Genomic DNA, 115,343 nt, shown 5'->3' with positions numbered 1-115,343 from the left:
GCAGAGCCTGCTGATTTTCCCCGAAGGCACGCGCACGGGTTGGGACGGGCAGGTCAAAATGCACCGTGGCGCGGTATCCATCGGCTTGCGCAGTGCCAAAGTGATTACGCCCGTGGTCATCAAAATGAACCCGCCCAACTTCAAAAAAGGGCAGCCGTGGTACAAAATTCCGCCGCGCAAAATCCATTACGAAATCACGGTGGAGGACGACATCCGCCCCGAAGACTGGCTCGCCGAAAAACCGCTGCCCATCGCCGCGCGGCGGCTCAACGAATACCTGCAAGACTATTTCACAAGGAAAACCACATGAACGACTTAGAACACCAAATCAAACAACTCATCATCGACAGCCTTGCGCTGGAAGACATCACCCCCGCCGACATCGGCAGCGAAGAGCCGCTGTTCGGCGACGAAGGCTTGGGGCTGGATTCGGTTGACGCGCTGGAACTGGGTTTGGCGGTACAAAAAACCTTCGGCTTCCAGCTCGACGGCGAAAACGACAACCTGCGCGACAACTTTGCCAACGTCAAAACGCTGTCCGAATTTGTCAGAAGCCGTCAGGCACAGGGATAAGGAGCGGCGATGAGCGAACACAAAATCCTGAGCGAAGCCGAAATCCGCGCCCTGCTCGCCGACACGCTGGAAAACCTGTTTGAAATCGAACCCGAACGCATCAAACCCGACACCAACCTCTACGAAGACTTGGAAATCGACAGCATCGACGCGATTGATTTGATTGACCGCATCAAACGCGAAACAGGCCGCAAACTCAAGGCCGAAGATTTCCGCAACGTGCGCACGGTGGACGATGTGGTGCAGGCGGTGTTGAAAGTTCAGGCTGCCGACAGCGGCGCACAGGCGCAGTAAGCATTTCAGCCGGTATTTTCCCGTTTGGGGAAGGTCGTTTGAAAACCGCAAAACGTTGCCAACCAATACAAAGGCAGCCTGAAAACATGAAAAACCGTTTTCAGGCTGCCGAACCTTTCAATTTCCACCCTTCCCGCACAGGCGGAAATCTTGGCTGGATTTTCATCATCTTTACTGATGCCGAAGCACAAATCCCATCAAACAGGATTTCCGTACACACGGAAATAACCTACCCGCGCAAACCATCATGCCCCTTGCCAAAATCCTGCTCACCCTCGCCAGCCTCGCCTATCCGCTTTTGTGGTATTACGGGCGCGGAAACGGCGCGTTTTTCTGGCTCGCCGCGCTGATGTGCGCCCTGTGGCTGATACGCGCCGCCATGCCGCAAACGGCAGCGCAACGCGCAGTGGCCTTGCTGTTATCCGCCTTTTTCGCCGCCGTTTTGGTTTTCAGGCTGCCCGATTCCATGTATTGGTATCCCGTGGCGGTAAACCTGCTGATGCTTGCCGTGTTCGGCGGCAGCCTGTTTGCCAGACAAACCGTTATCGAACGCCTCGCCCGCCTGCAACACCCCGACCTGCCGCCCGAAGGCGTGCGCCACACACGGCGGGTAACGCAGATTTGGTGCGGTTTTTTTGTGTTCAACGGCGCAACCGCCGCCGCGTTGGCATGGCTGCAACGGTATGACTGGTGGGCGGTTTACACGGGCATTGTGTCGTATATTCTGATAGGCGTGCTGTTTGCGGGCGAGTGGGTTTACCGCAAACTGGTGTTGAAGGTTTGAGGCAGCCTGAAAACCGCTGCACAAAAGAACTGCGGTTTAGATAGAGGCGTTACCGACAAACGGGTTGCGCGGGAACATAAATTCGCCATGCGTTCCGCATTTTGCTGAAACCGCCAATCGTAAGGCAGCCTGAAAACGGGAAAACGCTGTTTTCAGGCTGCCTTATCATCGTTCAAATAAGCCAAAATTTCCTCATAAAACGCCGACTGCGGATGAAGCCCCGCCATACGTTGCCGCAGCAGCCGGTTGATTTTACCGCACCGCCAATTCTGCTCCGCTATGGCAAACAACGCCCACGATGCCGTCGTGTTATCCGCGCTTGCCAAGCGGCCAGCAAAAACCGTTGAACCACGCTGTTCAGCGGAATATAGGCGGCGGCAAACGCCAGCGCGTTGGCAATCGTTGGGTGCGGCGAGTGTCAAAGCGGACGCAGGGCTTGCGCGAATCCGCAGCGAGCAAACTCCGTCCGCGCAAACGTGCCGCGCCGAAACAAATGCCCCACCGACGCCACGCAATCGGCGCGCACGCTGGCGCGGGCATCATGCCGCAACAGCGCAATCAGCGTGGCGGCGATTTCATCCCGCTCGTTTGCATTCAGCGCGGTTTGCATTTGCCCCAACGCAGCGGCAGCGGCGGCGCGATGGCTGGCGCGCGGGCTTGCCAGCAAATCGGCGACAACGGGTCGGATGGCGGCGTAGTCAAACTGCTGCAAAGCGCGCACGGCGGCAAGGCGCGTGGCTTTGTTCGCATCGGGCGCACGGATAAGGTCGGCTAACTGCGCGGCGGTTTGGTTGCGGCAGAGTTGGTAAGCGGCGAAATCTTGGGCGGCGGAAGATGGCATTTTTTGCTTTCTTGGAGGGCAGCCTGAAAGCGGGAAACAATGATTTCAGGCTGCTTTGTGTGGGGTTGGCAACCCAACCTGCGCCTGCTTATGCCGTATTCAGACGGCTTGGGTTTTCATTTTCAGGCTGCCTTTGAAGTTCTGAATCCGTATGCATTGCGGGGGCAGCACGCCCTACGCCATGCGGGTTTACGCTGGCTTTTACTGATAATTTAGATAGTCTTTAATGAACGTTTCAAAACTTTCCCACTGTTTCGCGTAATGCTTGCCATCTTTAATAAATTTTTCAATTTCAGGCGATTCAATAAAAAAGACCTCATCCGTATCTTTATTATATAAAAGATAATCATCCAATTCGTTGTTTAATAACGAGATAAAGTTATTTGGTAATTGCAGGCATTTTCTTAAAATTGCGGTTTGACTGCTGTCAAAATATTCTAAATCCATCGCCAAATCAATTAAATATCCTATTTTCCCATAAATTTCATCGCTATAAGTTACCCAAAAATCAATGAAATATTGATTTCTATCATCAAATCCAAATTCCTTAAATAATTTTCTATATTTGGCTTGCTGTTCCGGCATAATCCGCCCAAGCTCATCATCTAAAAATTCTGTAAAGTTCTCATCAATCATGATTATTCTCCAAGTTATGAATGAACGTATGAATGAACGCTTGCCCAAATTTTTCCTGCGTCGCCGTTCGGTTTTAGCTCTTATCTTTCATTGCCTTCTGTCTCGGCTAAATGCCTTCCGATTAACAGTACGCTGGGGATAGATGGTTTTCAGGCTGCCTCATAACCATTCGGCAGCCTGAAAACCCATCCCTCCGCTATTTATCGTGCTTTGCCCGGCGTTCCGCCCATTCCAACGCCATCAGCCCCAGCAACACCGCCGCACGGTGTTTCCATTTGGCGGGCAGCATCGCCAGCTTCAAGCCATCCGCATGCCGCACCGCTTCGCCCGCCGCATCCGCCAGCTGCCAAACCACGCCCGATTTGGCTTGCGCCGCCTGCTTGCGCTGCGCCGCCTGCTGTTGCGTGCAGCGCAGTTTCACCCGCGCCAAATCGCATTGCAGCAGCAGCAATTCCCGTTGTTCTTGTTTACTCAGCATCGCGCGCTTCTCCTGTTTGCGGTTTTTGACGGAAGCCGGCGGTTTTCAGGCTGCCTGAAAACGCCGCCAAATCTTGTTGCAACGCGGCAAGCGTTTGCTGCACCTGCGCCGTGTCGCGCTGCCAAATGCGCGGAATGCGCCGCAGCAACAGCCACATCGCCGGCACGCCCGCCGCCGCCACGCTAAAAAACAGCCAAATCTTCGCCTGCGCCGTGAGCACCACATTCAGCCCCAGCAGCAACGCCACCAGCATCACCACCAGCACCACCACCGCCAGCACAATCAGCGTGGCAATCACCAACACGCCGCGCAGTTGCTCGTTGGCATCCATTTGCAGCACGCGCAGCCGCAGCAACAGCAATTCGCCGCCCTGCGAAGCCAAGGTTTTCAACGTTGCCAAATCTTGTCTGATACCCATTTTCAGGCTGCCTTTAATGTTGTTTTACTTAATGTTGTTTCACCATAGTGGATGAACTAAAACGATTGCCGCGCCGCTTGTCTTGCCCGTTTTAGTTTATCCACCATAAATTCAGGCTGCCTTATCGCAGCAAGGCAGCCTGAAAACACATCGCTTATTTGCGGTTGAGCAGCACGCCCACCACCAAACCCGCCAACGCGGCAAAGCCCATGGCGTAATACGGTTTTTCGTTGATGTATTCATCCGCGCGTTGCGCTTGGTGTTTCACTTGCTCCACTGCGCGGGTTTCCAATTTTTGCAATTTGCTTTGCGCCACGCCCAAGTGCGCCTGCAAACGGTTTTTCAACTCCTGCGTTTCTTCCGCGCTGCGCTCTGCGCCCGCTTGATACAAGTTTTCCACCTCGTCCAACACGGTGCGGATTTCGCCCAACAAGGCTTGTTTTTGTGCTTCAAAATCGGATTTCATCGTATGACTCCTTATGTTTACACGATGCCAACGCGGCAACGCTGCCGCGCATATTGCAGGCAATCGCCCCAATCCGCAAGCAACTTTACACTACACGGTTTCAGGCTGCCTGAATCTCGCCGCCGCCCTTCTGCGCCTTAAATTTCCCCTTCATCACCGCCAGCACTTCCTTATCGCAAAACCACACATTATCAGGCTCGGGCAGCCACACCGCGCCGCTGTCGCACAGCCACGCCGCCTCCCGCCCCGAAAGCTCGTCCCGCTCCGCCACCTTCACGCGCGGCGTGCGCCCCCAATCCGTCAGCGGCAAGAACGGCAACGCCGCCGCCACCGCCCGATTATGCGCGTTCAAATCGCCCGTTTCGCACGCCGCCGAACACTTGCCCAGCAGCGAAACGGGACACGGCGCGCCCTTGGGCAACTCGTCGGGCAAAATGCCCAACAGAGCGGGGCACAGCCCGAACTTCTTCGCCCATGCCGCCAGCGCGCGTTTCGCCGCTTTGGGGTTGGCAAACAAACCATGCGGCGGCTCGGTCAAAAAGCCCGCTTTCAACGGGCGCACCCGCGTTTTCAGGCAGCCTGAAACCTGCTCCGCCTTAATCGTGTGGCGCACAATCCCATCCGTTGACGCAAGCTGGTTGCGATAAAACACGCTACCTTTTACCGCCGCGCTGTGCAACGCGCCCAGCGTGGGCACAAATTCCAAGCGCGCCGCCTGCGCCACCGCGCCCCCGCCGCGCCGCAGCATCGCCGCCACTTCCCGATACGCCTGAACGTGCGTGTGCACCGCCACCACATCATCCGCCGCATTGCGCCAAACCGACACGCCATGCTCATCGGGCAACGCAGAGGCAGCCTGAAAAACGCCCGCAGGCAGGTTGGCGGGCAACATCGGCGGGTTCGCCAACTGCCGCATCAGCTGCCCCAGCAGCGGCGCGCCCTTCTCGCGCAACGCCAGTTGCAAATATTCCGCCACCGCCAACACATCGCTCATTGCCCGATGGCGGCTCGCCACCGCCAAACCATGCCGCTCAATTATGCTGTCCAAATTATGCTTAAAAAATTCGGGATACAGCTTGCGCGACAACTGCACGCTGCACAGCCCCGCCGTGGCAAAGGCAAACCCGTTGCGGCGGCATTCGTGGCGCAAAAAGGTGTAGTCAAAGCGGCTGTTGTGCGCGATGAGCAAACTGCCGCGCAGCAGCGGCAACACCTGCGGCGCAAATTGGGCAAAGGTGGGCTGCCCTTGCAACATCTCATCCGAAATGCCGGTTAAATCGCGCACAAAACCGCTAATCGGCATATTGGGCTGAACCAACTGCTGCACCGCCGTGATTTTGCCCTGCCAAAAATGCAAAAACGCCAGCTCGGTGATGCGGTCGGCATAAAAATGCCCGCCCGTGGTTTCTAAATCCAGAATCACAACGGGAATAGGCAGCGTGCGGAAAAATTCCGCCAAAGGGGACAAAGCGGCGTAAGGCATGGGGGTGCTCATAATACAAAAGAGCCGCGATTATACGGTTTTTGCAAAAAAAACGGGCGAAGCAGCTTGACGAAGCCACCCGAACTGCCTACAATCCGCGTTTTTGCTGCACCCGTAGCTCAGTTGGATAGAGTATCTGGCTACGAACCAGAGGGTCGGGCGTTCGAATCGCTCCGGGTGCGCCAAAAATGCTATCCGCGCCCATCGTCTAGCGGTTAGGACATCGCCCTTTCACGGCGGTAACGGGGGTTCGATTCCCCCTGGGCGTGCTAAGATTCAACCCCTTGCTTGATGGAGCAAGGGGTTTAATGCTTTCAGGCTGCCTGAAACCCTATTTAGCGAATAGAGTAGGGCAGTTTTGCGCCATCAAGGCAGCCTGAAACGCCGTAACCAAACGAATGAGCACAATGATGAAGAAACCCACCATCGCCATCCTAACAGGCGCAGGCATCAGCGCAGAAAGCGGGCTTGCCACCTTCCGCGACAGCAACGGCTTATGGGCAAACCACCGCATTGAAGACGTATGCACGCTCGAAGCGTGGGAGCGCAATCCGCAGCTGGTGCTGGATTTTTATAACCAACGCCGCGCCCAAGCCGCCGCCGCGCAGCCCAACGCCGCCCACATTGCCCTTGCCCAGTTGCAACAGCATTTCCCCGTTCACATCATCACACAAAACGTGGACGACCTGCACGAACGCGCAGGCAGCCACAACGTGCTGCATCTGCACGGGCAGCTCAACCAAGCCCGCAGCAGCGCCGACCCCGATTACATCGTCCCCTGCACCCAAGACCAAACGCTGCAAGATAAAGACCCGCACGGCAACCCCATGCGCCCGCATATCGTGTGGTTCGGCGAAAGCGTGCCGCTGCTGGACGAAGCCGCCGCCATCGTGCGCCAAGCCGACGTGTTCCTGATTATCGGCACCTCGCTGCAAGTCTATCCCGCCAACACCCTTGCCTACTACGCCCGCCCCGATGCCCGCATCATCGTGCTAGACCCGCACCCGCAAAATACCCAATCGGCGCAGGTGGAAATCATCCGCCAAACCGCCGCCGCAGGCGTGCCCGTGTTATGCCAGCATTTGATTGAATGCTATACAAAATAACCATTTTCAGGCTGCCTTAGAACCTGTATTCACTCTTTGCATAGGCAGATTTGATGACATAAAAGCGCGGATACAAGGCAAAAAGCGCAGCAAGGTTGGACACCTTGCGAGCATTTTTAACGCGGTAGCCGCGTTTTTAGGACATAAAAGATGCCTATGCAAAGAGTGAATACAGGTTCTTATTTCACAGGCAGCCTGAAAACCATTAAAATCCCCTCTCCCATCCACTCAACCACGAAAGCATCCCATGATTGCCAAACAACTTTTTGAAGAAGCCGCCAGCAAAATCAGCGAAACCCTTGCCAACAGCCCCGCCAAAGATTTTGAAAAAAACGCCAAAGCCATGCTCGGCAGCGCGTTCAACAAAATGGATTTGGTAACGCGCGAAGAATACGACATCCAACAACAAATCCTCATCAAAACCCGCGTGAAGCTCACCGAGCTGGAAGCCCGTTTAGCGCAACTGGAAGCGCAACTTGCGCCCCAAGTTAGCCCAGCTGAAACCAGCGAAGCCCAAGCTGCCGAACCCAATCCCGAAAAAACCACACCCAAACGCAAAACAAAATAACCACAATACACACATCAAGGCAGCCTGAAACCCGCTTTTCAGGCTGCCTCAATCTTTGCCCATCCGCCTATTGAGGCAGCCTGAAAACCCATCGCTTCACTTTACACAAACAACCCCACATTTTCCCTTGCCCCCCGCGCCCCACTCCACTACAATCGCGCGTTTTTTCAAAAAATCCCTCCCCGTATTTAAAGTCTTCTGCTGCCCGAACGCCGCTAAACAGCCCCAAAGCCTGTCCAAAGCAATCAAACAGCCTGTTTCTCTTATCAAACGGAGTATTGCTCATGACCAGCACCCAACCCTATCTACAAATCAAAGGCTTGGTAAAAAAATTTGGCGACAACATCGCTGTAAATTATCTGAATCTTGACATCAACAAACACGAAATTTTCGCCCTGCTTGGCAGCTCAGGCAGCGGCAAATCCACCCTGTTGCGCATGCTCGCCGGCATGGAAACCCCGTCCGAAGGGCAAATTATTCTAGACGGGCAAGACATCACCAAACTCGCCCCCTACGACCGCCCCATCAACATGATGTTCCAAAGCTACGCCCTGTTCCCCCACATGACCGTAGAGCAAAACATCGCCTTCGGCTTAAAACAAGACAAACTGCCCAAAGAAGAAGTGCAGGCGCGCGTGGACGAAATGCTGCGCCTGGTGCAAATGCCGCAATACGCCAAGCGCAAGCCGCATCAACTGTCAGGCGGGCAGCAGCAGCGCGTTGCCCTTGCCCGCAGCCTCGCCAAACGCCCCAAACTCCTGCTGCTGGACGAACCCTTGGGCGCGCTGGACAAAAAACTGCGCCAGCAAACCCAGTTTGAGCTGGTGAATACGCTGGAAAAAGTGGGCGTAACCTGCATCATGGTAACGCACGACCAAGAAGAAGCCATGACCATGGCAAGCCGCGTGGCCATTATGTCGCACGGCGAGTTGCAACAAGTGGGCACGCCCGCCGACGTGTACGACTACCCCAACAGCCGCTTCACCGCCGAATTCATCGGCGAAACCAACATCTTTGAAGGCAAGCTGGTGCATAAAGACGAAGCCCACGCGCTCATCGACTGCCCCGAATTGCCCGCCAAAGTGTATACCGACCAAAAATTTGAAGCCGAAAACGGGCAAACCATCTGGATTTCCATCCGCCCCGAAGACATTGACCTGCACAAAGAAAAACCCGCCCACCGCGACACGCACAACTGGGCGCGCGGCAAGGTAAAAGAAATCGCCTATTTGGGCAGCTTCGCCATTTACCATGTGCAAATGGAAAACGGCCGCATCATCAAAAGCCAAGTGCCCGCGCCGTATTGGTATGTGCGCGGCATTGAACCGCCCACATGGGGCGACGAAGTGTATCTGGATTGGCCCGAAAACCAGCCCACCCCATTAACCCGTTAAAAAGGCAGCCTGAAAATGTCTTCCGTAAACATCAAACGGCGTATGCGCCCGGGGGCGCGCTTTGTCATCGGCGTACCGTTCACCTGGCTGTTTATCTTGGTTTTGCTCACCTTTGCCATCGTGTTCAAAATCAGCTTCGCCGACCAAACCTACACCATCCCCCCGTTCACGCCCTTATTTGACGAAAAAGGCGCGCTGCAAGTTTTCACCAAAAACTACCAAGAAATTTTCGTGGATTTTTGGCCCTCCTTGCTGGACATCATCAACCCCCTCTCCGGCGATTCCGGCGGCAACATTTATGTGCTGACTTATTGGCTGTCGATTAAAACCGCGCTTTTAACCACGCTGATTTGCCTGCTGATTGGCTATCCGATGGCGTATGCCATTTCGCGCGCCAATCCATCCATTCGCAATACCTTGCTGCTGCTGATTATGCTGCCCTTTTGGACATCGTTCCTGCTGCGCGTGTACGCATGGATGGGGCTGCTCAGCACCAACGGCATCATCAACACCTATCTGCTCAAATGGGGCATCATCAGCGAGCCATTGGAATTGTTTTACAACAGCTTCTCGCTGATTTTGGTGATGGTTTACGCCTATTTGCCGTTTATGATTCTGCCGCTTTACACCCAGCTGGTAAAACTGGATAACCGCTTGCTGGAAGCCGCCGCCGATTTGGGCGCGCATCCTGTCAAAGCCTTTTTCACGGTAACGCTGCCGCTGTCCAAATCGGGCATCATCGCAGGTTCCATGCTGGTCTTCATCCCGTCTATGGGCGAATATGTGATTCCCGAACTGGTGGGCGGCCCTGACAACCTGATGATTGGTAAAGTGTTGTGGCAGGCGTTCTCCGACCAAGCCAACTGGCCGCTTGCCGCTGCGATTGCGGTGGTGATGGTGTTGGTGTTGGTGGTGCCGATTGCGCTGGAACAATATTTCACCAACCGTGAAAACGCAAAAGGAAGCAAATGATGAATAACAAAATTTCTCCTTTTTTGAAGCTGGCGCTGGTTGCGGGCTTGCTGTTTTTGTATATTCCCTTGTTTATCTTGGTGATTTATTCGTTTAACGATTCCAAACTGGTAACCGTGTGGGGCGGCTTCTCCACCAAATGGTATGGCCGCCTGCTGCAAGACCAGCAAATTTTGAGCGCGGCTTGGCTGTCGTTGAAAATCGCCGTTTGCGCTTCGTTTGCGGCGGTAACGCTCGGCACGATGGCGGGCTACGCGATGGCGCGGATTAAACGCTTTCGCGGCAGCACTTTGTTTGCCGGCTTGATTTCTGCGCCGATGGTGATGCCCGATGTGATTACGGGCTTATCCATGCTGCTGCTGATTATCCAAGTGCAAACCATGCTGCAAGGCTGGCTGCACAGCGATGTAACGTGGCTGGACCGCGGCTTTTTCACCATTTTCTTGGGGCACACCACGCTGTGCATGGCGTATATTACCGTGGTCATCCGCTCGCGCTTGGCGGAGCTGGACCAATCGCTAGAAGAAGCGGCGATGGATTTGGGCGCGCGCCCGATGAAAATCTTTTTTGTGATTACCTTGCCGCTGATTGCGCCTGCCATTGCGTCGGGCTTCTTGCTGGGCATTACGCTGTCGCTGGATGACGTGGTGATTACCTCGTTCTTGTCGGGGCCGGGTTCGTCCACGCTGCCGCAGGTGATTTTCTCCAAAATCCGCTTGGGGCTGGACCCGAAAATGAACGTGTTGGCCACCATCTTTATCGCGGTGGTGGGCACGCTGGTGATTGTGGTGAATTATTTTATGCTGCGCCAAGCCACCAAGCGCGAGCGTGAAATGCAAGCGGCGTATAAGGCGGAGCAAAAGGCGTTGGAAAGCGCGTAGGGGTTTGGGAACGATATAAAGGCAGCCTGAAAACGGGGGAATACGTTTTCAGGCTGCCTTTTATATGCAAATGGGTGGCGATTATTTTTTGCCGTTGCTGCTGTCGCCCTTGCCATCCGCATTCAGCGCAGGCAGGGCGTTCCATTCTTTGGCTAGGCTTGGAAAGGCTTGCTCAAAATCCACCGTGTTGGCATCGTTGGCTTGCAGGGTAAATTGGGGCGTGCGGGTGTAGTGGTTATAGGCTTCCATTTTGATGCGCAAGCCGTGTCCCATCAAGCCGCCGAGGTTTTCCATTTGCATGGTGGCGAAATATGCCAACAGCCTGCCTTTGCCGTCGTAGTAAAACTCGTATTCAACGGGTGGCTGTTTATCCGCGATGGCGGTAGTCATGCCTTGTACCACGCTGCTGATGGCATCTAGGCTGGCGATAAATTTGTCGTAATCGGCTTGGCTGATGTTGGCGTTGCTGGGCTTGCCTTGCTCGCGTAGTTGCTGTTGCAGGCTTTGGAATAACACTTTGGTGCTTTCCACGCTTTGCTTGCTGTTGGAATGCAACGCGATGCGATGGCGCGCGCCAATTTTGCGGGCGGTGTCGTTTAGGGGCAGGGTGGTAAAGGCATCATCGCCCAATGTTTTGGTGCTTTCGTCCACGGCTTTGGGCAGCGCGTGCCACACGTCGGCAAAGGGGATTTTGTTTTGCCATTGCTTAGGCAGCCTGAAACGCACAATCGGCTTGTCGGCAGACAACGCCGAATCGGCGAGCGGCAGGCTGGGCTCAAATGCGCCCAAGTCCGCATACGCCGCCTGCGCTTTGATGTCTAGTTGCATCGGTATTTTCAGGCTGCCTAATGCGTTACGCGTTTCGTAGTGCAACTCGGGCACAAATTCTATTTTGCCGCGTGGCAAATCCACCGCGCCTGTGTAGTGAACCGAGACGGCGTTAAACAGCGTGTAAGCTATTTTGTCGATTCTTGCTCGCTCTTTTTGCGATTTTTGGCGAATTTCGTTTTGTTCTGCCGCGCTTAATGGTTTTTTATCGTGCGTTGCTGCCCAGTCCGCGCTCCATTTCACGTCGCTCTCAATGCGTTCATGGCGCATCTGGCGCGATTGCTCGGTTTCATAAAGTGCAAACGTGGCTTTGCCCGATAGGTTGTATTGTGTGTCTTGCTTAAACTGCCGCTGCATGCCGTGGCGATACAAATCGGCAGGCTTTTGCGGCGCAGTTTGCAAGTTGCCACACGCGCTTAACGCCAGCGCAACCGTGCCTGCCAAGGTGGTTTTCAAAATAGTTTTCATGGTGTTAAACCTTTTTTAACATAGGAAACGCATATCTTAACGGTTTTCAGGCTGCCTGAAAACGCCCGTTCTCATTCCCGATAATTTCACTCAACAATGCTAAAATACCGCCCCATCACACCACACTCAAAAGGAACACATCATGGCACTTTTGCAAATCGCCGAACCCAACCAATCCGCCGCGCCGCACCAGCATCGCCTTGCTGTTGGCATAGACCTCGGCACAACCAACAGCCTCGTCGCCACCGTGCGCAGCGGTTCAGCCGAATGCCTGCCCGATGAAACAGGCGCGGTGTCGCTGCCATCGGTGGTGCGCTATTTGGACAACGGCAGCAAAGCCATCGGCAAAGCCGCGTTAGACGCACAAAAGATTGACCCGCACAACACCATCTCGTCCGCCAAACGCCTCATCGGGCGCAAGCTGTCCGAAATCGACGCGGCACACATGCCCTATCGTTTCGCCGACAACGACAAAATTATCGAATTGCAAACCAAACACGGCAAAAAAACGCCGATAGACATCTCCGCCGACATCTTAGGCAGCCTAAAAACCCGCGCCGAAGCCAGCCTAGGCGGCGAACTGGTGGGCGCGGTGATTACCGTGCCCGCCTATTTTGACGACGCGCAACGCCAAGCCACCAAAGACGCGGCGCGGCTGGCGGGGCTGAACGTGCTGCGCCTGCTCAACGAACCCACCGCCGCCGCCATTGCCTACGGCTTGGACAACGGCGCGGAAGGCACGTTTGTGGTGTATGACTTGGGCGGCGGCACGTTTGACGTATCCGTGTTGCAGTTGAGCCGTGGCTTGTTTGAAGTGAAAGCCACGGGCGGCAATTCCGCGCTGGGCGGCGACGATTTTGACCACCACCTGTTTTGCCATATTGTTGAAAACAATCAGCTTTCCATTACCGACGAACGCGACGCGCAACTGCTGCTCGGCTTGGTGCGCGCCGCCAAAGAAACATTAAGCAGGCAGCCTGAAACCCGCATTCAGGCTGCCTTGGCCAACGGCAAAACGCTCAACATCACTGTCAGCCGCAGCGAATTCCACGCGCTCACGCAGCATCTGGTCGCCCAAACCATCGCCCCCGTGAAGCAAGCGCTGAAAGACGCGGGCATCGGCAAAAACGACATAAAAGGCGTGATTATGGTGGGCGGCGCCACGCGGATGCTGCATGTGCAGCAAGCCGTTGCCAACTTTTTCGGGCAAACCCCGCTCAACAATCTGAACCCCGACCAAGTGGTCGCGCTGGGCGCGGCGATGCAGGCAAACGTGCTGGCGGGCAACAAAACTGACAGCGAATGGCTGCTGCTGGACGTAACCCCGCTGTCGCTGGGCTTGGAAACCTACGGCGGCTTGGCGGAAAAAATCATCCCGCGCAACAGCACGCTGCCCACCGCCCGCGCCCAAGAGTTCACCACCTTTAAAGACGGGCAAACCGCCATGACCATTCATGTGGTGCAAGGCGAGCGCGAAATGGTCGCCGATTGCCGCAGCTTGGCGAAATTCACCCTGCGCGGCATACCGCCGATGGCCGCGGGCGCGGCGCGGATTCGCGTTACCTTTCAAGTGGATGCCGACGGCTTGCTGTCCGTGTCCGCCCGCGAGCAAACCACCGGCGTGCAGGCGCAAATTGAAGTGAAACCGTCTTACGGCTTGGACGACGCCACCATCACGCAAATGCTGCGCGAGGGCATGGCGCACGCCGGCGCCGATGCCGCCGAACGCGCCCGCGCCGAAGCCCGCGTAGAAGCGCAAAGCCTGATTGACGCGGTGGAAGCCGCGCTGGAACTGGACGGCGACTTGCTCACCGCCGAGCAAACCGCGCAAATCCGCGCCCAAATGGACGCGCTCGCCGCGCTGATGCCCAATGCCGAAGCCGCCGACATCCGCGCCGCCGTGCAAACCCTGTCGCAAGGCACCGACGATTTCGCCGCGCGGCGCATGAACCGCAATATCCAGCGCGCGCTGCAAGGCGTGAGCGTGGAGCAGTTGTAGAACAGATAGGCAGCCTGAAACCTTTGCCAAACCTGCAACCGATGACGCGGCGGCTCGCCGACATTTCCCCAACCGGTAAAACCCGATTGAACGCACCATCCAGCGGCGAGCCGTCGCCGCTCCATATTCAGATTTCAGGCTGCCTCAGCGCTGTTGCCAAGGCAGCCTGAAAACAGGATTAAAGCCGTTTTCCCATTTTTGATTCTCCATTTCCGCTTATGCTGCTCCGCCGTCTTTACACCCTCTTTACCGCCCTGCTCTGCCTGTTTCTCATCCATACCGTTACCACCAAACCCTGGCTGCAAACCGACCTCGCCGCGCTGCTACCCGCCGAGCAGCAGCCCGACGCGCTGCTGGTTGCCGCCGACAAAGCGGGCGAGGCGCAGCTGAACGGGCAAATCGTCATGCTCACAGGCAGCGCAAATGCGGAAACGGCTTTTCAGGCTGCCGCCGAAATCGCCAGCAAATGGCGGGAAAGCGGCGTGTTTGCCGAGGTAGACAGCAGCGTGATGCCCGATTTGGACAGCGTGCGCGCCGATATGCAGCGTTTGGCGCAGGCAACGCTGCCGCAGGAGCAGGCGCGGCTGCTGTTTCAAGAACCGAAACGGTATTTCCAAACCCGCGCCGAAGATGCGGCGAACCCGTTTGCCGCCGTTTCGCCGCTGTCGCTGGAACAAGACTGGCTGGGCTTCGGGCGGTTTGTGGCGGCGAAAGCCAATCCGCAAAGCCGTTTGCAGTGGAATATGGACAACGGCATGTTGTTCACGGAGGCGGACGGCAAAACATGGGTATGGCTGCGCGGCAAACTGGCGGCAGACACGCGTTTTGCCGGCAACGGCACGCTGCTGCCGCTCATCCGCGACAGCCGCGCCATCGCGCAAAAACACGGTGCCGAAACGCTCTCAGCGGGCGGCGCGCTGTTTGCCGCCGCATCCAAAACCGCCGCCGAAGCGGAAAGCAAAGCCATGAGCATCGCCGGCACGCTGGCCACGTTTGCGCTGCTGCTGTGGGTGTTCCGCAGCGCGCGCGTGTTCTGGCTGGCGTTGCCGCTGGCGGCGGGCATGCTCACGGGGCTGGCGGCGGCGTTGGCGGTGTTCGGCGAAGTGCATATTCTGACGATTGTGATTGGCACGAGTTTGGTCGGCATGCTGGTGGATTTTCCGCTGCACTGGCTTGCGCCGTCGGTTTTCAGGCAGCCTGAAAACGAAAAATGGTCGTCTGAGAGCGCGATGAAACACGTTTTGCCCAGCTTTGCCGTGAGCCTGCTGATTACCGTGTTGGGCTACGCGCTGCTGTGGTTCACGCCGCTGACCGTGCTGCGCCAAACCGCCGTGTTTTCGGGCTTCGCGCTGCTGGGCGCGTTCGGCGCAACCGTGCTGTGGCTGCCGCCGCTGTTTCGCCGTTATCAGGCAAAAGCCGTGCCGTTTGCGAAATTGACGGAAAGATTACTCCGCCTGAAAGGTCGTCTGAACAAGCGTCTGCACAAACGCGGCTGGCTTGCGCTCGGCGGCATTTTCTTGGCGGTAGGGCTGTGGCGCAGCGACTGGCACGACGACATCCGCCAATGGGTCAATATGCCCTCTGAAATGCTGGCGCAAGTGCAGCGCATCGGCGAATTGAGCGGCACCGATTTCGGCGGACGCTACATCGTTGCCGAAGCCGCCAGCGAAGACGCGCTGCTCGCCAAAAACGCCGAACTCGCCCAAGCCCTGCAACCGCTCGTTGCCCAAGGCAAACTCGGCGGCTTCCAATCGCTAGACCAATTTATCGCCCCCGTTGCCGCGCAGCAGCAAGTGCAACACCACCTGCGCGAACTCGCAGGGCAGCCTGAAAACTGGCAGCCGCTCGCCGACATCGGTATCCCAAGCGAAACCATACGCCAAGCCCTGATTCAGGCAGCCGACACGCCGCCGCTCACGCTTTCAGGCAGCCTGAAAACCGCGCTCGCCCAAGCATGGCAGCCGCTGTATCTGGGCGAAGTAGAACGCGGTCGCTACGCCGCCGTCGTGCGCTTGAACGGTTTGACAGACGAAGCCGCCGTCCGCACCGCCGCACTGGGCCTTGCAGGCACACACTGGGCAGACAAACGCGCCCACCTCAACGCCCTCTTCCACCACACGCGCAACCAAGCCGCATGGCTGAAACTCGCCTCCTACGCGCTGGCGTGGCTGCTGCTGTGGCGGATGTTCGGCGCAAAACGCGGCAGCAAAATCCTTGCCGTGCCGCTTGCCGCCGCCGTCTGCACCGTTGCCGCGCTCGGCTGGCTGGGCATTCCCGTGAGCCTGTTTGCCATGTTCGGGCTGCTGCTCGTTTCCGCCATCGGCGTGGATTACGCCGTTTATGCCGTAACCGCCAAACACACCGCCGCCGCACGCTTGGGCGGCATGCTGCTCGCCGCCGCCACCACCGCCCTTTCCTTCGCCCTGCTCGCATTCAGCAGCACGCCCGCCGTTGCCGCATTCGGGCTGACGGTAACGATAGGCGTGGGGTTTAATCTCTGGCTGGCGGGGGCGTTGTTGGCAGATTGAAACCTTTGCAAAACCTTATTGGCAGCCTGAAAAAATAAAAAATGCCGTCATCCCCGCGTAGGCGGGAATCTTGCTTGATAACAAGAAATTTTTGAAAAAACAAACTATTGCCTAAATCTTACTAAGATTCCCGCCTACGCAGGAATGACAGTAGCCGGGAAATTTAGGCGTTTTGCAAAGGTTTCAGATTGAAGCATACAGAAAGCCAAGCAGGTCGGGCATTGTGATGCCCGACGTTTTTATTTACGGCGGATAAAACCAAGATGCCCGACCTACACGAAAGGCCGTCTGAAAACCATCATTCCGTTTTCAGACGGCCTGACACGTTCACATTTTCCGACACAGCCCCGCTACGCTTTTTGCTATAATCGTCCCGATTTCCATTTTTCTGTCTGTTTTCAAAATGTTCAAACGCCTTCCCCTGTTTTTCCTCTGTGCCGTGCTGTTTTCGGGCTGCGCCACTCATCCCAAGCACACCCCCGCCACGGTTGAAACCGCCGCCACCCTCGGCCTGCCCGCCCATCCGCAGCCGCCGATTTTCCCGCAATGGTGGCGGGCACTCAACGACGCCAAGCTCGATGGCCTGATTGACACCGCCCTTGCCCGCTCGCCCGATTTGGCAGCGGCGCAGGCGCGGTTGCGGCAGGCGCAGGCGGGGGCGGATTTGGCGGATGCGCAGCGCGGCGTGAAAATCGGTCTGGGCGTGAGTGGTGCATTGCTGCATCGCGACGGCGTGGACGAGCGCGAGAAGCCCGAACTCATCAGCGATTTGGAAAAGCGGCTGTTGGGCGACCACGGCACCAATATCACTTATGAATCGCTGCAACTGCAAGGGCAGTGGTCGCCCGATGTGTTCGGCAAATACAAACACCAGTTGGAAGCCGCGCTGGGGCAACAGCGGGCGGTGGAATACGAAATCGCGCAGACGCGGCTGTTGCTGGGCGACGTATTACCGCCAATGGCAGTTGTTGCTGGAAACGCGGCAGCGGGTGGCGCAGCGGGCGCAGTTGAACCGCGAACGCGAGCAGGTGGTGCGCGAACTCATCCGCGCCGGGCAGGTCGCGCCGAGCAGGCTCTATGCGGTGCAGCAGGGCAACAGCCGTTTTCAGGCTGCCTTGTCGGATTTGGACGGCAACATCGCGCAAATCCGCCACGCACTCGCCGCCTTGACGGGGCAACCGGCGCAGGCGTTGGACAACTTCGCGCCCAATCCCGCCGCCGCCGTGCCGCCCGCACCCGTGTCGCAGCTCACCGCCGACTTGCTCGGCAAACGCCCCGATTTGGCGGCGCAGCGCGAGGCACTGACCGCCCGCCACCATCTGGTTGCCAGCGCGAAAACCGAGTTTTATCCGAACATTACGATTAAAGCGTTGGCAGGATTGTCCAATGTGGAAATCGGCAACCTGCCGCATTCGTCGTCGTTTCTCGCCGGACTGCTGCCGAGCGTGAGCCTGCCGATTTTTACTTCCGGCGCGTTACGGGCGAACCTGTCGCGCAAGGAAGCCGAGTTTGACGAGCAGGCTGCGCGTTACAACAAAAACGTTTACACCGCCCTGCGCGAGGCGGCCGACGCGCTGACGCAATACGAAACCGCTGCCGCAGCCGTGCGCGACCAAACCGAGATGACCGCGCTGGCCCGCAAAAACGCCGCCGCCGCGCAAAGCCGCTACCGTGCGGGGCTGGACAACAAGCTGGACTGGCTCGCCGCAGCGGACGAAACCCTGCAAAACGAAGCGCAACTGGCACAGGCGCAGGCGAAGCTGTTTACCGCGTGGCTGGCGTTAAATACCGCCTTTGGCGGAGGTTTTGCGGCGGACAAATAAGGCAGCCTGAAAACGAGCAACGCGAGTTTCTGCGAAGCTAAAATCCTAAATGTCTTCTGAAACAAAATTTTGCCGTCATTCCCGCGCAGGCGGGAATCTTGGTTGAGCCGCAGCAAAAGGCAGCAAAAACCACCGCCGCCGAAACCCGAACAAGATTCCCGCCTGCGCGGGAATGACGAAAGTTCGAGGCAGCCTGAAACGCAAAGGCTACCTGAAAACCAGCAAGCTAGTCGGGCATCCCTACCCGACCTACCCATAAGGACTCCCCATGCCCCTGCAATCCGGCGGCTACACCTTCAAGCCGCATGAAATGCCCTTTATGCCGGGTTCGCCCGCCTCGCCCGAGCATCCGAAAAAGCGGCGGCTCGCGTATCTTGCCATCGGTTTATTACTCGCGCTGTCGTCGGGCTTCCAAAACGGGCTGCTCACCGCCTCGCTGCCGCAGCTGCGCGGCGATTTGTCGCTCGATTTGCAGCAGGGCGGCTGGATTCAGGCGGCGTATTTCATGGCTTACGCCTGCATGAGCGTCCTCTTTTTCAAAGTCCGCAAGGCGTATGGCCTGCAACGCTTCGTCCGCATCACCCTGTTCGCCCAGCTTGCCGCCAGCCTGCTGCAACTGGTTTATCACCATTACGAAGTGGAACTCATCGCGCGTGTTGCCGCCGCAATCGCCGCCAGCGGCCTGCTGGTGCTGTCGATTTACTACATGATGCAGGGCTTTACTGGCACGAAAAAGCTGGTCGGGCTGGTGTTCGGGCTGGGTCTGATGCAGGTCGGCACGCCGCTGGCGCAGAGCCTCGTGCCGCTGCTGTATGGCGACGGCGACCTCAACGGCGTGTTCGCCTTTCAGGCTACCCTCGCGCTCGCCTGCACCGCCTGCCTGTTCGCCCTGCCGCTGCCGCCCGGCATCACCGTGCGCAAATCGTTCACGCTGACCGACGCGCTCAGCTTTACCCTGTTCGCCTCCGGCATCGCGCTGTTGTGCGCCTTTCTCGTGCAGGGGCGCACGGTGTGGTGGACGACGCAGTGGCTCGGCTGGCTGCTCGCGGGCGGAGTGGGGCTGACGGGGCTGGCGTTGTACATCGAATCGACGCGGCACAAGCCGATGCTGGACTGGCACTGGATGACCGTGCCGCAAATCCTCATCTTCGCCGTGATGGGCGCGATGGCGCGGCTCTTGACCTCGGAGCAGACCGTCGGCGCGGCGGGGCTGATGGGCGCGGTGGGCGTGGGCAGCGCGCAGATGAGCACGTTTTACCTGATTGTTGCGGGCGGAATGCTGGCGGGTGTGGTCGGCAGCCTGATTTTGCTGGATATCAACGACATCCGCCGCCCCGTGATGGTTGCGCTCGCCTGTTTCGCCCTCGGTGCGTGGCTGGAAATCGGTGTGGGCATGCAGACCCGCCCCGCGCAACTTTATTTCAGCCAGTTTATCGTTGCCTTTGCCTCGCTGCTGTTTATGGGGCCGATGATGCTTGAAGGCGCACTGCGCGCGCTGGCGAAAAGCCCCGACCACATGATGAGCTTCTCCGCCGTGTTCGGCCTGTCGCAAACCCTCGGCGGGCTGGCGGGTGCGGCGGCATTCAGCGCGTTTTTAACTTACCGCACCCGCGACCACCTCGCCGCCATCGCGCAAAACCTGACCCTCTCCAACCCCGCGCTCGCCGCCGACATCCAGCGCAACGCCGCCGCCCTCTCCGCCACCCTCTCTGACCCGGTGCTGCTGCAAGGCCGCGCCGTCTCGCAAATCACCGCGCAGGCGGGCAAAGAAGCGTCGGTGGCGGCATACAGCGACCTGTTCGCGCTGCTGGCGGCGATGGCGGCGGTATCGACCCTCGTCGCCGTCGCCCTGTGGCTGTACCGCCGTTATTACAAGATTGATATTCTGGCGGCGGAGAAGGCGAAAGTGTTTGCGGTGTTGGGGAAATAGTGTTTCAGACGGCATTAAAGGCAGCCTGAAAACCACCGCACCAACCCATTAACCGAATCAACCCCCAAATCAACGGAAAGCAAAAAATGTCCCAACCCAACACCCCCGAACACCCCGACACCGAATCCCAAAAAACCGCCGTGCCGCAGCCCGAAACGCCAGAACCCGCCCAATGGCAGCCTGAAAAACACCGTTTCGGCAGCATCGGCATACTCGCCGCCAGCGCAATCGGCGTGGTGCTTGCCCTGTATGCCTTCCGCCTGCCGCCCTTCGGCATGGGCGAGGTCTATACCAACAACGCCTATGTGCGCGGCAGCGTAACCACCGTCAGCCCGCGCGTGGGCGGTTATGTGCAGAAAGTGCTGGTGCGCGATTTTGACAACGTAAAAGCAGGGCAGCCGCTGGTGGAAATCGACCCCGCGCCCTACCGCGCCAAAGTCGCCCAAGCCGAAGCTGGGCTGGCGGGGCAGCAGGCGGCGTTGAACAAAACCGCGCAGGACAAAGCCTCCGCGCTGGCCGTCTCCAAAGCCAACCAAGCCGCGATTGACAACGCCCGCGCCCAGCTTGACCGCGCCCGCCGCGAATGGCAGCGCATACAGGCGGTGAGCACCGATGCCGTGTCGCAAAGCAGCCGCGATGCCGCGCAAACCGCCGTCAAACAGGCCGAAGCGGGCTTGAAACAGGCGCAGGAGCAATACGCCGTGGCGCAGCAAAACATCATCAACACCGGCGTAGGGCGCGAGGGCGCACAGGCGGGCATCGCCAACGCCCAAGCCCTGCTGGACTTGGCAAAACAGGATTTGGGGCACACCACCATCTACGCGCCCGCCAGCGGCAAACTCGGCGAAGTCAGCGTAAAACAAGGGCAGCTTGTGAGCGCGGGCACGCAGCTGATGTCCGTCGTGCCGCCCGAACGCTGGGTCATCGCCAACATCAAAGAAACCGATATGGCCAACGTGAAAATCGGGCAGAGTGCCAGCGTGAGTATCGACGCACTCGGCGGCAAGGCGTTCAGCGGCAAAGTCGCCGAAATCTCGCCCGCCACCGCCTCCGAATTCAGCCTGATTAAAGCCGACAGCGGCACGGGCAACTTCGTCAAAATCGCCCAACGCATCGCCGTGAAAATCGTATTTGACGCAGGGCAGCAGGATTTGGAACGCCTCGCGCCGGGGATGTCGGCGGAAGTGAACATTGCTACGAAGTAAGCCGAACATTAAGCCGTTCAATTTAACAACATCTGCTCGGCGCAGGGACTTGCCCGCCATTGACAGGCGTTCCGCTTAATACAGCCATAAAGGCCGTCTGAAAACCGAAAAATATGTTTTCAGACGGCCTTATCTTTGCACGCCACCCAATGCAGCCTGAAACCTTTGCAAAACCTCAAAACCCACCCAACTACTGTCATTCCCGCGCAGGCGGGAATTTTGTTGGAATTCAAGAATGCTTGAATAAACAAGCTATTGCTTGGCTTCAAACAAGATTTCCCGCCTGCGCGGGAATGACGGCGATTTAACTATTTCTTGTTTACTTCGAGGTTCGCCAAGGTTGCAGCCCAAACACCCGCAACACGCTTTCAGACGGCATCAATCACAGGTAAAATCACACCGTTTCACATTTAACGTTTTTTACAACACGGGCAGCCCAAGCGTGCCGCCCATTCCCACTTCATATTTAAAGGATAAAAAATGTCTGCTCAATTTGATGTTGCCGTTATCGGCGCAGGCCCGTCAGGCTCGGTTGCTTCCTCGCTGCTTAACAAACAGGGCTTTAAAGTATGCGTGCTGGAAAAACAGCATTTCCCGCGCTTTGTTATTGGCGAGAGCCTGCTGCCGCACTGCATGGAAATGCTGGAAGAAGCAGGCTTTGCCGATGCCGTGCGCGCCGAAAAAGGCTTTCAGTTTAAAAACGGCGCGGCGTTCGCATGGGGCAGCCGCCGCACCGCGTTTGACTTCACCGAAAAATTTTCAGACGGCCCGGGCACGGTGTTCCAAGTGCGCCGCGAAGTGTTTGACAAAATCCTGATTGACGAAGCCGCCAAACAAGGCGTGGAAGTGCGCTTCGGGCACGGCGTAACCGCGTTTGACAACAGCGGCGACGCGGCGCGGTTGAGCGTGGAAGCCGACACGGGCGAAAAATACGAACTCACCGCCCGCTTCGTCTTGGACGCAAGCGGCTACGGGCGCGTGCTGCCGCGCCTGCTGGATTTGGAAACGCCCTCGCACCTGCCGCCGCGCATGGCGCATTTCACCCGCATCACCGACAACATCGCCGCCGATGCCGATTTTGACCGCAACAAAATCCTGATTACCACCCATCCGCAGCACCGCGACGTATGGTTTTGGACAATCCCTTTCGGCGACAACACCTGCTCGCTGGGCGTGGTCGGCACGCCCGACAAACTGGCAGGCGAACCCGAAGCCGTGTTGAAAAAAATGGTGGCAGAATGCCCCAATCTGGTTGAATTGTTTCAACATTCCGAATGGGAAAACGGCTTCCCCTACCGCAGCATCCAAGGCTATTCCGCCAACGTCAAAGCGCTCTACGGCAAACATTTCGCCCTGCTGGGCAACGCGGCGGAATTTCTTGACCCTGTGTTTTCGTCGGGCGTAACCATCGCGCTGCATTCCGCCAAACTGGCCGCCGACCTGCTCGCCCGCCAGCTCAAAGGCGGCGCGGCAGACTGGCAAAGCGAGTTTGCCGACCCGCTGATGGTGGGCGTGAACGCCTTCCGCACCTATGTTGACGGCTGGTACGACAACCGTTTCCAAAACGTGATTTACGCGCCCAACCGCAGCCCCGAAATCAGCCGCATGATTTCGTCCATTCTCGCGGGCTATGCGTGGGATACCGCAAACCCGTTTGTGGCGAAATCGGAACAACGCTTGAATACGCTGGCGGAGCTGGTGGGCGATTTGGCGTTTGAATAGGCGTTGATGCCGTCTGAAAGCGTTTCAGGCTGCCTTTTCGCGATTGGAAAGGCAGCCTGAAAAATGCCGTACCGCCGTTTCAAACACACCGAAAGGCAGCCTGAAAGAGCAAAACGCTTTTTCAGGCTGCCTTTTGCCGCTTGGCGAAGGTTTGAACGCGGGCGGGATGGCAGCGTAACGGCAAAAGCTCCCCGCGCGGGTACGCCGCGATGCGCGGCGTGATAGGGCAAAAGATTGGGCTGAGGCAGCCTGAAAATGAGTTTGCGCTGTTCTGCGTGGCGGATATTTGGGTTTGGGCAGCCTGAAACTGCGTTCATCAACCGGCAACCACCATAATCCGCTGCTCTTCGTGCCAATAGCCGTCGGGGCGGGGGGCTACTTGGGCGTACAGCGCGGCGGGGGTGATTTGGCTGCGGCTGATGGTTTCGGGCTGCGTGATGCGGGCGGGGGCGAGGTATTCGGTGCGGGGGAGGCGGTAGTAGCGGGCGTGTTCGGGCAGGGCTTGGGGGGTGGTTGTCCAGATACCGCTCCATGCTTGGGGCGGGAAGGCAGGCGGGAGCGTGCCTGCGGCGGTGAAGCCGATGCCGCGCACAATGCTGGCGCTGCGGATGTTGTCGGGGGCGATGCCGTGTTGGCGCAGGGCGGCTTGGGCTTCGGGCGTGGCGAGCAGGGCGAGCTGGCGTTGCAGTTTGCGTTGTTTGCGCGCGAGGGTGTCGCGCGGGTTCAGCCCTGCCATGTTCTCGCCTGTTGCGCTGCCGTGGTATTTGCAGGCGAGTTCGATGTGGTAGAGCGTGCCGTTGAGCTCGGCGATGTAGTCCATTTCGCCCAATGTGCTGTTGCCGCCCGCCTCATTGCCGTAAACGGGCAGATTGGCGGCGAGCAGCTTGGCATGGGGGGCGTGGGTAAACCAGTAGGCAAGCAGGTCTTCGGCGTATTTGCCGAGCGCATAGCGGTTGCGGGTTAGGTTTTCAGGCTGCCTTTGCGGGTCGCTTTGCCATTGCTCATCCCATGCCAGCAGCAGCCTGAAACCGTGTTCGCCGAGCAGCTCGCGCACGGGCAGCTCGCAGCCTGTGTGCCACAGCGGCGGGGCGGTGAGCAGGCTGGCGAGGTCGCGGACGGTGGGGTGGGCAAGCCGCCACCAAAGGGCATCTTGGGCGTAGTTCATGGGGTGTCCTGATGTTTACAAGGTACGCCAGTATAGCGCGAGATGGCGTTTCAGGCTGCCTAGGGCGTGTGGGCATTCAACTTTTGCGGCGGATTTTGCGGCGGGATGGGCGGCGGATTTATGCCATAATCCGCCTTTTCTTGTTACACGGCAGCCTGAAAATGCCTTGCTACCTAAAAATCGCCGTAAACGTTCCCCTCGGCTTGCTCACTTATGCCCACCCCGCGCCGCTGCCGCGCGGCACCCGTGTGCTGGTACCGTTTATCAACAAAACGGTGGTGGGCATCGTGTGGGGCGAGGAAACGCAGCCTGAAATCGCCACGCACAAAATCCGCGCCGTGCAGCAGGTGTTTGCCGACGAGCCGCCGCTGCCCGAAAGCTGGCTGGCGCTGATTGAGTTCACCGCGCGCTATTACCACTATCCCATCGGGCAAACCGCGTTCACCGCGCTGCCGCAAGCCCTGCGCGAAAACCAAGCCGCCAAAATACCGCAGCCTGAAACGTTCTACACGCTCAACGATTTGGGCAAGCAGCAGCCCGCGCCGCCCGCGCGTTCGCACAAAAAACTTGCGCTGTGGCAAGCCCTGTTTTCAGGCTGCCTCTCTTTGCCCGCGTTGAAAAAAATCCACCCCCAAGCCGCCAGCTTGATTAACGAATACGCCGCGCAAAATTGGCTGGCAATCACCACGCAAGGGCAGCCTGATGTCCCCCCATCCGCCCACACGCTCAACCCCGAGCAGCAAACCGCGTCTCGCCAAATTCAGGCTGCCCTCGGGCAGTTCCAACCCTTTTTGCTCTACGGCATCACAGGCAGCGGCAAAACCGAAGTCTATTTTGACGCGATGGCAAGCGCGCTCGCGCAAGGCAGGCAAGTGTTGCTGCTGCTGCCCGAAATCAACCTCACGCCGCAGCTGTTGCAGCGCGTGGCCAACCGCTTCCCCGGCCTGCCCGCCGCCGTGCTGCACAGCCAAACCGCCGCCGGCAAGCGCAGCCAAGACTACCTGCGCGCCATGCTCGGGCAAGCCAAGCTCATCATTGGCACGCGGCTTGCTGTATTTACTCCTTTGCCCGATTTGGCGCTGATTGTGGTGGACGAAGAACACGATTCATCGTTCAAACAAGACAACGAACTGCGCTACCACGCCCGCGATTTAGCCGTGTGGCGCGCCCGACAAGCCGCCTGCCCCGTCGTGCTCGGCAGCGCCACCCCCAGCTTAGAGAGCTGGCACAAAGTGCAAACAGGCGCATACCGCCTGCTCACCCTGCCGCATCGCGCCAACCCACGCGCCCAGTTGCCGCAAATCCAGCTTTTAGACGTGCGCCCGATTACGCTCAACAACGGCATCTCACCGCTCGCGCTCAAAATGCTGCAAGACAACCACACTCAAGGCGGCATGTCGCTGGTGTATCTCAACCGCCGCGGTTTCGCCCCCGCGCTGTTTTGCGGCGACTGCGGACACACCTTCGGCTGCCCGCATTGCTCCGCCAAAATGGTGCTGCACCAACGCGCCCGCCAGCTGCGCTGCCACCATTGCGATTTCAGGCTGCCCATTCCCATCGCCTGCCCCGATTGTGGCAACCAAGATTTAACCGCCATCGGACAAGGCACGCAGCGCATAGAAGACACCCTGCGCACCGCCCTGCCGCAAGCCCAAATCGCCCGCGTGGACCGAGACAGCACCGCCCATCAGCGCGACTGGGACGACCTCTACGCCGCCATCCACGCAGGCAAAATAGACATCCTAGTCGGCACGCAAATGCTCGCCAAAGGACACGACTTCGCACGGCTCAACCTCGTTATCGTGTTAAACGCCGATGGCTCACTGTTTTCCAGCGACTTCCGCGCCCCCGAGCGGCTGTTTGCCGAGCTGATGCAAGTGTCGGGACGAGCAGGGCGCGCCGAAAGTGCAGGACGCGTGCTTATCCAAACACGGCTGCCCGAACACCCCGTTTTCGCCGCCGTGCGCGCGCAAGACTACCCCCTGTTCGCCGACCACGAGCTTGCCCAGCGCGAATTGTTTGCCCTGCCGCCTTATGGTTTTCAGGCTGCCGTCCGCGCCGATGCGACCGCCCAAGCCGAAGCCGGCCAATTTTTAAACGACATCCGCGACTGCATCGCCCCCCTCTTGCCCGAAAACGTGCACCAATTCGGCGCCGTCCCCATGCAAATGGCGCGCCTCGCCGAACGCGAACGCGCCCAAATCTTCCTGGAAAGCCCCAGCCGCAAAGCCCTGCACCACGCGCTCAACCAATGGGAGCAAGTGCTCAACCAATACAAAAGCGGCAGCATCCGCTGGCATATCGACGTGGACACGCAGGAAATTTAGGCAGCCTGAAAATACAGTTGCTGAAAATGAGACAAGGCGGCAACCCCGCATCATGCCGTTCAGCCAGCCATCAACGCGACACCCGCCCTTTAACCCACCCCCGCCCATGCCATTCCCTTACATAACCTTACATAAAATGATAGAATGCCCAGCGTTCACTCCTGTCCACCAAACCGCACAACCGATTCAGAAAGACCCGAATAATGAACCTACAACACTTCGTTGATAAGATGCTCACACTCAAAGGCGCGATTGCAGCGGCAATTGTCGATTTTGAGAGCGGAATGCTGATGGCATCAGGCAGCAACGACCCCGCATTCGATTTGGAAGTGGTGGCGGCGCGCGGCAGCGAAGTGATGCGCGCCAAAATCAAAACCATGCAGAAGCTGGAAATGGACGACGACATCAACGACATCATGATTACCACCACCAGCCAATACCATTTTCTCTGCCCCGTCAAACAACACCGCAATATGTTCATCTACCTTGCCGTGAACAGAAAAAGCGCCAACGTGTCGCTCTGCCGCCAGATGATGTTCGCCGTAGATAAAAATATCGTTTAATCAATCGCAAAAAAAATCCTGCTTCAACCGGCAGGATTTTTTGTTGCTCCGTCATCGCATCCAAGGCAGCCTGAAAACCAAACAACCAACGCGCGGCAACGGCGCACCGCCCCGAGCAGCCAACCGCTTTTCAGGCTGCCTCACATTCGCTTCCCGCCCCGCAACACATCGCCCAAGCGCCCATCCAAACCATCCGCAACCCCTCGCATCAAGCCGTTCAAACGCTCGTCATCACACACGCTGTTGTCTGCATCAAACACAAACGCGCGAAACAAATCCCCCAGCCCAATCTCGTCAGGCGAGCGGCACAACACCCAACCGCCCGCCCGCCGCGCCACATAGCCCAAATTGTCCAGCCGCAGCAGCAACAGCTCCGCACGGTCATAGCCCACATTCAGCCGCTGGCGGAAATCCCGCAGCGTCAGCACCCGATTCTCCCGCGCCAAAAGCAACAGCAACGCCAACACATCGTCCAACACCGTATGCGCCGCATGCGTGCGCAAAAACGCATTGCCCTGCCAATAATTGCAACACGCCGTAAACAACGCCCCGCCCAACACAATAGACCACAGCAAATGCAGCCAAATCAAAAAAATCGGCACAATCGCAAACGCCCCATACACCAGCTCATAGCTATGAAAATGGCGCAAATACACCCCGAAGCCCCACTTCGCCACCTCCAACAACGCCGCCGTCAGCCCCGCCCCCAGCACAGCATGGCGCATCGGCACATAACAACTGGGCGTAACCCGAAACACCAAAGTCAAAGCCAGCATACCCAACAACAGCTGATGCACCACTTTCAGGCTGCCTGAAAACCAAGCAGGGCTTTGCGCCGCGCCAAAAAACAGCAAATTGGTTGATAACGACACGCTCACCCCCACCACCGCAGGCACCAGCACCACCAGCACCAAATACATCGGCAAGCGCACCCACCAAGACCGCCGCTGCTGCACACGCCAAATCTGATTAAACGTCTGCTCCACCGTATTGACCATCATCAACACCGTAACCACCATCAAGCCCACCCCCAAAGTCGTCAAACGCCCCGCCTGCAATTTAAATTCATTCAAATAATCCACCACCGCCGACACCCCGCTGGGCACAATCGTCCGATTCAAAAACAGCATAAACGCATCCACCGTGCCCCCAAACAGTGGAAACACCGTAACCACCACCAGCAGCACCGTCAAAATTGGCACCAAAGCCAACAGCGTGGTAAACGTCAAACTCCCCGCCGCCTGCAACACCTCCACCTCATTAAACCGCCGCCACAAAAACCGCGCAAACCCCGCCACACGCCAACGGCTCACACCACTCCCATTCAACATCGCCAATCCAATCCACACAATTCAGGCTGCCCCATCACCCAAGCAGCCTGAAAACATAATATAAAATATAAGAAGCATCCGCCCAACCCAAAGGCAGCCTGAAAACAACATAATCCCCGTTTCAGGCTGCCACCGCTAAATAGAAAAATCCTCCACCGCAGGCGCAAACAACAACCGGTTCACCCGCTCCCGCGTCAACCCCCCATCCAGCAAGCCCATAAAATCATACGCAAAGCCGCGCAACACCCCATCCGAGCGCACCACCACCTTATATTCCCCCAGCTCAAACAAATGCCCCACATCCAAAGCCACCAAATCCCCATATTTCTCCCCATCAAACCCCGCCCCGTCAATCAGCCCCGCCCCCAAGCCCAAACGCACATAATCCAACAACACCCCCCCGTCATCCGACTCAAACACCGTATGCCAAGACAACCGCGCCCGCGCAAACGCCCGCGCCGCCAAAGCCCCCCCGTCAAACGCAAAACCATAAGTCAAAAGCGGCAACGCCGCCACATCCGCCAACGAAATCTCCCCCTTGCTCGCCAGCTCATGCCCGCGCGGCAGCACCAACACATACCGCCATTCCCCAAACGACAGCTTGCGCAAATCCTCCCCATCCCCCGCCACATCCATCGTCAAAGCCAAATCCACCTCCCCATTAAACACCATCCCCATCAATTCCGCAGGGCTGCCCTGCTTCAACACCAAACGCACATCAGGAAACAACGCCCGAAACCCCGCCAACACACTAGGCAGCCTGAAACGCAACAAAGCATGAGTCGCCCCCAGCGTAAACGACCCGCTCTCCGTCTTCGCAAACTCCCCCCCGATATTCTTAATATTGCGCACCCCCCGCAACACCTGCTCCGCCGTCTCCAAAACCGCCATCCCCACCTGTGTAACCGCCACAATCCGCTTGCCGCTACGAATAAAAATCTGCACCCCCAGCTCATCTTCCAACAACCGAATCTGCTTAGACACCCCAGGTTGCGAAGTAAACAACGCCTCCGCCGCCTCCGACACATTCAAATTATGGCGAAACACCTCCACCGCATAACGCAACTGCTGCAACTTCATCACATCATTCCAAAAACAAAAACACACAAATGTAACACGCCCCCCCAATACAACGCAAAAACAAGCCCCACACCACCGCCTAACCCCGCCCCAGCAGCCAAAAAACCACACCATCTTGTTGCATTTATGCAACTACACCGCCCCACAAACACAAAAATATATGACAAAGAACAGATACTTGGGTATCGTTAAACCGCAACGCGCAACCAGTCAAACGCAAAAAACATTGACAGGACAGCCCCAAATTCTTATAGTAAGCATTGGTAAAAATTTGGGTTCGCGCCGAAGTTTCATTCAAGCAACAGCCTGAAATCTCAACGTGGCAAACACAAAACCTGCCAAAATCATTTTCTTGATGAGGGAATAACATGACTAAACAAATCAAATTAAGCGCATTAATCGTAGCCCTGATGGCCTCCACAGGTGCAATGGCACACTCAGTGCACGGTTATACTACCAGCCAAGGTTCAGGCGAAGTTGTACGCAACAACTACGGCGAATGCTGGGAAAACACCTATTTGGACAAAGCCACTAACGGCTTGGTTGAATGCGGCGACAAAGCCCCAGATGCACCCGCTCCTCAAGTTGTTACCGAACAAGCACACGAAACCATTTCTCTGCAATCCGAATTCCTGTTCGGTTTTGACAAATACAACTTGCGTCCAGAAGCCATCACTACTCTGAACGATTTGTCTGCTAAATTGTCTCAAAGCAACGTACAATCAGTACGTGTAGAAGGCAATACCGACTTTATGGGTTCAGACAAATACAACCAAGCATTGTCTGAGCGTCGTGCCAATACTGTTGCTAACTACTTGGTACAACAAGGTGTTCCTGCTGACCGCATTTCTGCTGTTGGTTTGGGTGAAACCCAAGCTAAAATGACTGAACAATGCCAAGCTGAAGTAGCTAAATTGGGCAAAAAAGTATCTAAAGCTAAAAAACGTTCAGCGCTTATCGCATGTATCGAGCCTGATCGTCGCGTAGATATTCAAGTTGATTCTTTGGTAACACGCGAAGTTCAACGTGAAGTGGCTGCTCCCGCTCCTGCTGCGCAATAATCGGTTGTTAAAATGATTTGAAACTGGGTTCTTAAATCTTTTTAAGAATCCAGTTTTTGCAATTTTCAGAACGAAAGAACACGATGCAGCATGTGAAAATGTACACAGGCACTTTTTGCCCTTATTGCACAATGGCAAAGCAGTTGTTAAAACAAGTTGGCGTGGATGAAATTGAAGAAATCAATGTTAGCCGCTCGCCTGCTGATTTTTCCCAAATGCAACAATTAACGAGGTTGCGCTCTGTGCCACAAATTTTTATTGGTGAAACGCACGTGGGTGGTTTTACTGATTTGTATGCTTTGCATCAAAAAGGCGATTTGCTGCCTTTGCTTCAAGCTGAATAATTTTTTAACCTCTCAACAAAGGAATCATCATGAGTGAACAAAATCCTGCTCCACAACAAGAAACTGCGTCTGCCCAACCTGTGTTTAGCGTAGAAAAATTGTATGTGAAAGATTTGTCTTTGGAAGTGCCCCACGCGCCCAAAATTTTCTTGGAACAAGAAACGCCCGAAGTGGACATGCGCATTAACACCACCGCTTCCAAAATTGAAGAAAACTTTTTTGAATGCGTGGTTACCGTTACCGTTACCGCTAAATTGGCGGATAACCGCGTGGTTTTCTTAAACGAAGTGAGCCAAGCGGGCATTTTCCGTTTGGAAAACATCCCTGAGGATGATGTGAACGTGTTGCTGGGCGTGGCTTGCCCGAACATTCTGTTCCCTTACGCGCGCGAAGTGGTTTCTTCAACGGTTACGCGCGCGGGCTTCCCGCCTGTGTTGCTGGCTCCGATTAACTTTGAAGCGATGTTTAGCCAAGCGCAAGAAGAGCAAGCAGCGGCTTGATGCGGTTGAGACAAAGGCAGCCTGAAACGTGAAATGTCGTTTCAGGCCGCCTTTTTATGTTTTACGCGATACGCTTCACCCGCGGGCTTGCATAGCGCCAGCCCCTGCCCCATCCTGTATCCTGTTTTCAGGCTGCCTGACGCAACACGCATAGGCAGCCTGAAATCATTTCGCTAACGCTTCGGCGTTTGCTAACCACGCGGGCAGCTGCTCCGCGCTGCCGTCGGTGTAAAACTCTTGTTTCCAAATCGGCACTTCGGCTTTAACGGTGTCGATAATAAAGCGGCAGGCGGCAAAGGCGGCATCGCGGTGCGCGGCGCTAACGCCCACGAATACGGCGATTTCGCCGATGGCGAGCTTGCCCACGCGGTGCACGCAGACGGCATCTTCAATGGCGAAGCGTTGTTTGGCTTGGGCGATGATGGCTTCGCCTTGGCTTTGCGCGAGCTGGGCGTAGGCGGTGTAAACGAGGTAATCCACGGTTTTGCCGTCGTTATGGCGGCGCACCCAGCCTTCAAAGCTGTTGAACGCGCCGCAACGCTCGTTTTGCGTGAGCTGTTCGCGCAGGACTTGGACGTTGATGGCTTGGTCGGTGAGGGCAAACATGGCTAGCCTCCTGCCACGGGCGGGATGAATGCGATGGTGTCTTGGTCGGCAAGGGCGGCGTGCCAATCGCAGAAAACGTGGTTTTGGGCGGCGCGCAGTGGCACGGCTGGGAATGCGTAACGCTGTTGCAATTCGGCATAGAGTTCGGCAACGGTGTTAGCGGTGGTGGCATAGGTTTCTTGGTCTTTGCCTGTGGCTTCGCGCAGGGCGGCGAAATAGAGTAAGGTGATGTTTTTCATGATGTTTATTGTGTGTGTGTAAGGCAGCCTGAAAACGGATGCAGCGAGTTTCTGCGAAACGTTTTCAGGCTGCCTTTGGGGTTTTAATACGCGGATTTTAGGGTTCTAGTTTTTCCAAACCGCCCAGATAGGGGCGCAGCGCCTGCGGGATGTTGATGCTGCCATCGGCGTTTTGATGGTTTTCCAACACAGCAACCAGCGTGCGCCCGACCGCCAAGCCCGAGCCGTTGAGCGTGTGCAGCAGGCGGTTTTTGCCGTCTTCGCCTTTAAAACGCGCTTTCATGCGCCGTGCTTGGAAATCTTCGCAGTTGGAGCAGCTGGAAATTTCGCGGTAAGTATTTTGCGCGGGCACCCACACTTCCAAATCATACGTTTTCGCCGCGCCAAAGCCCATGTCGCCTGTGCACAGCGTAATCACGCGATACGGCAGTTCCAGCAGCTTCAAAATGTTTTCCGCGTGCGATACCATCTCTTCCAGCGCGGCATACGAGTTTTCAGGCTGCACCACTTGCACCATCTCCACCTTGTCAAACTGATGTTGGCGGATTAAGCCGCGCGTGTCCTTGCCATGCGAACCTGCTTCGCTGCGAAAACAAGGCGAATGCGCGGTGAATTTCAGCGGCAAATCTTTCTCTGCCACAATCGTATCGCGCACGATATTGGTGAGCGTAACCTCCGCCGTAGGAATCAGGTATTGCGACAATTTGCTCTCGTCGCCGCCGCGCGTAACGTGGAATAAATCCTCGGCAAATTTAGGCAGCTGCCCCGTGCCCAGCAATGCGGCATCGCTCACGATATAAGGCGTGTAGCATTCGGTGTAGCCGTGCTGCTGCGTGTGCGTATCCAGCATAAACTGTGCCAACGCACGATGCAGCCGCGCCACTTTGCCCTTCATCAGACTGAATCGCGCGCCCGATAATTCCGCCGCTTTTTCAAAATCCAAGCCCAGCGCTGCGCCCAAATCCACATGGTCTTTCACTTCAAAATCAAAGGTTTTGGGCGTGCCGACTTTGCGCACTTCCACGTTTTCGGTTTCATCCTTGCCAACGGGCACGCTGCTATGCGGCAGATTGGGGATGCGCAACAGCAAATCATCCAAGGCAGCCTGAATGCGCGGCAAGTCTTGGTTGAGCTGCTCTTGCAGGGCTTTCACCTGAGCCACTTCGGCTTTCACCGCTTCGGCTTCTTCGCGCTTGCCTTGCTTCATCAATTCGCCAATTTGTTTAGACAGCGTGTTCACTTTCGCCTGCGCTTCTTCGTTTTGCACTTGCAGGACTTTGCGCTGGTTTTCCAGTTGCTCAAACGCGGCGATGTCCAATTCAAAACCGCGCGTGGCTAATCGCGCTGCCACGCCTGCCAAATCGTTGCGCAATAATTGGATGTCTAACATGATTTTTCCTTGTTTTGTTAATTTGTGAAAAGCGGTATTTTAAACCAAAACGGCTTTTCAGGCTGCCTTTGGCGCGGCATGGGCAGCCTGAAAACGGTTGGGCTACACAGCGTGGTACGCGGCGCAACGCGTGCAATGGCAATCTTAAAGCCAAAATAATTTTCAGGCTGCCTGATGCTGCGGCAGCCTGAAAAGGGAATGAATGCACGGTGGCGTGGTTTGCCGTTTCAGGCTGCCAATTGCGCCAGCAGTTTCTCATGGATGCCGCCAAAGCCGCCGTTGCTCATAATCAAAATATGGTCGCCTGCTTGGGCGGCGGCGGCGATGCGGTTCACAAAATCATCAAACTGCTTGCCGATGTGTGCCTTGCTGCCCAATGGGGCGAGCGCGCTGGCAACGTCCCAATCTACGCCGCCTGCGTAGCAAAACACTTGGTCGGCATCTTTCAGGCTGCCTGCAAGAGCGGCAGACATGGTGCCGAGTTTCATGGTGTTGGAGCGCGGTTCTAGCACGGCGATAATACGCGCGCTGCCGACTTTTTGGCGCAAGCCCGCTAGGGTGGTTTCTATGGCAGTGGGATGGTGGGCGAAGTCGTCGTACACGGTGATGCCGTTGGCGATGCCTTTAATTTCCATGCGCCGTTTCACGTTTTTAAACTGGCTCAATGCTTGGCAACTGTGCTCAACGCGCACGCCGACGTGTTGCGCGGCGGCAATCACGGCAAGGGCGTTCAGGCGGTTGTGGTTGCCGAGCAAATCCCATGCGATGTGCCCAACGGTTTCGCCTTGATATTGCACGTCAAACGCGCCGTCGGGCTGCACGTTGGCGATTTGCCAATGGGCGTTGTCGCCAAAGGGGGCGACGGGTGTCCAGCAGCCTTGGTCTAACACGGTTTTCAGGCTGCCCGAACGGGCGTTGGCAACGATTAAGCCTTCGCCGGGAATGGTGCGCACAAGGTGGTGGAACTGGGTTTCTATGGCGGCGAGATTGGGGAAAATGTCGGCGTGGTCGTATTCCAGATTGTTGAGAATGGCGGTGCGCGGGCGGTAATGGACGAATTTGCTGCGTTTGTCAAAAAAGGCGGTGTCGTATTCGTCGGCTTCAATCACGAAAAACGGCGATTCGTTTTGCGGCAAGCGGGCGGATACGTTGAAGTTTTGCGGCACGCCGCCAATCAGAAAACCTGCGCCCATACCTGCGTATTCCAACACCCAAGCCAGCATAGAAGCGGTGGTGGTTTTGCCATGCGTGCCTGCCACGGCGAGCACCCAATGCTGATGCAACACGTTTTCGGCGAGCCATTGCGGGCCGGAAATATAAGGCAGATTGCGGTTAAGGATGGCTTCAATCACGTCCATGCCGCGCTTGGCGACGTTGCCCACCACATAAACATCGGCGGCGAACTCATCCAACTGCGCAGTATCAAAGCCTTCGTGCACGCGGATGCCGAGCGTTTCAAGCTGGGTGCTCATGGGGGGATACATTTTGGCGTCGCAGCCTGTTACCTTGAAGCCTGCTTGCTGGGCGATGGCGGCGAGTCCGCCCATAAATGTGCCGCCGATGCCGATGATGTGGATGTGGGTCATAGTGTTTGCCGATGTGAACAAAAGGGGGCGATTATAGCGCAAATGGGGGTGGCTTTTGGATTTGGGCGGGTTGTGCCGCCGCGTGAATAGGCAGCCTGAAAATGGGAGAGCGTCGGCAGGATGGATTTCAGGCTGCCTTGTCGTGTGAACATAGGCAGCCTGAAAAGCCCAGTTGCCCTACCATCTTGCCCGTTATTTTTATTTTGCCAGCGCACGGCTTGCAAGCAAGCCGTAGGGGCGCGGGACAAGCGTTTTCAGGCTGCTACGATTGCACCCGCGTTTCAGGCTGCCTTTGGTGGGAAATAATCGGCGCGTAGGGTATATGGCTTTGCCACGCACCATTACACAAGCATGGCTAAACGATGCGTAGCAAAGTCGCACCCTACAACATTTCAGGCTGCCTATGCGGTAAACATAGGCAGCCTGAAACCTTATCCAACCAATAAAAAACCGTTTGGCGCAACACCAAACGGTTTTTTCAGCCTGCCTACCCCCAAGCATCCAAAAACACGCCCCAATGCTCCTTGTCTTCCGATAACGAAAACAAATACTCGTGCAGCTTTTCCACTTCGTTTTCGTATTCATCGCCCGAAAGCGCGCCCGTCATCATGCGAAAGCGTTGGTACACCAAATAAGTATTCGCCACATCGGTTTCGCAGTAATCGCGGATGTTCTCAATCTCGCCGTTTTGATAGGCTTGCCACACCTGCCCGCCATCCATGCCGAGCTTGCCGGGGAAGCCGCACATTTTCGCCAAATCGTCCAGCGGTGCGTTGGCGCGCCCTGTGTACATCGCCAGCAAATCCATTAAATCGCAATGGCGCGTGTGGTAGCGGTTCAAATAATTGTTGTATTTAAAATCGCGGCTGTCGCGAAAATCGCCCTCGCCCATGTCCCAATAGCGCGGCGCGGCAACGCCATGCACCAGCGCGCGATAATGCAACACAGGCAAATCAAAGCCACCGCCGTTCCAGCTCACCAGCTGGGGCGTATATTTGGCGATGAGGTTGAAAAATTCGGCGATGATTTCGTCTTCGCCGCTGCTTGGCTTGCCCAGCGTGCCGATGTGGATTTTGTCGCCCCAGCGCAGGCAGCAGGAAATGGCAACAATGCGTTGCAAATGGTGCGGCATAAATTCGCTGCCCGTTTTGGCGCGGCGTTGCTGAAAGGCAAATTCGGCAACTTCGTGGTCGGATAGCGTATTGGGCAATTCGTTGAGCAGGCGAACGCTGGGAATATCGGGGATGGTTTCAATATCAAAAACGAGGATGGGGGTCATGGGAACTTTCTGTGATAAATAGAGTGAAATGGCTTAAATAAAGATAGGCAGCCTGAAACAAGGTTAGACAGCATTCAAACACATTTTCAGGCTGCTTAAAATATGTTTTCACTATATTTTGAGCAAATCTATTTGCTATTTGCTTGTTTTATTGGTTATATTACGCGCCTTTTATTCACCCGAGAGAAAGCACATGAAATTTCGTTCAACCCTTGCCGCTGCGGTGGTTTTAGCGATGACAGCCTGCGGCGAAGCCCCTGCGGCAAATGGCAAACCCGCCCCAGCACACGCCCACGCCGCCTCTGCGGCAGCCAAACCAACAGAAGCCGCCGCCGTTTCCAATAAAAATGTGCCCGATGATGTGGCAAAAACCATCACCAGCAAGCTGGAATCGCGTTATGCCGACCGCAAATTGAAAGTGGAAGAAATCGCCGCCGCGCCCGTGGCAGGCTGGTATGAAGTGGTGGTAAACGGCAAAAACTTAGTGTATGTGGACGCGAGCGCGGAATATATGCTGGTGGGCGATTTAATTTCCACCCAAGATGGCAAAAGCCTCACCGAAGAGCGCAAAGCCGTGTTGAACAAGATTGATTACGACAAGCTGCCGTTTGACAAAGCAATCAAAGAAGTGCGCGGCAACGGCAAGCTGCAAGTGGCGGTGTTCTCCGACCCCGATTGCCCGTTCTGCAAAAAGCTGGAACACGAATTCGGCAAGATGACCGACATCACCATCTACAACTTTATGATGCCGATTCCGCAGCTTCACCCCGATGCGGCGCGCAAAGCGGTGCAAATTATGTGCCAACCCAACACCACCAAGGCTTGGATTGAATGGATGCGCGAGGGCAAAATGCCCGCCAGCGTGGCAGAATGCAAAAACTCTGTTGCCGAAACCACCGCGCTGGGCGAGGGCTTTGGCTTTAACGGCACGCCCACCATTGTGTTCCCCAATGGGCAAGTGCAAAGCGGCTTTGCGCCGTTGCCGCAGTTGGAAGAAATCATTAAAGCCAATCAGAAATAAGCGGTTGGCGCACATAAAAAGGCAGCCTGAAAACGTGTTTACGGCGTTTTCAGGCTGCCTTTGCGTTTTAGCTTGGCAGAAACTCGCTTCGCTCGTTTTCAGGCTGCCTTAATGCACTCCCTTATTTCTTCAAAATTTTCGGGTTGGAATTGCCCCATACGGTGTAAATATCGGCAAACAACACATCGGCAATCTCTTCAATTTCCGATTGCTTGATTTCCGCCTTGCCTTGTTTGCCAAAAATCACCACCTCATCATTGGCTTGAATGTCGGGAAAATCGGTTACGTCCACCATGGTGGTGTTCATGGAAATTTTGCCCACCACGGGCACTTTATGCCCGCGAATCAACACGTGCCCTTTGTTGGTAAACGCGCGGCGGTAGCCATCCGAATAGCCAAACGGCAGGTTTGCCAAGCGCGAATCGCGTTTCAGCGTGAACGTGCGGTCATAGCCCACCGTCGAGCCTTTGGGGTATCTGTTTACGCTGCCCACGCGCGATTTAAACGCCATCACATATTCCAACTGTTTGCCGCCAATCGGCTCGCCGTAAAGCAACGCCCCGGGGCGCACCATGTCAAACCGCCCTTCGGGCACAGAAACGGTGGTGAACGAATTGGCGGTATGCAAGGTTAATTTGCTGCGGTCTAATTTGGCAGCCTGAATCAGCCATTTGCTTTGTTCATCAAAACGTTGCACGCCTTTTTTCACGTCTGCCACGTCTTCAACGGGGAAGTGCGTCATGATGCCGACAATATTCAAATGCGGCAGCTTGGCAATCGCCAGCGCATCGGCTTTGCCCGATTCGGTGTCCAATGCCAAGCCATTTCTGTCCATACCGCCTGCGTTAAGCGCCAGATGGATGTTGAGTTTTTTGCCCCGTTTGGCAGCGGCGGCATCGGCAAGCTGGGCGGCTTTCAGGTTGCCAAACAATTCTTCAATGTTGTATTGAAAGCCGTCTTCAATTTCACCTAATGTGGTGGTACGCAGCCGCGCCACCGTGCCTTTGTAGCCGCTGGCACGCACCACGCGGGCTTCATCGTTGCTGGTGATGCCCACGCAAGGGATTTTGTGTTTGATGATTTGCGGCATCAACAATTCAATGCTGTTGCCATAGGCATCGCCTTTGATTACGGCGCAAATTTTTTGTTTCCCGCCCAGCATTTTTTTGACGGCTTCCAAATTGCGCCCAAACGCGGCTGCATCAATTTCCAGCCAAGAATTGGCGGTTTTCAAGGAAACGGTTTCGGGCGTGGCGGGATTGCCATCGCCCAACACAGGCGCGGCTTGGGCGATGGGGGCGGCAAATGCGCTGGCAAGCGCGGCGACGATAAGGGTTTTGCGGAAAGTTGCCATGATTAACTCCTTTTATCTAGGCGGTTGAAAATAATGAGTGTACACCAAAAGGAGGAGGGATGTGAGTTTAGACTTTAATTTCAGGCTGCCTATTGCGGGCTGGCGGGAAATGGCACCGCGCTTGTTGTATAACAGCAGTACAATTTTGGATTTACGTTGAGTTTAAAAGCAGCCTGAAACGCGGTTTCGGCTGAAAAAAACGGGCGGATTGTAACATATCGCCTTGATGCAAAAGGAATACAAAAGAAATGCAGATAATGGCTTTATGGCTATTGATTCGCCCGCGCACTTTGCCGCTCACGCTGGGCGTAGTGCTGGCGGCGCACGCGCTGGCAGCGGCAATGGGCGCGTTTGCGTGGCTGCCGTTTGCGCTATCGCTGCTCACGGTGTTGCTGCTGCAAATTTTGTCCAATATCGCCAACGATTACGGCGATGCCTTGCGCGGCACAGATGCCAATCGCAGCGAAAATGCGCCCACGCGGGCAGTAGCTTCGGGGCAGTTGAACGCGGCGGCGGTGCGGCGTTGGCTGATGGCAACTACGCTGGCGGCAACGGCAAGTGGCGTGGCGTTGCTGCTGGTGTGTTTGCATGGCTGGCGCGATTGGCTGGTGTTTTTGCTACTGGGCGCGCTGGCGATTGCGGCAGCGTTGGCATACACCTTGGGGCGGCGACCGTATGGCTATCGCGCTTTGGGCGAAGTGGCGGTGTTTTTGAGTTTTGGCTTGCTGGGCGTGTGCGGCAATGTGTATTTGCAAACGCACACGCTGCCTGCCCCCGTGTTGCTGCCCGCAGCAGGAAGCGGATTGCTGGCGGCAAATGTGTTGCATATCAACAATATCCGCGATTTATCCAGCGATTGGGCAGCGGGCAAACACACGTTGGCAAATAAACTTGGCTTTTCAGGCAGCCTGAAAATGCATCGTGTGTTATTACTGGCAGGATTGGCGTGTTACGCGCTGTATGCTGAGCTTGCGTGGCAAAGTGTGCTGTGGCTGCTTGCGCTGCCGATGATTCTGTGCCATGCCCACCGCGTGGCAGCCGCCCGCAATGAAGCCGAAGCAGGCGCGGAATTGGGCGCGGCGGTCATGCTGCATTTTGTGGTGAATGCGCTGTTTGCGATTGGGGTATTGCTCACGTAAAAGTAAAAAGAACCAAAGGCAGCCTGAAACTCATTTTCAGGCTGCCTCTATTGCAGGGTTCTAAATCCCCTGCGCTTTCACTTTCGCGTCTTTGTCCAATTTAGACAACGCCGATAAATACGCCCGCGTGGTGGCAATCAACACATCCGTATCCGCGCCCTGCCCATTCACAATCTTGCCGTTTTTAGACAAACGCACCGTGGTTTCGCCTTGGCTTTCCGTGTCTTTGGTAATCGCGTTAACGGAATACAATTCCAGCGTTGCGCCGCTGTTTGCTACGCTTTCAATCGCCTTAAACACTGCATCCACAGGGCCCGAACCCGTTGCTTCTGCGTGCTGCTCTGCGCCATCCACGCTAAACACAATCTGCGCAATTGGCGGCTCGCCGGTTTCGGTAACAATGCGTTGCGAGATGAATTTATAACGGTCTGGCGCCAAATTGGACATTTCATCCGAAATCAACGCGTGCAAATCTTCGTCAAAAATCTCGCGTTTTTTGTCTGCCAACTCTTTAAACCGCGCAAATGCTGCGTTCAAAGCCTCTTCGCTGCCCAACTCAATGCCCAATTCTTGCAGCTTGGTTTTAAACGCATTGCGCCCCGAGAGCTTGCCCAAGGTTAAACGATTCGCCGCCCAGCCCACGCTTTCGGCAGACATAATCTCATACGTTTCGCGGTGTTTTAACACGCCATCTTGGTGAATGCCGCTTTCGTGCGAGAAGGCATTTGCGCCCACAATCGCCTTGTTGGGCTGCACAGGATAGCCCGTAATCGTGGAAACCAGTTTGGAGGTCGGCACGATTTGCGCAGTGTCAATGCCGGTTTCCAAACCGAACAAATCATGCCGTACTTTCAGCGCCATCACGATTTCTTCCAAGCTGGCATTGCCCGCACGTTCGCCCAAACCGTTGATGGTGCATTCGATTTGGCGTGCGCCCGCCTGAATCGCCGCCAGCGAATTGGCCACCGCCATGCCCAAATCGTTGTGGCAGTGGCTCGACCAGACGACTTTACTGCTGTTAGGCACGCTGTTGATGATGGCGCGGATGCGTTCATACCACGCAGAGGGAATCGAATAGCCCACGGTATCGGGAATGTTGATGGTGGTGGCGCCCGCTTCGATAACGGCCGTAAAAATCTCCACCAAGAAATCGTGTTCGGAACGCACGGCGTCTTCGGCGGAAAATTCCACGTCATCGGTATATTCTTTGGCGATTTTCACCGCTTTCACCGCGGCTTCCACCACCTGCTTCGGCTTCATTTTCAGCTTGTGTTCCATGTGGATGGGGCTGGTGGCGATGAAGGTGTGGATGCGGCGTTTGGGTGCGGGGGCAAGCGCTTCACCTGCTTTGCGGATGTCGTTTTCCACCGCGCGGCACAGCGAGCAGACGGTGGAATTTTTCACGGTTTTGGCGATTTCGTGCACGGCTTCCCAGTCGCCTTCGCTGGCGGCGGCAAAACCCGCTTCAATCACGTCCACACCCAGTTTTTCCAACTGGCGCGCCAAACGCAGCTTTTCTTCTTTGGTCATGGATGCGCCGGGCGATTGTTCGCCGTCGCGCATGGTGGTGTCGAATATGATGACGCGGTTGTTTGTGTTCATGGTGTTTTTTTCCAATTCTGCTTGTTGGTGGATAAAAGCGTTCAAATCCAAAGGCCGCCCCTGTGCCTGTGCCAGAGCGGTTAATTTTTGCAACTGATTCAAGGGCAACGAGCCGCGTGTGCGCCATTTATAAATGGCTGCGGTGGAAGCGGCGTTTTCAGGGTCTTGTTGTTTTAAGGCTTCGGCAAGCGCGTTTACGCCGCCAAAGTAGGCGATTAAGCGGTCAATGTCTAATTGCATAGCGGTTTGTCTAACAGGTGATAAAGATGGGCAGATTATACAAGAATTGGACAAATTGGCAAGCAGATTTTGAATTCTATTTGTACAGGTATGCATTTTTTGGACATTTTATCCTGCTTCTGATTTTCAGGCTGCCTATACCCGCCCGCCAAAGGCAGCCTGAAAATGCTATACTCGCGCTTCCTACATTTCACTACACGAGCAAAACCATGACCACACTCGCCCAATTTCTGCGCGACCACACCGCGCAACACGCCATCCCACACGATTTAATCGCCACCGTTTCCAGCATCATCCAAGCCTGCACCCAAATCAGCACACGCGTGCGCTTGGGCGCATTATCATCAGGCGTACTCGGCGAAGCAGGCACGGGCAACATTCAAGGCGAAACGCAAAAAAATTTAGACGTACTCGCCAACCAACTGTTGATTGCCGCGCTCCAAGCCACGCCCAGCGTGGCAGGGCTGGCCAGCGAAGAAGAAGACACCTTTATCGCCTGCAACGAAAACGGCAGCCATCTTGTGTTGTTTGACCCATTAGACGGTTCGTCCAATATTGATGTCAACATTTCCATCGGCACAATATTTTCCATCCTGCCCAAGCCCCAAGGCAGCCTGAAAACCGAATCTTTCTTGCAGCAAGGCAATGCCCAAATCGCCGCAGGCTATGTGTTATACGGCGTGCAAACCCTGCTGATGCTCACCTTCAAACACGGCGTGTACGGCTTCACGCTCAATGAACACAACGAATTTATCCTCACCCACACCCCGCAAATCCCCGAGCAAACGGCAGAATTTGCCATCAACGCCTCCAACCAGCGCCATTGGGAAGCCCCTACCCAACACTACATCGCCGAACTGCTCGCAGGCAAAGAAGGCGCGCGCGGCAAAAATTACAATATGCGCTGGGTGGCGAGCATGGTGGCAGAAGTGCACCGCATCCTGATGCGCGGCGGCGTGTTTCTCTACCCCAAAGACAACCGCAACCCCAGCAAAGCAGGCAAACTGCGCCTGATGTACGAAGCCAACCCCATGAGCTTGCTCGTTGCCCAAGCAGGCGGCGCAGCCAGCAACGCCCATCAGGACATTTTGTCCATCCAGCCCAATGATTTGCACCAGCGCGTTGCCGTGATACTGGGCAGCAAAGAAGAAGTGGCGCGCGTAAACCAGCTACACGCAGCCTGAAAAAGGCAGCCTGAAATCGGTTATAATGCCGCGCTGCGAAAAAGGCGCGGTTTTTTAATGGCGGCTTAAAATCCGAAATTTGCATAGTGAAATAGCATTTGAATACCCGAAATAATGTAGCGCCATTACTCGTAGCCATGCCAACACACCACCAAGATAAAATGAATAAAATCCCAATAGGCAGCCTGAAAACCTCATCCAAGCCCTTTCTAAAATGGGCAGGCGGCAAAGCCAAACTTGCACCGTTTATCCAATCGCATTTGCCTGCACACTCGTGCCATCGCTTGATTGAACCCTTTGCAGGTTCAGCAGCTTTATCGCTGGCTTTGGAATACGATGCTTATTTGTTAAACGACAACAATGCCGACTTAATCAACCTATACCAATCATTAAAATGCCACCAGCAAGAATTTATTGATTACGCTCGCTCATTTTTCATCGCCCCCAATAACCAAGATACGCAATTTTATGCACTGCGCGATCAATTCAACGCCAGTCAAAACGCAGAAGAACGCGCCGCCTTGTTTATTTATTTAAACCGCCACGCATTTAATGGCTTATGCCGCTACAACAGCAAAGGCGGCTTTAATGTGCCATTTGGCAAATACCAATCGCCCTATTTCCCCGAGCGAGAAATGCAAGCGTTTATACAAAAATCTAACCGCATCACGCTGATGTGTGGCGATTTTCAGGCTGCCTTAAATTTGGCAACAAGCGATGATGCGGTGTATTGCGACCCACCGTATGCACCGTTAAGCGAAACCGCTTCATTTACCGCATACAGCCAAAACGGTTTTAATGCAAACGACCAACAGCGTTTAGCACAAGCCGCGCAACTTGTCGCGCAGCAAGCACAAAGCGTGTTGATTTCCAACCACGACACCCCATTCACCCGCAGCCTGTATCGCCATGCAAAAATTCAAACCGTTGAAGTGCAACGCAACATTGCTGCCAATGGCGAGCACAGAAAAAAAGTTGGCGAATTGTTGGCGATTTATGAATAACCGCATACTCATTTCAGGCAGCCTGAAAAAACATCATGCCGAAAACCACATTATTTATCACGAAAATGCGCTGCTGGTGATGCGGCGAATTTTGGATAAATACCCCAATGGCTGTTTTGATATGATTTTCGCCGATCCGCCCTATTTTTTATCCAATGGCGGGTTTACTTGTCAAAATGGGCAAATGGTGTCGGTAAACAAAGGCGATTGGGATAAATCGCAAGGCATGGCGGCAGATATGGCGTTTTACGAAGAATGGCTGGGGTTGTGCTACGCGCTACTCAAACCCAACGGCAGCATTTGGGTATGCGGCACGCATCACAATATCTATTTAATTGGTTATTTAATGCAAACCTTGGGCTACCACATACTGAACAACATCACATGGGAAAAGCCCAATCCACCGCCCAATTTATCCTGCCGTTTCTTTACCCATTCCACCGAAACGCTGCTTTGGGCAAAAAAGGGCAAACGCGCCAAACACACCTTTCAATATGATGTGATGAAAGCACAAAACGGCGGCAAACAAATGAAAAGCGTCTGGCAAATTGCACCGCCTGCCGCATCTGAAAAAACATTGGGCAAACACCCCACGCAAAAACCGTTAGCGTTGCTAGAACGATGTATTCAGGCTGCCTCAAACCCAAACGATTGGATTTTTGACCCCTTTATGGGCAGCGGCACAACAGGCGTAGCCGCGTTAAAACACGGTAGAAATTTTTGCGGCTGCGAAATAAATGATGAATTTTTTGAATTGGCGAAAAAGAGATTGCAAACATGATTAAAGGCGGTACAGGTGGCGGCAACACCACCACAGGATTACGCTTTGAACAGCGCACCGATATTCGGCAAATATTTGAAAATATTGAGGGTTATTCAATTATTGAATCCACCAATCGCACAGGATATGAAATCTGGTTTAACCACGAAAAACTAGCCTATTGCTTTAAAAAACGCGAACTTTATCGGTTTTTGGAACAAGAACCATATTGCGTTAATTGGCAAGAACATTTATCCAAACGTTTAGAGCCTGACAATGCTTTGTTTGTGATTGTGCGTGATACTTTGTTTATCATTGAGATTAAATTTCAACAAGTATCAGGTTCAGTAGATGAAAAATTGCAAACTTGTGATTTTAAAAGAAAACAATACAGTAAGCTGGTTCGTGATTTAGGCTGGCGTGTTGAATATGTTTATGTGTTGAATGATTGGTTTAGAGACCCTGTTTATCGGGATACTTTGGATTATATTCACAGCATGAATTGTCATTATTTATTTAACGAAGTCCCATTAGCATGGCTTGGTTTGCCAAGCCGATAATTTTTATTTCCCATTTTTATAAAGAAAACACCATGCAATTCCCCCACTCATGGCTCACCCAACACGCCAACCCCAACCTATCCCCCGACCAACTCGCCCATCTGCTCACCATGGCGGGCTTGGAAGTGGAAGAAACCGCGCCTGCCGCGCCCGCATTCAGCGGCGTGGTGGTTGCCGAAGTCAAATCCGTTGAAAAACACCCTGATGCCGACCGCCTCAACGTTACTCAAGTGGACGCGGGCACGGGCGAGCTGCTGCAAATTGTGTGCGGTGCGCCCAATGTGCGTGTGGGCGCGAAAGTGCCGTGCGCCTTGGCGGGCGCGGTGCTGCCTGAAAATTTCAAAATCAAGCCCACCAAAATGCGCGGCGTGGAATCCAACGGAATGTTGTGTTCCGCCAAAGAGTTAGGCAACGATGACGGCGTAAACGGCTTGTTGATTTTGCCCGATGATGCGCCCGTGGGCATGAATATCCGCGATTATTTGGACTTGGACGACACGCTGTTCACGCTGAAAATCACGCCCAATCGCGCCGACTGTTTGAGCATTAAAGGCATCGCCCGCGAAGTGGCCGCGCTCACGGGCTGCGATTTTAGGCAGCCTGAAATTAAAGCGATGCCCGTTTCATCAGCAAAAACGCAAGCGGTCAAAATTGCCGCGCCCGATGATTGCGGCGTGTTTTTCACGCGCGTGATTGAAGGCGTGAACGCCCGCGCCGCTTCGCCCGCTTGGCTGGTGCAACGCTTGGCGCGGTGTGGCATTCGCAGCGTGTCCGCGCTGGTGGACATCGGCAATTATGTGATGCTGGAAATTGGGCAGCCGATGCACGTTTTTGATGCGGACAAACTTTCAGGCTGCCTCACTGTGCGCCGCGCGCAAAACGACGAAACGCTGGCGTGTCTCAACGACAAAACCGTTGAATTGTCAGACAATACTTTGGTGGTGGCAGACGAAGCTGCCGCGTTGAGCATCGCGGGCTTGATGGGCGGTGAAGCGAGCGCGGTGTCGGACGACACGCAAAACATTGTGCTGGAATCGGCATGGTTCGCGCCCGACATCATCGCGGGCAAATCGCGCCAATATGGCTTTGGTTCGGACAGCTCATTCCGCTTTGAGCGCGGCGTGGACACGCAAATCCAGCGCGATGCGATTGAACGCGCCAGCGAATTGGTGTTGCAAATTTGCGGCGGCGCAGCGGGCGAAATCGTGTCCGCAGCGGGTAGGCAGCCTGAAAACCATACGGTGAACGTGCGCACATCTCGCGTAGCAAAAATTTTGGGCGTGGACATCGGCGCAGCACGCATCGGCGAAATTTTGCGCGGCTTGGGTTTGCAGCCCGAAGCCAGCGCAGACGGCTTCACCGTGCGCTCGCCCAGCTTCCGCTTTGACATTGAAATTGAAGCGGATTTGATTGAAGAAATCGCCCGCGTGCATGGCTACGAAAATATCCCTGACGACCGTACATCGGGCAAATTGGCGATGCTTGCGCTGCCTGAAACGCGCCGTTCTCGCGCTGCGGTTTACCGCAAAATGGCGGAACGCGGCTTCCAAGAAGTCGTGAGCTATGCCTTTGTAAACGAAGATTGGGAGCGTGATTTTGCCGCCAACGAATCGCCCGTGCGCCTGCAAAACCCGCTGGCGGCGCAGTATAGCGTGATGCGTTCCACGCTGATTGGCGGCTTGATTGAAATCCTGCAAAACAATCTGAACCGCAAACAAAGCCGCGTGCGCGTGTTTGAAATTGCGCGAATTTTCCGTGATGAAACGGCGCATGGGCAGCCTGAACGCATCGGCGCGTTGGTGTACGGCAGCGCGTTGCCCGAGCAATGGGGCGCGGCGGCGCGGGCGGCGGATTTTTATGATGTGAAAGCCGATGTGGAAAGTTTGTTGGCGGGCAAAACGGCGGAATTTGTGCGCATGGAACACCCCGCCCTGCACCCTGGCCGCAGCGCGGAAATTCGCGTAGACGGCGCGGCAGTGGGCTTTATCGGCGAATTGCACCCGCAATGGCTGCAAAAATACGATTTGCCACAAGCGGCGTTGGTGTTTGAACTGGATATGGCGGCGGTATTGGCGTGCGAAAAAGTGCGCTATCAAGCAGTGTCCAAATTCCAGCCCGCGCGGCGCGATTTGGCGTTTGTGTTGTCCGAAGCGGTGTCATATGCCGAGCTAGAAGGCAGCCTGAAAACAGTACGCAGCCCGTTAATCCGCGAGATTGCACTGTTTGACGTGTATCGCGGCGCAGGCTTGCCCGAAAACACCAAGAGCATGGCGGTGAAAATTATCCTGCAAAGCGACAGCGAAACGCTGACCGATGAAGCGGTTGAGCCGATTGTGGCGAAGCTGATTGCGGCAGCGGAAGGCGTGGGGGCGAAGTTGCGTTAGAGATTTTGCACCACAGGATAGAGGCAGCCTGAAACGCAAAACCAAGCATTTTCAGGCTGCTTTTTGTGTAAAGATGAAAATTTTATCCCACTACTCTCTTGATTTTTAATACATTATTTAAGATAATCCGCCCTTATTTTTTGAAACGCAAAGGTAATAAGAACATGACTCTCACCAAGGCAGAATTGGCCGATATTCTGGTTGAAAAAGTAAGCAGCATCAGCAAGCACGATGCCAAAGAAATTGTTGAACTGTTTTTTGAAGAAATCCGCACCACATTGGAACGCGGCGAAGAGATTAAAATTTCAGGTTTCGGCAACTTCCAGCTGCGCGACAAACCGCAACGCCCCGGGCGCAATCCCAAAACAGGTGAAGAAGTCGCCATCACCGCCCGCCGCGTGGTAACGTTTCATGCCAGCCAAAAATTAAAAGGCATGGTGGAGCATCTACATGATAAATAATGCAAATTTGCCTGCCATTCCTGCCAAGCGTTATTTCAGCATCCCCGAAGCCTGCCGGCTGGCGGGGATTGATGTGGAGCAGTTGCATGAATGGCAGCAGCAAGAAGGCAATGTGCTGGGCAAGGGCGCAAACACGCTCACGCGCTTGGATGTGATTAAACTGCGCCAGTTGAGCCACAGCATCAGCGATTATTTTGCCCGCGGCGCATTAGACAGCCGCGGCAATCCTGTGATTGGCGCGAACGAAATGCGCGATGAGTTGGCTTCAATGCTGGCGAAAATCGATTCCGCGCTTGCCAACGCGTGATGATTTGCTTATAATGCGCGTCTTTCAGTCGGAGTGTGGCGCAGTCTGGTAGCGCACTTGCATGGGGTGCAAGGGGTCGAAGGTTCGAATCCTTTCACTCCGACCAAAAATACAAAAGCCTAGCTTTTTTAACGAAGCTAGGTTTTGTTGCGTTTATGGGGTCTGCGGCAGCCTGAAAACGGCATTTCTTATTCTTGGCATCGCCACTCCGCTTCGCTATGAAGACCGCCCCAAGGCGTTTTCAGGCTGCCTTCTATCTATCCGTCTATTGCTAAAACCCCCGCTCCACGCTTAAAAACCATTGCGCGTTTTTGCGTGAATAAAACCCTTTCATATTGCTGTCAATCGCCAAATAGCGGAAATTCAAATGCGGCGTAAAGCTCTTCCACGACAATTTGTCATGCCACAACGACACATTCGCCTGATACTCATCGTCTTGGCGGGGATACAGATAAACCAGCGTACCCGCCGCATCAAACGTGCGCCGTGCATAACGCAAATGTGTGCGCAATCCCAGCCCGTTGGCAAACGTTTTTGCCGTGCCCAGCCGCACGCCTTTGCGCACCGAAGCCTGCTCCGCATCTTGCGTGATGTCGTGCGACCAATCCACCCCGCCATACAGCAGCCAATTTTGCGGCGCGTAATACATCAGCGTGGCGCTTGCCAGCGGCATTTTGCCGTTGTACCGCTGTGCGGTGGAGGGCTCATCGTATCGCTTGGCTATATAGCCCGCGTTCAGCATCACGCGCCAGCGTTTGCCCAGCTGGTGCGAAAAATCGGCCTGCACGCCTGCGTTGTGGCTGTATCGGCTGCCGCCCAGCCAGTTTTGCTCAAAAAACGGCACGATGCCCAACGCGCGTTTGACGGTGCGGTTTTTGTAGCCCAGCGCGATATTCACGCTTTGCTCGTCGTATTCATGTTTATCCCAATAAGCCACGCCATCGCCATGAACGCGCCCATAAATAAAATGGTGCCCGCCTAAATTGCGCTCGCGCTCCACGCCCAAGCCATAGCGCAAACCTTGCGCGCTTTGCGGCAGGCTTTCTTCGGTTTTGCGCCAAATGCGCCCGTTGATTTCAATTTCGCGCGCATCGGCGGCGTTGTTCACATTATCGGTGGTTTCGTATTGCAGCGACATTTCAGGCTGCCAATTTTGCGCTTGGGCAATGGCGGCAAGATAACGCTCGGCAACGGCTTGCATGGCGGGCGACAAATCGGACTTGGCGCGTTCCAGCTCGCGTTTGGCTTCGTTGTATTGCTTGTCTTCAAACAGCATCACGCCCAAATCAAAGCGCGGATAGGCCAATTCAGGCTGCCTTTGCACAATGCCGCGATACAGGGCGGTGGCTTCATCGTGGCGCAACTGCGAGCGGCGCAATGCACCCAGCGCGTAATCGTAAAGCGTTGGGTCGTGCTGCGGCTCGGCGTGGTAGCGTTCCAGCAGCGCGGGCAGCGTTGCCCAATCGCGGGCGATGATGGCGCGGTTGATTTGCGCTTCCAGCGTGTTGTCGTCTTCGGTCGCATTGTCGGCAAGGCTCGCGGCCGGCTCGGCAGGCTGGGGCAGCATCTCGTTGGGGATAAGGGCGATTTCGCGGTCGTCAAAGAAAAGGGGAGCGGGGGCGTTGGAAGACGGCTTGTTGGCGATTCGGTGCGCAGGCGGCGCGCCGTTCAGCGCGGTTGGCGTGTCGGCAAGGGCAAGCAAGGAAAGGGGGAGCAGGAGCAAAGGGAGTTTATTCATTTGGGTGGGAGTGTGGAGTGCCATAAGGCAGCCTGAAAACGTGCGGGGTGGGTTTTAGCAAAGCCAAAACCCAGCTTGCAACACGTTTTCAGGCTGCCTTTTAAAGTTAAACAGCCGATAAGGGGTTATTGTTTTTTGCCGCCAAAGCCGACCGTCCCTTCATCGTGTTCTTGGAAAACCGCCCCGGCCACTTCATCGGCATTCGGTCCAAAAATACCCAATTCATAACTTGCCACGCCTTGTTTTTCAGTGGTTGCTGCGCCATTGAGCACACCATAGACATCTTTTTTCTCACCATAAGTAAAGGCGGAATTATTTTTAAATGCCACACCATCTTGAACTTTCACAATATCGCTTTCATGCAGCGTAATGTTGCCTGTTTGATTGATGCCGCTAATGGAACCTGCGCCTTTTTTAGTGTCAAAGTTGATGGTGTAATTCAAATTTCCTTGTTCTTTTTCGGTAAAGGCAACGCCTTTGTAGTTAAACGAGCCTGCGCTGGGAAGCGTTTTAGTTGGCTGACCATCAAACAAAGAAACTTCAAATTCGCCTTTTTCAATTTTGCCCAAATTGCCAACCTGCCCATCCATGGTTTGCATGGAAGCCACAACAGAATAAGGTTGCTGATACAGATGCAATTTGCTGTTTTGGGTTACGTTGTGGGTTTGCCCGTTGATTTTGGCGGATGCGGTTTCGGTAACATCAACACGTTTGAAGCCGTTGCCCAGCGTAGCCAAATCAATGTTGCCACGGGTGTAGGTTTTCCCGTTCAGCTTAATCGCGTATGAAGACAGTTTGGCGGAAGCACCAAACTCATCCTGCAAATCAATCTCTGCCTTGTCTCTCAACTCGGCAACCGAAATCAGTTTGGACACGCTTTTATCCGTATGCTTATTATTGGCGTTGTTATTGTTGCCCGTGTCGGGAGCGTTGAGATTGCCCGAGCTGCCTCCCCCGCCGCTGCTGCACGCCGCCAAGCAAAGCGCAACCAAAGTGAGCGAACCGAGTTGTTTTAAAGACATGATGATTTCCTTTTCTAAGATAAAAGTTGAGTGGGATAAACCAGAGGCAGCCTGAAAATGTCCAATAAGCCCAAACCCAGCTTGCCACTCGTTTTCAGGCTGCCTTTTTAAGATTAAATAGCCGATAAGGGATTATTGTTTTTTGCCGCCAAAGCCCGCCACATCTTTGCTGCCTTGGAAAACTGACCCAACGACTTCATCGGCATTCGGGCCGAAAATGGCTAACTCATAATTGGCCTTGCCTTGTTTTTCAGATGTTGCCGCGCCATTGAGCACGCCGTAGACATTTTTATTATTATCATAGACATCTTTATTATTAACAGAGTAAGTGTTTCTAAACGCTGAACCGCCTTTCACAATATCGCTTTCGTGCAATGTGATATTGCCTGTTTGGCTGATGCCGCTGATTGAACCTGCGCCTTTTTTAGTGTCAAAGTTGATGGTGTAATTCAAATTTCCTTGTTCTTTTTCGGTAAAGGCAACGCCTTTGTAGTTAAACGAGCCTGCGCTGGGAAGCGTTTTAGTTGGCTGACCATCCATGTAAGTAACTTCAAAATCGTCTTTTTCAATTTGTCTCAAATTACCAACTTGACCACCTGTTCTTGGCATAGAAAGTACAATCGAATAAGGTTGTTGATACAGATGAAATTTGCCGGTTTGGGTTATGTTTTGAGTTTGCCCGTTGATTTTGGCGGATGCGGTTTCAACAAAATCAACCTGTTTCAAACCATTGCCCAGCGTAGCCAAATCAATATTGCCACGGGTGTAGGTTTTCCCGTTCAGCTTAATCGCGTATGAAGACAGTTTGGCGGAAGCACCAAACTCATCCTGCAAATCAATCTCTGCCTTGTCTCTCAACTCGGCAACCGAAATCAGTTTGGACACGCTTTTATCCGTATGCTTATTATTGGCGTTGTTATTGTTGCCCGTGTCGGGAGCGTTGAGATTGCCCGAGCTGCCTCCCCCGCCGCTGCTGCACGCCGCCAAGCAAAGTGCGACCAAAGTGAGCGAACCGAGTTGTTTTAAAGACATCATCGTTTCCTTTCTAAGATAAAAGTTGAATGGGGTTGAAAATCTAATTTTTAGATTTGCTTAATTATTGTATATTTTGGTAAATGTTTCAATTATTCTGTTTAACAAAGAAGTATCAACAAAGGCAGCCTGAAACGTTAAATTCTCGTTTTCAGGCTGCCTTTTTGCGTCTAAACCATATAAGGAAACAATCTAATTTGCGGCAAGCTAGCTGTTTATACTATCGCGCTTTTAGCAGGCGAAAGGCGCGAGCAAATGGCTTGGTCGGCGGATGATTACATTATTCTGTTTTTCTTTGTGGTGGGCGCGTTGTTGCACGGCATCACGGGCTTTGGTTATCCGATTGTGGGCACGGCGGTGGTGGCGGGGTTTTATCCGCTGAAAGTGGCGGTGGCGATGGTGGTGGTGCCGTGTATTGTGATGAATGTGGTGATGCTGCGCTCGGGTGCGGGGTTTTGGCGCAATGTGGTGGAATATGGGCGGGCATTTTTGCCGTTGTTTGTGAGCAGTTTTGTGGGTGGGCTGATTGGGGTGAAGCTGCTGCTGGTGTTTCCTGAGCCTGCGCTGAAAATGTTTTTGGGGGTTACGCTGCTGTTTTATGTGGCAACGCAATACAGCCGTTTTCGCATTCGCTTTGGCTTGGGGCGGGGAACGATGCTGGCGTTTGGCTTTGTGGCGGGGATTGTGGGCGGGGTTACCAATGCGATTGTGGCGTTTTTGATGATTTATCTGCTGGGCACGGGGCGCAATAAAACGGAAATGGTGATGGTGAACAATATCAGCATTTTGATTACGAAATTGACGCAGATTGTGGTGCTGTTTCCTGTGTTGCGGGGGTTTGCGGCGCGAGATTGGTCGCTGCTGGGGGTGGTGATGGTGGTGTCGCTGGGGTTTGTGTGGCTGGGCGGGCGCATTCGGCTGCGGCTGCCGCAGGGGGTGTTTAATCATGTGGTGGCGGCGATGTTGCTGGCGTTGGGGGTGTATGCGCTGGGGCAGGGATGGGCAGCAGCAGGGTAATCCAGAATAATGAGGCAGCCTGAAAAACGGTATTTCAACATTCCCCCGTTTTCAGGCTGCCTTTATAATAAGACCCGATGTAGTCCCCACACACCCCAAAAAAGGAAACCCCCATGAGCGAACTCACCGACCTGGCCCAAGCCCTGCAAGACTACGAAGCCTACACCGCCGCCCAATCACCGCAAGCGCAAAAACTGCTGCACACCGCGCAACAGCTCGCCGCGCAGCATTATCCGCCCGAAGCCAAAACCCACATCGCCCGTGAACCCGTGTTGCAACACCTGCTTGCTGCCGCCAAGATGGTTGCCGAGATGGATTTGCTGCCCGAAGCCGTTGCCGCCACCGTGTTAGCCGAGATTTCCAGCTATCTGCCCAATTGGCAAGAAACCGTGTCCGAGCAATGCGGCAAAACCGTGGTAACGCTGGTGCAAGGCATAGACGAAGTGCAAAAGCTCACCCATTTTGCCAAAGTGGACGCGCTTGCCACGCCCGATGAACGCGCCGCGCAAGCCGAAGCCATGCGCAAAATGCTGCTGGCGATGGTGTCCGATATTCGCGTGGTGCTGATTAAGCTGGCGCTGCGCACGCGCACCATGCAGTTTTTAGGGCAAACGCCCGATAGCCCCGAAAAACGCGCCGTTGCCAAAGAAACGCTGGATATTTTCGCCCCGCTTGCCAACCGCTTGGGCGTGTGGCAGCTCAAATGGCAGCTGGAAGACTTGGGCTTTCGCCATCAAAACCCCGAAGAATACAAACGCATCGCCAAGCTGCTGGAAGACAAGCGCACCGAACGCTTGGAATACATAGACCATTTTCTCAACATCATCCGCGGCGAAATGGACAAAGTGGGCATTCAATACGATGTGGCAGGGCGACCCAAACACATCTATTCCATCTACAAAAAAATGGTGAAGAAAAAGCTGGATTTTGAAGGGCTATACGACATCCGCGCCGTGCGTATTTTGGTGAACACCATCCCCGAATGCTATGCCACGCTCGGCATCATCCACAGCCTGTTCCAGCCCATCCCCGGTGAGTTCGACGACTACATCGCCAACCCCAAAGGCAACGGCTACAAATCACTGCACACGGTTATCGTAGGCCCCGAAGACAAAAGCATTGAAGTGCAAATCCGCACCTTTGAAATGCACCAATTCAACGAATTTGGCGTAGCAGCGCATTGGCGCTACAAAGAAGGCGGCAAGGGCGACAGTGCGTATGAGCAAAAAATCGCATGGCTGCGCCAGCTTTTAGATTGGCGCGAAAACATGGCAGAAAGCGGCAAAGAAGACCTGGCCGCCGCGTTTAAAACCGAATTGTTTAACGACACCATTTATGTGCTCACCCCGCATGGCAAAGTGCTTTCGCTGCCTGCGGGCGCCACGCCGATTGATTTTGCCTACGCCTTGCACAGCAGCTTGGGCGATCGCTGCCGCGGCGCAAAAGTGGACGGGCAGATTGTGCCGCTGTCCACACGGCTGGAAAACGGGCAGCGCGTGGAAATCATCGCCGCCAAAGAAGGGCATCCGTCGGTGAACTGGTTGCACGAAGGCTGGGTGAAATCGCCGCGCGCCATCAGCAAAATCCGCGCTTATATTCGCGCGCAAAATGCGGAAACGGTGCGCGAAGAAGGCAAAAATCAGTTTGAAAAAATCATCAGCAAAATCACGCCCAAGCCTAATCAGCAGCAGCTTTGCGAGAAGCTGGGTTTCAAGCAGCTGGATGATTTGTTTACCGCGCTGGGGCAAGGCGAAATCACGCCGCGCGCCATCCAAAAAGCCTGCGGCGCGTTGGTTGAGCCCGCGCCTGCGCCGATTAGCGCCACCAGCATGGTGAAAAAATCCAAAATCCAGTCGGGCGACAAAAACGGTGTGTTGGTGGACGGCGAAAGCGGCTTGCTGACCACGCTGGCAAAATGCTGCAAACCCGCGCCGCCCGATTTAATCATCGGCTTTGTTACCCGCGAGCGCGGCGTGTCCATCCATCGGCAAGGGTGCAGCGATTTTGAGCATTTGGCAAAACAATCGCCCGAAAAGGTGTTGCCTGCCAGTTGGGCGGTGTTGGATGCAAATCAGGTGTTTGCGATTGATATTGAAATCCGCGCCAACGACCGCAGCGGCTTGCTGCGCGATGTTTCCGATGCGCTGGCGCGCTATAAAGTGAACGTTACCGCCGTGCAAATGCAAACGCGCAATTTGGAAGCAAGTATGCGCGTTACGCTGGAAATGAAAAAAGTGGACGAACTGCCGCGCGTGTTGGCGGGCGTGGCGGAGGTGAAGGGCGTGGCGAGCGTGGCGCGGATTTAGCGGAATAAGGCAGCCTGAAAATATAAATGCTGTTTTAGCTCGTTTTCAGGCTGCCTATTGCATCCAACAATCTGCGCAATCAAGCCAAACCACGTTTCCCCGCCATTCCAATCCGCTCTCCATTTATCCTTTCAGGCAGCCTGAAACCCCGTTTTTACTGATTACAAACCAAGGACATCCCCCATGCTCACCGCCCTGCGCCAAACCCTCACCCGCCACGCGCTTGCCGCGCTCATCCTCCCCACCGCCGACCCGCATCTCTCCGAATACATCCCTGAGCATTGGCAAGCGCGCCAATATTTTTCAGGCTTCACCGGCTCGGCGGGCGTATTGGTGGTGCAGCCTGAAAACGCCGAATTGTGGGCAGACTCGCGCTATTGGACGCAAGCCGAAGCCGAGTTAGCAGGCAGCGGCATCGTGTTGCAAAAGCAAGAAAGTGGGCGCAACCATATCGCCCACCTCGCGCAAACGCTGCCTGAACACGCCGCCGTGGGCATCGCGCCCGATATGCTCTCCGTTGCCGAGCTGCGCCGCATTCAGGCTGCCTTTGCGCCGAAAAACATCGCGCTCAAACACGATTTGGATTACACCGCCACCGCATGGGGCAACGCGCGCCCTGCCTTGCCCACCGCGCCCGTATTCGCGCAAAAAGCCGAGTTCGTGCCGCAAACCGCCGCCGAAAAACTGCACCGCGTGCGCCAAGCCATGCGCGAAGCAGGCGCCGATTGGCACTTTATCTCCGCGCTGGACGACATCGCATGGCTCACCAACCTGCGCGGCAGCGACATCGCCTACAACCCCGTGTTCCTGTCGCACCTGCTGATTGGCGCGAATGGCACGGCAACGCTGTTTGTTGCGCCCAGCAAAATCTCGCCCGACATCCAAGCTGCCTTAAACCAAGCCGCCATCCAAATCCAGCCGTATGAACACGCGGCAGACGCGCTGGCGCAGCTTTCAGGCTGCCTGATGTACGACCCCGCCAAGGTTGCCGTGTCCACCGTTTTCAGGCTGCCTGAAAACATGGTTAAACGCGAACAACCCAATCCATCCACCCAATTCAAAGCCGAAAAATCCACCGCCGAAGTGGCAAACATCCGCCAAGCCATGTTGCAAGACGGCATCGCGCTGTGTGGCTTCTTTGCCGAGTTGGAACACCGTCTCGCGCAGGGCGACAGCATCAACGAATACCAAATCGGCGAAATGCTGCTCGCTCACCGCAGCCAGCGCGACCATTTCGTCTCCGAGAGCTTTGGCACGATTGCGGGCTACAACGCCAACGGCGCGATGCCGCATTACTCCGCCCCCGCCATAGGCAGCCTGAAAATCGCAGGCGACGGCTTATTGCTGATAGACAGCGGCGCGCAATACCACTGCGGCACCACCGACATCACGCGCACCATCCCCATCGGCACGCCATCCGCCGCACAAATCCGCGATTTCACGCTGGTGTTGCAGGCGCACATTGCCCTTGCTCGCGCCGTGTTCCCCAACGGCATCGCCGCGCCGATGATAGATGCCATCTGCCGCGCGCCGCTGTGGCAAGCTCAGCGCGACTACGGACACGGCACAGGGCACGGCGTGGGCTATTTTTTGAACGTGCACGAACCGCCGCAACGCATTTCCTACTTCGCGCCCAACACGCCCGAATACGCGCTGCGCCAAGGCATGCTCACATCCAACGAGCCTGCGCTGTATCGCCCGAACCAATGGGGCATCCGCATAGAAAGCCTAGTCGTTGCCCAGCCTGTTGCCCAGCCGCAAGAAACCCAGTTTGGCGACTACCTTTGCTTTGAAACGGTAACGCTCTGCCCGATTGACACGCGGCTGGTGGATGCCACGCTGCTGCGCCCAGACGAGCGCGATTGGCTCAACGCCTACCACACCAGCGTGCGCGAAAAACTGCTGCCGTTTGTGAACGGCGCGGCAAGAGATTGGCTCATCGCGCGCACCCAAGCCATTTAATCCGTTTTCAGGCTGCCTAAGCGACAAAGTCAAAATGGCAGCCTGAAAAACAATCATTCAAGGCAGCCTGAAAGTGTCCTACATCCCCGATGGCGTAACCGAATACGACACCTAACCCGACCCGCTCAACAACAACCGCGCCAGCCGCATCCGCTTAGCCGCCGCCTGCCTGCCGCTGTTTGCGGGCATTGGCGTGCTGGCGAAAGTGCTGCTGTGGCTGCATCAATCATGCGCCGAAGGCTGCAACCTCTCGTTTGGTCCGCGCATCGGTGGTGCGGTGGGCGTGGCGGTGCTGGCAACGTTTGTGCTGCTGCGCCAACAAAACATCTGGCTGGAACGCCGTTGCAACGATGCCGAGCGCGGTTGGGCGGTGGGCGAATGGTTATTCAAAATCAACATCGGCTTGGCGTTTATCGGGCTGATTTCGTCCAAAGCCGCCCTGCTGTTGATTGCGCTGGGCTGGGTGCAATTTGTTTACGGCTTGGCGCTGCCTGCCAACCCCTTGCCCAATATCCACGGCTTTCCGCATCCCGACACGCCCGCGCTGCGCCATGCCGCATGGGAGCAACCGTTCTGGCGGCGGTGTTGCCGTTAATCGTATTCGTGTAAACCCCGTTTCAGGCTGCCACAGCCAATCGCAACGCCAAAGGCAGCCTGAAACTCAGCTCAACTTAAAAATAGGACACAACCATGCTTTTTCTCGCCTATCTGATTATCGGCGCCATCGCAGGCTTTTTCGCAGGGCTATTCGGCATTGGCGGCGGCACCATCATCGTGCCCATGCTGTTGCTGTTGCTGCCGCAAGCAGGCGTGCCAGACGCGCAGCTGATGGCAATGGCGTTGGGCACATCGTTTGCCACCATCGTGTTCACATCCATTTCATCGGCGTGGCAACACCATAAATTCGGCAATGTGGATTTGCGCGTGTTCCGCTTTTTTGTGCCCGCACTGATGGCATCGGTGTTTGTGTTTGGCTACTTGGTGTCGGGCTTGCCCAAAGCCAAGCTGATGAAAATGTTTGCCGCCATGATGCTGCTGCTTGCCATCAAAATGCTTATCGCCAGTAAACAAAAAACCGCGCCGCTCGCCAAGCCGCTTACCGCACGGGTGCAAATCATAGCGGGCGTGGTGATTGGTGCGCTGTCTAGCTTTGCGGGCATTGGCGGCGGCGCGTTTATTGTGCCGTTTTTAAACAGCCGCGGCTTTGAAATGAAACGCGCCATCGGCACATCTTCCGCCTGTGGCGTGCTGCTGGCCATCGGCGCAACCATTGGCTTTATGCTCAGCGGCAGCCGTTTTGCCGATATGCCCGCCTATTCCATCGGCTTTGTGTATTTGCCCGCGTTTATCGGCATTGTGTGCGCCAGCGTGGTTACTTCGCGCTTTGGCGCAATGGCGGCTAACCGGCTGCCCGTTTCGGTGTTGAAAAAGGCGTTTGGCGCGTTTTTATGCTGCGTGGCGGTGATGATGTTTTTTAAATAATGGGCGTATGCGAAAGGCAGCCTGAAACGGAGCAATCCATTTTCAGGCTGTCTTATTTGTTTATATAAAACACTGTGTTAACCGCCAAAATTCGCTTTTGTCTTTACAATCGGCTATAATTATGCCCCATCGTATTTCGTCAAACCGATAGGCAGCCGTGAACCGGATACGCGCGTTTCAGGCTGCCTTATCCCATCCACAAGGAATCCCCACATGATGACACTCTATTCGGGCATCACCTGCCCGTTCAGCCACCGTTGCCGCTTTGTGCTGTTTGAAAAAGGTATGGATTTTGAAATCAAAGACATCGACACCTTCAACAAACCCGAAGACCTCGCCGTTATCAACCCCTACAACCAAGTCCCCGTGCTGGTGGAGCGCGATTTGATTCTCTACGAATCCAACATCATCAACGAATACCTAGACGAACGCTTCCCCCATCCGCAGCTCATGCCCGCTGACCCCGTGATGCGCGGGCGCGGGCGGCTGGTGCTGTTCCGCCTAGAAAAAGAATTGTTTGTGCACGTTGCCACGCTGGAAAACCAAGCCGCCACCGCCAAAGAACAAGCCAAAGCCCGCGAAGCCATCGCGCAAGGTCTAACCATGATTGCCCCTGCTTACGCCAAAAACAAATATGTGCTGGGCGACGATTTTTCCATGATTGACGTTGCCCTCGCCCCCCTGCTCTGGCGCTTGGAACACTACGACATCAAGCTGGGCAAATCCGCCGCGCCGTTGCTCAAATCTGCCGAGCGCATCTTCCAACGCCCCGCGTTTGCCGAAGCCCTCACCCCCGCCGAAAAAGCCATGCGCAAATAGTTTTCAGGCTGCCCCTTTGTTACCCGCAAAGGGGTTTTGCATACTCACAGGAGACCCACATGACCCAATCCACCTCCACCAAGCCCTACCTTATCCGCGCGCTATACGAATGGTGCCTAGACAACGGCAACACGCCCTACATCGCCGTATGGGTAAACGAACACACCCGCGTGCCCGCGCAATATGTGCAAGACGACCAAATCGTGCTCAGCATCAGCCCCACCGCCACCAAAGACCTGTTTATTGACAACGAATGGGTGAACTTCCATGCCCGCTTCGGCGGCGTGTCGCACGAAATCTGGGTTCCCATTGGGCACGTGATTAGCCTATTTGCCAAAGAAACAGGCGAAGGCATGGGCTTTGAAGTTGAACCCTACACCCCAAGCGAAGCCCCAAGGCAGCCTGAAACGCCCACCGATAACAGCAACGCAAACAGCGAGCCGTCCAAAAAACGCGGTCTGAAATTGGTGAAATAGCGCGAGGGATGGGGCGAGTAAGCGGTTTCAGGCTGCCTTAATGCCATGTAAGCTCATGGAGCGTCGGCGGCTCGCCGACATCTTGCCGATTAGTAACGCCCCGTTTCATGCACCATTTTCAGGCTGCCTTATTACCCTGCAAACCAAAAACACCAGCAACCATCCACACCCCAAAGGCAGCCTGAAAAAACAAAACCGTTTGGTATTACGCCAAACGGTTTTTTGTTGAATAAACTGACTTTCAGGCTGCCTAACTTCTCACAACTGCTTGATGCTACTGCCCCCTCCCCTACGTCCAGCCGAACGCAGCATTCTTTTTTCGGGAAAAAGCGTGCGCTTGTCCGACGACGCGCAAAGCGCGGCTAGTTCGCACGCGCCGAAAAAAGGATGCGCAGTGAGGGAAGTCTGCGAAGCAGACCTGCACGTCGGGGTCGCCTTTCTTTTGCTTACTTTTCTTTGGCGAAGCAAAGAAAAGTAAGTGCCCCGCTGGCATGAGACGCATGGTTAAAGCTACACGAAAAAACCAACCACAAAGCACCAACCCATTTCAGGCTGCCTTTTCCACTCCCCACATAAGGCAGCCTGAAAACCATCTCCCCCAGTTTTCAGGCTGCCTAGTACTCCCATTCTAACCTAACTTAACCCGCCCAAACCTTTGCAAAATCTTGCTTACACAGCCCTACGCCTCCCCGCCCAAATCGGTTAGAATGCCCCACATTTGTATCAACCCCATTCCCGTTATGACCTACCGACTTCTCCGCACTGCCGCCCTCGCCCTGCTGTTGGCGTATGGCAGCATCGCCCAAGCCGCCCCCAAAGCCAAACCCGCTCCCAAAGCTGCTGCCAGCAAATCCACCCCCGCCAAAACCCCAGCCAAATCCGACAAATCCAACAAAAATCAACCCAAAGAAAAATCCAAATCCAAAGCCGACCCCATCGGCAAAATCATCAAAGACAAACAAAAACCCAGCGACAGCCGCAACAACAAAAAAGCCGAATCCCAAAAGCGCGACAGCAAACACGAAACCAAACGCGAAGCCAAAGCCACCACCAAACACGAAAGCAAAAAAGACACGCGCCCATCCAACCACGACGAAATCGGCAAAATCATCCAACGCAAAACCCCGCCCGCCGTCGCCCAAAATTCCCCCTCACGCGATGCCATCGGCAGCATCATCCAGCAAAAACAACAGCAAGCCCAAGTGGCAACGCCCCCCGTTGCCACCCGCGAAGAACCCAAATCCAACGCCGAGCCAATGGGGCGCGCCGATGCCGACGAGCTTATCTCCAACGCCATGGGCTTTATCGGCGTAGCCTACCGCTTCGGCGGCACCTCGCCCACAGGCTTCGATTGCAGCGGCTTTATGCAATACGTTTTCCGCAAAGCCTTTGCCGTGAGCCTGCCGCGCACATCCGCCGCGCAAGCATCCGTTGGCACTTACGTTAGCCGCAGCGAATTGCGCCCTGGCGACATGGTCTTCTTCCGCACCCACGGCTCGCGCATTTCCCATGTGGGCATGTATATCGGCAACGACCGCTTTATCCACGCCCCGCGCACAGGCAAACGCATAGAAATCACCAGCCTATCCAGCAAATACTGGAACGCCCGCTATGCCACCGCCCGCCGCGTGAAACGCAACAACGCGCAAAGCTACATCCGCAATTAGGCAGCCTGAAAGCCGATTTGCCACGCTTTGGGCAAACCCAATCCGCATAACACAATCCACATAACAATAGGCAGCCTGAAAACCATAAACAGCCCAAGCGCCCGTTTATCGTTTTCAGGCTGCCCCAATGCCACAAGGACACACCATGCCGCAACCCACCATGCCCAAATGGTTCAGCGACGACGGCAGCCCCGTCTCCTGCACCGAAAAAATCAAAGTGATGAACCAAAACATGGCCGAACTCTACCAAGCCGCGCAAGACGCGTTTGAAGACGCACTCCTGATGGGATGCAGCGAACAGCAACTGCGCGACTACTTGCAGCAACTCGTCGCCGGCGTAGAAAACCCCTATCAATAACCCCCAACCCGTTTTCAGGCTGCCTACATCCCCACTTAGGCAGCCTGAAAACGATTTATCAACATTCTGCAAAACCAAGAAAGCATACAACATGACCCCAGCCCACCCCCGCCAAATCATCCTCGACACCGAAACCACAGGCTTCTACCACTCCGCCGCCGAAAACCCCGACCGCCTGATTGAATTCGCGGGGCTGGAAATGGTGAACCGCCAGCTCACCGAAAACACCCTCCATCTCTACATCCACCCCCAGCGCGACATCCCCGCCGAAGCCGCCGCCATCCACGGCATCACGCTAGACCAACTTGAAGGCAAGCCCGTTTTTGCCCAAGTCGCCCAACAAATCTTCGATTTTCTCAAAGGCGCGGAGCTCATCATCCACAACGCCAAATTCGACATCGGCTTTCTCAACGCCGAATTCGCCCGCGTCGGGCTGCCCCCGATTGACAGCGTGTGCAGCGTCATCGACACGCTGGAAATGGCGCGCAACAAATACCCGGGGCAAAAAAACAACCTAGACGCGCTGTGCAACCGCTTGGGCGTGGACAGAAGCCGCCGCGTGCTGCACGGCGCGCTCATCGACTGCGAACTGCTCGGCGGCGTGTACCTTGCCATGACGCGCAACCAATTCAGCCTGACCGACGTGCTGGAAGACGAAGCAGAAACCGCCGCGCCCGCCGCCCAAACAACCGCCGCCCCCGCACCCGTCTTCCGCGCCGACAGCCTTATCGTGCTGCACGCCGATGCCGATGAAGCCGCCGCCCACGAAGCCTATTTGGACGGTTTGGGCAGCGAATGCGTGTATCGGCAGCCTGAAAACGAGTGAAGCGAGTTTCAGCGAAGCTAAAACCAAAGGCTTCAGCGAAGCGAAAACGGATAACCCGCGTTGGATACCACAAACCGTTTTCAGGCTACCTTAATGGCGGGCAATAAACAGCTTTAAGCCAACCGCTGCCTGTTTCCAATCAACAAAAAACAGAAAATGAACACTCCCAACCAAAACGACAATGACAACGACATTCGCCAAATTACAAGCGAATTAGAAGCAATAGAACAACGCCTGCAAGCAATATTAGAAACGCTGAACGCAGAAATAAAGCATACAGACCACGCGCTCAAACGCTTTCAAGACGAGATGCGCGCCGTTGAAAAACGAGAAGCGCGAGCCAGCCTTTGGTACAAAAGATTGGCGTTCATTATCGTGGGATTATTTTTGCTTTCTATGCTTGTCTTGATTTTAAAAGCGAAATTTGAGGCAGCCTGAAAACCGTATAACCGTTTTCAGGCTGCCTCAATCCATTCAATTCAAGCCTTTTCAGGCTGAAACCTTTGCAAAACTTGCAGCCAATGGAGCGTCGGCGGCTCGCCGACATTTTTCCAATCAGTAAAGCCCTGTTGAACCAAGCATTTGGCGACGAGCCGTCGCCGCTCCATTTTAAATTTCAGGCTGCCTCTGCATCCAAAGGCAGCCTGAAACGCATCTACTCCCCGCTGCTTTTCTTCCTACGCCGCCGTTTCTTCTTCGCCCCGCCCGCCCCAGCAGCCGCGCCACTCTGTTGTCCCGCCGCCTCCACCATCGCCCGCTTATCCGCATCCGAAGCGTGCTGAAAGCGCATCCACCAATCCGCCAGCGGCTGCAAATCCTCATCCATTTGCGCGCGCAACAGCAAAAAATCATACGCCGCGCGAAACCGCGCCTGCGCCAGCAAACGAAACGGACGGCCGCCGCGCTGATGCGCAAACTGCGGCTGCAACAGCCAAATCTCCCGCATCGTCGCCGAATAACGCTGCGGCACGCCCCAGCCGCGCTCCATATCGTCGCGCAAGCCGTTCACCGCCGCGCCCATCGCCGCAGCCGCCCCCGTGCCACACCCCATTTCAGCCTGCCAACGCCCGTCCACATCCTGCCAAAACAACGCCGCCAGCATAAACCCCACCGACACCGATTTGCCCGCCCCCAGCCGCGCATCCGTCTGCTGCAAAGTCAGCAGACCAACATGCTGCGCCCCGCCATCTGCCGCCCGCAACATCGCCGAGAGCAAAGGATGCACCGCCTCCGTCAAGCCCAGCCGCCGCAAGGCAGCCAAACACCCCGCCGCATTGCCCGACAACAAAATTTTCAACAATTCATCAAACAACCGCGCCACAGGCTCATGCCGCAGCAGCAGCCCCATCTCCCCAATCGGCGCCGCCGTTGCCGCCTCCACCGCAAAGCCCAGTTTCCCCGACAAGCGCGCCGCCCGCAGCATCCGCACAGGGTCTTCCTGATACCGCTCCGCCGCATCGCCAATCATCACCAAGCGCCGCACCGCCACATCCTCCCAGCCGCCGTGAAAATCCAGCACCTGCTGCGCCGCCACATCGTAATACAGCGCATTGCAGGTGAAATCACGCCGCATCGCATCCTGCTCCAACGAGCCATACGCGTTATCCCGCATAATCCGCCCGCTCGCATTCTGCATCACGCGCCCGCCGCTGCGAAACGTGCTCACCTCAATCGTCTCGCTGCCCTGCATCACATGCACAATCTGAAACCGCCGCCCGATAATCCGGCTGCGGCGAAACAAACGATGCACCTGCTCGGGCGTGGCGCTGGTTGCCACATCAAAATCCTTCGGCTCGATGCCCAGCAGCAAATCGCGCACCGCACCGCCCACCAAATACGCCTCAAACCCCGCCCGATGCAAGCTCTCCAACACCCGCAAAGCTGCCTGATTGCGCACAGCCAGCTTCACCGCATGGCGCACGCAATGCACCTTGCCCGCCGCGCGTTTTTTCGGCAGCACCCGCTTTATCAAATTTTTAAACATACCAACTTCCTTAAACCGCAAGGCAGCCTGAAACCATCTTTGCCAAAGAGTCTTAAACACACAATGGAGCGTCGGCGGCTCACCGACAAGGACGGATTGCAATACGCATTGCCTCCATCCAAAAAACCGCTTGGCAAAGATTTCAGGCAGCCTGAAATCCATTAAATTAAACAAACATCCGCAGAAAACCATGCAATCAACCGTTTCCCGCGAAACCATCATCCCCCGCGCCGCAAGCATCCGAACATCCCGCCGGCAAAATAGCCATTGCGCCCGAAATCCCCTACAAACTTGCCATTTTACAATCATTCCGCCGCCAACCCATAATCCGCCACCGCCCCTTTTTTCAGGCTGCCACCTTTGCAAAAGCCCTGAGGCAGCCTGAAATCTAAAATGGCACAGCGACGGCTCGTTGCCCAATGGCGTATTCAACAGGGCTTCACCGGTTGGCAACATCGGCAAGCCGCCGCTCCATGGGTTGCGGGTTTTGCAAAGGTTTCAGGCTGCCCATCCTCCCCTTCCCAAACAACAAAAGGCTGAATACCCAAAAGTATCCAGCCTTTGCATCGCAGCTGTTGCCAGCTAAAAACCCCTATTCAACAGCAAGCCGCGAATACGGGTTTTCTGCATTATTTAGCAGCAGAAGCCGCCGCAGCCACCTTAGAAGCCGCTGCTTCCACCATAGAAGCACCCGCAGACATCGCATCAGAAGCTGCGCCTTTGGCTTCGGAAGCAGCAGAATTAACGGCCGCTTGCGCGTTAGAAGCCGCTTCAACAGCCGCGTTTTGTGCCGCAGAAGCAGCAGACGCGCCCTCGGCAGCTACGGTAGAAGCCGCTTCTTGCGCCGCAGAAGCCGCTTGGCTGGCAGCAGGTTTGTTGTCGCCGCAAGCAGCCAGCAACAAAGACATCAAAGCAACAGACAGTAGTGATTTTTTCATGTTTAACACCTTCAAATATTTTTTATCGTTGAATAAAAAGCAAAACGAGTCAGCAAAATGAATGTTATTTAGCTACTCGCTTGCCACAAAACTCGCGCATTGTGCATGAAATTAGACTACTGCGCAATCAAATCGTATATTTATTTGTGTTGAAACAGATTTTGTCCGCATAAAAACACGCCGATGCGGAAATAATCGACTGAAATCAAACCCAATCCGCGCGCCGTTCCTGTTGCCACCGCGCAACATCCAGCGCGGCCCATCCGCCTATGTTATACTCCGTCGCTTCGCAACCGCGAAACTGAAACCAAGCATTCGCCCAAAGGAAACCCCATGAGCATCCAAAAAAACTCCGTTGTGTCGCTGCACTACGAAATGTACGACGCGGATAACAACCTGTTAGACAAAACCCAAGAACCCATCGAATACCTGCACGGCGGCTACGACGGCATTTTCCCGCTGGTGGAAGAAGCCCTGCACGATAAAAACGTGGGTGACGAAGTGGACATCACCATGCAGCCCGAAGACGCGTTCGGCGAGCAAGACCCCGAGCTGGTGCGCATTGAAGACGTAAAAGTGTTCCCCGTGGAAGTGGAGCCCGGCATGATGTTTGAAGCCGACGACCCCGAACACGGCGGCGTGATTATCTACCGCGTAACCGACGTTGCCGACGGCAAAGCCGTGGTGGACGGCAATCACCCGCTCGCAGGCATGAAAATCCGCTTCAAAGGCACGGTTGCCGCCGTGCGCGAAGCCAGCGCAGAAGAAATCGCCCACGGCCATGTGCATGGCGCACACGGGCATCACCACTAATCCCTCCCATCAAGGCAGCCTGAAAACACGCAAGTCATTTTCAGGCTGCCTTTTATTACCGTTATTCCCCTTTTCAGGCTGCCCTATCCATCAGAGGCAGCCTGAAAACAGCCATTATGCCCGCACCGCCTACCACCTACCGCACCCTAGCCGCCCCCGTCAGCGCCGAGTTCAAAGACAAAGGCAGCCGCTTCATCGCCTACGCCTATCCCGTGCGCACTGCCGAAGAAGCCAAAGCCCACGTTGAAGCCCAGCGGCAAGCCCACCACAAAGCCCGCCATTGGTGCTACGCCTACCGCATCGGCACAGACGGCAACCAATTTCGCGCCAACGACGATGGCGAACCCAGCGGCAGCGCAGGCCGCCCCATTCTCGGGCAAATAGATTCCTTTGAACTCACCGACGTGCTGGTGATTGTGGTGCGCTATTTTGGCGGCACACTGCTGGGCGTGCCCGGTCTCATCCATGCCTACAAAACCGCCAGCCAAATGGCGTTTCAGGCTGCCACCATCGTTGAGAAAAACATAGAAAAAACCGTTTACCTGCGCTGCGACTACCCCATGCTCAACGAAGCCCTACGCATCGCCAAAAACCACCACGCCAGCATCATCCAACAAGACTTGCAGCTAGATTGCCGCCTTACCCTGCGCATCCCCCTTGCCGATTACGAAGCCTGCCTTGCCGCATGGGCGTTCACACGGCAAATCGACACCGGCGAAGAGCCCTTCGCCTAAACATTCCGCGCATACAAAAGTCAGCCTGAAAACCATTTCGCCCGTTTTCAGGCTGCCTCTGTTTTATCCGTGCATGAAAAATCCCCAAGAACCGAAATTCTTGGGGATGGAAACCTTGGCGGAGGCGGTGAGATTCGAACTCACGGAGGGCGCAAACCCTCGACGGTTTTCAAGACCGTTGCATTAAACCGCTCTGCCACACCTCCGTCTTGAAGCGGCGAACTATACCAATTTTTACATTTACTGGCAAGCAAATTTCCGCCGCGCGCTCTTGAAAAATGCAACAGACTGTTTTCAAACAAAACAAATTTTCAGCAGCCTGAAAAATCGCGCTTGTTTTTTGTTGGACTAGCCTTATATCGTGTGCATTGAATAATCTTCCAAACGAAAAAAGGAAAACGAAAACATGAGATATGACAAATTAACCACCAAATTTCAGGCTGCCTTGCAAGAAGCGCAAAGCCAAGCCATGGCAAGCGATTGCGGCTATTTGGAAGCCGTGCACGTTTTGCAGGCGCTGCTCAACGACAACGACAGCGGCGCGGCGGCGCTCTTGGTGCAAGCGGGCGGCAACATCACGCAGATTAAACAAGGCGTTCAGGCTGCCCTAAACGCGCTGCCGAAAGTGTCGGGGCAAGGCGGCGAAATGTTCCCCAGCCGCGAGCTGCAAAACGCGCTGAATCTGATGGACAAAGCGGCGGTGAAACGCGGCGATGCCTACATTGCCAGCGAATTGTTTTTGCTGGGTTTAATCCAAGAAAACGGCGCAACCGGCAAAATTTTGAAAGACGCGGGCGTAACCGAAGCCAAGCTCAACCAAGCGATTGAAAAACTCAACCAAGGACAAACCGTGGACAATCCAAACGCAGAAGACCAACGCGATGCGTTGAAAAAATACACCACCGATTTAACCGAACGCGCGCGCGAAGGCAAGCTAGACCCCGTTATCGGGCGCGATGACGAAATCCGCCGCGCCATTCAAGTGCTGCAACGGCGCACCAAAAACAACCCCGTGCTGATTGGCGAACCGGGCGTGGGCAAAACCGCGATTGTGGAAGGCTTGGCGCAGCGCATTGTGAACGGCGAAGTGCCCGAAAGCCTGCGTGGCAAACGCTTGCTGGTGCTGGATTTGGCGGCATTGATTGCGGGCGCGAAATATCGCGGCGAATTTGAAGAACGCTTGAAAGCGGTGTTAAACGATTTAGCCAAAGACGATGGCAACACCTTGATTTTTATTGATGAAATTCACACACTGGTGGGCGCGGGCAAAACCGATGGCGCAATGGACGCGGGCAATATGCTCAAACCCGCTCTGGCGCGCGGCGAGCTGCACTGCATCGGCGCGACCACTTTGGACGAATACCGCCAATACATTGAAAAAGATGCCGCGCTGGAACGCCGCTTCCAAAAAGTGTTGGTGAACGAGCCGAGCGTGGAAGACACGATTGCGATTTTGCGCGGCTTGCAAGAGCGTTACGAAATCCATCACGGCGTAGATATTACCGACCCTGCGATTGTGGCGGCGGCAGAGCTTTCCAACCGCTACATCACCGACCGCTTCTTGCCCGATAAGGCGATTGATTTGATTGACGAAGCGGCAAGCCGCATCAAAATGGAAATTGATTCCAAGCCCGAGCAAATGGACAAGCTGGACCGCCGCATCATCCAGCTCAAAATGGAGCGGATGCACGTTGAAAAAGAAAGCGATGAAGCAAGCAAAAAACGCTTAACGCTGATTGACGAAGAAATCGCGGGCTTGGAAAAAGAATACGCCGATTTGGACGAAATCTGGAAGGCGGAAAAAGCGTCTTCGGTGAGCATGAGCGATTTGAAAACGCAGATTGATAATCTGAAAACGCGCATTGAGCAAGCCAAACGCGCGGGCGATTATGGCTTGGCTTCGGAATTGGAATACGGCGAGCTGCCTAAATTGACGCTGCAACTGAAAGATGCGGAGCGTTCAGGCAGCCTGAAAAAACACAATACGTTGTTCCGCACCGAAGTGGGCGCGGAAGAAATCGCGGAAATTGTGTCGCGCATGACGGGCATTCCCGTGTCCAAAATGATGGAAGGCGAGCGTGAAAAACTGCTGAAAATGGAAGATGTGCTGCACCGCCGCGTGGTGGGGCAGGATGAAGCGGTGCGCGCGGTGTCCGATGCCATCCGCCGCAGCCGCAGCGGTTTGGCCGACCCGAACAAGCCTTACGGCAGCTTTCTGTTTTTAGGCCCGACCGGCGTGGGCAAAACCGAGCTGTGCAAAGCGTTGGCAGGCTTCTTGTTTGACAGCGAAGACCACCTTATCCGCATTGATATGTCGGAATACATGGAAAAACACAGCATCGCGCGTTTAATCGGCGCGCCTCCGGGCTATGTGGGCTACGAAGAAGGCGGCTATCTGACCGAGCAAGTGCGCCGCAAGCCATACAGCGTGATTTTGCTGGACGAGGTGGAAAAAGCGCATCCCGATGTGTTCAACATTCTGCTGCAAGTGTTGGACGACGGACGTTTGACCGACGGACAAGGACGCACGGTGGACTTTAAAAACACGGTCATCGTGATGACCAGCAACATCGGCAGCCAAGCGATTCAGGCGATGGGCGACACGTCGGATTACGATGCGGTGAAAGCGGCGGTGATGGAAGATGTGAAAGCGTATTTCCGCCCCGAGCTGATTAACCGTATTGACGAAGTGGTGGTGTTCCACGGCTTGAACGCGGCGAACATCCGCAGCATCGCGCAAATCCAATTAGACAGCCTGAAAAAACGTTTGGCGGAACAAAACCTGCGCTTGGAGGTTTCGGAAGCGGCGTTGGATGTGTTGGCGCAAGCGGGCTTTGACCCTGTTTACGGCGCGCGTCCGCTCAAACGGGCGATTCAAGCCGAGATTGAAAACCCGTTGGCAAAAGCCTTGCTGGAAGGGCGTTACGCGCCTGAAAGCACCATTCGCGTGGAAGCGCGCGATGGGGAGTTGGTTTTTGCTTGATTGATTTGAGGTGAAATAAAGGCAGCCTGAAAACGTGAAATGGCGTTTTCAGGCTGCTTTTGCTTTAACCGTTCTAATTCTGCTTGGCAAACAAGGCTTGCTCAATTTCCGCGTTCACGCGGGCGAGCAGTTCGGGCTGGTCGGCAAGGGTTTGCCCGTAAGACGGTATCATGGTTTTCAGGCTGCTTTCCCAGTCTTTCAGGCTGCCTGCAAAGCATTTTTGCAGCACTTCCAGCATGATGGCAACCGAGGTGGATGCCCCCGGCGATGCACCGAGCAAGGCGGCAAGGCTGCCGTCTTGGGCGTGGATGACTTCGGTGCCGAATTGCAGGCTGCCGTGTTCGGAGGCGGTATCTTTGATGATTTGCACGCGCTGCCCCGCTTGGGCAAGCTCCCAGTCTTCTTCGCGTGCATCGGGGATAAATTCGCGCAATTCTTGGATGCGCTGCGCTTTGCTGAGCAATACTTGCCCAATCAGGTATTGGGTAAGGGTGCGGTTTTTGATGCCTGCGGCGAGCATGGTGCGCAAGTTGTGCGGTTTGAGCGAGGCGGGCAAATCGCAGATTGAGCCGTGTTTGAGGAATTTGGTGGTGAAGCCTGCAAAAGGTCCAAACAATAAGGCTTTTTTGCCGTCAATATAGCGCGTGTCCAAATGGGGAACGGACATCGGCGGCGCGCCCACTTTGGCTTTGCCATACACTTTGGCGTGGTGTTGGGCAATCAATTCTTCGTTGCGGCACACGAGAAACAAGCCGCTCACGGGGAAGCCGCCGATGTGTTGGCTTTCGGGGATGCCTGTTTTTTGCAGCAAATTCAGGCTGCCGCCGCCCGCGCCGATAAACACAAAATCGGCGGTGTGTTGCTGCAATACGCCGTCTTTTAGGCTGGCGATGACCCATTTTTGCTCGGTGGTGCGGTTAATGGCGGTTACTTCGGTGTGGTAATGGAAGGCGGTTTGCTGCTCGGCAAGGTGATCAAAAAGCTGGCGGGTCAGCTCGCCGAAGTTCACGTCGGTGCCGTTGGCAAAATGGGTGGCGGCGACGGCTTGCCCGCTGGGGCGGTTGTGCATCATCAGCGGCAGCCATTGGCGCAGCGTGGCTTCGTCTTCGCTGTATTGCATGGCGGCAAACAGCGGATGCTGCACCAGCGCGGTATGGCGGGCGCGCAGAAATTGCATGTCGCGCTCGCCTATTACAAAGCTGATGTGCGGCAGGCGGCGGATGAAGTTTTCAGGCTGCCGGATACAGCCTTGCTTTGCCCAATGCGCCCACAGTTGCAGCGATAGGCTGAATTTTTCGTTGATGGCAACGGCGCGGTTGATGCTGATGCTGCCATCGGCGGCTTGCGGGGTGTAGTTGAGTTCGCACAGCGCGGCGTGCCCCGTACCCGCGTTGTTGCTTTCTTGCGAGCTTTCCAGCGCGGGCGCGCCCAGCCGTTCAAACACGGTGATGCTTTTTTCGGGCGCAAGCTGTTTGAGCAGCGTGCCGAGCGTGGCACTCATAATGCCTGCGCCGATGAGGGCGATGTTGCTGTGTGGGATGGGAGAAGTGGTCATCATGCGTTCCTTGATAATTGTGTTTCAGGCTGCCTAATGATGCGGGATTAGGCAGCCTGAAAATCATGTTTTAAAGAAAAATGGCTGCGGATTTAGTTCAGCCCCTTGCCCTTGCGTTGCGCCCCCAAATCCGCCGCCGCGGTAAACAGCACATCGGTGGACGAGTTCAACGCCGTTTCCGCCGAATCCTGAATCACGCCAATCACAAAGCCCACGCCCACCACCTGCATGGCAACATCGTTCGGGATATTAAACAAGCTGCACGCCACGGGAATCAGCAGCAGCGAGCCGCCTGCCACGCCCGATGCGCCGCACGCGCTCACCGTCGCCACCAAGCTCAACAGTAACGCCATGCCAAAATCCACATGAATGCCTTGCGTGTGCGCCGCCGCCAATGCCAACACGGTAATCGTAATCGCCGCGCCCGCCATGTTAATCGTTGCGCCCAGCGGGATGGACATGGCGTAAGTGTCTTCATGCAAGCCCAATTTTTTTGCCAACGCCATGTTCACAGGAATATTGGCGGCAGAAGAGCGGGTGAAAAACGCGGGAATGCCGCTTTCGCGCAAGCAAATAAACACCAAAGGATACGGGTCGCGTCGGATTTTCCACCACACAATCAACGGATTGAACACAAACGCCACCAAGCCCATGCAGCCGAGCAGCACCAAAATCAAATGACCATACTCCTGCGCCATGCGTTTGAAGCCCGTTTCTTCCACGGTAATCGCCACCAATCCCATGATGCCCAGCGGCGCAAACCTAATCACGCCGCGCACAATCATGGAAACCGCGCTGGCTAAATCGCCGATGATGGTGTGGGTAACTTCGTTGGCATTGCGCAGCGCAAAGCCCAGCATCAACGCCCACGCCAAAATGCCGATGTAGTTGCCGCTGGATAACGCGCTAATCGGGTTGGACACCAAGCTCATCAACACGTTTTTCAGCACTTCGGCGATGCCTGATGGCGGCGCAAGGTTGGTTTCGGGCGCGGCAACCAGCGTGAGCGAGGTGGGGAACATAAAGCTCGCCGCCACCGCAATCACCGCCGCGCCAAACGTGCCGATTAAATACAGCAGCAAAATCGGGCGCATATGCGTTTGCGCGCCTTCGTTGTGCTGGGCAATCGCCGCCGTTACCAAAATAAACACCAAAAACGGCGCAACCGCTTTGAGTGCACCCACAAACAGGCTGCCCAAAATGCCAACAGTGGGCGCGGCCGATGGGATAAATTGCCCGATGATGATGCCAATTATCATGCCGATGATAATCTGCCAAATCAGACCGATGCGGTTGTACCACGCGGGTTTTGAAGAGGGTTGAGTCATGCACTGCTCCTTGAAATGTAAAGATTTAAGCGAGATTTGTTAAGAGTGGCTTGCATTGTAGGGGAAATTAAAATGGTTGGGCAATGGGAAATTGCACCCAAGCGGCGATTTATTTGCTGAGGCGGGGCAAAATGGTTTTCAGGCTGCCTCAGCGATACATCAGAGGCAGCCTGAAAACAGAATCCGTGTAAAAAACCTTGCACCCTATTTTTTCATAAGTTTACAATACAGTTACAGTAGTCGCTCAGCTAAACTGCCTTGCGCGATTGTTGTAGCTTGAAGCGATTGCCCGCTGCAAGCGGACAGCAGTACCGCCCGTTTGCTTATTCCAACCTACCAAATAGGAGTAAACACAAATGAAAGCAGCACGTTTCCACAACAAAGGCGATATTCGCATTGAAGACATCCCCGAACCCACCGTTGCCCCTGGCACAGTCGGTATCAACGTGGCTTGGTGCGGCATCTGCGGCACAGATTTGCACGAATTTATGGAAGGCCCGATTTTCATTCCGCCTTGCGGCCATCCGCATCCCATTTCGGGCGAATCCGCGCCCGTTACCATGGGGCATGAATTTTCAGGCGTGGTGTATGCCGTGGGCGAAGGCGTTACCGATATTCAAGTGGGGCAGCACGTGGTGGTTGAGCCCTACATCATCCGCGATGATGTGCCAACGGGCGAGGGCAGCAATTATCATCTGTCCAAAGACATGAACTTTATTGGCTTGGGCGGCTGCGGCGGCGGTTTGGCAGAGAAAATCGCGGTCAAACGCCGCTGGGTGCACCCCATCTCCGATGCCATCCCGCTGGATGAAGCGGCGTTGATTGAGCCGCTGTCGGTGGGGCATCACGCCTTTGTGCGCTCGGGCGCGAAAGAAGGCGACGTGGCGCTGGTGGGTGGTGCAGGACCGATTGGCTTGCTGTTATCCGCCATTTTGAAAGCCAAAGGGCTTAAAGTCATCATCACCGAACTGAGCAAAGCGCGCAAAGAAAAAGCACGCGAAGCGGGCGTGGCAGACTACATTCTTGACCCCAGCGAAGTGGACGTGGTTGCCGAAGCGATGAACATCACCAACGGCAAAGGCGTGGACGTGGCGTTTGAATGCACCAGCGTAAACAAAGTGTTGGATACTTTGGTTGCCGCCATGAAGCCAACGGGCAAAGTGGTGATTGTGTCTATTTGGAGCAAACCCGCCACCATCAACGTGCACAGCGTGGTGATGAAAGAATTGGACGTGCGCGGCACCATCGCCTACTGCAACGACCATGCCGAAACCATCAAGCTGGTGGAATCGGGCAAAATCAATCTGAAACCGTTTATCACGCAGCGCATCAAGCTGGACGAATTGATTTCGGAAGGCTTTGAGCGGCTGATTCACAACAACGAATCGGCGGTTAAGATTATTGTGAACCCGAATTTGTAAGGGCAACCGCCCTATGATGAGGCAGCCTGAAAACCTAAATAGTGGTTTCAGGCTGCCTTATTCAGAAACAAACCGTTTGGTATACTGCCAAACAGTTTTTTGTTGGAGGATGGGTTTTCAGGCTGCCTCATTAGTTGAATAAGTTGAACAAGCCAAAAGCAGCCTGAAATCTAAAATGGAGTGGCGGTAGCTTGTCGCCAAATAGCGCGTATTCGACAGGGTTTTGCTAATGGGAACAATGTCGGCGAGCCTTTGATGCGTCATCGGTTATCGGTTTTACAAAGATTTCAGGCTGCCTCATAAGCCGGACAAACCAAAGGCAGCCTGAAAACGCTTATTCTGGTTTTCAGGCTGCCTATCGTTTGAAATTAGTGGTCGCAAGCCGTGCGGTTCAACGCGCCATAACGCCCCACAATGCTTTGCAACTCGCCCGCCTCTTCGTTGCTCACCGACATAAACATAATATTCATGCGGGCAGAAGTTTGGCTGTCTCCCTCGCCGCCGCCCTGCACCACTTGGCGCGATGCCGCGTGCGGGAATTTGCCCAGCAAGCCTTTGATGCGGTGGTAGTCATCCTCGGGGATGCTCACGCGGGCGGAACAAGCGCGGTATTTGGCGCGCGGCTCGGCGGCTGCCGTTTGGGCTGTTTTGCCGCTGCCTGCCGACAGCGAAGCGCCCGTGTTGTTGGCGTTCGCATTGCGCTGCGGACGCACGGTGTTGGCGGTTCTGCCCACAATTTTGCCGATGGCGCTGCCTGCGGGCACGCCGTTGGTGGTTACTGTGCCGTTGGTGGAAACGGTGGTGGGCGTGCCGTTGCCTGTGTTAATGATGATTTGTTGTGGCGCTTGGGGTTGCTGCGGCGCTTGCACGACTTGCGGCTGCGGTTTTTTGGGATTCATGATTTTATTGCCAACAAATCCCGCAAACACGATGAGATTAAGCGCCACCAGCGTGGCAAATATCCACTTCATTCTTATTCCTTATGGGCTGGTTGATGCTCTAACCAGTTGATTAAGCCAAAAATTACGAGATTATCTACAATTTTTACCTTATTGTCCAAACTAAATGCTTCGGGCAAGGCTTCGGCAATCTTGCGCGCGCCGCCGCCTGTGATGATGAGGTCGGTGGGCTGATTGTGGTTGCGCTCTTTGAGCCTTGCGTGCATCAGCAAAATAGAGCCGCACACCGCGTCCATCATGCCGGTGGCGATGGCGTTGGCGGTGGTGGTGGGGAACGGATAGCGTTGCCCTTCGGGGCGATGCAGATTGGCGGTTTTTTGTAGCAAAGATTCGTGCATCAAATGAAAACCAGGCATGATGCTGCCGCCAAGATAATGGTTGTCGGCGGTAATCGCATCGATGGTTACGGCTGTGCCGCAGCTTACGACCACGCTGGCGTTGTGGCTGAACTTGCGGCTGCCCAGCGCGTTGAACCAGCGGTCTGCACCATGTTCTTCGTGGTTGCGGTAGTGGTTAACCATGCCGAGCGCATGGGGCATGGAGGTGAGCCATTCGATGGGGCGTTGCAAACGGTAGGCGACCGTTTCGCGTTTCGCCATACTGCACACCGATGAGCCCACAATGCGGGTATCGGATTGCCCGTATTCTGCCCATTCGTGCGCTAGGCGCGACAAATCGCGGTAAGGCGCTTGCCCTGTCCGCAGGATGACACCGTTTTCCACCCATGCCCATTTGAGACGGCTGTTGCCGCTGTCCAGCAAAAGATAATGGTGGCTGTTGGCGTGCAGTTGCTCGGGGCGGCGCAGGCTAATTTCGCCGCTGGCGATGTGTTGCACGCCGCCGTAGTCGGTTTGCAGGCGCAATTCGCCGCGTTCGGTTACGCCCAGCACCTGCCCGTATTGGGTGATTTGGTCGCCGTGCAATAAATAAACGGTTTGGTTTTGGTCGCGGTGCGCCGCTTCATAGGCAGCCTGAAACGGGGCAAAGCCTGCTTGCGCGAATTGAGTCAGATGGCTGTGCAATTCGTTGAGCAAAACGTTGAACACTTCGGCGGTGCTGTGTTTGGCGATCGATGCAGCCTGAAAAGAGGTGCTGTTTTCCGCCTGATCGGGCACAAGAAAATTGATACCGATGCCGATAACGGCGTGGGTTTGGTTGTTGCTGCGCACGGTTTCAATCAGAATGCCGCCCAGCTTGTCCATGCCGATAACAAGGTCGTTTGGCCACTTGATTTGCACGGCACAGCCCAGTTGCGACAAGGCGCGTTGGCAAGCGAGCGCGGCAACCAACGATAATGCGCCCAGCTCCGCTTGCGGCTGCTCAAATGTCCATCCCATGCTAAACATCAGACATTCGCCCAGCTGGTTGTGCCAGCTTTTGCCTTGCTGCCCGCGCCCCGCATTTTGCGTGTGCGCGGCAATCACACGTCGATGAATCAAGCAGCCTGAACGCGCATCGTCAAGCAATAATGTGTTGGTGGATGCGGTTTCAGGCTGCACTTGCACGTCAAACAAAGGATGTTGTGTGTTTTCAGGCAAGAGTGCGATGGCTTTGGCAAGTTTCCAGTAACCATCGTTTTGACGCAGCAAACTATGCAAATGCTGCGGCGCTTGTTGCCATAAGCCGTTGAGCTGGGCAGGCGTGGTTTGAGCAATTTGAGCAAGCTCGGTTACATGGCGGGGTTTGCCGTCTGATAATGCGGTTAATAGAAGCAAAAAGGACATAATTGATGAAAATAGAAAAAGGCTGGATTCTACACTTGTTTACGAGATTTAGGGCGGGCTAAACAGGGGACAAACCCTTCGTCTTGCCAAAACAAAACCGCCGCGACATTAAGTCATGGCGGTTTTTATCGTTATTCCCAATCACTTAGCGGCATCAGCCTTATTAGTCTTATCAGCCTTAGACGCAGCAGGTTTGGGGGCCGCTTTGGGTTGGGCGGCAGGCGCAGCAGCGCCCACCGTCAATTCGCTTCTCAACTTATCCACTGTTTTTTGCCCGATACCGGGCACGTTTTTCAAATCATCCACTGATTTGAACGCACCATTTTTTTGACGGTATTCCACAATTGCCGTAGCTTTTTTCGCCTTAATGCCTTTCAGCGTACTCAGTTGCTCCACCGTTGCCGTGTTCAAATCAACCGCAGCCAGCGCAAAAGAAAAGCTCAACGAAGCCAGCACAGCCAAGAATAATTTTTTCAACATGATAAAATCTCCATAAAGTGATTTAAAACAAAAGCCGCATTCTATTTTCAAAGTATGCATTATGCAAGCCAATCATTGCACCGTAGCAAATATATTTCACTTACAGGCTGCTGTAACAAATAAAATCAAACAGCCCCCAAGACTAAACCCCTTTGGCTGTGATGGCAACCAAAGGGGTTTTGCATAAGGAGTTTGGCGATGACCTACTTTCGCATGGGAATCCATACTATCATCGGCGCTGGTTCGTTTCACTGTCCTGTTCGGGATGGGAAGGAGTGGGACCAAACCGCTATGGTCGCCAAACATAAACTGTCAAATTGGCAAGCCGTTTATCAACTTTTTATTTATTACTTTATTTTGTCTTATTTCGGTGATGAATGTATTCATCAGTAAGCTTTATCTTTGCTTCACTTTGTTTTATTGCAAAGTTCTTCAAATGATAGAGTCAAGCCTCACGAGCAATTAGTACAGGTTAGCTTCACACGTTACCGTGCTTCCACACCCTGCCTATCAACGTCCTGGTCTCGAACGACTCTTTAGGAGGATTAAATCCTCAGGGAAGTCTCATCTTCAGGCGAGTTTCGCGCTTAGATGCTTTCAGCGCTTATCTCTTCCGAACTTAGCTACCCGGCGATGCGACTGGCGTCACAACCGGTACACCAGAGGTTCGTCCACTCCGGTCCTCTCGTACTAGGAGCAGCCCCCGTCAAACTTCCAACGCCCACTGCAGATAGGGACCAAACTGTCTCACGACGTTTTAAACCCAGCTCACGTACCACTTTAAATGGCGAACAGCCATACCCTTGGGACCGACTACAGCCCCAGGATGTGATGAGCCGACATCGAGGTGCCAAACTCCGCCGTCGATATGGACTCTTGGGCGGAATCAGCCTGTTATCCCCGGAGTACCTTTTATCCGTTGAGCGATGGCCCTTCCATTCAGAACCACCGGATCACTATGTCCTGCTTTCGCACCTGCTCGACTTGTCGGTCTCGCAGTTAAGCTACCTTTTGCCATTGCACTATCAGTCCGATTTCCGACCGGACCTAGGTAACCTTCGAACTCCTCCGTTACTCTTTGGGAGGAGACCGCCCCAGTCAAACTGCCTACCATGCACGGTCCCCGACCCGGATTACGGGTCTGGGTTAGAACCTCAAAGCCACCAGGGTGGTATTTCAAGGACGGCTCCACAGAAACTGGCGTTTCTGCTTCTAAGCCTCCCACCTATCCTACACAAGTGACTTCAAAGTCCAATGCAAAGCTACAGTAAAGGTTCACGGGGTCTTTCCGTCTAGCAGCGGGGAGATTGCATCTTCACAACCATTTCAACTTCGCTGAGTCTCGGGAGGAGACAGTGTGGCCATCGTTACGCCATTCGTGCGGGTCGGAACTTACCCGACAAGGAATTTCGCTACCTTAGGACCGTTATAGTTACGGCCGCCGTTTACTGGGGCTTCGATCCGATGCGCTAACATCTTCAATTAACCTTCCAGCACCGGGCAGGCGTCACACTCTATACGTCCACTTTCGTGTTAGCAGAGTGCTGTGTTTTTAATAAACAGTCGCAGCCACCGATTCTCTGCGACCCTCAGATGCTTCCGGAGCAAGTCCTTTACATTAGAGGGCATACCTTCTCCCGAAGTTACGGTATCAATTTGCCGAGTTCCTTCTCCCGAGTTCTCTCAAGCGCCTTAGAATTCTCATCCTGCCCACCTGTGTCGGTTTGCGGTACGGTTCAATTCAAACTGAAGCTTAGTGGCTTTTCCTGGAAGCGTGGTATTTGCTGCTTCATGTCCGTAGACACTCGTCATCACGTCTCGATATTAAAGAAGCGGATTTGCCTACTCCTTCTACCTACCGGCTTAAACAATCTATTCCAACAGATTGCCAGCATAACCTTCTCCGTCCCCACATCGCATTTGAATCAAGTACGGGAATATTAACCCGTTTCCCATCGACTACGCATCTCTGCCTCGCCTTAGGGGCCGACTCACCCTACGCCGATGAACGTTGCGTAGGAAACCTTGGGCTTTCGGCGAGCGGGCTTTTCACCCGCTTTATCGCTACTCATGTCAACATTCGCACTTCTGATACCTCCAGCATACCTTACGATACACCTTCTCAGGCCTACAGAACGCTCCCCTACCATGCACTAAAAGTGCATCCGCAGCTTCGGTTACAGATTTGAGCCCCGTTACATCTTCCGCGCAGGAAGACTCGACCAGTGAGCTATTACGCTTTCTTTAAATGATGGCTGCTTCTAAGCCAACATCCTGGCTGTCTGTGCCTTCCCACTTCGTTTACCACTTAATCTGTCATTTGGGACCTTAGCTGGCGGTCTGGGTTGTTTCCCTCTTGACACCGGACGTTAGCACCCGATGTCTGTCTCCCGAGGAGCAACTTGATGGTATTCTTAGTTTGCCATGGGTTGGTAAGTTGCAATAACCCCCTAGCCATAACAGTGCTTTACCCCCATCAGTCTCATACTCGAGGCACTACCTAAATAGTTTTCGGGGAGAACCAGCTATCTCCGAGTTTGTTTAGCCTTTCACCCCTATCCACAGCTCATCCCCGCATTTTGCAACATGCGTGGGTTCGGACCTCCAGTACCTGTTACGGCACCTTCATCCTGGCCATGGATAGATCACTCGGTTTCGGGTCTACACCCAGCAACTATGTCGCCCTATTAAGACTCGGTTTCCCTACGCCTCCCCTATCCGGTTAAGCTCGCTACTGAATGTAAGTCGTTGACCCATTATACAAAAGGTACGCAGTCACGGAATTATTCCGCTCCCACTGTATGTATGCATCAGGTTTCAGGTTCTATTTCACTCCCCTCCCGGGGTTCTTTTCGCCTTTCCCTCACGGTACTGGTTCACTATCGGTCGATGATGAGTATTTAGCCTTGGAGGATGGTCCCCCCATCTTCAGACAGGATTTCTCGTGTCCCGCCCTACTTGTCGTATACCTAGTACCACCAATCTGTTTTCGAATACGGGGCTATCACCCACTATGGCAGAAGTTTCCAATTCCTTCTTCTAACAGTTTGGCTATCTTATACAGGCTCCTCCGCGTTCGCTCGCCACTACTTGCGGAATCTCGGTTGATTTCTTTTCCTCCGGGTACTTAGATGGTTCAGTTCTCCGGGTTCGCTTCTCTTGTCCTATGTATTCAGACAAGGATACTTAGTAAACTAAGTGGGTTTCCCCATTCGGACATCACCGGGTCATTGCTTTATTGCCAGCTCTCCGATGCTTTTCGCAGGCTTACACGTCCTTCGTCGCCTATCATCGCCAAGGCATCCACCTGATGCACTTATTCACTTGACTCTATCATTTGAAGAACCTTTTGACTTCGTTATAACCAGCGTTGACTACCGCTATAACTTAGATTCCCTACTTTGATAAAGCTTACTGCTTTGTTGTGTCTTAATCCTGCCTTTTGTGTTTCAGGATTAAGTCGATACAATCATCACCCAAATTCTTTTGTTTGTTTCTTTTTTGCCTGTTTGCTTTTTAACTTGCGTTAAATGGCATTTCAGGCTGCCTGAAATGCTGTTGCACCAGCATTTCAAACCAATCCAAACTTTTGTCTTTGTTTGTTGATTTCGGCTTTCCAATTTGTTAAAGATCGATGCGTTGTTTTCGCAAATTAAAATAGCCTAACATGCTTTCAGGCTGCTTTGATTTGGGAAATCTTGGTGGAGGCAAACGGGATCGAACCGATGACCCCCTGCTTGCAAAGCAGGTGCTCTACCAACTGAGCTATGCCCCCAGTATTCTCTTTTCCTCTCATGAGGTTTTTTACTTGCGGCTTGCTTCTCTTGGTGGGTCTGGTAGGACTTGAACCTACGACCCCACGCTTATCAAGCGTGTGCTCTAACCACCTGAGCTACAAACCCTATGTGTCGCATCTTTATGTACAGTTTACCGATAAGTGTGAGTGCCTAATCGTCTCTTTTTCTCTAGAAAGGAGGTGATCCAGCCGCAGGTTCCCCTACGGCTACCTTGTTACGACTTCACCCCAGTCATGAAACATACCGTGGTAAGCGGCCTCCTTGCGGTTAGCCTACCTACTTCTGGTATCCCCCACTCCCATGGTGTGACGGGCGGTGTGTACAAGACCCGGGAACGTATTCACCGCAGTATGCTGACCTGCGATTACTAGCGATTCCGACTTCATGCACTCGAGTTGCAGAGTGCAATCCGGACTACGATCGGTTTTCTGAGATTGGCTCCACCTCGCGGCTTGGCTACCCTCTGTACCGACCATTGTATGACGTGTGAAGCCCTGGTCATAAGGGCCATGAGGACTTGACGTCATCCCCACCTTCCTCCGGTTTGTCACCGGCAGTCTCATTAGAGTGCCCAACTGAATGGTGGCAACTAATGACAAGGGTTGCGCTCGTTGCGGGACTTAACCCAACATCTCACGACACGAGCTGACGACAGCCATGCAGCACCTGTGTTACGGCTCCCGAAGGCACTCTTCCGTCTCTGGAAGATTCCGTACATGTCAAGACCAGGTAAGGTTCTTCGCGTTGCATCGAATTAATCCACATCATCCACCGCTTGTGCGGGTCCCCGTCAATTCCTTTGAGTTTTAATCTTGCGACCGTACTCCCCAGGCGGTCAATTTCACGCGTTAGCTACGCTACTAAGCAATCATGTTGCCCAACAGCTAATTGACATCGTTTAGGGCGTGGACTACCAGGGTATCTAATCCTGTTTGCTACCCACGCTTTCGAGCATGAACGTCAGTATTATCCCAGGGGGCTGCCTTCGCCATCGGTATTCCTCCACATCTCTACGCATTTCACTGCTACACGTGGAATTCTACCCCCCTCTGACATACTCTAGCTTACCAGTTCAAAACGCAGTTCCCAAGTTAAGCTCGGGGATTTCACATCTTGCTTAATAAACCGTCTGCGCTCGCTTTACGCCCAGTAATTCCGATTAACGCTCGCACCCTACGTATTACCGCGGCTGCTGGCACGTAGTTAGCCGGTGCTTATTCTTTAGGTACCGTCAGCAGATAATGGTATTAACACTATCCTTTTCTTCCCTAACAAAAGTCCTTTACAACCCGAAGGCCTTCTTCAGACACGCGGCATGGCTGGATCAGGCTTGCGCCCATTGTCCAAAATTCCCCACTGCTGCCTCCCGTAGGAGTCTGGGCCGTGTCTCAGTCCCAGTGTGGCGGATCATCCTCTCAGACCCGCTACTGATCGTCGCCTTGGTAGGCCTTTACCCCACCAACTAGCTAATCAGACATCGGCCGCTCGAATAACGTGAGGTCCGAAGAGCCCCCACTTTCCTTCTCAAAGCGTATGCGGTATTAGCTATCCTTTCGGATAGTTATCCCCCATTACTCGGTACGTTCCGATGCATTACTCACCCGTTCGCCACTCGCCACCAAAAGAGCAAGCTCTTTCGTGCTGCCGTTCGACTTGCATGTGTAAAGCATGCCGCCAGCGTTCAATCTGAGCCAGGATCAAACTCTTATGTTTAATCTCTAACTTACTTTATTCTGGTCTGCTTCAAAGAAACTGACAAGGCAATCAATAACAATTCAAACTAAAAGCCTAAATCATCATTAATCCTTCTTGTCTGTTTTTGTCGCAGTGTGAGACCATCAGGCACTCACACTTATCGGTAATCTGTCTTCTTAAAGAACAAAACTTAAGCTTCTTTACAGAAGCTTTGACTGCCGTAGCAGCGAAAGATGCGAACTATACCTGCCCCACCCAATATTGTCAACTCATACGTGGGAAATTATTTACCACCAACCGGCAAATATCTGCCCGGTAACGGTTTTTTGTAATGATTTTTTTGTTCGGTCGGCTTTTGCGGTAACCAACAAAGGCGGCTTTGCCTGCTGAAAATGGTCGGGATGGACAGCATGAAATTGGGAGTGTGGGGTTTTAAGGATGCTTTTGGCATTTGCAATGTAGGCATTTTGTTTTGTTTTACCTGTTACAGAAACCCGCTTTGCTTGCTTTTAGGCTGCTTCTGCGCTTTTGCAAAGATTCGGTACGGTCTTTGCATCTAATTCAAATTAATAATATCAAAAAAATTAAAAATCACAGCAAAGGCAGCCTGAAAACGGATTTCAGGCTGCCTTAAAGCGTGCGCACACGCCAATTCTGGTTACAGTTTTCCTAACACGATGTTCAGCATGCGGCGAATCGGCTCTGCCGCGCCCCACAGCAGTTGGTCGCCCACGGTAAACGCGCTGATGTACTCACCGCCCATTTCCAGCTTGCGAATGCGCCCAACCGGGGTTGCCAGCGTGCCGGTTACCGCTGCGGGCGTGAGCTCGTGAATGGTGGCTTCTTTGGTGTTGGGCACGACTTTTGTCCACTCGTTTGCGCCGGCGATGGTTTGCTCAATTTCTGCCAGCGGTAAATCTTTTTTCAGTTTCAGCGTAATCGCTTGGCTGTGGCAGCGCATTGCGCCGATGCGGACGCACAAGCCGTCCACAATTACGGGGCGGTTGGCGCCGAGAATTTTGTTGGTTTCCACGCCGCCTTTCCATTCTTCTTTGGATTGCCCGTTGCCCAAATCGGCATCAATCCACGGAATCAGGCTACCTGCCAAGGGCACGCCAAAGTTGGCTTTGGGATAGTCTTCGGAGCGCAAAAAGTCGGATACTTTGCGGTCAATCGCCAAAATCGCGCTGGCGGGGTCGGTAAGCTCGGCGGCGACTTGGCTGTGCACCGCGCCCATGCCACTAATCAACTCGCGCATATTTTTTGCACCCGCGCCCGATGCGGCTTGGTAAGTCATGCTGGTTGCCCATTCTACCAAGCCGCTTTGGAACAAGCCGCCGAGTGCCATCAGCATCAGCGATACGGTGCAGTTGCCGCCGATGTAGTCTTTGATGCCGTTTTTCAAACCTGCGTCAATTACATTGCGGTTTACGGGGTCTAGCACGATGATGGCATTGTCTTTCATGCGCAGCGCAGAAGCCGCGTCAATCCAGTAGCCGCTCCAGCCGCCGGCGCGCAGGGGTTCGTGCACGGCTTTGGTGTAATCGCCGCCTTGGCAAGTTACGATGATGTCCATTTTGGCGAGTTCGGCGATGTTGTTGGCATCCAGCAAGGTTTTGTTGGCTTGCCCGAAATCGGGGGCGGTACCGCCCACGTTGGATGTGGTGAAGAAATGGGCTTCGGGGATGTGGACGAAGTCGTTTTCTTCGCGCATGCGTTGCATGAGTACGGAGCCGACCATGCCGCGCCAGCCGATAAATCCTACTTTCATGTGTGTCTCCTGATATATGGTGTGGATGGAAAAGGTGGGGTTTTAATCGTTTGTTAGAGTTTTGTAAAGGGGGATATGGTTTTCAGGCTGCCTATCGGGGGGATGGGCAGCCTGAAACGGGTTTTAGGGTCAGCGCAACAGTGAAACTTGGATTGCTGCACAGCCTATTGCAACAAACTCGCCAGCCAATCGCGATGATACTTATCTTGCTCGGCAACCGATGCAACCCAATCCGCATCGGCTTTATCAAAAATAGCGGCTTTCTGCTTGGCGGGCTGCCCCGTTTGGTTCAAATACACAATACGCCCGAGGCTCATTTGGCAGCTCATGCCAGACGGATAAGCATCTATTCTTGCGCCGTTGCATAAAATCATCGCGTTTTGCGTTTCCAGTTCCAATCGGATTTGGCGCAGCGCGTCAAAGAAATCGTCTGCCGTTTTGGTGAGGCTCGTCTGGTTGTAATTCAAAGTGATTTGGGCGCGATGGTCGGCGGTGGTTACATCGTTCAAAACGCCTTGCAATTCAACGCCGTTTTTTCGGATGGCTACGATTCGTTCCATGCAATCCCCTTGCTACCCCAGCATCCCCAACAGCTCTTCTTCGCTCAATACCGTTATCCCCAAGCTCTGCGCTTTCTCCAATTTAGACCCCGCTTCCGCGCCCGCCACCACAAAATCGGTTTTCTTGGACACGCTGCCCGACACTTTGCCGCCCGCCGCTTCAATCAACGCGGCGGCTTGGTCGCGTTTGAGCGTGGGCAGCGTGCCGGTGAGTACAAAAATTTTGCCTGTGATTTCGTTTTTCAGGCTGCCTGAAACGGCGTTATCTGCTGGTAGCGCATGCTCGGGCAGCTGGGCGAAAAAGGCATCTATGTCGCGCAACAGTCGGGCGTTTTCAGGCTGCCTGCGCCATGCTTGCCAGTCTGACGGCAGGGCATCATCCGCAAGCAGTTGCGCGATGCTGCCGCCTGCCAAGTCCCACAGCTCTTGGGCACGTTTTTCGCTGATTTTGTAATCGGGCAAACGCGCCAGCCAACGCGCGGGCGTGGCGTATTCGAGCACAAGCGTGGCAATCGCTGCCTCTTGCGGCGACACGAAGTGCAACAAATCATCCAGCAATTTTTGCTGTTCAGGCAGCCTGAAAAAGTGCGCGATGGAATGGGCGACCACGCTGCCGATGTCAGGCAAACAAGCCAGCACAGGCTCGGGGGCGCGGCGCACGGTGTCCCAATCGCCAAACGCGGCGGCAAGCTGCTTGGCGGTGCTTTCGCCCACGTGCCGAATGCCGAGCGCAAACAAAAAGCGAGCAAGCGGCGGCTGGCGACTGGCGGCGACCGCGTCCAAAATATTGTGCGTCCATTTGTTCGCGCCCGATTTGCTGTCTTTAATGGTTTGCAACTTGGCTATATCTAATTGATAAATATCGGCAAAACTGTGCAACACATCTTGTTCCACTAGGGCTTCAATCTGCTTGTCGCCCAAGCCTACAATATCCATCGCCTTGCGGCTGGCGAAGTGAATCAGCCCTTGCGCACGCTGCGCCTTGCACACGATGCCGCCTGTGCAACGCGCCACCGCCTCGCCGATTTCGCGCTCCACTGCGCTGCCGCACACGGGGCAGGTTTCAGGCAGCCTGAAAGCGGGGTGCTGCGGCTCTTGCCGTTCGCCCAACAAATCCACGTTGCGCATCGGGCGGCGTTCCAACACCACGCGCACCACTTCGGGAATCACATCCCCCGCACGGCGCACCACAACGGTATCACCCACGCGCACATCTTTGCGCGCCACTTCGTCTTGGTTGTGCAGCGTGGCGTTGGTTACGGTTACGCCGCCCACAAACACGGGTTTGAGCCGCGCCACAGGCGTGATAGACCCCGTGCGCCCCACTTGCACATCAATCGCCTCCACCGTGGTCAAGGCTTCTTCGGCGGGGAATTTGTGCGCAATCGCCCAGCGCGGCGCACGCGACACGAAGCCGAGTTGCTGCTGCTGCCGCAAATCGTTCACTTTCACCACCATGCCGTCAATTTCATAAGGCAACTGCGGGCGTTGCTGCGCCATGGTTTCATAAAAATCCAGCACTTCTTGGATATTGGCACACACGCGAATTTGCGCTTGCGGCTCGCTAAACCCCAGCCGCGCCAGCAGTTCAATCTCCTGCGCATGGTTTTCAGGCTGCCTAAACGCCGTGCTCAACCGCGCGATGCCGTAGCCAAAAAAATGCAATTTGCGCTGCGCCGTAATCGCCGAATTAAGCTGGCGCAAGCTGCCCGCCGCCGCATTGCGCGGGTTGGCAAACGGTTTTTGCCCCGCGTCTAACTGACGGGCATTGAGCGCGGCAAAATCCGCTTTCAGCATCAGCACTTCGCCGCGAACTTCAATTAAATCAGGCACTTCATCGCCGTGCAGCCTCAAGGGAATGTTGCGCACGGTTTTGATGTTTTCGGTAACATCTTCGCCCGTTGTGCCATCGCCGCGCGTGGCAGCCTGAATCAAAATACCGTTTTGATACAACAGGCTAATCGCCAAGCCGTCAAACTTGGGTTCAATAATGTATTCGGTGTGCGCCGCGCCCAAATCCTTGCACACGCGCTCGTCAAACGCGCGCATTTCGGCGTGGTCAAACGTGCCTGCTTCATCATCGCGCGGCGAAAACGCATTCGCCAGCGACAGCATCGGCACGGCATGGATTACCGTTTCAAAGCCATCCAACACCGCCCCGCCCACGCGGTTGGTGGGGCTTTCAGGCAGCCTGAATTGCGGATATTCGGTTTCCAACGCCTCCAATTCTCGGTATAGGCGGTCGTATTCGCTATCGGGCACGGTGGGCGCATCGAGCGTGTAGTATTCGTGGGCGTATTGGTTGAGCTGGGCAGTTAAGGTTTGAATTTTTTGTTGCGCTTGTTGGGGCATGATAGGCAGCCTGAAAATGGAAAAGGGGGATTTTAGGGGATTTTCAGGCTGCATCAAAAGGAAAAAGCAGATGCGGGGGCATCTGCTTTCGTGATAATTATTCAGCAGCCTGAAAATCAAGCTATGAATTTTTCGCCAATTTTATCAATTAATTCTTGATACTCGCTCCAACCATCAGTATTGATAGTAGCTTTCTAACTATTCTTATTTAATTAACCACTTTGCAATTTGGCAGATTATATTTTGCTTTCCAACCCGAAAGCGTGCCCGTTTTGGAAATAGCACAACTCCAGATACCGTCTGCATTTCTACCTAAATCAATCACCAAACCATGTATGGATGACAAGGCCGAATCGCCCACCACCAAATGCAGATTATTAAAATTATGTGCGCTATCATATTGTGGCTGCGCGATTTCAATTAAATCAGACGTGCTTTCCCATGTTTCAATGCCAAAGTATTCGCGCCGCGTGCCTGCTGCATCGGGCGTGCCATCTTCCGCTTTAACAATGGTTGGCACACCACCACTCACTATAATGGCATCAATTTGGCGTTGTACTGCCGACATTTCGCTATGAATACGCGCCATTTGCGATTGAATAATATAATCATGATAGATAGGAAACGCGAAAGCAGCCAATACGCCAATTATAGCAACCGAAACCATCAGCTCAATCAAGGTGAATCCTACCAACTTTCCTTTATATATTTTTTTCATTGCATCATCTCACATGAATTAAAAATTTATCTTATTTTTACTTTACCAAGTAAAAAACCTGTAGCAGGCTTAGAAATTATCACAACGTTGCCTACTTCATACTAACAGATTTCTTTTTTCAGTGACTCTTATTAATTATTAAATATAAACAGCTTTACTGTGTTTTATATCATTCCTTACATCTAAGAAACATCTAAGAACCATTTACTTGATTTGCACTCATAATTCAAAAATTGCAAGCATCGCTGCCAATTTCTAAAAAATCAACGATTATTTTTCTACTTTCAATAAAAATAGTTTTTTGTTATATATAAAAAGACCACACCACATATGTGGCATGGTCTTACAAAACCAAATACTAATATTAAGGAGCTGGAGCAGCAGTTAAAGTACAACCACCAGGAGTGAATTTATCTTTCCATGCACCAGCACCAGATTTATCAATTGTGCAGGTCCAAACACCATCTTTGGTACGTGTATACTTCACTTTAACACCTTTGATAGCGGTGTTGGCTTTATCACCCAAAGTAGCTTCCATGACAAAGTCAGGACCACCCAAAGGAGCAGCAGTAACAGCTGACATCAGATTAGAAGTAGGAGTACCAGCATCTTCCTTACCATTCAACAAATTCAAAGTGTCTACCGTAGCAACATCAGTAGTGGCACCACGAACTACGGTACGACCTTCAAAGAAAGCAGCATCAACGATGGTTTTACGAGCAGCCAATTCACCAGCTACACGAGTCATTTGAGATTTAGAGATGTAGTCTTGGTACATAGGCAATGCGATAGCAGCCAAAATACCCAAAATTGCGATTACGATCATCAACTCAATCAGAGTGAAACCTTTTTGCATAGTTTTCATGTTTTATCTCCAAGATAAAGTTTACAAAGAATGTGCGGCGCGTTTTTCAGGGAAGAACACTTGTTCGTGCACCGCGTTGCGAATCAAGTGTGTTGTGCTTAGGTTTTAGCATGGGTTGTGCCAGCTCGTGATTTTGTTTCAATTTATTGTTTTTGTTTTGTTTTTATTTTTATGACATTTTTGGTCAGTGGCGTTTTGGGTAATTTTGGGTGATTTTTTGCCACTTTGCTGACGGAATTTGTCAGGTTTTTAGATGTTCCTGCGTAAGTTTGCTACATCCACAAGAAGGCAGCCTGAAAATGCTCTCGCGCTCTATGCCAGCTTTTCCAGCTTGGCAAAGGCGGTATCCAGCTCTTTGATCCCGTTTGCGCCGAAGTTGATGGTGAGCCGTGCGCTGCTGCCTTTGTCTATGGCATCGATGATCACGCCTGTGCCAAATTTGGCGTGGCGGATATTTTCGCCGAGGGTGTAGCCGTGGTAATCGCGCGGGGTGTGGCTGGTTGCGTTACACTCGTTTTCAGGCTGCTTTTGGGGGTGCGCCCAATGGCTTGCGCTTGCACTTGCGGTTTTCAGGCTGCCTGTTGGTTTGGGCGGGGATAGGTGGTGCAGCAGTTCGCCGGGGATTTCGTCGATAAAGCGGGAGACGATGCTGGTTTGGGTGATGCCGTATAGCTGGCGTTGTTGTGCCATGCTTATATATAGGCGTTTTCGGGCGCGGGTGATGGCGACATACATCAGTCTGCGCTCTTCTTGCAAGCCGCCGTGTTCGGCTAGGCTCATTTCGCTGGGAAAGCGCCCTTCTTCCATGCCGCTTAGGAATACGTTGTCAAATTCCAACCCTTTGGCGGCGTGAACGGTCATCAGTTGCACGGCTTCTTGCCCTGCGCCGGCTTGGGTTTCGCCGCTTTCTAGGCTGGCGTTGCTTAAAAAGGCGAGTATGGGGAATTCTGGGCTGTCGGTGTTGTTTTCAGGCTGCGTTTCAAAGGGGCTGTCTTCGGGGCGGAAGTATTCGGCGGCGTTGATGAGTTCGTCTAGGTTTTCGGTGCGCTCGCGTTCGCTGGCTTGTTTTTGCGCTTGGTAATGCGCGTATAAGCCGCTGTCTTGTAGGATGGTTTGCAGGATTTCAGGCAGCCTGAAATGGGGGATTTGCTGTTGGAAGCTGTCTATCAGTTGCACGAAAGCGGCGATTTTGCTGGCTTTGGCGCCCATGCCACAGGCGGCTTGCCAGAGGCTGATGCCTTGTTCGGCTGCGGCAGCCTGAATGTTCTCCACGCTGCGCGTGCCGATGCCGCGCGGCGGAAAGTTAATCACGCGCAGCAGGGCGTTGTCGTCATTGGGGTTCACGGCGAGGCGCAAGTAAGCAAGGGCGTGTTTGATTTCTTGGCGTTCGTAGAAGCGCAAGCCGCCGTATATTCTATAAGGTATGGCAGCCTGAAAAAGCTGTTGCTCAATGATGCGCGATTGGGCGTTGCTGCGGTATAGGATGGCGATTTGGTCTAGCGGCGTGCCGTGGCGTTGCAGGTGGCGGCATTCTTCGGTGATGAATTGGGCTTCTTCGTAGTCGTTATAGGCGCAGAAATAGCGGATTTTGTCGCCACTTTCGGCTTCGGTGCGCAGGTTTTTGCCCAGCCGTTCGCTGTTGTTTTGGATAACGGCGTTGGCGGCGGCAAGAATGTTGCCCACGGAGCGATAGTTGCGTTCTAGCTTGATGGGGGCGGCGATGTGAAATTCGCGCATCAGGTCGGTCATGTTGCCCACATTTGCGCCGCGAAAGCGGTAGATGGATTGGTCGTCGTCGCCCACAGCAAAAATCGCGCTTTGCTCGCCCGCGATGAGTTTGAGCCATGCGTATTGCAGCTTGTTGGTGTCTTGAAATTCGTCCACCAAAATGTGGTTGAAGCGGTTTTGGTAGTGCGTGCGCAGCACTTCGTTGGCGTTGAGCACTTCGTAGCTGCGCAGCATCAGCTCGGCAAAATCCGCCACGCCTTCTTGCTGGCATTGTTTTTCGTATTCGGCGTAGCACAGAATGAGCCGTTGCAAATGCGGGTCTGGCGCGTTCAGGCTGCCTGCGCGCAAGCCCGCTTCTTTTTGCGCGTTGATGAAGCCTTGCAGCACGCGCGGCGCAAGGCTTTCTTCGGAAATATTGAGCTGTTTGAGCAGGCGTTTAATCAGCGAGAGTTGGTCGCTGCTGTCCAAAATTTGAAAGGTTTGTGGCAAGCCTGCTTCGCGGTAATGCAAACGCAAAAAGCGGTGGCACAAACCATGAAACGTGCCTAACCACATAGCGCGTAAATTCAGCGGCAGCATCGCGCTCAGCCGTGTTTGCATTTCTTTGGCAGCTTTGTTGGTAAACGTTACCGCCAAAATGCTGCGCACGCTTGCCATTTGGTTTTGCAGCAGCCATGCAACGCGCGTTGTCAGCACACGGGTTTTGCCGCTGCCCGCGCCTGCCAACACCAGCGCAGATTGTGGCGGATAGGTTACGGCGGCGAGCTGCTCGGGGTTCAGATTGTTTAACAAGGATTGGGATGGATTTTCGGATGAGAAATGCATGATGTCGGTGCGTGGCTGGAATGCCTGTTCACAATAGGCATCAGGCAGCCTGAAAATAGAAAAAGCGCGATTGTAGGGCGTTTTTCAGGCAGCTTACAAGGGCGCGGCGGCGTGGCAGATGTTGTATTTTTGCCGCGCATTATTTTTCCTAAATTTACCGCTTGCAAACCAAAATGAACAACATTATCATTCGCGCCACAAAAAAGTTAAGAGTGTTTATCACTCAACATTCAGGAGACACACCATGTACGTTTGCATCTGTAACGCGATTACCGACCACAAAATCAAAGAAGCCGTTGCCGCAGGCGCATCTTCTTTAACCGATTTGAAAGACCAATTAGGCGTGGCATCTTGCTGCGGTTGCTGCGCGGATTTAGCCAGCTCGTTCTTAACCGCGAGCAGCATCGTTGGTAATAAAACAACAGTTTCGGGCATCAGGGTTGAACAATAACCCCAAAAGACATATAATATTCAAACAGTTTTTCATTTTGATGTATCCTTTCCTTTATCAAGTTTTTTCGGGCAACCGCGCAGGTTGCCCCTTTCTTTTCGTTGTTTGAATTGCCATTAAAATAAAAGGCAGCCTGAAACAGAAAACAGGTTTCAGGCTGCCTTATTTGCGTTTAACCAGCCAGCAAAATATCTTGCAAATGGCGCAGTGCGGTTTGAATGGTCTCATCGGTTGCCCAACCATCGCCGTCGTGCCAATTCAACAAACAATCGCCCGTTTCCGCGCTCAACGCCTCCATGCCCACAAACCGAAACGGATGAAACGCAGGCATGGTTACCACAACCCGCGCCACGCAATGCGGCAGTAAGCAAGTTGCCGTGTAAAACGCCGCGCCGTCCCAATCTGCGCCCTCGTGCTCTTCCACCTCGCCGCCTTGCCGGGCAAACGCCGCGCGATTATTGTCCACCCAATCGCGCACCAGCCGGCGGATGGTTTCAAATCTTTGTTGTTCACTCATTTTTAGCATCGCCACTCCACTACGCTTTTCAGGCTGCCTATCCGTTTAGCCAAATATCCCAGCCGAATTTCCCCATCAGCACCGCCAGCGCAAGCATAAACCCCACGCGCAAAAACTTCGCTCCCCCGCGCATCGCCAGCCAAGAGCCGACAAACCCACCGCAAAAATTCGCCGCCGCCAACGGCAACGCCCAAGCCCACACAATATGCCCGTTGGGCACAAAAAAGGCTAACGCCGCCAAATTCGTGGTCAAATTAATCACTTTCGCCGAAGCCGTCGCCGTTAAAAAGTCATACGCAAAAAAGCGCACAAACACAAACGCCAGCAAGCTGCCCGTGCCCGGCCCCAATATGCCGTCATACAAACCAATCGCCGCGCCCGTTGCCAAGCCGACGGCATACTCGCGCCGCGTTAAAGCCGCATCGCGCACCATCTGCCCCAAATCTTTCTTGCAAAACGTGTAAACCAACATCGCCAGCATCACCGCCAACATCGCAGGCTTCATATACCGCACCGGCACAAGCGCCGACAATTTCGCCCCAAAAAACGACGCCGCAAACGCCAACACCGCCGCAGGCAGCAGCATCCGCCACGGCACGCGCACGCGCCGCACAAACTGCCCCGCAGCCATCGCCGTTCCCGTAAACGAAGCAAACTTGTTTACCCCCAACACCGACGGCACAGGCGTGTTGCCCGGCAGCAAACCAAACAGCGCGGGAATCTGCAACAACCCGCCCCCGCCCACCGCCGCATCCATCAGCCCCGCCGCAAACCCCGCCACTATCAAACCCAACAAAACACTATCCATCAGTCCTCCCAAGGCAGCCTGAAAACGAGTTTCGGCGTAGCCAAAACGCCGCACATTATATATAGAGGTAAACACCACACCGCGCAAAGGCAGCCTGAAAACCGCTTACCCCCAAACCACCTTAACACATTTTCAGGCTGCCTAACATTCCCCCACCCAACTTTGCACAAACCCGCTATACACCCACCCCACCGCTTGCCAAAATGCCGCCCATTTCAACCGCCACCAAGGAAACACCATGGCACAACACAATAAATGGCAACGCAACATCAGCGCAATCCTCGCCACCAGCATCCTCGCAGGCGCACTTTCAGGCTGCACCATCTCCGACGACCCACTCACCAACGCCGTCGCCACAGCCGCCACCATCGGCGTAGCCAGCCTACTCTTCTTCAACACCAGCGACAACCACTACTACGACCGCGACTACAATCGCCTCCCTCGCGACTACCGCCCATCGCGCAACGCCCGCATAGAACGCATCCGCAATTACGACGACTACCGCCGCTACCGCAACGACTACGACCGCCGCAACTATCGCGACCAACGCGACTGGCGCGACGACAACCGCCGCCCATACCGTGACTACTGGTATAACGACAACCCCCAAAGAATGATGTGGTAACCAAAAAAGCACGCCCCCAAGCGTGCTTTTATCATCACCCCCCTTTTCAGGCTGCCTATTACCCCACCCAATAAGGCAGCCTGAAAACGAGTGCAACAAGTTTCAGCGTAGCCCAAACCTATTCCCGCCGCAGCACAATCTGCCGCTCAAACTCCCGCAACCGCTTATAAATAGACATCAACTCCACAATCGTCGTCCACGACTGCACCAAAAACTGAAACGCATCCTGCACCTTCCCAAACGCCCGCACCACCTGCTGCAACACCCCCAGCGACAACGCCCCCGCAATCAAACTCGGGCCCAAAGCCATATAAGGCACCACCACCGCAAACTGCAAATAAGACCAGCGCACCAAATCAAAATACAAATAATGCGCATACAACACAAAATTATTGCGCCGCACCGCCCCAAACAAAACCCGCAAATTTTCAGGCTGCGCCCGAGTCGCATCATCCTCCCCCAACACCAACTCCTTACGATACGCCGCCTCCACCCGCTGATTGTTGTACTCCAACCCTGGCAGCTTCACCCCCACCACCGCCAAAACCACCGTCCCCACAATAGAAAACACCAAAGCCACAAACACCAACGAATGCGGCACATGCCCCACCCACGGCAACACCGTAACCCGCTCGCTCAACGCCCACAACAGCGGCAAAAACGCCACCAAAGTCAAAACCGCCCGAATAAAACTCTCCCCCAAAGCCTCCATCGTTCGCGCAAAACGCATCGTATCCTCCTGAATCCGCTGCGAAGCCCCCTCCACCTGCCGCACCCAATGCCAATTTGCCTCATAATATTCCGTCATCGCCGAACGCCAACGAAAAATGTAATGCTTGCTAAAAAAATCCAACAAAACCGTCAGCGCAATCGACACCCCCGCAATTTTCGCAAACACCAACAACTTAGCCAAAAACTGCGGAAACGTAACCGAATTAGGCGACTTCAAAATATCCTGAATCCCATCATAAAACACCCCAAACCACTCATTAATCTTCACATCCAATTCCACCTTGAACCAAATCGAAGCCAAAATCACCACCGCCCCAACCCAAGCCCAGCCCTGCCATTTCCGATTCAAAAAGAAACAACGAAACATAAAATTCCCGCAATCATCAAAAAAGCGCACATTTTAACAAAACCTAACCCAGCAGCCTGAAAATAAATAACACAATGATTTAAAATAAAAAATCACAATAAAACAAAACTGGCAACCAAATTTCAGGCTACCCAAACAAAAAATATGACAAATTTTGTCGCTTTTTCTTGCCAAAATAAAAATTGTTCGTTAGAATACCCCCATCTTGCACAGTTAAACGCAATTTAGCATATCTCCAAAGAAAATTTCCCAGCACGTTCCCCGCCGAACGTGCTATTTTTTTGCCTAAAAACTACAATACGTTATTTGCACAAAAATTGCTTATTTTAAATAACCTTTCGTTTTTACAACCATAAATATAATAGGATACAGTATTATGTCTATTAAAAATGTAAAAAATATAAATAAGAGATGTGGTTTTAAGTTGAATTTAATTGCATCTTCTATTATGCTTATACCCGCTGTGGCTTTTGCTGCTCCTAAAATCACGCCAAGCCAAGCTCCGTTGGCTGGTGTTGCGGCAAAATACTCTCCTAATATTACGCTAGCGCTATCTGTAGAGTTCCCAACTGCGGGTGCTGCATATTCTGCAAACGAATTTAGTGGGACGCTCCATAAAGATTATCCAATTTTGTATAAAAACAAAGGACACTTTTCTCGCAAATATCATGGCTATTTTGATAACTCAAAATGCTATACATATATAGCAAATGCCTCTGGCAATGGCGGGTATTTTAAAGCCACTTCATCAGCCGCTGCTAATGGCACCTGCTCCTCTGGAACAGAATTTAGTGGAAATATTATGAACTGGCTTACTATGTCTGCTCTAGATATTTTCCGCAATACAATGACAGGTGGCAATCGCGCCTTTGGCACAAACAATGATAGTGCAGCATATTCTCTTGGAGATACTGACACAGCAACATTTTTGCGCCGAGCTAATGTATTCCCAATTGGACAAAACTCCAATACTGCTAACCGTTTGATTATCCGAGGTATAGAGCAACCATGGGGCAATCCTGATGTTGCTTTCTTAAAACAACTATTTCCCGCCGCTATTATTGATTTAGTTATGCAAGATTCTATTTCAAAAGTGAATGTTGCAGGCGCTCCAAGAGCAGCAGGATTTAAACTCATTGTTACTAAAAATTCACCTAGAAGATTATCCAATGATTTAGTAGACAATGCTGCTACATTTGCAGATGGAAATCTATACTTTTTTAATATAGGATTTACTACTGTACCTGCCCGTGCGATTAAAGTTAGGGGAGTAACTGAATTCGCTTGGTTAGATGTTAATGCCATTACACCCAATCCAAACAATGCTGATTTAAGAAAATTGGTTAATAATTTAAGAGCTAAGGCAAATTCATATCGTGCCGTATCGAGCCCAATACTCAACCAAATGCCTGTTGTTGTGCAGGTATGCGATTCTGCTACTGGTGTAGATAAGGATGTTTGTGTTGATTATGGTCGCGTCAAAAAACCTGAAGGTCTATTACAACAGTATGCAAGAACGGGAACTCGTGTTGCCACTTTAGGTTATCTTAATATCCCAGGAACAACTGGTGTAGATGGTGGCGTATTACGCAGCAGAATGAAATATTTAACCCAACCAACATCGGGTTCCGCTTCCGTGCCTAACCCAGAATGGGATACAAATACGGGTAAATTATTTCCTAATCCAGAGCGCGCATTGGAAGGTAATAGTGGCGCAATTAACTATTTAAATAAATTTGGCGATAAATCTGGTTATAAAACTTATGATCCGGCCGCTGAATTATATTACACAGCCATGCGTTATTTGAGAACAGGTTCGCAAGGTATAAACTCTTCTGTCTATAAATTAAATAGGACTCTAACTACTGATGAGCTAGATGGCTTTCCTGCTATTTATGACTGGGAAGATCCATTAAAAAGCGATTTCACTGCAACCAGCAAAGAACCCATGTGTCGTCCCAATACAATTATCTATATTGGCGATACAAATACTCACGCGGATACCAATTTGCCCAAGCTGAATCCAGAAGGAAGTAATGTTGTTGCCAATGTTTCGCCTCAAGTTACTGATGTACCAACCCTAGAAACAGGTGCAATTCTGAAACAAGTGCTAGATATGGAAGGATGGGGGAGCAGCACATGGATGTATAACCGTGGTTCAGGTCCAATTACCAATTTTGGATATTCTCCAGCTGGTATGGCAGCCTTAGCGTATTGGGCGCATACAACAGATACGCGTACTGACATCCCAGGCAATCAATTCCAAAATAACTTTATTATTGACGTTTTGGAAAATGGTGTATCCAAAGAATCAGAGGATCGCAAGGGTAATACATATTATATGGCAGCTAAATATGGCGGTTACCGAACAGGTGGTAGCGTAGAGACACCTGTTACTCTCTTAAACCCCAATTTAGATAGAACTTCTTGGACTCAAGATCCTGTAGGCAGAACTTCAGATCCTGATTTTCCTAAAGGCATACCAGATAACTTTGCATTGGGTAACAACCCCGATAACTTGATTAATGCCTTGAAAAAAGCATTATTGTCGGCGGGTAAATTTAATAACCCATCCCAAGCCGCACCAACCTTTACGAATGTACCAGGACAAGTTATTGATTTATCACCTGGCCAATCAACCGTAATTTTATCAACTACCTATGATTTTGATAAACTAACAGGGGATGTGGTTTCGGAACGTTATAGTTTCAAAAATAATAAATTAACCGCATCGGGTGTTAAAGAATGGGTCGCTGGATCGTTAATGACCGAAACATTCCATAATGCAAATTATGTAAATCGTAACGTTTACACTCGTAATAAAGCAAATGGCTTTGTTAAATTTAGCACTAACAACAAAGGGCTATTTGCTGAAACAGTAACGGGTGCTGGTAGCCTAACGGATGACGATGTTATTAACTATACACTTGGCGACAATAGCAAAGAAGGAACAGAAACAGTAACAGGTTCTGCGCGTTATCGTACAAGCATCTTAGGCACATTAGTTAGCCCAACTGTTGCGTTAGTAAAAAACTCAATTGAACCTCCTGCTGGCTGTACATTTGCAAACCCTGCTGCCGTGCGTTCTCGTTCTTGGAATTATATTGTCAATTCCAATGATGGCATGATGCACTTATTGGGCAATGACGGTAGAGAGAAAATGGCATATGTGGTTTCAACAGCAATTCCATCACTCCCTAAATACGCCCAACCTAGCTATATTCATCAATATTTAAATGATGGTACACCTACCGTTAAAGATGTTTGCTTAGCAGCAGATGGCAAGGCTCATACCGTTGTTGTAAGCACAGCTGGTAAGGGTGGGGCTTCTATCTATGCGTTAGATGCTACTGATTTAACTAATCCAACTGATGAAAATTTGCTTTGGGAATTTTCAAATGCTGATGATGCTGATTTTGGGTTAACTGTTGGCTCACCTTCTATTGCGAAAGATAAAGATGGGAAAGCAATCGCCATCGTAAGTAGTGGATATGAAAATGTTTCTGATACTGGTTCTATATTTATTTTGAATCTAGATAAATCCAAGGGACAAGCATGGACTGAAAATACTAACTACACAAAAATCAAACTAGGCACTAGAGGCGTTGGTCCTGTGTTCGTGTTTGATTCAAATGGAGATGGTATCCCAGAAAAACTGTATGCGGGCGACTATGATGGCAACCTATGGCGAGTTAATTATGACCACACAACTGGTCAATGGACACCAAGCAAACTCTTTACTGGTGGCTCTGCTCCATTTACAACCGCACCAGCAGCAACTATTGCTTATGGCAAAACTTATGTTATTGCTGGTACTGGTCAATATTTGACGGCAGATGCTTTGGATAGAAATCAGCAAAACTATGCATATGGTTTCTTTGATGATGGTAAAACAACCATAACAGAAGGAGAATTATTAAATCAAACTATTGGTGCAAAAATAACTGAGGGTGTTAATGCTATTACCGCAGCAAATGCCTCTGCATGGACAATTTCAGAAAACGAAATAACTGACTCCCATAAAGGATGGTTTATTACCTTACCTAAAGGGCAAGTTGTTACCGCAGATGCAAACATATATCGTAATAAAGTTGCGCGATTCCAGTCTGTTATGCGCACTCATGACGATAATGCCTGCTCTTTAACGGGTGCTACATCATTCATTAACGTAGACCTACGAAATGGTGGTTTATTTAAACAACCATTGATAGATACAAATGGAGATGGAAAATATGACAACAAAGATACACTAGTTGGCATGTTAACCTACAACAACAATATTGCTCCTAATAGCGGAAACACAGAAATATCTATTAACGGGCAACTCTCTAATATGACGGCGGCGACTGGTACAAATGGTGTCATTTCCATTAACCAAAATCCGTTGTCTGACAACCCGATTCTCCGCCGCCTTTCATGGCGTGAAATCTTCTAATCCGGTTAATCGCTAAACAAACGGCATCTGTTTTAATGCAGATGCCGTTTTTTTGCTAGCTGTTTTCAGGCTGCCTGAAACTTGAATTCCTACCCTAATTTGCTTAAAATGCCTTGCTTTCCTACAAGTTAGGCATCTGCCATCAACCAACTGGAAGCACGTTTCGTAAATTCTGCGATTCGTGCTTTTTTAGCCAGAATATCCCAATTTCTTTTCAGGCAGCCTGAAAACACCGTCTGAAAACAAAAACGTTTTACCCTTTACCAACCATTAGAAAGAAAAGCATGACCGAAAAACAGATGAAAATCCTCTCCGTTGTTGCCACGCTTACTGCGGTAGGGATGTATGTTTCATATATTCCGCAAATCAGAAACAACCTGAACGGACAACCCGGCGACTGGCTGCAACCGCTCGTTGCTGCAGTCAACTGCACCCTGTGGGTTGCCTATGGTCTGTTGAAAAAACAGCGCGACTGGCCGGTTGTCCTCGCCAACGCGCCCGGTATTTTCTTGGGACTGATTACTTTTGTTACCAGTATTGTGAAGTTTTAAAAATACAGAGGCAGCCTGAAAACAGAATATTCCGTTTTCAGGCTGCCTCTGTATTAGGCAGGTCAATTAACGATAAGTGATGCCGTTAACCGGTTAATCGCTAAACAAACGGCATCTGTTTTAATGCAGATGCCGTTTTTTTGTTAGCTGTTTTCAGGCTGCCTGAAACTTGAATTCCTACCCTAATTTGCTTAAAATGCCTTGCTTTCCGACAAGTTAGGCATCTGCAATCAACCAATTGGAAGCATGTTTCGTAAATTCTGCGAATCGTGCTTTTTTAGCCGGAATATCCCAACTTCTTTTCAGGCAGCCTGAAAACATTGTCTGAAAACAAAAACGTTTTACCCTTTACCAACCATTAGAAAGAAAAGCATGACCGAAAAACAGATGAAAATCCTCTCCGTTGTTGCCGCGCTCACTGCGGTAGGGATGTATGTTTCATATATTCCGCAAATCAGAAACAACCTGAACGGACAACCCGGCGACTGGCTGCAACCGCTCGTTGCTGCAGTCAACTGCACCCTGTGGGTTGCCTATGGTCTGTTGAAAAAACAGCGCGACTGGCCGGTTGTCCTCGCCAACGCGCCCGGTATTTTCTTGGGACTGATTACTTTTGTTACCAGTATTGTGAAGTTTTAAAAATACAGAGGCAGCCTGAAAACAGAATATTCCGTTTTCAGGCTGCCTCTGTATTAGGCAGGTCAATTAACGATAAGTGATGCCGTTAACCGGTTAATCGCTAAACAAACGGCATCTGTTTTAATGCAGATGCCGTTTTTTTGTTAGCTGTTTTCAGGCTGCCTGAAACTTGAATTCCTACCCTAATTTGCTTAAAATGCCTTGCTTTCCGACAAGTTAGGCATCTGCAATCAACCAATTGGAAGCATGTTTCGTAAATTCTGCGAATCGTGCTTTTTTAGCCGGAATATCCCAACTTCTTTTCAGGCAGCCTGAAAACATTGTCTGAAAACAAAAACGTTTTACCCTTTACCAACCATTAGAAAGAAAAGCATGACCGAAAAACAGATGAAAATCCTCTCCGTTGTTGCCGCGCTCACTGCGGTAGGGATGTATGTTTCATATATTCCGCAAATCAGAAACAACCTGAACGGACAACCCGGCGACTGGCTGCAACCGCTCGTTGCTGCAGTCAACTGCACCCTGTGGGTTGCCTATGGTCTGTTGAAAAAACAGCGCGACTGGCCGGTTGTCCTCGCCAACGCGCCCGGTATTTTCTTGGGACTGATTACTTTTGTTACCAGTATTGTGAAGTTTTAAAAATACAGAGGCAGCCTGAAAACAGAATATTCCGTTTTCAGGCTGCCTCTGTATTAGGCAGGTCAATTAACGATAAGTGATGCCGTTAACCGGTTAATCGCTAAACAAACGGCATCTGTTTTAATGCAGATGCCGTTTTTTTGTTAGCTGTTTTCAGGCTGCCTGAAACTTGAATTCCTACCCTAATTTGCTTAAAATGCCTTGCTTTCCGACAAGTTAGGCATCTGCAATCAACCAATTGGAAGCATGTTTCGTAAATTCTGCGAATCGTGCTTTTTTAGCCGGAATATCCCAACTTCTTTTCAGGCAGCCTGAAAACATTGTCTGAAAACAAAAACGTTTTACCCTTTACCAACCATTAGAAAGAAAAGCATGACCGAAAAACAGATGAAAATCCTCTCCGTTGTTGCCGCGCTCACTGCGGTAGGGATGTATGTTTCATATATTCCGCAAATCAGAAACAACCTGAACGGACAACCCGGCGACTGGCTGCAACCGCTCGTTGCTGCAGTCAACTGCACCCTGTGGGTTGCCTATGGTCTGTTGAAAAAACAGCGCGACTGGCCGGTTGTCCTCGCCAACGCGCCCGGTATTTTCTTGGGACTGATTACTTTTGTTACCAGTATTGTGAAGTTTTAAAAATACAGAGGCAGCCTGAAAACAGAATATTCCGTTTTCAGGCTGCCTCTGTATTAGGCAGGTCAATTAACGATAAGTGATGCCGTTAAATTGAGTGCTGATGCGGGTGCCCGCTTTGCCCGCCACAATCGCTTCAATGTCAGCCAGCGAGCCAATCACAGCCACTTTGCCTGTTTTTTCAGCAAATTCGCACGCTGCGTCCACTTTCGGCCCCATTGAGCCGGCAGGGAAGTCCAAATCGCGGAAGGCTTGCGGATGCGCTTCAAAAATCGCTTTTTGATCGGGTTTGCCCCAGTTCACATAAGTCGCGTCCACATCGGTGGCAATCACCAGCATATCCGCGTTCAAATCGCGTGCCAGCAATGAAGAGCACAAGTCTTTGTCAATCACAGCTTCAATGCCGGCCAATTTGCCTTCGGATTCGTAGTAAGTAGGGATACCGCCGCCGCCAGCGCATACCACAACCGCGCCTTTTTCCAGCATCCATTTCACAGGATTCAATTCAAAAATACGTTTGGGCAAGGGGCTAGGCACCACGCGGCGGAATTTGTCGCCGTCTTGTTTGATGCTCCAACCTTTTTCCGCAGCCAAGCGTTCGGCTTCTGCTTTTTCGTAAACAGGGCCCACGAATTTGGTTGGGTTTTGGAAAGCAGGGTCAGCTTTGTCCACTTCCACTTGGGTGAGCAAGGTGGCAAAAGGCACGTCTTTGGGCAGCAAGTTGCCCATTTCTTGTTCAATCATGTAGCCAATCATGCCTTGGGTTTCTGCACCCAATACGTCCAATGGATAGGCTTCCACTTTGTTATCAACGTGTTGATAATAAGCTGTGCCTTGCAAAGCCAACAAGCCCACTTGTGGGCCGTTGCCGTGGGCAATCACCAATTCGTTGCCTTTATATACTTTAGAAATTTGCTCGGCAGCAATGCGAACATTTTCACGTTGGTTTTGTGCAGTCATGGGTTGACCGCGACGAAGCAAGGCGTTGCCGCCTAGAGCAATAACGATACGCATGGAGAAACTCCTTAAAAAAATACGTTTAAAAGCAAATCAGGCAGCCTGAAAACCTACTTTCAGGCTGCCTGAAATGGATATTACAAACCAGACAATGAGGCAACCATCACAGCTTTAATGGTGTGCATACGGTTCTCGGCTTGGTCAAAAGACACGTTGTGAGCAGATTCAAACACGTCTTCGGTTACTTCAATGCCGTTTGCCAATTCTGGGTATTTTTCTGCAATTTGTTTGCCCACTTTGGTTTCGCAGTTGTGGAATGCAGGCAAGCAGTGCAGGAATTTCACGCGTGGGTTGCCAGTGGCGGCTACCAATTTGGTGTTTACTTGGTAAGGCATCAATTTGCTGATGCGTTCGCCCCATGCTTCAATAGGTTCGCCCATAGATACCCATACGTCAGTGTACAAGTAGTCCACGCCTTTAACGGCTTCTTCGGCGTTGTCGGTTACCAAAATGCGTGCGCCGCTTTCTTTGGCAAATTCAGCGCACATTTTTTGCAATTCTTCGGTGGGTTGCAATTCTTTTGGCGCAGCAATGCGAACATCCATGCCCAATTTTGCACCAATCAGCAGCAAAGAGTTGCCCACGTTGTTGCGCGCATCGCCCAAGTAAGCGTAGCTGATTTGGCGCAAAGGTTTGTCGCTGTGTTCTTGCATGGTCAAAACGTCAGCCAGCATTTGCGTTGGGTGCCATTCGTCGGTCAAGCCGTTGAATACAGGCACGCCTGCATATTCCGCCAACTCTTCAACGATGGATTGTTTGAAACCGCGGTATTCAATCGCGTCATACATGCGGCCCAACACGCGGGCGGTGTCTTTCATGCTTTCTTTATGACCGATTTGAGAAGAAGTGGGGTCAATGTAAGTTACTTGCGCACCTTGGTCGTAAGCGGCTACTTCAAACGCGCAACGAGTGCGGGTAGAAGTTTTTTCAAAAATCAAGGCAATGTTTTTGCCTTTCAGGGTTTGTTGTTCTGTGCCAGCGTATTTAGCGCGTTTCAAATCGCGAGACAAATCCAGCAAGAAGCGGATTTCTTGTTCAGTGTGGTGAACCAAGCTCAGCAAATGACGGTTGTTCAGATTGAATGACATGATAAAACTCCTAATAACAAGGTTAAGGAAAACAAGGTTTCAGGCAGCCTGAAAATCATGCAGCCAACACGGCTTGCCCATTTCAGGCTGCCGATTACTGCAAATCAATAATCAACGGCATCACGCACGATGGGGCAAGTCATGCAGCGACCGCCGCCGCGACCGCGACCCAATTCAGAAGAAGCGATAGAAACTACTTCTACACCAGCATCGCGCAAGCGAGCGTTGGTGTATTTGTTGCGGTCGTAGCCGATTACCACGCCAGGTTCCAATGCGAATACGTTGTTGGCATCGTCCCATTGTTCGCGCTCGGTAGCATAAGCATCGCCGCCCGTTTCCACCACGCGCAATTTAGACAAGCCCAAGGCTTTTTCAACCACTTTAACAAACGATTCACTTTCTTTGCGGATGTCCAAACCGTTTGGTTTAGATGAATCAGGGCGCAGAGAGAATGCGGTAATGCCGCCTACTACGTCGGGATGCGTGTTCACCAAATCGCGGTCGCAGAATGTGAACACCGTATCCAAGTGCATGGCTGCGCGGGTTTTCGGCAACGCCGCCACAATCACGCGTTCTGCCACGCCTTGTTTGAACAAGGCTTGCGCCATTTGGGTAATAGCCTGAGCGGAGCTGCGTTCGCCCATGCCCACCAATACTACTTTATTGCCGATTGGGAATACGTCGCCGCCTTCCAAAGTGGCCGCGCCGTAATCTACGTCAGGATTGCCCCACCAAACTTTTACGCCGCCGTCTTTGGTGAAGTTGGGATGGAATTTATAGATGGCTGTGGTCAGCAGCGTTTCTTGACGACGAGCCGGCCAATACATCGGGTTTAAAGTTACCCCGCCATATACCCAGCTTGTGTTGTCGCGAGTGAATTGAGTGTTGGGAAGAGGAGGAAGAACGAAGCCTGCGCTGCCGTATGCCGCGCGAACCAAATCAGCAGCATCGCTGTGGAAGTCTTTTGGCAAGTCAAATACGCTTACGCCGCCAATTAAGAATTCTGCCTGTTGTTTGGCAGTTAAGCCTTCCAGCCAAGAGCGCAATTCGTGGGAAACGTGCGCGCCTACGCTGTTATCGGTAATTTTACGGTCCAGCACCCATTTGAGTGCTTCTTTGTTTTCAAACGTTTGAGCCAGCATATCGTGCATTTCCAGCACATCAACGCCACGCTCACGCATTTTATTTTGGAAATCCAGATGGTCTTGCTGGGCTTTTTCAATCCACAGCACATCATCAAACAATAGTTCATCGCAGTTCGCAGGAGTCAAGCGAGCATGCGCCAAGCCGGGGGAGCATACCAACACTTGCCTCAATTTGCCTACTTCTGAATAAACACCAGGTTTCATAATCAATCTCCTTAAGACTGGCCCTCAGGCAGCCTGAAAATGCCGCCCGAAAGCATTTCAGAAAAGTACAACTTCAATTGCTCACTTTACAGGCTGAGCTTACCTTGTGCCAAACCCACCACTGCCACAATCGCGCCGATAAACACGGCAGCAACATACAGTTTTTCAACAGCAGAGAAGACGACTTGCTTGTTTTCTTTGCGCGCCCAGATATACACAAACGTGCCGGGAGCATAGAGCAACATAGACAACAGCAAATATTCAACGCCCGCCGCATACAACAGCCAAACACCGTAAACGGTTGCCACCCAAGCGATGATGCTGTCTTTGCCCAAATCTTGCGGGTCTTTGTCATAAGTTTCCTTACGCACGGTCAAAAGCGCAGCATAGGCGGCAGAGAACAAGTAAGGAATCAAAATCATAGAAGTCGCCAGCGCCACCATTTTTTGATAGGAACCCGCAGAGAACAAGTTCAAAATCAAGAAAATTTGCATACCGATGTTGGTTGCCCACAGCGCGTTGATGGGCGCGGCATTTTTGTTTTCGCGGTGGAAGAAGGCGGGAACGGTGCCGTCTTTGGAAGCCACATACAGGGTTTCGGCGGCAAACAGCGTCCAAGCCAGCAGCGCGCCCAACAGGGAAACACCCAAACCGACAGAGATGAACGTTGCACCCCAAGGACCAACCACATGAGCCAAAACGTGCGCCATAGATGGGTTTTCCAAACCAGCCAATTCAGGCTGCTTCATCACACCCGCAGACAATACGTTCACCAAAACCAACAGGGACAACACGCTCAAAAAGCCCAAGATGGTTGCCTTGCCCACATCGGTACGTTTTTCGGCGCTAGCAGAATAAACGCTCGCCCCTTCAATACCAATAAACACCCACACAGTTACCAACATCATGCTTTTTACTTGGGTCATCACGCTGCCCAAATCAGGCGATTTTGTACCCCAGAAGTCGGTGGTGAAAATGTCTAATTTAAATGAGAACAGCAAGATAATGATGAAAGCGAAGAGCGGAATCACTTTGGCGATGGTAATGATGGTGTTGATAAACGCTGCGGTTTTCACACCGCGCAATACCAACATATGCATAGACCAAAGTAAAACAGATGCTAACGCGATACCCCAAACAGATACGCTGGAAGTTACTTCGTGCGTTACGGGGTCGGTGATTGTGGTTTTGAGAGCAGGGAAGAAATAGCCCAGAGTATTCATCAACAGCATTAAGTAAGCAACGTTGCCCACCCATGCACTAATCCAATAACCCCAAGCGGAAGAGAAACCGAGATAATTACCAAACCCTGCTTTGGCGTAGGTATAAACCCCGTTATCCAAATCGGGTTTGCGATTGGCAAGCGTTTGGAACACAAACGCCAATGCCAGCATCCCCACGGCGGTAATCGCCCAACCGATGAGAATCGCACCCACTTCCGCGCCCGATGCCATATCTTTGGGCAGTGAGAAAATCCCACCGCCAATCATTGAACCGATTACCAAGGCGGTAAGCGAACCCAGTTTTAGCTTATGGTCAGCCATTTTTATCACTCCTCAAAAAAACAGAATTTATTTGGAAACTTAAATCTTTATTCATATAATTAACCATAAAATACTGCTCCTAACTATACAAACTTCAACCTAAATAAAAATAAAAGCATAATATTTCTTTATTATGTGAAGTAATATACTCCTCTCACTCTTGGCAAACCTTGATGGGAATCAAATTGAATTAAGATTTTGTTGGAAACTGTTAAGTTGGCTTAATTACACGCCAATTTGTAAATATTTTGTAAAAAATACGAGCATTTTCTGCCTTTGGACACTCGTCCAACTCGCGACTATAATCGCTTTTTTCTTGCGGCCGAGTTATCCCCATGCCCCACGCTGTTCAAATCCAAACTCTATCTCATATCTACAACAAAAAAACCCAAGCCCTAGATAACATTAGCCTAGAAATCCCGCGCGGCGAAACCGTGGGTTTAATTGGGCCGGACGGCGTGGGCAAATCTACCCTGCTCTCCATCATCGCAGGGGTGCGCAAAATCCAAACAGGCAGCGTGTGCGTGCTTGGCGGCGACATGACAAACAAGCACGACCGCCAAGACTTGTCCCACCGCATCGCCTATATGCCGCAAGGCTTGGGCAAAAACCTTTACCCCACGCTCACGGTGCAAGAAAACATTGATTTCCATGCCCGACTATTCGGTTTGAGCAGCACAGAGCGCAAAGCGCGCATCCAAAGGTTATTGGATGCCACGAATCTTGCCCCCTTCCCCGACCGCGCCGCGGGCAAACTGTCTGGCGGCATGAAGCAAAAACTGAGCCTGTGCTGCGCCTTGGTGCACAACCCCGATTTGCTGATTTTGGACGAACCCACCACAGGCGTTGACCCGCTTTCGCGCCGCCAATTCTGGCAGCTCGTGCACGATTTGCAGCAAGAGCAAAGCGGCATGACCGTTATCGTTGCCACCGCCTATATCGATGAAGCCGAGCAATTCCAACATCTGCTCGCAATGGACGCTGGGCATCTGCTTGCCAACGAGCCCACCCAAGCGGTGATGCAGCGGCTCGGCACCGCCACGCTGGAAGATGCCTACATCAAATTGTTGCCACAAGACAAGCAAGACAACGCCGCCGATTTGGTTTTGCCGCCCTTTATCCCCGAAGCCAACGCGCCGCTGGCGATGGAAGCGCATGATTTAACCAAAAAATTTGGCAGCTTCACATCGGTTGACCACGTTAGCTTTGAAATCCAAAAGGGCGAAATATTCGGCTTTCTCGGCTCCAACGGCTGCGGCAAATCCACCACCATGAAAATGCTCACAGGGCTGCTGGAACCCACATCGGGCACCGCCAAACTGCTGGGCGAGCCAATCGACGCAGGCAGCATAGAAACCAAAAAGCGCGTGGGCTATATGTCGCAAGCCTTTTCGTTATACGAAGAGCTCACCGTGCGCCAAAACTTGGAACTGCACGCCAAGCTCTACCAAATCGCCGACGGCAAAACCGCCATCAGCCAAGCCCTGCGCGATTTTGACCTATCCGCCGTGGAACACACCAAGCCCGCCAGCCTGCCGCTGGGCATCCGCCAGCGCCTGCAACTTGCCGCCGCCTGCCTGCATTCGCCCGAAGTGCTGATTTTGGACGAACCCACATCAGGCGTTGACCCCGCCGCCCGCGCCATGTTTTGGCGCACCCTGCTCAAACTCTCGCGCCAAGACCGCATCACCATTTTCGTTACCACCCACTTTATGAACGAAGTGGAACGCTGCGACCGCATCAGCCTGATGCACCGCGGGCGCGTGTTGGCGATGGGCACGCCCGCCGAATTGGTGAAACAAAGCGGGCAGCCCAATATGGAAGAAGCGTTTATTCATTATTTGGAACAAGACGCGGCGGAAACGGGGAAAATGGTGTGAGGCAGCCTGAAAATGGCGTAGCGCATCCATCGCCCCTATCGCCCAGCATAAAGGCAGCCTGAAAACCATTTTCGGCTTTCAGGCTGCCTTTGGTATGAGCTTTTAATTTGAAAGCACAATAATTTAGCTTTTCAGGCTGCCTCATAACGCGCATTCATCTGCCCGCGCATTCCATCATCAAAAGCAGCCTGAAAACGCCCCATCCCCTTTTCAGGCTGCCTCTTCATCAAAACCCCCCCATCACTTAAAATTTTTCCAACAAATCTTAACAAACCTCTACACAACCCCCAAAAATCCCATTAGAATGATATTTCTAGTTTTACCCTGATTAAGGCAGCCTGAAAATTTCACGCCGCCTAAATTTTTGTCTAAACGATGGTCATCTACATGAAAACACACAACAAAATCAAAATCACCACCGCATTCATCAGCCTAGCAATTGCCCAACACGCCGCCGCATCGGGCTACCATTTCGGCACGCAGTCGGTGGGCGCGCAAAGCACCGCCAACGCCGCCGCAGCCGAAGCCGCCGACGCCAGCACCCTGTTCTACAACCCCGCGGGCCTAACCCATCTGGACGGCAAAGCCGAAATCACTGGCGCAATCAACATCGTTGCCCCCGCGCTCAAATATCACGATGCCCAAGCCAGCTACTACCAAGGCGGCAACGTGCAAGGCGCAACCAGCGGCAAAATCACCAAAACCACCGCCGCGCCCCATGTTTACGGCGCATACAAGCTCAACGACCGCGTAACGCTCGGCATGGGGATGTACATCCCGTTTGGCTCGAAAACCGACTATCAAGACGACTCCGTATTACGCTACAACATCAAAAAACTGGGCTTGACCAGCATCGCGCTTGAACCTGCCGTTGCGTTCAAATTCAACGAGAAACATTCATTTGCCGTGGGCCTGATTGCCCAATATTCGGAAGCGGAGCTGACCAAATACGCCGATTGGAGCGCCGCCCGCGACAACCGCACCCTCGCCGCCACCGCCGCCGCATTGCAACGCATGGGCATCCCCGCAGCCGCCACCGCCAACCGCGCCAACTGGCAAGGGCGCGGCGACGTGAAAGGGCACGACTGGGGCTTCGGCTACCATCTGGGCTGGATGTTTGATGTAAACGACAAATTCCGCCTCGGCGTTGCCTACCGCTCCAAAGTGAGCCACAACCTGAAAGGCACCGCCAAATGGCAACCCGCAGGCGCGGTGGTGCAAGTGCCCGCGATTGCCAACTACATCCAATCGCCCACTACCACCGCCACCGCATTGGGCGCAGGGCGCGGCTACCTGCCCAGCGAAGACGCATCGGTGCACATCACCACGCCCGAATCGCTCTCGCTGCACGGCATGTATCGCGCCAGCGACAAGCTCAACCTGTTTGGCGACATCACTTGGACGCGCCACAGCCGCTTCAACAAAGCCGACCTTGTGTTCGGCAACACCAAAAACGTGGTAAACGGGCAATCCAACCGCACCACCATCACGCCCAACTGGCGCAACACCTACAAAATCGCGCTCGGCGGCGCGTATCAATACAGCGAACCCTTACAGCTGCGCGCGGGCATCGCCTTTGACCAAAGCCCCGTGAAAAGCGCAGAAGACCGCCTGAACACCATGCCCGATGCCAACCGCATGTGGTTTTCCGTGGGCGCGCGCTACGCCTACAAAAAACGCCATGTGTTTGACACCGCGCTGTCTTATGTGCACATCCACAGCAGCCGCTTCAACGCGCCGCGTGCCGTCGGCACCGATGTGGACAGCAAAGGCGCATCCAGCGCCAAATTCAAAGCCTCCGCCACCATTTTGGGCTTGCAGTACACCTATAAATTTGAGTGATGCGGGATATACCAAAGGCAGCCTGAAAACGGGGGAGGGTTTCAGGCTGCCTTTTTTATCGTTGATTTATCGTTGATGAGCATGCAAGGATACGGCTGCCGCTCCGTTTTAGGTTTCAGGCTGCCTTCGGGGTTGGGCAAAGCCTCCCGCCCCCAATCCCCCAAAGAGAATCACCATGACCGACGCAAAAACCTTCTTAAAGCAACTGCGGGCAACCTTGAAACAACACGGTTTCCAACGCCTCAACGCCAACAATTACTTCCACCGCGCCGAATTTCTGCTGTGCCTGTTCACCATCCAAAAAAGCATGTACGGCGGGCAGTATTATTTTGACGTGTATTACCGCCTGGCGGACGACGACCCCAAAGAGAAAAACTACCGCGCGCTGTGGTTCGGGCGGCTGGAAAGCCTGTTTGCGACGGAACACGAAACGATACGCAGCATAGATTTTGACGACCCCGCCTTGGTCAGACAGTTCGCCCCGCAGTTTCTGGCCCGCCTGCCCGCCATCGCCGACGACTTGGCGGCATGGACGGACACAACGGCATTCCTGCAACGCTTCGGCGGCGATTTTTCGGCAGAGCAGCAGGCAGCGATTGCCGCGCACACGTTCCGCCCCGAATAAACGTTTCCCGCCCGCACGCCGTTCGGGCAGCCTGAAACGCCGTTTGCCCGTTTTCAGGCTGCCCTTTCATAGAGCCGCCAAGGCAGCCTGAAACCCAAAACGAAGCAGCGGCGGCTTATCGCCAAATGGCGCAGGTCGGGCATTGATGCCCGGCAAACAACCGGCACATAAACATCAGTCGGGCAGCAAATGCTCGACCGACATCGGTTGCAGATTCTGCCAAAGCAGCCTGCGCAGTGAAACGGCGTGGCAAAGCGAAAACAAGTTTACGCGCTACCGCCACCCTGTTTCAGGCTGCCCAATCCCGCGTGGGGTGTGCAACTTGATTGCCATGCCGTTCATCATGCTCAACAGCAGCCTGAAACCCACCGCAGCGTGTAATGCGTGCCGCTTCACCGCGCACGCCGTCCGCCCATCCCGCAGAAACCTTGTTTCAGGCTGCCTTGAACCCCATCTCAGAGGCAGCCTGAAACCCCGTCCCAAGGAGCATGCCATGTCCCATCCAACCGATTTTCACGCCCTTATCGAAGCCGCCGTCCGCGCCCCGTCCGGCCACAATTCCCAGCCGTGGCAGTTTGCGCTTGGCGACGACCGCATCACCATCGACCCCGATTTCTCCCGCCGCCTAAGCGCCGTCGATCCCGATAACCGCGAACTCTTCATCAGCCTCGGCTGCGCCTTGGAAAACCTCTGCCTCGCCGCCGCGCATTCCGGTTACGCCGCCCAAGAGCACCTTGCCGACGACGGCACCGTCCACATCGCCCTACACCAGCAGCCCGAACCCACAAAGCAGCCTGAAAACGAAGCCCTATACGCCCAAATTCCCCGCCGCCAAACCAACCGCGCCACCTACAACGGCAGCCCCATACCCCAAGCCCAGCTAGACCCCATTCTCGCCGCCCAACAAAGCGACACCGTCTCCCTACACGCCTTCGCCCCCAGCGCACCCGAGTTCGCCACCCTCACCCAAGCCGTTATCGCAGGCAACAGCGCCCAAATGAACGACCCCGCCTTCAAAGCCGAGCTGCTGTCATGGATACGCTTCAACCAAAACCACAGCAACGCCACCCGCGACGGGCTCAGCTACGCCGTTATGGGCGCGCCCAACCTGCCCGCATGGATTTCGCGCCCCATTATTCGCGCCATGCTCAACGCCAAACGGCACAACCGCAGCGACCGCGCCAAAATCGCCAGCTCCTCGCACCTACTGCTGATTGCCAGCACAGAAGACAACCCCGCCACATGGCTCACCACAGGGCGCACCCTGCAACGCACCCTGCTCGCCCTCACCCAGCACGGCATCGCCCATGCCTACCTCAACCAACCCTGCGAAGTCCCCGCCCAACGCACCCAGCTCGCCCAACTGCCCGCGCTCGGCAGCAAACAACCACAAATCCTACTGCGCCTCGGCTACGCCGCCGCCATGCCCTATTCACAGCGCAGAGCAGTGGACAGCGTTATCCAAACAACACAGGCAGCCTGAAAAGCATCGCACGACAAAACAACAACGACACAAATAGGGCGTACAGCTCTGCCACGCACACGGTTTACAAAATCTCAACAACCCAAGCCCGCGTGCGTGCCTACGGCACACACCCTACACGCCGATTAAATCGGACATTTCTTGATTTACTCCGCCATAAAATAGCCCAGTAAGCCCCCACCATTTTCAGGCTGCCTCCCGCCTCACCATATCTTGGTAAAAATACAACGATTTAACCATAGCACCAGCAAATGAAAGCTGTATAATTTCGCCGATTTCATCAACACATAGCCTTCTCCATGAGAAGGCTTTTTTGGGGCAGCCTGAAACAGCTTGCCCCTTGTTCAATCATGCACAGAAACACCGTTTGTTTCTGTTTTTATTTTTGAAAACTCACAGGAAAAACACATGAACAAAACCTATCGCGTCGTTTGGAATGAACACACCAACACATGGACAGTGCTACAAGAAACCGCCAAAGCCCGTGGCAAATCAGGCAATCGCATCAGCAAAGCATTGGCACTTTCCGTGTCCCTGTTTGGCTTTTACGCCGCCAGCAGCACCGTAGCCTATGCCCAACCAGGCATCTACATGAATGACTACCAAGACACAGGTTGTGCCGCCAGCTACGACCAAGTGGAAAAAACAGGCGTATATGGTTTATTAGGTAACATGCCCCCCTCAACCGAAACCTATAACAACGGTCAAGCCAATAAAACCCACCACTCCGACTTCGGCATTAAAACAGGCTTCAACCCTTGTAGCCCCACAGGCAACTCCGCTCAAAATTTTGATACCCAAACCAACCGCACTTTATTCTACGGCGACGCCACCTTTGGCTACGCCATTGACGAAAAAAATGCAGGCTCTAAACACTTAACCCTCGGCGGTCGCCTAGATGTAAACAGCGGCATCATCGGCGTAGGCAATAAAGGCGTAAACGGCGTAGGCGCAACCAACAGCATTCGCATGGGCAGCGGCACATCTTTGGACGCAACCAACGATGCCGATAAAGCCATCACCATCGGCGTAGATAGCGGCGCAACCGCCAAAAATGCCACCGCCATTGGTCATGGCACCAAAGCGGGCGGGCAAAACGCCTTTGCCGCAGGTTTAGACACCCATGCCGACAATGAAAACACCGTTGCCATTGGCACAAACGCCAACGCCAGCGGCAAAACTTCAACCGCAGTAGGGCAAGGCGCGCAATCCAGCCACCAATCCGCTACCGCCATTGGCGATGGCGCAAAAGCCCTGAACGATTACGCCACCGCTCTGGGTGTAACCGCCAATGCC

The 115,343-nt window shown here is 53.5% G+C and carries 105 protein-coding genes, 6 tRNA genes and 3 rRNA genes (2 of these 114 cut by a window edge); 65 read left to right on the top strand and 49 right to left on the bottom strand.

Features of this window, described 5'->3' with window-relative positions; all coding sequences use genetic code 11:
- From H3L93_RS00895 to H3L93_RS00880, 4 genes are all read left to right on the top strand, one after another.
- Positions 1–310 carry the 3' portion of a lysophospholipid acyltransferase family protein gene (locus tag H3L93_RS00895; RefSeq protein WP_003798046.1) on the top strand. 449 nt of this gene lie to the left of the window's left edge, so the window shows 310 of its 759 coding nt (coding positions 450–759); its start codon lies off the left edge, out of view; the stop codon is at positions 308–310.
- Positions 307–573: a phosphopantetheine-binding protein gene (locus tag H3L93_RS00890; protein ID WP_003798047.1), complete on the top strand. Its 267-nt coding sequence runs from the start codon at positions 307–309 to the stop codon at positions 571–573. Before H3L93_RS00895 ends, H3L93_RS00890 begins: the two co-directional genes overlap by 4 nt.
- Before the next feature lie 27 nt (positions 574–600).
- Positions 601–867, top strand: coding sequence for an acyl carrier protein (locus H3L93_RS00885; RefSeq protein ID WP_155803229.1), 267 nt, complete (start codon positions 601–603; stop codon positions 865–867).
- A 247-nt stretch (positions 868–1,114) separates the two neighbouring features.
- Complete coding sequence (locus H3L93_RS00880; RefSeq protein WP_003798052.1) at positions 1,115–1,651, top strand: COG4648 family protein; 537 nt, start codon at positions 1,115–1,117, stop codon at positions 1,649–1,651.
- A gap of 418 nt (positions 1,652–2,069) precedes the next feature.
- Here the strand turns inward: H3L93_RS00880 and H3L93_RS00875 are convergent, their stop codons facing one another.
- From H3L93_RS00875 to H3L93_RS00850, 6 genes are all read right to left on the bottom strand, one after another.
- Positions 2,070–2,492 (bottom strand): HEAT repeat domain-containing protein, encoded by a 423-nt coding sequence (locus H3L93_RS00875; protein WP_003798060.1) that lies wholly within the window; start codon positions 2,490–2,492, stop codon positions 2,070–2,072.
- Positions 2,493–2,693: 201 nt separating this feature from the next.
- Entirely contained in the window at positions 2,694–3,128 is a 435-nt protein-coding gene (locus H3L93_RS00870) for a hypothetical protein (RefSeq protein WP_003798064.1), read from the bottom strand.
- A 196-nt stretch (positions 3,129–3,324) separates the two neighbouring features.
- Positions 3,325–3,606 carry a hypothetical protein gene (locus H3L93_RS00865; RefSeq protein ID WP_003798066.1) on the bottom strand — a complete coding sequence of 94 codons (282 nt, stop codon included), beginning with the start codon at positions 3,604–3,606 and terminating at the stop codon, positions 3,325–3,327.
- The gene (locus tag H3L93_RS00860; RefSeq protein ID WP_003798067.1) at positions 3,596–4,024 is read right to left on the bottom strand and encodes a phage holin family protein; all 429 of its coding nucleotides are present in this window, start codon (positions 4,022–4,024) and stop codon (positions 3,596–3,598) included. The genes H3L93_RS00865 and H3L93_RS00860 overlap by 11 nt, the downstream gene beginning before the upstream one ends.
- A gap of 154 nt (positions 4,025–4,178) precedes the next feature.
- Positions 4,179–4,490, bottom strand: a complete 312-nt coding sequence (locus H3L93_RS00855) for an ElaB/YgaM/YqjD family protein (protein WP_003798070.1) — start codon at positions 4,488–4,490, stop codon at positions 4,179–4,181.
- A gap of 100 nt (positions 4,491–4,590) precedes the next feature.
- Entirely contained in the window at positions 4,591–5,973 is a 1,383-nt protein-coding gene (locus H3L93_RS00850; protein WP_040559112.1) for a 3'-5' exonuclease, read from the bottom strand.
- Positions 5,974–6,081: 108 nt separating this feature from the next.
- Between H3L93_RS00850 and H3L93_RS00845 the strand changes: the two genes are divergently transcribed.
- The 7 genes from H3L93_RS00845 (at position 6,082) to H3L93_RS00815 (ending at position 10,894) form a co-directional block, all read left to right on the top strand.
- Positions 6,082–6,158 (top strand) — tRNA-Arg (locus tag H3L93_RS00845).
- A 12-nt stretch (positions 6,159–6,170) separates the two neighbouring features.
- A tRNA-Glu gene (locus tag H3L93_RS00840) sits at positions 6,171–6,242 on the top strand.
- Positions 6,243–6,383: 141 nt separating this feature from the next.
- Entirely contained in the window at positions 6,384–7,079 is a 696-nt protein-coding gene (locus tag H3L93_RS00835; protein WP_040559114.1) for a Sir2 family NAD-dependent protein deacetylase, read from the top strand.
- Between the two features lie 247 nt (positions 7,080–7,326).
- Entirely contained in the window at positions 7,327–7,647 is a 321-nt protein-coding gene (locus H3L93_RS00830; RefSeq protein WP_003798080.1) for an accessory factor UbiK family protein, read from the top strand.
- A gap of 284 nt (positions 7,648–7,931) precedes the next feature.
- Entirely contained in the window at positions 7,932–9,041 is a 1,110-nt protein-coding gene (locus H3L93_RS00825) for an ABC transporter ATP-binding protein (RefSeq protein WP_003798082.1), read from the top strand.
- Between the two features lie 15 nt (positions 9,042–9,056).
- Positions 9,057–10,013 carry an ABC transporter permease subunit gene (locus H3L93_RS00820; RefSeq protein ID WP_040559038.1) on the top strand — a complete coding sequence of 319 codons (957 nt, stop codon included), beginning with the start codon at positions 9,057–9,059 and terminating at the stop codon, positions 10,011–10,013.
- Positions 10,010–10,894 (top strand): ABC transporter permease subunit, encoded by an 885-nt coding sequence (locus tag H3L93_RS00815; protein ID WP_003798087.1) that lies wholly within the window; start codon positions 10,010–10,012, stop codon positions 10,892–10,894. Before H3L93_RS00820 ends, H3L93_RS00815 begins: the two co-directional genes overlap by 4 nt.
- An 81-nt stretch (positions 10,895–10,975) precedes the next feature.
- On the opposite strand, the gene H3L93_RS00810 is transcribed toward H3L93_RS00815, so the two are convergent.
- Positions 10,976–12,190 carry a hypothetical protein gene (locus tag H3L93_RS00810; protein WP_003798090.1) on the bottom strand — a complete coding sequence of 405 codons (1,215 nt, stop codon included), beginning with the start codon at positions 12,188–12,190 and terminating at the stop codon, positions 10,976–10,978.
- Between the two features lie 142 nt (positions 12,191–12,332).
- Between H3L93_RS00810 and hscA the strand changes: the two genes are divergently transcribed.
- The 7 genes from hscA (at position 12,333) to H3L93_RS00780 (ending at position 23,397) form a co-directional block, all read left to right on the top strand.
- Complete coding sequence (gene hscA, locus H3L93_RS00805; RefSeq protein ID WP_003798091.1) at positions 12,333–14,189, top strand: Fe-S protein assembly chaperone HscA; 1,857 nt, start codon at positions 12,333–12,335, stop codon at positions 14,187–14,189.
- Positions 14,190–14,407: 218 nt separating this feature from the next.
- Entirely contained in the window at positions 14,408–16,717 is a 2,310-nt protein-coding gene (locus H3L93_RS00800) for an MMPL family transporter (RefSeq protein ID WP_003798096.1), read from the top strand.
- A 403-nt stretch (positions 16,718–17,120) separates the two neighbouring features.
- Positions 17,121–18,083: a TolC family protein gene (locus H3L93_RS00795; RefSeq protein ID WP_281365019.1), complete on the top strand. Its 963-nt coding sequence runs from the start codon at positions 17,121–17,123 to the stop codon at positions 18,081–18,083.
- Positions 18,084–18,105: 22 nt separating this feature from the next.
- A complete protein-coding gene (locus H3L93_RS13255; protein WP_425484984.1) occupies positions 18,106–18,540 on the top strand; it encodes a TolC family protein in 435 nt (144 codons plus the stop codon).
- A 268-nt stretch (positions 18,541–18,808) separates the two neighbouring features.
- A complete protein-coding gene (locus H3L93_RS00790; RefSeq protein WP_003798103.1) occupies positions 18,809–20,470 on the top strand; it encodes an MFS transporter in 1,662 nt (553 codons plus the stop codon).
- A gap of 86 nt (positions 20,471–20,556) precedes the next feature.
- Positions 20,557–21,675 carry an HlyD family secretion protein gene (locus H3L93_RS00785; protein ID WP_003798105.1) on the top strand — a complete coding sequence of 373 codons (1,119 nt, stop codon included), beginning with the start codon at positions 20,557–20,559 and terminating at the stop codon, positions 21,673–21,675.
- A gap of 480 nt (positions 21,676–22,155) precedes the next feature.
- A complete protein-coding gene (locus H3L93_RS00780) occupies positions 22,156–23,397 on the top strand; it encodes an NAD(P)/FAD-dependent oxidoreductase (RefSeq protein WP_003798106.1) in 1,242 nt (413 codons plus the stop codon).
- Here the strand turns inward: H3L93_RS00780 and H3L93_RS00775 are convergent.
- Both H3L93_RS00775 and H3L93_RS00770 read right to left on the bottom strand, forming a co-directional pair.
- Positions 23,304–23,714, bottom strand: coding sequence for a hypothetical protein (locus H3L93_RS00775; protein WP_155803216.1), 411 nt, complete (start codon positions 23,712–23,714; stop codon positions 23,304–23,306). The two genes, H3L93_RS00780 and H3L93_RS00775, sit on opposite strands and share 94 nt — an antisense overlap.
- Entirely contained in the window at positions 23,714–24,562 is an 849-nt protein-coding gene (locus H3L93_RS00770; protein WP_003798108.1) for a DUF1853 family protein, read from the bottom strand. Before H3L93_RS00770 ends, H3L93_RS00775 begins: the two co-directional genes overlap by 1 nt.
- A 161-nt stretch (positions 24,563–24,723) precedes the next feature.
- Between H3L93_RS00770 and H3L93_RS00765 the strand changes: the two genes are divergently transcribed.
- On the top strand, positions 24,724–26,889 hold the full coding sequence (locus tag H3L93_RS00765) for a primosomal protein N' (protein WP_040559040.1): 2,166 nt from the start codon (positions 24,724–24,726) through the stop codon (positions 26,887–26,889).
- Between the two features lie 203 nt (positions 26,890–27,092).
- Positions 27,093–27,452, top strand: a complete 360-nt coding sequence (locus H3L93_RS00760; RefSeq protein WP_003798111.1) for a hypothetical protein — start codon at positions 27,093–27,095, stop codon at positions 27,450–27,452.
- Positions 27,453–27,592: 140 nt separating this feature from the next.
- On the opposite strand, the gene H3L93_RS00755 is transcribed toward H3L93_RS00760, so the two are convergent.
- Both H3L93_RS00755 and H3L93_RS00750 read right to left on the bottom strand, forming a co-directional pair.
- Entirely contained in the window at positions 27,593–28,765 is a 1,173-nt protein-coding gene (locus H3L93_RS00755) for a YihY family inner membrane protein (RefSeq protein WP_169303487.1), read from the bottom strand.
- 153 nt (positions 28,766–28,918) lie between these two features.
- Positions 28,919–29,863, bottom strand: a complete 945-nt coding sequence (locus H3L93_RS00750; RefSeq protein WP_003798114.1) for a LysR substrate-binding domain-containing protein — start codon at positions 29,861–29,863, stop codon at positions 28,919–28,921.
- 368 nt (positions 29,864–30,231) lie between these two features.
- On the opposite strand from H3L93_RS00750, the gene H3L93_RS00745 reads away from it, so the two are divergent.
- The 3 genes from H3L93_RS00745 (at position 30,232) to secB (ending at position 31,768) form a co-directional block, all read left to right on the top strand.
- Entirely contained in the window at positions 30,232–30,924 is a 693-nt protein-coding gene (locus tag H3L93_RS00745) for an OmpA family protein (RefSeq protein WP_003798117.1), read from the top strand.
- A gap of 83 nt (positions 30,925–31,007) precedes the next feature.
- Positions 31,008–31,268, top strand: a complete 261-nt coding sequence (grxC, locus tag H3L93_RS00740) for a glutaredoxin 3 (protein WP_040559042.1) — start codon at positions 31,008–31,010, stop codon at positions 31,266–31,268.
- A gap of 29 nt (positions 31,269–31,297) precedes the next feature.
- Positions 31,298–31,768: a protein-export chaperone SecB gene (secB, locus tag H3L93_RS00735; protein ID WP_003798121.1), complete on the top strand. Its 471-nt coding sequence runs from the start codon at positions 31,298–31,300 to the stop codon at positions 31,766–31,768.
- Positions 31,769–31,933: 165 nt separating this feature from the next.
- Here the strand turns inward: secB and H3L93_RS00730 are convergent, their stop codons facing one another.
- From H3L93_RS00730 to mpl, 5 genes are all read right to left on the bottom strand, one after another.
- Positions 31,934–32,374 carry a molybdenum cofactor biosynthesis protein MoaE gene (locus H3L93_RS00730; protein WP_003798125.1) on the bottom strand — a complete coding sequence of 147 codons (441 nt, stop codon included), beginning with the start codon at positions 32,372–32,374 and terminating at the stop codon, positions 31,934–31,936.
- Between the two features lie 2 nt (positions 32,375–32,376).
- Complete coding sequence (locus H3L93_RS00725) at positions 32,377–32,613, bottom strand: MoaD/ThiS family protein (protein WP_003798127.1); 237 nt, start codon at positions 32,611–32,613, stop codon at positions 32,377–32,379.
- A 97-nt stretch (positions 32,614–32,710) separates the two neighbouring features.
- Positions 32,711–34,003 (bottom strand): serine--tRNA ligase, encoded by a 1,293-nt coding sequence (gene serS / locus H3L93_RS00720; protein WP_003798128.1) that lies wholly within the window; start codon positions 34,001–34,003, stop codon positions 32,711–32,713.
- Complete coding sequence (locus H3L93_RS00715) at positions 33,933–34,262, bottom strand: hypothetical protein (RefSeq protein ID WP_169303488.1); 330 nt, start codon at positions 34,260–34,262, stop codon at positions 33,933–33,935. The genes serS and H3L93_RS00715 overlap by 71 nt, the downstream gene beginning before the upstream one ends.
- Positions 34,231–35,589: a UDP-N-acetylmuramate:L-alanyl-gamma-D-glutamyl-meso-diaminopimelate ligase gene (mpl, locus tag H3L93_RS00710; RefSeq protein ID WP_003798132.1), complete on the bottom strand. Its 1,359-nt coding sequence runs from the start codon at positions 35,587–35,589 to the stop codon at positions 34,231–34,233. Before mpl ends, H3L93_RS00715 begins: the two co-directional genes overlap by 32 nt.
- A gap of 101 nt (positions 35,590–35,690) precedes the next feature.
- Here mpl and H3L93_RS00705 point away from each other — a divergent pair, with 101 nt between their 5' ends.
- Positions 35,691–35,906: a hypothetical protein gene (locus H3L93_RS00705; RefSeq protein ID WP_155803218.1), complete on the top strand. Its 216-nt coding sequence runs from the start codon at positions 35,691–35,693 to the stop codon at positions 35,904–35,906.
- Positions 35,907–36,076: 170 nt separating this feature from the next.
- On the opposite strand, the gene H3L93_RS00700 is transcribed toward H3L93_RS00705, so the two are convergent.
- Positions 36,077–36,868 (bottom strand): 3'-5' exonuclease, encoded by a 792-nt coding sequence (locus H3L93_RS00700; protein WP_003798140.1) that lies wholly within the window; start codon positions 36,866–36,868, stop codon positions 36,077–36,079.
- Between the two features lie 193 nt (positions 36,869–37,061).
- On the opposite strand from H3L93_RS00700, the gene H3L93_RS00695 reads away from it, so the two are divergent.
- Positions 37,062–37,889 (top strand): DsbC family protein, encoded by an 828-nt coding sequence (locus tag H3L93_RS00695; RefSeq protein ID WP_003798143.1) that lies wholly within the window; start codon positions 37,062–37,064, stop codon positions 37,887–37,889.
- A 121-nt stretch (positions 37,890–38,010) separates the two neighbouring features.
- On the opposite strand, the gene alr is transcribed toward H3L93_RS00695, so the two are convergent.
- Positions 38,011–39,243, bottom strand: coding sequence for an alanine racemase (alr, locus tag H3L93_RS00690; RefSeq protein WP_003798146.1), 1,233 nt, complete (start codon positions 39,241–39,243; stop codon positions 38,011–38,013).
- A 257-nt stretch (positions 39,244–39,500) separates the two neighbouring features.
- Here alr and menA point away from each other — a divergent pair, with 257 nt between their 5' ends.
- Complete coding sequence (gene menA / locus H3L93_RS00685; protein ID WP_050755592.1) at positions 39,501–40,382, top strand: 1,4-dihydroxy-2-naphthoate octaprenyltransferase; 882 nt, start codon at positions 39,501–39,503, stop codon at positions 40,380–40,382.
- A 60-nt stretch (positions 40,383–40,442) separates the two neighbouring features.
- Here the strand turns inward: menA and H3L93_RS00680 are convergent, their stop codons facing one another.
- Positions 40,443–42,224, bottom strand: coding sequence for a 2-isopropylmalate synthase (locus tag H3L93_RS00680; RefSeq protein WP_003798154.1), 1,782 nt, complete (start codon positions 42,222–42,224; stop codon positions 40,443–40,445).
- Between the two features lie 209 nt (positions 42,225–42,433).
- Here H3L93_RS00680 and H3L93_RS00675 point away from each other — a divergent pair, with 209 nt between their 5' ends.
- The 8 genes from H3L93_RS00675 to H3L93_RS00640 all read left to right on the top strand — a co-directional run bounded on the left by H3L93_RS00675 (position 42,434) and on the right by H3L93_RS00640 (position 48,990).
- Positions 42,434–43,408, top strand: coding sequence for a class 1 fructose-bisphosphatase (locus H3L93_RS00675; RefSeq protein ID WP_040559045.1), 975 nt, complete (start codon positions 42,434–42,436; stop codon positions 43,406–43,408).
- A 161-nt stretch (positions 43,409–43,569) separates the two neighbouring features.
- A complete protein-coding gene (locus H3L93_RS00670; protein ID WP_040559046.1) occupies positions 43,570–44,412 on the top strand; it encodes a DNA adenine methylase in 843 nt (280 codons plus the stop codon).
- Positions 44,405–45,193, top strand: a complete 789-nt coding sequence (locus tag H3L93_RS00665; protein WP_003798159.1) for a DNA-methyltransferase — start codon at positions 44,405–44,407, stop codon at positions 45,191–45,193. The genes H3L93_RS00670 and H3L93_RS00665 overlap by 8 nt, the downstream gene beginning before the upstream one ends.
- Entirely contained in the window at positions 45,190–45,732 is a 543-nt protein-coding gene (locus H3L93_RS00660; RefSeq protein ID WP_003798161.1) for a hypothetical protein, read from the top strand. Before H3L93_RS00665 ends, H3L93_RS00660 begins: the two co-directional genes overlap by 4 nt.
- A 32-nt stretch (positions 45,733–45,764) precedes the next feature.
- Complete coding sequence (gene pheT / locus H3L93_RS00655; RefSeq protein ID WP_040559121.1) at positions 45,765–48,116, top strand: phenylalanine--tRNA ligase subunit beta; 2,352 nt, start codon at positions 45,765–45,767, stop codon at positions 48,114–48,116.
- A 164-nt stretch (positions 48,117–48,280) separates the two neighbouring features.
- Positions 48,281–48,577: an integration host factor subunit alpha gene (locus H3L93_RS00650; RefSeq protein WP_040559049.1), complete on the top strand. Its 297-nt coding sequence runs from the start codon at positions 48,281–48,283 to the stop codon at positions 48,575–48,577.
- The gene (locus H3L93_RS00645; RefSeq protein WP_003798168.1) at positions 48,567–48,884 is read left to right on the top strand and encodes a hypothetical protein; all 318 of its coding nucleotides are present in this window, start codon (positions 48,567–48,569) and stop codon (positions 48,882–48,884) included. The genes H3L93_RS00650 and H3L93_RS00645 overlap by 11 nt, the downstream gene beginning before the upstream one ends.
- Before the next feature lie 29 nt (positions 48,885–48,913).
- A tRNA-Pro gene (locus H3L93_RS00640) sits at positions 48,914–48,990 on the top strand.
- Between the two features lie 165 nt (positions 48,991–49,155).
- Here the strand turns inward: H3L93_RS00640 and H3L93_RS00635 are convergent.
- The 3 genes from H3L93_RS00635 to H3L93_RS00625 form a co-directional block, all read right to left on the bottom strand.
- Positions 49,156–50,622, bottom strand: a complete 1,467-nt coding sequence (locus tag H3L93_RS00635) for a surface lipoprotein assembly modifier (protein ID WP_155803231.1) — start codon at positions 50,620–50,622, stop codon at positions 49,156–49,158.
- A gap of 125 nt (positions 50,623–50,747) precedes the next feature.
- Positions 50,748–51,644: a factor H binding protein domain-containing protein gene (locus H3L93_RS00630; protein ID WP_040559050.1), complete on the bottom strand. Its 897-nt coding sequence runs from the start codon at positions 51,642–51,644 to the stop codon at positions 50,748–50,750.
- Positions 51,645–51,776: 132 nt separating this feature from the next.
- The gene (locus H3L93_RS00625) at positions 51,777–52,529 is read right to left on the bottom strand and encodes a factor H binding protein domain-containing protein (protein WP_182077694.1); all 753 of its coding nucleotides are present in this window, start codon (positions 52,527–52,529) and stop codon (positions 51,777–51,779) included.
- Between H3L93_RS00625 and H3L93_RS00620 the strand changes: the two genes are divergently transcribed.
- The 11 genes from H3L93_RS00620 (at position 52,522) to H3L93_RS13050 (ending at position 62,405) form a co-directional block, all read left to right on the top strand.
- Positions 52,522–52,698 carry a hypothetical protein gene (locus H3L93_RS00620; RefSeq protein WP_182077693.1) on the top strand — a complete coding sequence of 59 codons (177 nt, stop codon included), beginning with the start codon at positions 52,522–52,524 and terminating at the stop codon, positions 52,696–52,698. The genes H3L93_RS00625 and H3L93_RS00620 overlap by 8 nt on opposite strands.
- A 233-nt stretch (positions 52,699–52,931) precedes the next feature.
- On the top strand, positions 52,932–53,693 hold the full coding sequence (locus H3L93_RS00615; RefSeq protein WP_003798172.1) for a sulfite exporter TauE/SafE family protein: 762 nt from the start codon (positions 52,932–52,934) through the stop codon (positions 53,691–53,693).
- Between the two features lie 113 nt (positions 53,694–53,806).
- A complete protein-coding gene (locus H3L93_RS00610) occupies positions 53,807–55,999 on the top strand; it encodes a RelA/SpoT family protein (RefSeq protein ID WP_003798173.1) in 2,193 nt (730 codons plus the stop codon).
- Positions 56,000–56,182: 183 nt separating this feature from the next.
- A complete protein-coding gene (locus H3L93_RS00605; RefSeq protein WP_003798174.1) occupies positions 56,183–57,961 on the top strand; it encodes an aminopeptidase P family protein in 1,779 nt (592 codons plus the stop codon).
- A 193-nt stretch (positions 57,962–58,154) separates the two neighbouring features.
- The gene (locus tag H3L93_RS00600) at positions 58,155–58,556 is read left to right on the top strand and encodes a hypothetical protein (protein ID WP_003798175.1); all 402 of its coding nucleotides are present in this window, start codon (positions 58,155–58,157) and stop codon (positions 58,554–58,556) included.
- Between the two features lie 95 nt (positions 58,557–58,651).
- The gene (locus H3L93_RS00595) at positions 58,652–59,443 is read left to right on the top strand and encodes a sulfite exporter TauE/SafE family protein (RefSeq protein WP_003798176.1); all 792 of its coding nucleotides are present in this window, start codon (positions 58,652–58,654) and stop codon (positions 59,441–59,443) included.
- A gap of 213 nt (positions 59,444–59,656) precedes the next feature.
- Complete coding sequence (locus H3L93_RS00590) at positions 59,657–60,262, top strand: glutathione S-transferase N-terminal domain-containing protein (RefSeq protein ID WP_003798177.1); 606 nt, start codon at positions 59,657–59,659, stop codon at positions 60,260–60,262.
- Between the two features lie 59 nt (positions 60,263–60,321).
- Positions 60,322–60,738 (top strand): ClpXP protease specificity-enhancing factor, encoded by a 417-nt coding sequence (locus tag H3L93_RS00585; protein WP_003798178.1) that lies wholly within the window; start codon positions 60,322–60,324, stop codon positions 60,736–60,738.
- Between the two features lie 40 nt (positions 60,739–60,778).
- Positions 60,779–60,967: a hypothetical protein gene (locus H3L93_RS00580; RefSeq protein ID WP_155803219.1), complete on the top strand. Its 189-nt coding sequence runs from the start codon at positions 60,779–60,781 to the stop codon at positions 60,965–60,967.
- A gap of 271 nt (positions 60,968–61,238) precedes the next feature.
- Complete coding sequence (locus tag H3L93_RS13250; RefSeq protein ID WP_003798181.1) at positions 61,239–61,370, top strand: hypothetical protein; 132 nt, start codon at positions 61,239–61,241, stop codon at positions 61,368–61,370.
- Between the two features lie 531 nt (positions 61,371–61,901).
- Entirely contained in the window at positions 61,902–62,405 is a 504-nt protein-coding gene (locus H3L93_RS13050) for a C40 family peptidase (RefSeq protein ID WP_246314006.1), read from the top strand.
- Here the strand turns inward: H3L93_RS13050 and H3L93_RS00570 are convergent.
- The gene (locus H3L93_RS00570) at positions 62,402–62,539 is read right to left on the bottom strand and encodes a hypothetical protein (protein ID WP_003798183.1); all 138 of its coding nucleotides are present in this window, start codon (positions 62,537–62,539) and stop codon (positions 62,402–62,404) included. The two genes, H3L93_RS13050 and H3L93_RS00570, sit on opposite strands and share 4 nt — an antisense overlap.
- An 11-nt stretch (positions 62,540–62,550) precedes the next feature.
- On the opposite strand from H3L93_RS00570, the gene H3L93_RS00565 reads away from it, so the two are divergent.
- The 3 genes from H3L93_RS00565 to H3L93_RS00555 all read left to right on the top strand — a co-directional run bounded on the left by H3L93_RS00565 (position 62,551) and on the right by H3L93_RS00555 (position 64,027).
- Positions 62,551–62,763, top strand: coding sequence for a hypothetical protein (locus H3L93_RS00565; protein ID WP_040559128.1), 213 nt, complete (start codon positions 62,551–62,553; stop codon positions 62,761–62,763).
- A gap of 91 nt (positions 62,764–62,854) precedes the next feature.
- Positions 62,855–63,589: a DNA polymerase III subunit epsilon gene (gene dnaQ, locus H3L93_RS00560; protein ID WP_003798185.1), complete on the top strand. Its 735-nt coding sequence runs from the start codon at positions 62,855–62,857 to the stop codon at positions 63,587–63,589.
- Between the two features lie 156 nt (positions 63,590–63,745).
- Positions 63,746–64,027, top strand: a complete 282-nt coding sequence (locus tag H3L93_RS00555; RefSeq protein ID WP_003798186.1) for a hypothetical protein — start codon at positions 63,746–63,748, stop codon at positions 64,025–64,027.
- 217 nt (positions 64,028–64,244) lie between these two features.
- Here the strand turns inward: H3L93_RS00555 and pcnB are convergent, their stop codons facing one another.
- Entirely contained in the window at positions 64,245–65,573 is a 1,329-nt protein-coding gene (gene pcnB / locus H3L93_RS00550; protein WP_040559052.1) for a polynucleotide adenylyltransferase PcnB, read from the bottom strand.
- Between the two features lie 39 nt (positions 65,574–65,612).
- Here pcnB and H3L93_RS13245 point away from each other — a divergent pair, with 39 nt between their 5' ends.
- Positions 65,613–65,738, top strand: coding sequence for a hypothetical protein (locus tag H3L93_RS13245; protein ID WP_281365012.1), 126 nt, complete (start codon positions 65,613–65,615; stop codon positions 65,736–65,738).
- 464 nt (positions 65,739–66,202) lie between these two features.
- Here the strand turns inward: H3L93_RS13245 and H3L93_RS00545 are convergent, their stop codons facing one another.
- Positions 66,203–66,511, bottom strand: a complete 309-nt coding sequence (locus H3L93_RS00545; protein ID WP_003798189.1) for a hypothetical protein — start codon at positions 66,509–66,511, stop codon at positions 66,203–66,205.
- A 333-nt stretch (positions 66,512–66,844) separates the two neighbouring features.
- On the opposite strand from H3L93_RS00545, the gene H3L93_RS00540 reads away from it, so the two are divergent.
- Positions 66,845–67,324 carry an FKBP-type peptidyl-prolyl cis-trans isomerase gene (locus H3L93_RS00540; protein ID WP_003798192.1) on the top strand — a complete coding sequence of 160 codons (480 nt, stop codon included), beginning with the start codon at positions 66,845–66,847 and terminating at the stop codon, positions 67,322–67,324.
- A 116-nt stretch (positions 67,325–67,440) separates the two neighbouring features.
- Positions 67,441–68,058, top strand: coding sequence for an IMPACT family protein (locus tag H3L93_RS00535; RefSeq protein ID WP_003798195.1), 618 nt, complete (start codon positions 67,441–67,443; stop codon positions 68,056–68,058).
- Between the two features lie 116 nt (positions 68,059–68,174).
- Here the strand turns inward: H3L93_RS00535 and H3L93_RS00530 are convergent.
- Positions 68,175–68,264: transfer RNA gene (locus H3L93_RS00530), tRNA-Ser, on the bottom strand.
- Positions 68,265–68,464: 200 nt separating this feature from the next.
- On the opposite strand from H3L93_RS00530, the gene clpB reads away from it, so the two are divergent.
- Complete coding sequence (gene clpB, locus H3L93_RS00525) at positions 68,465–71,041, top strand: ATP-dependent chaperone ClpB (RefSeq protein WP_003798196.1); 2,577 nt, start codon at positions 68,465–68,467, stop codon at positions 71,039–71,041.
- Positions 71,042–71,114: 73 nt separating this feature from the next.
- Here clpB and mqo read toward each other — a convergent pair whose 3' ends face one another.
- Together mqo and sstT are read right to left on the bottom strand one after the other, a co-directional pair.
- Entirely contained in the window at positions 71,115–72,599 is a 1,485-nt protein-coding gene (gene mqo / locus H3L93_RS00520; protein ID WP_003798198.1) for a malate dehydrogenase (quinone), read from the bottom strand.
- Between the two features lie 89 nt (positions 72,600–72,688).
- The gene (gene sstT / locus H3L93_RS00515) at positions 72,689–73,924 is read right to left on the bottom strand and encodes a serine/threonine transporter SstT (protein ID WP_003798199.1); all 1,236 of its coding nucleotides are present in this window, start codon (positions 73,922–73,924) and stop codon (positions 72,689–72,691) included.
- 356 nt (positions 73,925–74,280) lie between these two features.
- Between sstT and H3L93_RS00510 the strand changes: the two genes are divergently transcribed.
- Positions 74,281–75,345: a 2,3-butanediol dehydrogenase gene (locus H3L93_RS00510; protein WP_003798202.1), complete on the top strand. Its 1,065-nt coding sequence runs from the start codon at positions 74,281–74,283 to the stop codon at positions 75,343–75,345.
- A 368-nt stretch (positions 75,346–75,713) separates the two neighbouring features.
- On the opposite strand, the gene H3L93_RS00505 is transcribed toward H3L93_RS00510, so the two are convergent.
- The 14 genes from H3L93_RS00505 to H3L93_RS00440 form a co-directional block, all read right to left on the bottom strand.
- A complete protein-coding gene (locus H3L93_RS00505) occupies positions 75,714–76,316 on the bottom strand; it encodes a hypothetical protein (protein ID WP_003798206.1) in 603 nt (200 codons plus the stop codon).
- Positions 76,317–76,318: 2 nt separating this feature from the next.
- Positions 76,319–78,028, bottom strand: a complete 1,710-nt coding sequence (locus tag H3L93_RS00500) for a biotin--[acetyl-CoA-carboxylase] ligase (RefSeq protein ID WP_003798207.1) — start codon at positions 78,026–78,028, stop codon at positions 76,319–76,321.
- Positions 78,029–78,169: 141 nt separating this feature from the next.
- Positions 78,170–78,568: a ComEA family DNA-binding protein gene (locus tag H3L93_RS00495; RefSeq protein ID WP_003798210.1), complete on the bottom strand. Its 399-nt coding sequence runs from the start codon at positions 78,566–78,568 to the stop codon at positions 78,170–78,172.
- Between the two features lie 130 nt (positions 78,569–78,698).
- Positions 78,699–78,811, bottom strand: a 5S ribosomal RNA gene (gene rrf / locus H3L93_RS00490).
- 138 nt (positions 78,812–78,949) lie between these two features.
- Positions 78,950–81,838, bottom strand: a 23S ribosomal RNA gene (locus H3L93_RS00485).
- A gap of 369 nt (positions 81,839–82,207) precedes the next feature.
- Positions 82,208–82,283, bottom strand: a tRNA-Ala gene (locus H3L93_RS00480).
- Positions 82,284–82,333: 50 nt separating this feature from the next.
- A tRNA-Ile gene (locus H3L93_RS00475) sits at positions 82,334–82,410 on the bottom strand.
- Between the two features lie 67 nt (positions 82,411–82,477).
- Positions 82,478–84,018 (bottom strand): 16S ribosomal RNA (locus H3L93_RS00470).
- The 16S, 23S and 5S rRNA genes sit together here with 2 tRNA genes alongside, the layout of an rRNA operon.
- A 640-nt stretch (positions 84,019–84,658) precedes the next feature.
- Complete coding sequence (gene asd, locus H3L93_RS00465) at positions 84,659–85,771, bottom strand: aspartate-semialdehyde dehydrogenase (protein WP_003793340.1); 1,113 nt, start codon at positions 85,769–85,771, stop codon at positions 84,659–84,661.
- A 164-nt stretch (positions 85,772–85,935) separates the two neighbouring features.
- Positions 85,936–86,331, bottom strand: coding sequence for a hypothetical protein (locus H3L93_RS00460; protein WP_003793338.1), 396 nt, complete (start codon positions 86,329–86,331; stop codon positions 85,936–85,938).
- 12 nt (positions 86,332–86,343) lie between these two features.
- Positions 86,344–88,683 carry an NAD-dependent DNA ligase LigA gene (gene ligA / locus H3L93_RS00455; RefSeq protein ID WP_040558037.1) on the bottom strand — a complete coding sequence of 780 codons (2,340 nt, stop codon included), beginning with the start codon at positions 88,681–88,683 and terminating at the stop codon, positions 86,344–86,346.
- A 208-nt stretch (positions 88,684–88,891) separates the two neighbouring features.
- The gene (locus H3L93_RS00450) at positions 88,892–89,401 is read right to left on the bottom strand and encodes a type IV pilin protein (RefSeq protein WP_003793334.1); all 510 of its coding nucleotides are present in this window, start codon (positions 89,399–89,401) and stop codon (positions 88,892–88,894) included.
- A 364-nt stretch (positions 89,402–89,765) separates the two neighbouring features.
- A complete protein-coding gene (locus tag H3L93_RS00445; RefSeq protein ID WP_003793332.1) occupies positions 89,766–90,266 on the bottom strand; it encodes a pilin in 501 nt (166 codons plus the stop codon).
- 312 nt (positions 90,267–90,578) lie between these two features.
- Entirely contained in the window at positions 90,579–92,819 is a 2,241-nt protein-coding gene (locus H3L93_RS00440; RefSeq protein ID WP_003793330.1) for a UvrD-helicase domain-containing protein, read from the bottom strand.
- A 244-nt stretch (positions 92,820–93,063) separates the two neighbouring features.
- Here H3L93_RS00440 and H3L93_RS00435 point away from each other — a divergent pair, with 244 nt between their 5' ends.
- Positions 93,064–93,270: a bacterioferritin-associated ferredoxin gene (locus H3L93_RS00435; protein WP_003793326.1), complete on the top strand. Its 207-nt coding sequence runs from the start codon at positions 93,064–93,066 to the stop codon at positions 93,268–93,270.
- A gap of 172 nt (positions 93,271–93,442) precedes the next feature.
- Here the strand turns inward: H3L93_RS00435 and H3L93_RS00430 are convergent, their stop codons facing one another.
- Together H3L93_RS00430 and H3L93_RS00425 are read right to left on the bottom strand one after the other, a co-directional pair.
- Positions 93,443–93,787, bottom strand: a complete 345-nt coding sequence (locus H3L93_RS00430; RefSeq protein ID WP_155802914.1) for a hypothetical protein — start codon at positions 93,785–93,787, stop codon at positions 93,443–93,445.
- 37 nt (positions 93,788–93,824) lie between these two features.
- A complete protein-coding gene (locus tag H3L93_RS00425; RefSeq protein WP_003793319.1) occupies positions 93,825–94,595 on the bottom strand; it encodes a sulfite exporter TauE/SafE family protein in 771 nt (256 codons plus the stop codon).
- A 238-nt stretch (positions 94,596–94,833) separates the two neighbouring features.
- Here H3L93_RS00425 and H3L93_RS00420 point away from each other — a divergent pair, with 238 nt between their 5' ends.
- Complete coding sequence (locus H3L93_RS00420; protein WP_003793317.1) at positions 94,834–95,220, top strand: hypothetical protein; 387 nt, start codon at positions 94,834–94,836, stop codon at positions 95,218–95,220.
- A 118-nt stretch (positions 95,221–95,338) separates the two neighbouring features.
- Here the strand turns inward: H3L93_RS00420 and H3L93_RS00415 are convergent, their stop codons facing one another.
- Complete coding sequence (locus H3L93_RS00415; RefSeq protein ID WP_003793315.1) at positions 95,339–96,319, bottom strand: putative transporter; 981 nt, start codon at positions 96,317–96,319, stop codon at positions 95,339–95,341.
- Positions 96,320–96,695: 376 nt separating this feature from the next.
- Here H3L93_RS00415 and H3L93_RS00410 point away from each other — a divergent pair, with 376 nt between their 5' ends.
- The 5 genes from H3L93_RS00410 to H3L93_RS00390 all read left to right on the top strand — a co-directional run bounded on the left by H3L93_RS00410 (position 96,696) and on the right by H3L93_RS00390 (position 103,222).
- Positions 96,696–100,754 (top strand): pilus assembly protein, encoded by a 4,059-nt coding sequence (locus H3L93_RS00410; RefSeq protein WP_182077692.1) that lies wholly within the window; start codon positions 96,696–96,698, stop codon positions 100,752–100,754.
- A gap of 284 nt (positions 100,755–101,038) precedes the next feature.
- Positions 101,039–101,305, top strand: a complete 267-nt coding sequence (locus tag H3L93_RS00405) for a SemiSWEET family transporter (protein WP_003793304.1) — start codon at positions 101,039–101,041, stop codon at positions 101,303–101,305.
- Positions 101,306–101,677: 372 nt separating this feature from the next.
- Positions 101,678–101,944: a SemiSWEET family transporter gene (locus H3L93_RS00400; protein ID WP_003798243.1), complete on the top strand. Its 267-nt coding sequence runs from the start codon at positions 101,678–101,680 to the stop codon at positions 101,942–101,944.
- 372 nt (positions 101,945–102,316) lie between these two features.
- Positions 102,317–102,583 (top strand): SemiSWEET family transporter, encoded by a 267-nt coding sequence (locus H3L93_RS00395; protein ID WP_003798243.1) that lies wholly within the window; start codon positions 102,317–102,319, stop codon positions 102,581–102,583.
- A gap of 372 nt (positions 102,584–102,955) precedes the next feature.
- Positions 102,956–103,222, top strand: coding sequence for a SemiSWEET family transporter (locus tag H3L93_RS00390; protein ID WP_003798243.1), 267 nt, complete (start codon positions 102,956–102,958; stop codon positions 103,220–103,222).
- 66 nt (positions 103,223–103,288) lie between these two features.
- On the opposite strand, the gene arcC is transcribed toward H3L93_RS00390, so the two are convergent.
- The 4 genes from arcC to arcD form a co-directional block, all read right to left on the bottom strand.
- Positions 103,289–104,233: a carbamate kinase gene (arcC, locus tag H3L93_RS00385; RefSeq protein ID WP_003793302.1), complete on the bottom strand. Its 945-nt coding sequence runs from the start codon at positions 104,231–104,233 to the stop codon at positions 103,289–103,291.
- Positions 104,234–104,313: 80 nt separating this feature from the next.
- Complete coding sequence (locus tag H3L93_RS00380; RefSeq protein ID WP_003793299.1) at positions 104,314–105,324, bottom strand: ornithine carbamoyltransferase; 1,011 nt, start codon at positions 105,322–105,324, stop codon at positions 104,314–104,316.
- Between the two features lie 104 nt (positions 105,325–105,428).
- The gene (gene arcA, locus H3L93_RS00375; protein WP_003793296.1) at positions 105,429–106,673 is read right to left on the bottom strand and encodes an arginine deiminase; all 1,245 of its coding nucleotides are present in this window, start codon (positions 106,671–106,673) and stop codon (positions 105,429–105,431) included.
- Positions 106,674–106,759: 86 nt separating this feature from the next.
- Positions 106,760–108,217, bottom strand: a complete 1,458-nt coding sequence (gene arcD, locus H3L93_RS00370; RefSeq protein WP_003793294.1) for an arginine-ornithine antiporter — start codon at positions 108,215–108,217, stop codon at positions 106,760–106,762.
- A gap of 335 nt (positions 108,218–108,552) precedes the next feature.
- Between arcD and H3L93_RS00365 the strand changes: the two genes are divergently transcribed.
- The 5 genes from H3L93_RS00365 to H3L93_RS00345 all read left to right on the top strand — a co-directional run.
- Positions 108,553–110,097, top strand: coding sequence for an ATP-binding cassette domain-containing protein (locus H3L93_RS00365; protein WP_003793292.1), 1,545 nt, complete (start codon positions 108,553–108,555; stop codon positions 110,095–110,097).
- Positions 110,098–110,484: 387 nt separating this feature from the next.
- The gene (locus H3L93_RS00360; protein ID WP_040558227.1) at positions 110,485–111,939 is read left to right on the top strand and encodes an OmpP1/FadL family transporter; all 1,455 of its coding nucleotides are present in this window, start codon (positions 110,485–110,487) and stop codon (positions 111,937–111,939) included.
- A 175-nt stretch (positions 111,940–112,114) separates the two neighbouring features.
- Positions 112,115–112,564, top strand: coding sequence for a DUF4304 domain-containing protein (locus H3L93_RS00355; RefSeq protein ID WP_003793287.1), 450 nt, complete (start codon positions 112,115–112,117; stop codon positions 112,562–112,564).
- A gap of 145 nt (positions 112,565–112,709) precedes the next feature.
- Complete coding sequence (locus H3L93_RS00350; protein WP_246313986.1) at positions 112,710–114,047, top strand: Acg family FMN-binding oxidoreductase; 1,338 nt, start codon at positions 112,710–112,712, stop codon at positions 114,045–114,047.
- A 408-nt stretch (positions 114,048–114,455) separates the two neighbouring features.
- Positions 114,456–115,343 carry the start of a YadA-like family protein gene (locus H3L93_RS00345; protein WP_003793279.1) on the top strand. Its footprint extends 2,313 nt past the window's final position, so the window shows 888 of its 3,201 coding nt (coding positions 1–888); the start codon lies at positions 114,456–114,458; its stop codon lies beyond the right edge, outside the window.

Source organism: Kingella oralis, assembly GCF_014054985.1.
Taxonomy (GTDB): domain Bacteria; phylum Pseudomonadota; class Gammaproteobacteria; order Burkholderiales; family Neisseriaceae; genus Kingella_B; species Kingella_B oralis.
Note: the sequence above shows the minus strand (reverse complement) of the source record. Positions and strands in the feature narration are given on the sequence as shown.

Excerpts from the sequence above, each read along its gene's own strand:
- H3L93_RS00890 (WP_003798047.1), top strand. The coding sequence starts at position 307 with ATGAACGACTTAGAACACCAAATCAAACAACTCATCATCGACAGCCTT.
- H3L93_RS00880 (WP_003798052.1), top strand. The coding sequence starts at position 1,115 with ATGCCCCTTGCCAAAATCCTGCTCACCCTCGCCAGCCTCGCCTATCCG.
- H3L93_RS00875 (WP_003798060.1), bottom strand. The coding sequence starts at position 2,492 with ATGCCATCTTCCGCCGCCCAAGATTTCGCCGCTTACCAACTCTGCCGC.
- H3L93_RS00870 (WP_003798064.1), bottom strand. The coding sequence starts at position 3,128 with ATGATTGATGAGAACTTTACAGAATTTTTAGATGATGAGCTTGGGCGG.
- H3L93_RS00865 (WP_003798066.1), bottom strand. The coding sequence starts at position 3,606 with ATGCTGAGTAAACAAGAACAACGGGAATTGCTGCTGCTGCAATGCGAT.
- H3L93_RS00860 (WP_003798067.1), bottom strand. The coding sequence starts at position 4,024 with ATGGGTATCAGACAAGATTTGGCAACGTTGAAAACCTTGGCTTCGCAG.
- H3L93_RS00855 (WP_003798070.1), bottom strand. The coding sequence starts at position 4,490 with ATGAAATCCGATTTTGAAGCACAAAAACAAGCCTTGTTGGGCGAAATC.
- H3L93_RS00850 (WP_040559112.1), bottom strand. The coding sequence starts at position 5,973 with ATGCCTTACGCCGCTTTGTCCCCTTTGGCGGAATTTTTCCGCACGCTG.
- H3L93_RS00835 (WP_040559114.1), top strand. The coding sequence starts at position 6,384 with ATGAAGAAACCCACCATCGCCATCCTAACAGGCGCAGGCATCAGCGCA.
- H3L93_RS00830 (WP_003798080.1), top strand. The coding sequence starts at position 7,327 with ATGATTGCCAAACAACTTTTTGAAGAAGCCGCCAGCAAAATCAGCGAA.
- H3L93_RS00825 (WP_003798082.1), top strand. The coding sequence starts at position 7,932 with ATGACCAGCACCCAACCCTATCTACAAATCAAAGGCTTGGTAAAAAAA.
- H3L93_RS00820 (WP_040559038.1), top strand. The coding sequence starts at position 9,057 with ATGTCTTCCGTAAACATCAAACGGCGTATGCGCCCGGGGGCGCGCTTT.
- H3L93_RS00815 (WP_003798087.1), top strand. The coding sequence starts at position 10,010 with ATGATGAATAACAAAATTTCTCCTTTTTTGAAGCTGGCGCTGGTTGCG.
- H3L93_RS00810 (WP_003798090.1), bottom strand. The coding sequence starts at position 12,190 with ATGAAAACTATTTTGAAAACCACCTTGGCAGGCACGGTTGCGCTGGCG.
- hscA (WP_003798091.1), top strand. The coding sequence starts at position 12,333 with ATGGCACTTTTGCAAATCGCCGAACCCAACCAATCCGCCGCGCCGCAC.
- H3L93_RS00800 (WP_003798096.1), top strand. The coding sequence starts at position 14,408 with ATGCTGCTCCGCCGTCTTTACACCCTCTTTACCGCCCTGCTCTGCCTG.
- H3L93_RS00795 (WP_281365019.1), top strand. The coding sequence starts at position 17,121 with ATGTTCAAACGCCTTCCCCTGTTTTTCCTCTGTGCCGTGCTGTTTTCG.
- H3L93_RS00790 (WP_003798103.1), top strand. The coding sequence starts at position 18,809 with ATGCCCCTGCAATCCGGCGGCTACACCTTCAAGCCGCATGAAATGCCC.
- H3L93_RS00785 (WP_003798105.1), top strand. The coding sequence starts at position 20,557 with ATGTCCCAACCCAACACCCCCGAACACCCCGACACCGAATCCCAAAAA.
- H3L93_RS00780 (WP_003798106.1), top strand. The coding sequence starts at position 22,156 with ATGTCTGCTCAATTTGATGTTGCCGTTATCGGCGCAGGCCCGTCAGGC.
- H3L93_RS00775 (WP_155803216.1), bottom strand. The coding sequence starts at position 23,714 with ATGAACGCAGTTTCAGGCTGCCCAAACCCAAATATCCGCCACGCAGAA.
- H3L93_RS00770 (WP_003798108.1), bottom strand. The coding sequence starts at position 24,562 with ATGAACTACGCCCAAGATGCCCTTTGGTGGCGGCTTGCCCACCCCACC.
- H3L93_RS00765 (WP_040559040.1), top strand. The coding sequence starts at position 24,724 with ATGCCTTGCTACCTAAAAATCGCCGTAAACGTTCCCCTCGGCTTGCTC.
- H3L93_RS00760 (WP_003798111.1), top strand. The coding sequence starts at position 27,093 with ATGAACCTACAACACTTCGTTGATAAGATGCTCACACTCAAAGGCGCG.
- H3L93_RS00750 (WP_003798114.1), bottom strand. The coding sequence starts at position 29,863 with ATGAAGTTGCAGCAGTTGCGTTATGCGGTGGAGGTGTTTCGCCATAAT.
- H3L93_RS00745 (WP_003798117.1), top strand. The coding sequence starts at position 30,232 with ATGACTAAACAAATCAAATTAAGCGCATTAATCGTAGCCCTGATGGCC.
- grxC (WP_040559042.1), top strand. The coding sequence starts at position 31,008 with ATGCAGCATGTGAAAATGTACACAGGCACTTTTTGCCCTTATTGCACA.
- secB (WP_003798121.1), top strand. The coding sequence starts at position 31,298 with ATGAGTGAACAAAATCCTGCTCCACAACAAGAAACTGCGTCTGCCCAA.
- H3L93_RS00730 (WP_003798125.1), bottom strand. The coding sequence starts at position 32,374 with ATGTTTGCCCTCACCGACCAAGCCATCAACGTCCAAGTCCTGCGCGAA.
- H3L93_RS00725 (WP_003798127.1), bottom strand. The coding sequence starts at position 32,613 with ATGAAAAACATCACCTTACTCTATTTCGCCGCCCTGCGCGAAGCCACA.
- serS (WP_003798128.1), bottom strand. The coding sequence starts at position 34,003 with ATGTTAGACATCCAATTATTGCGCAACGATTTGGCAGGCGTGGCAGCG.
- H3L93_RS00715 (WP_169303488.1), bottom strand. The coding sequence starts at position 34,262 with ATGAGAAACTGCTGGCGCAATTGGCAGCCTGAAACGGCAAACCACGCC.
- mpl (WP_003798132.1), bottom strand. The coding sequence starts at position 35,589 with ATGACCCACATCCACATCATCGGCATCGGCGGCACATTTATGGGCGGA.
- H3L93_RS00705 (WP_155803218.1), top strand. The coding sequence starts at position 35,691 with ATGGGAGAGCGTCGGCAGGATGGATTTCAGGCTGCCTTGTCGTGTGAA.
- H3L93_RS00700 (WP_003798140.1), bottom strand. The coding sequence starts at position 36,868 with ATGACCCCCATCCTCGTTTTTGATATTGAAACCATCCCCGATATTCCC.
- H3L93_RS00695 (WP_003798143.1), top strand. The coding sequence starts at position 37,062 with ATGAAATTTCGTTCAACCCTTGCCGCTGCGGTGGTTTTAGCGATGACA.
- alr (WP_003798146.1), bottom strand. The coding sequence starts at position 39,243 with ATGGCAACTTTCCGCAAAACCCTTATCGTCGCCGCGCTTGCCAGCGCA.
- menA (WP_050755592.1), top strand. The coding sequence starts at position 39,501 with ATGGCTTTATGGCTATTGATTCGCCCGCGCACTTTGCCGCTCACGCTG.
- H3L93_RS00680 (WP_003798154.1), bottom strand. The coding sequence starts at position 42,224 with ATGCAATTAGACATTGACCGCTTAATCGCCTACTTTGGCGGCGTAAAC.
- H3L93_RS00675 (WP_040559045.1), top strand. The coding sequence starts at position 42,434 with ATGACCACACTCGCCCAATTTCTGCGCGACCACACCGCGCAACACGCC.
- H3L93_RS00670 (WP_040559046.1), top strand. The coding sequence starts at position 43,570 with ATGAATAAAATCCCAATAGGCAGCCTGAAAACCTCATCCAAGCCCTTT.
- H3L93_RS00665 (WP_003798159.1), top strand. The coding sequence starts at position 44,405 with ATGAATAACCGCATACTCATTTCAGGCAGCCTGAAAAAACATCATGCC.
- H3L93_RS00660 (WP_003798161.1), top strand. The coding sequence starts at position 45,190 with ATGATTAAAGGCGGTACAGGTGGCGGCAACACCACCACAGGATTACGC.
- pheT (WP_040559121.1), top strand. The coding sequence starts at position 45,765 with ATGCAATTCCCCCACTCATGGCTCACCCAACACGCCAACCCCAACCTA.
- H3L93_RS00650 (WP_040559049.1), top strand. The coding sequence starts at position 48,281 with ATGACTCTCACCAAGGCAGAATTGGCCGATATTCTGGTTGAAAAAGTA.
- H3L93_RS00645 (WP_003798168.1), top strand. The coding sequence starts at position 48,567 with ATGATAAATAATGCAAATTTGCCTGCCATTCCTGCCAAGCGTTATTTC.
- H3L93_RS00635 (WP_155803231.1), bottom strand. The coding sequence starts at position 50,622 with ATGAATAAACTCCCTTTGCTCCTGCTCCCCCTTTCCTTGCTTGCCCTT.
- H3L93_RS00630 (WP_040559050.1), bottom strand. The coding sequence starts at position 51,644 with ATGTCTTTAAAACAACTCGGTTCGCTCACTTTGGTTGCGCTTTGCTTG.
- H3L93_RS00615 (WP_003798172.1), top strand. The coding sequence starts at position 52,932 with ATGGCTTGGTCGGCGGATGATTACATTATTCTGTTTTTCTTTGTGGTG.
- H3L93_RS00610 (WP_003798173.1), top strand. The coding sequence starts at position 53,807 with ATGAGCGAACTCACCGACCTGGCCCAAGCCCTGCAAGACTACGAAGCC.
- H3L93_RS00605 (WP_003798174.1), top strand. The coding sequence starts at position 56,183 with ATGCTCACCGCCCTGCGCCAAACCCTCACCCGCCACGCGCTTGCCGCG.
- H3L93_RS00595 (WP_003798176.1), top strand. The coding sequence starts at position 58,652 with ATGCTTTTTCTCGCCTATCTGATTATCGGCGCCATCGCAGGCTTTTTC.
- H3L93_RS00590 (WP_003798177.1), top strand. The coding sequence starts at position 59,657 with ATGATGACACTCTATTCGGGCATCACCTGCCCGTTCAGCCACCGTTGC.
- H3L93_RS00585 (WP_003798178.1), top strand. The coding sequence starts at position 60,322 with ATGACCCAATCCACCTCCACCAAGCCCTACCTTATCCGCGCGCTATAC.
- H3L93_RS00580 (WP_155803219.1), top strand. The coding sequence starts at position 60,779 with ATGCCATGTAAGCTCATGGAGCGTCGGCGGCTCGCCGACATCTTGCCG.
- H3L93_RS13250 (WP_003798181.1), top strand. The coding sequence starts at position 61,239 with ATGGTTAAAGCTACACGAAAAAACCAACCACAAAGCACCAACCCATTT.
- H3L93_RS00565 (WP_040559128.1), top strand. The coding sequence starts at position 62,551 with ATGCCGCAACCCACCATGCCCAAATGGTTCAGCGACGACGGCAGCCCC.
- dnaQ (WP_003798185.1), top strand. The coding sequence starts at position 62,855 with ATGACCCCAGCCCACCCCCGCCAAATCATCCTCGACACCGAAACCACA.
- H3L93_RS00555 (WP_003798186.1), top strand. The coding sequence starts at position 63,746 with ATGAACACTCCCAACCAAAACGACAATGACAACGACATTCGCCAAATT.
- pcnB (WP_040559052.1), bottom strand. The coding sequence starts at position 65,573 with ATGTTTAAAAATTTGATAAAGCGGGTGCTGCCGAAAAAACGCGCGGCG.
- H3L93_RS00545 (WP_003798189.1), bottom strand. The coding sequence starts at position 66,511 with ATGAAAAAATCACTACTGTCTGTTGCTTTGATGTCTTTGTTGCTGGCT.
- H3L93_RS00540 (WP_003798192.1), top strand. The coding sequence starts at position 66,845 with ATGAGCATCCAAAAAAACTCCGTTGTGTCGCTGCACTACGAAATGTAC.
- H3L93_RS00535 (WP_003798195.1), top strand. The coding sequence starts at position 67,441 with ATGCCCGCACCGCCTACCACCTACCGCACCCTAGCCGCCCCCGTCAGC.
- clpB (WP_003798196.1), top strand. The coding sequence starts at position 68,465 with ATGAGATATGACAAATTAACCACCAAATTTCAGGCTGCCTTGCAAGAA.
- mqo (WP_003798198.1), bottom strand. The coding sequence starts at position 72,599 with ATGATGACCACTTCTCCCATCCCACACAGCAACATCGCCCTCATCGGC.
- sstT (WP_003798199.1), bottom strand. The coding sequence starts at position 73,924 with ATGACTCAACCCTCTTCAAAACCCGCGTGGTACAACCGCATCGGTCTG.
- H3L93_RS00510 (WP_003798202.1), top strand. The coding sequence starts at position 74,281 with ATGAAAGCAGCACGTTTCCACAACAAAGGCGATATTCGCATTGAAGAC.
- H3L93_RS00505 (WP_003798206.1), bottom strand. The coding sequence starts at position 76,316 with ATGAAGTGGATATTTGCCACGCTGGTGGCGCTTAATCTCATCGTGTTT.
- H3L93_RS00500 (WP_003798207.1), bottom strand. The coding sequence starts at position 78,028 with ATGTCCTTTTTGCTTCTATTAACCGCATTATCAGACGGCAAACCCCGC.
- H3L93_RS00495 (WP_003798210.1), bottom strand. The coding sequence starts at position 78,568 with ATGCATACTTTGAAAATAGAATGCGGCTTTTGTTTTAAATCACTTTAT.
- asd (WP_003793340.1), bottom strand. The coding sequence starts at position 85,771 with ATGAAAGTAGGATTTATCGGCTGGCGCGGCATGGTCGGCTCCGTACTC.
- H3L93_RS00460 (WP_003793338.1), bottom strand. The coding sequence starts at position 86,331 with ATGGAACGAATCGTAGCCATCCGAAAAAACGGCGTTGAATTGCAAGGC.
- ligA (WP_040558037.1), bottom strand. The coding sequence starts at position 88,683 with ATGCCCCAACAAGCGCAACAAAAAATTCAAACCTTAACTGCCCAGCTC.
- H3L93_RS00450 (WP_003793334.1), bottom strand. The coding sequence starts at position 89,401 with ATGAAAAAAATATATAAAGGAAAGTTGGTAGGATTCACCTTGATTGAG.
- H3L93_RS00445 (WP_003793332.1), bottom strand. The coding sequence starts at position 90,266 with ATGAAAACTATGCAAAAAGGTTTCACTCTGATTGAGTTGATGATCGTA.
- H3L93_RS00440 (WP_003793330.1), bottom strand. The coding sequence starts at position 92,819 with ATGCATTTCTCATCCGAAAATCCATCCCAATCCTTGTTAAACAATCTG.
- H3L93_RS00435 (WP_003793326.1), top strand. The coding sequence starts at position 93,064 with ATGTACGTTTGCATCTGTAACGCGATTACCGACCACAAAATCAAAGAA.
- H3L93_RS00430 (WP_155802914.1), bottom strand. The coding sequence starts at position 93,787 with ATGAGTGAACAACAAAGATTTGAAACCATCCGCCGGCTGGTGCGCGAT.
- H3L93_RS00425 (WP_003793319.1), bottom strand. The coding sequence starts at position 94,595 with ATGGATAGTGTTTTGTTGGGTTTGATAGTGGCGGGGTTTGCGGCGGGG.
- H3L93_RS00420 (WP_003793317.1), top strand. The coding sequence starts at position 94,834 with ATGGCACAACACAATAAATGGCAACGCAACATCAGCGCAATCCTCGCC.
- H3L93_RS00415 (WP_003793315.1), bottom strand. The coding sequence starts at position 96,319 with ATGTTTCGTTGTTTCTTTTTGAATCGGAAATGGCAGGGCTGGGCTTGG.
- H3L93_RS00410 (WP_182077692.1), top strand. The coding sequence starts at position 96,696 with ATGTCTATTAAAAATGTAAAAAATATAAATAAGAGATGTGGTTTTAAG.
- H3L93_RS00405 (WP_003793304.1), top strand. The coding sequence starts at position 101,039 with ATGACCGAAAAACAGATGAAAATCCTCTCCGTTGTTGCCACGCTTACT.
- H3L93_RS00400 (WP_003798243.1), top strand. The coding sequence starts at position 101,678 with ATGACCGAAAAACAGATGAAAATCCTCTCCGTTGTTGCCGCGCTCACT.
- H3L93_RS00395 (WP_003798243.1), top strand. The coding sequence starts at position 102,317 with ATGACCGAAAAACAGATGAAAATCCTCTCCGTTGTTGCCGCGCTCACT.
- H3L93_RS00390 (WP_003798243.1), top strand. The coding sequence starts at position 102,956 with ATGACCGAAAAACAGATGAAAATCCTCTCCGTTGTTGCCGCGCTCACT.
- arcC (WP_003793302.1), bottom strand. The coding sequence starts at position 104,233 with ATGCGTATCGTTATTGCTCTAGGCGGCAACGCCTTGCTTCGTCGCGGT.
- H3L93_RS00380 (WP_003793299.1), bottom strand. The coding sequence starts at position 105,324 with ATGTCATTCAATCTGAACAACCGTCATTTGCTGAGCTTGGTTCACCAC.
- arcA (WP_003793296.1), bottom strand. The coding sequence starts at position 106,673 with ATGAAACCTGGTGTTTATTCAGAAGTAGGCAAATTGAGGCAAGTGTTG.
- arcD (WP_003793294.1), bottom strand. The coding sequence starts at position 108,217 with ATGGCTGACCATAAGCTAAAACTGGGTTCGCTTACCGCCTTGGTAATC.
- H3L93_RS00365 (WP_003793292.1), top strand. The coding sequence starts at position 108,553 with ATGCCCCACGCTGTTCAAATCCAAACTCTATCTCATATCTACAACAAA.
- H3L93_RS00360 (WP_040558227.1), top strand. The coding sequence starts at position 110,485 with ATGAAAACACACAACAAAATCAAAATCACCACCGCATTCATCAGCCTA.
- H3L93_RS00355 (WP_003793287.1), top strand. The coding sequence starts at position 112,115 with ATGACCGACGCAAAAACCTTCTTAAAGCAACTGCGGGCAACCTTGAAA.
- H3L93_RS00350 (WP_246313986.1), top strand. The coding sequence starts at position 112,710 with ATGCCCGGCAAACAACCGGCACATAAACATCAGTCGGGCAGCAAATGC.